The sequence below is a fragment of the Motilibacter aurantiacus genome (assembly GCF_011250645.1).
In the GTDB taxonomy this organism is placed as follows: domain Bacteria; phylum Actinomycetota; class Actinomycetes; order Motilibacterales; family Motilibacteraceae; genus Motilibacter_A; species Motilibacter_A aurantiacus.
In genome coordinates, this window is sequence record NZ_JAANNO010000001.1 from 273,006 (window position 1) to 387,366 (window position 114,361).

103 protein-coding genes and 1 pseudogene (2 of these 104 only partly in view) are annotated in these 114,361 nt (G+C 74.6%); 37 read left to right on the forward strand and 67 right to left on the reverse strand.

Features of this window, described 5'->3' with window-relative positions; translation table 11 throughout:
• Positions 1-512, forward strand: the 3' end of a protein-coding gene (locus G9H72_RS22165; protein WP_166166354.1) for a S8 family serine peptidase. 1,525 nt of this gene lie to the left of the window's left edge; the window shows 512 of its 2,037 coding nt (coding positions 1,526-2,037); the start codon falls outside the window, past its left edge; it ends in the stop codon at positions 510-512.
• Positions 513-521: 9 nt separating this feature from the next.
• Here the strand turns inward: G9H72_RS22165 and G9H72_RS01275 are convergent, their stop codons facing one another.
• Both G9H72_RS01275 and G9H72_RS01280 read right to left on the reverse strand, forming a co-directional pair.
• Positions 522-1,577 (reverse strand): aldo/keto reductase, encoded by a 1,056-nt coding sequence (locus G9H72_RS01275; RefSeq protein WP_166166355.1) that lies wholly within the window; start codon positions 1,575-1,577, stop codon positions 522-524.
• A 13-nt stretch (positions 1,578-1,590) separates the two neighbouring features.
• A complete protein-coding gene (locus G9H72_RS01280) occupies positions 1,591-3,012 on the reverse strand; it encodes an NAD(P)H-quinone dehydrogenase (RefSeq protein WP_331271876.1) in 1,422 nt (473 codons plus the stop codon).
• Positions 3,013-3,053: 41 nt separating this feature from the next.
• Between G9H72_RS01280 and G9H72_RS01285 the strand changes: the two genes are divergently transcribed.
• Positions 3,054-3,527 (forward strand): gamma-glutamylcyclotransferase, encoded by a 474-nt coding sequence (locus G9H72_RS01285; protein WP_166166357.1) that lies wholly within the window; start codon positions 3,054-3,056, stop codon positions 3,525-3,527.
• A 16-nt stretch (positions 3,528-3,543) separates the two neighbouring features.
• On the opposite strand, the gene G9H72_RS01290 is transcribed toward G9H72_RS01285, so the two are convergent.
• Entirely contained in the window at positions 3,544-5,124 is a 1,581-nt protein-coding gene (locus G9H72_RS01290; protein ID WP_166166358.1) for a methyl-accepting chemotaxis protein, read from the reverse strand.
• A gap of 284 nt (positions 5,125-5,408) precedes the next feature.
• On the opposite strand from G9H72_RS01290, the gene G9H72_RS22730 reads away from it, so the two are divergent.
• A complete protein-coding gene (locus G9H72_RS22730; RefSeq protein ID WP_166166359.1) occupies positions 5,409-6,488 on the forward strand; it encodes a diguanylate cyclase domain-containing protein in 1,080 nt (359 codons plus the stop codon).
• Positions 6,489-6,510: 22 nt separating this feature from the next.
• On the opposite strand, the gene G9H72_RS01300 is transcribed toward G9H72_RS22730, so the two are convergent.
• Positions 6,511-7,125: an isochorismatase family protein gene (locus G9H72_RS01300; RefSeq protein WP_166166361.1), complete on the reverse strand. Its 615-nt coding sequence runs from the start codon at positions 7,123-7,125 to the stop codon at positions 6,511-6,513.
• A 50-nt stretch (positions 7,126-7,175) separates the two neighbouring features.
• On the opposite strand from G9H72_RS01300, the gene G9H72_RS01305 reads away from it, so the two are divergent.
• The gene (locus tag G9H72_RS01305) at positions 7,176-8,018 is read left to right on the forward strand and encodes a purine-nucleoside phosphorylase (protein WP_166166363.1); all 843 of its coding nucleotides are present in this window, start codon (positions 7,176-7,178) and stop codon (positions 8,016-8,018) included.
• Positions 8,019-8,224: 206 nt separating this feature from the next.
• Positions 8,225-9,913, forward strand: a complete 1,689-nt coding sequence (locus G9H72_RS01310; RefSeq protein ID WP_166167680.1) for a phospho-sugar mutase — start codon at positions 8,225-8,227, stop codon at positions 9,911-9,913.
• 8 nt (positions 9,914-9,921) lie between these two features.
• Here G9H72_RS01310 and G9H72_RS01315 read toward each other — a convergent pair whose 3' ends face one another.
• The 6 genes from G9H72_RS01315 to G9H72_RS22740 all read right to left on the reverse strand — a co-directional run bounded on the left by G9H72_RS01315 (position 9,922) and on the right by G9H72_RS22740 (position 17,744).
• On the reverse strand, positions 9,922-12,576 hold the full coding sequence (locus G9H72_RS01315) for a putative bifunctional diguanylate cyclase/phosphodiesterase (RefSeq protein WP_166166365.1): 2,655 nt from the start codon (positions 12,574-12,576) through the stop codon (positions 9,922-9,924).
• Positions 12,577-12,798: 222 nt separating this feature from the next.
• The gene (locus G9H72_RS01320; RefSeq protein ID WP_166166367.1) at positions 12,799-14,673 is read right to left on the reverse strand and encodes a glycerophosphodiester phosphodiesterase; all 1,875 of its coding nucleotides are present in this window, start codon (positions 14,671-14,673) and stop codon (positions 12,799-12,801) included.
• 119 nt (positions 14,674-14,792) lie between these two features.
• Positions 14,793-15,398, reverse strand: a complete 606-nt coding sequence (locus G9H72_RS01325) for a hypothetical protein (RefSeq protein WP_166166369.1) — start codon at positions 15,396-15,398, stop codon at positions 14,793-14,795.
• A gap of 196 nt (positions 15,399-15,594) precedes the next feature.
• Positions 15,595-16,626 carry a potassium channel family protein gene (locus G9H72_RS01330; protein WP_331271878.1) on the reverse strand — a complete coding sequence of 344 codons (1,032 nt, stop codon included), beginning with the start codon at positions 16,624-16,626 and terminating at the stop codon, positions 15,595-15,597.
• Positions 16,627-16,650: 24 nt separating this feature from the next.
• Positions 16,651-17,169: a GNAT family N-acetyltransferase gene (locus G9H72_RS22735; RefSeq protein ID WP_166166371.1), complete on the reverse strand. Its 519-nt coding sequence runs from the start codon at positions 17,167-17,169 to the stop codon at positions 16,651-16,653.
• Positions 17,166-17,744 (reverse strand): hypothetical protein, encoded by a 579-nt coding sequence (locus tag G9H72_RS22740; RefSeq protein ID WP_166166373.1) that lies wholly within the window; start codon positions 17,742-17,744, stop codon positions 17,166-17,168. The genes G9H72_RS22735 and G9H72_RS22740 overlap by 4 nt, the downstream gene beginning before the upstream one ends.
• A 137-nt stretch (positions 17,745-17,881) precedes the next feature.
• On the opposite strand from G9H72_RS22740, the gene deoC reads away from it, so the two are divergent.
• The 3 genes from deoC to G9H72_RS01355 are packed head-to-tail and all read left to right on the forward strand — an operon-like array spanning position 17,882 to position 21,160.
• Positions 17,882-18,820 (forward strand): deoxyribose-phosphate aldolase, encoded by a 939-nt coding sequence (gene deoC, locus G9H72_RS01345; protein WP_196790693.1) that lies wholly within the window; start codon positions 17,882-17,884, stop codon positions 18,818-18,820.
• 20 nt (positions 18,821-18,840) lie between these two features.
• A complete protein-coding gene (locus G9H72_RS01350) occupies positions 18,841-20,274 on the forward strand; it encodes an aldehyde dehydrogenase family protein (protein ID WP_166166374.1) in 1,434 nt (477 codons plus the stop codon).
• Positions 20,267-21,160, forward strand: a complete 894-nt coding sequence (locus G9H72_RS01355) for an aldehyde dehydrogenase family protein (protein WP_166166375.1) — start codon at positions 20,267-20,269, stop codon at positions 21,158-21,160. The genes G9H72_RS01350 and G9H72_RS01355 overlap by 8 nt, the downstream gene beginning before the upstream one ends.
• A 60-nt stretch (positions 21,161-21,220) precedes the next feature.
• Here G9H72_RS01355 and G9H72_RS01360 read toward each other — a convergent pair whose 3' ends face one another.
• From G9H72_RS01360 to G9H72_RS01420, 13 genes are all read right to left on the reverse strand, one after another.
• Positions 21,221-21,841, reverse strand: coding sequence for a DUF4142 domain-containing protein (locus tag G9H72_RS01360; protein WP_166166376.1), 621 nt, complete (start codon positions 21,839-21,841; stop codon positions 21,221-21,223).
• Between the two features lie 153 nt (positions 21,842-21,994).
• Positions 21,995-23,098, reverse strand: coding sequence for an adenosine deaminase (locus tag G9H72_RS01365; protein WP_166166377.1), 1,104 nt, complete (start codon positions 23,096-23,098; stop codon positions 21,995-21,997).
• A 22-nt stretch (positions 23,099-23,120) separates the two neighbouring features.
• Entirely contained in the window at positions 23,121-23,474 is a 354-nt protein-coding gene (locus tag G9H72_RS01370; RefSeq protein WP_166166378.1) for a cupin domain-containing protein, read from the reverse strand.
• A 4-nt stretch (positions 23,475-23,478) separates the two neighbouring features.
• Complete coding sequence (locus G9H72_RS01375) at positions 23,479-24,078, reverse strand: hypothetical protein (RefSeq protein WP_166166379.1); 600 nt, start codon at positions 24,076-24,078, stop codon at positions 23,479-23,481.
• A 77-nt stretch (positions 24,079-24,155) separates the two neighbouring features.
• Complete coding sequence (locus G9H72_RS01380; RefSeq protein WP_331271880.1) at positions 24,156-26,663, reverse strand: putative bifunctional diguanylate cyclase/phosphodiesterase; 2,508 nt, start codon at positions 26,661-26,663, stop codon at positions 24,156-24,158.
• Between the two features lie 82 nt (positions 26,664-26,745).
• On the reverse strand, positions 26,746-28,311 hold the full coding sequence (locus G9H72_RS01385; protein ID WP_166166381.1) for a S8 family serine peptidase: 1,566 nt from the start codon (positions 28,309-28,311) through the stop codon (positions 26,746-26,748).
• 179 nt (positions 28,312-28,490) lie between these two features.
• Positions 28,491-29,834, reverse strand: a complete 1,344-nt coding sequence (locus G9H72_RS01390; protein ID WP_166166382.1) for a thymidine phosphorylase — start codon at positions 29,832-29,834, stop codon at positions 28,491-28,493.
• Positions 29,831-30,262, reverse strand: coding sequence for a cytidine deaminase (locus G9H72_RS01395; RefSeq protein ID WP_166166384.1), 432 nt, complete (start codon positions 30,260-30,262; stop codon positions 29,831-29,833). Before G9H72_RS01395 ends, G9H72_RS01390 begins: the two co-directional genes overlap by 4 nt.
• Positions 30,259-31,554, reverse strand: coding sequence for an ABC transporter permease (locus G9H72_RS01400; RefSeq protein ID WP_166166386.1), 1,296 nt, complete (start codon positions 31,552-31,554; stop codon positions 30,259-30,261). The genes G9H72_RS01395 and G9H72_RS01400 overlap by 4 nt, the downstream gene beginning before the upstream one ends.
• On the reverse strand, positions 31,551-32,759 hold the full coding sequence (locus tag G9H72_RS01405; protein WP_331271881.1) for an ABC transporter permease: 1,209 nt from the start codon (positions 32,757-32,759) through the stop codon (positions 31,551-31,553). Before G9H72_RS01405 ends, G9H72_RS01400 begins: the two co-directional genes overlap by 4 nt.
• Complete coding sequence (locus G9H72_RS22745) at positions 32,756-34,321, reverse strand: ABC transporter ATP-binding protein (protein WP_166167688.1); 1,566 nt, start codon at positions 34,319-34,321, stop codon at positions 32,756-32,758. Before G9H72_RS22745 ends, G9H72_RS01405 begins: the two co-directional genes overlap by 4 nt.
• Before the next feature lie 154 nt (positions 34,322-34,475).
• The gene (locus G9H72_RS01415; protein ID WP_166166388.1) at positions 34,476-35,537 is read right to left on the reverse strand and encodes a BMP family lipoprotein; all 1,062 of its coding nucleotides are present in this window, start codon (positions 35,535-35,537) and stop codon (positions 34,476-34,478) included.
• 146 nt (positions 35,538-35,683) lie between these two features.
• Positions 35,684-36,946 (reverse strand): amidohydrolase, encoded by a 1,263-nt coding sequence (locus tag G9H72_RS01420; protein WP_166166390.1) that lies wholly within the window; start codon positions 36,944-36,946, stop codon positions 35,684-35,686.
• 173 nt (positions 36,947-37,119) lie between these two features.
• On the opposite strand from G9H72_RS01420, the gene sdhC reads away from it, so the two are divergent.
• The 4 genes from sdhC (at position 37,120) to G9H72_RS01440 (ending at position 40,478) form a co-directional block, all read left to right on the forward strand.
• Positions 37,120-37,515 (forward strand): succinate dehydrogenase, cytochrome b556 subunit, encoded by a 396-nt coding sequence (gene sdhC, locus G9H72_RS01425; protein WP_166166392.1) that lies wholly within the window; start codon positions 37,120-37,122, stop codon positions 37,513-37,515.
• Between the two features lies 1 nt (position 37,516).
• A complete protein-coding gene (locus tag G9H72_RS01430; RefSeq protein WP_166166394.1) occupies positions 37,517-38,005 on the forward strand; it encodes a succinate dehydrogenase hydrophobic membrane anchor subunit in 489 nt (162 codons plus the stop codon).
• 77 nt (positions 38,006-38,082) lie between these two features.
• A complete protein-coding gene (sdhA, locus tag G9H72_RS01435) occupies positions 38,083-39,774 on the forward strand; it encodes a succinate dehydrogenase flavoprotein subunit (protein ID WP_231126283.1) in 1,692 nt (563 codons plus the stop codon).
• Positions 39,774-40,478, forward strand: a complete 705-nt coding sequence (locus G9H72_RS01440; RefSeq protein WP_166166396.1) for a succinate dehydrogenase iron-sulfur subunit — start codon at positions 39,774-39,776, stop codon at positions 40,476-40,478. The genes sdhA and G9H72_RS01440 overlap by 1 nt, the downstream gene beginning before the upstream one ends.
• 82 nt (positions 40,479-40,560) lie before the next feature.
• On the opposite strand, the gene G9H72_RS01445 is transcribed toward G9H72_RS01440, so the two are convergent.
• From G9H72_RS01445 to G9H72_RS01460, 5 genes are all read right to left on the reverse strand, one after another.
• The gene (locus G9H72_RS01445) at positions 40,561-41,406 is read right to left on the reverse strand and encodes a fibronectin type III domain-containing protein (RefSeq protein ID WP_166166398.1); all 846 of its coding nucleotides are present in this window, start codon (positions 41,404-41,406) and stop codon (positions 40,561-40,563) included.
• A gap of 145 nt (positions 41,407-41,551) precedes the next feature.
• The gene (locus tag G9H72_RS21125) at positions 41,552-42,037 is read right to left on the reverse strand and encodes a zinc-binding dehydrogenase (RefSeq protein ID WP_331271883.1); all 486 of its coding nucleotides are present in this window, start codon (positions 42,035-42,037) and stop codon (positions 41,552-41,554) included.
• On the reverse strand, positions 42,034-42,462 hold the full coding sequence (locus tag G9H72_RS21130; RefSeq protein WP_331271884.1) for a quinone oxidoreductase family protein: 429 nt from the start codon (positions 42,460-42,462) through the stop codon (positions 42,034-42,036). Before G9H72_RS21130 ends, G9H72_RS21125 begins: the two co-directional genes overlap by 4 nt.
• Before the next feature lie 14 nt (positions 42,463-42,476).
• The gene (locus G9H72_RS01455; RefSeq protein WP_166166400.1) at positions 42,477-43,499 is read right to left on the reverse strand and encodes an aldo/keto reductase; all 1,023 of its coding nucleotides are present in this window, start codon (positions 43,497-43,499) and stop codon (positions 42,477-42,479) included.
• 36 nt (positions 43,500-43,535) lie between these two features.
• On the reverse strand, positions 43,536-44,210 hold the full coding sequence (locus G9H72_RS01460; protein ID WP_166166402.1) for an HAD family hydrolase: 675 nt from the start codon (positions 44,208-44,210) through the stop codon (positions 43,536-43,538).
• 167 nt (positions 44,211-44,377) lie between these two features.
• Between G9H72_RS01460 and G9H72_RS01465 the strand changes: the two genes are divergently transcribed.
• Complete coding sequence (locus G9H72_RS01465) at positions 44,378-44,887, forward strand: type II toxin-antitoxin system PemK/MazF family toxin (protein WP_166166404.1); 510 nt, start codon at positions 44,378-44,380, stop codon at positions 44,885-44,887.
• On the opposite strand, the gene G9H72_RS01470 is transcribed toward G9H72_RS01465, so the two are convergent.
• Entirely contained in the window at positions 44,872-45,132 is a 261-nt protein-coding gene (locus G9H72_RS01470; protein ID WP_166166406.1) for an SCO4848 family membrane protein, read from the reverse strand. The two genes, G9H72_RS01465 and G9H72_RS01470, sit on opposite strands and share 16 nt — an antisense overlap.
• A gap of 67 nt (positions 45,133-45,199) precedes the next feature.
• On the opposite strand from G9H72_RS01470, the gene G9H72_RS01475 reads away from it, so the two are divergent.
• Positions 45,200-46,441, forward strand: coding sequence for a D-alanyl-D-alanine carboxypeptidase family protein (locus G9H72_RS01475; protein ID WP_166166408.1), 1,242 nt, complete (start codon positions 45,200-45,202; stop codon positions 46,439-46,441).
• Here the strand turns inward: G9H72_RS01475 and G9H72_RS01480 are convergent.
• From G9H72_RS01480 to G9H72_RS01535, 12 genes are all read right to left on the reverse strand, one after another.
• Positions 46,426-47,556 carry a YihY/virulence factor BrkB family protein gene (locus G9H72_RS01480; RefSeq protein ID WP_166166410.1) on the reverse strand — a complete coding sequence of 377 codons (1,131 nt, stop codon included), beginning with the start codon at positions 47,554-47,556 and terminating at the stop codon, positions 46,426-46,428. The genes G9H72_RS01475 and G9H72_RS01480 overlap by 16 nt on opposite strands.
• 43 nt (positions 47,557-47,599) lie before the next feature.
• Positions 47,600-48,160 carry a 2'-5' RNA ligase family protein gene (locus G9H72_RS01485; RefSeq protein WP_166167693.1) on the reverse strand — a complete coding sequence of 187 codons (561 nt, stop codon included), beginning with the start codon at positions 48,158-48,160 and terminating at the stop codon, positions 47,600-47,602.
• Positions 48,161-48,169: 9 nt separating this feature from the next.
• Positions 48,170-49,174 (reverse strand): tryptophan--tRNA ligase, encoded by a 1,005-nt coding sequence (gene trpS, locus G9H72_RS01490; RefSeq protein WP_231126168.1) that lies wholly within the window; start codon positions 49,172-49,174, stop codon positions 48,170-48,172.
• A 31-nt stretch (positions 49,175-49,205) separates the two neighbouring features.
• The gene (locus G9H72_RS01495) at positions 49,206-50,495 is read right to left on the reverse strand and encodes a hemolysin family protein (protein WP_166166414.1); all 1,290 of its coding nucleotides are present in this window, start codon (positions 50,493-50,495) and stop codon (positions 49,206-49,208) included.
• A 397-nt stretch (positions 50,496-50,892) separates the two neighbouring features.
• Positions 50,893-52,107, reverse strand: coding sequence for an NADP-dependent isocitrate dehydrogenase (locus G9H72_RS01500; protein WP_166166416.1), 1,215 nt, complete (start codon positions 52,105-52,107; stop codon positions 50,893-50,895).
• 66 nt (positions 52,108-52,173) lie between these two features.
• Positions 52,174-53,130 (reverse strand): malate dehydrogenase, encoded by a 957-nt coding sequence (gene mdh, locus G9H72_RS01505; RefSeq protein WP_166166418.1) that lies wholly within the window; start codon positions 53,128-53,130, stop codon positions 52,174-52,176.
• Positions 53,131-53,281: 151 nt separating this feature from the next.
• The gene (locus G9H72_RS01510; protein ID WP_166166420.1) at positions 53,282-53,542 is read right to left on the reverse strand and encodes a DUF3017 domain-containing protein; all 261 of its coding nucleotides are present in this window, start codon (positions 53,540-53,542) and stop codon (positions 53,282-53,284) included.
• Positions 53,543-53,548: 6 nt separating this feature from the next.
• Positions 53,549-54,403, reverse strand: coding sequence for a bifunctional methylenetetrahydrofolate dehydrogenase/methenyltetrahydrofolate cyclohydrolase (locus G9H72_RS01515; RefSeq protein WP_166166422.1), 855 nt, complete (start codon positions 54,401-54,403; stop codon positions 53,549-53,551).
• Positions 54,404-54,531: 128 nt separating this feature from the next.
• Entirely contained in the window at positions 54,532-59,238 is a 4,707-nt protein-coding gene (locus G9H72_RS01520) for an outer membrane protein assembly factor BamB family protein (RefSeq protein WP_166166424.1), read from the reverse strand.
• A gap of 27 nt (positions 59,239-59,265) precedes the next feature.
• Entirely contained in the window at positions 59,266-60,801 is a 1,536-nt protein-coding gene (locus tag G9H72_RS22170) for a HoxN/HupN/NixA family nickel/cobalt transporter (protein WP_269204969.1), read from the reverse strand.
• A complete protein-coding gene (locus G9H72_RS01530; RefSeq protein WP_166166428.1) occupies positions 60,786-61,490 on the reverse strand; it encodes a hypothetical protein in 705 nt (234 codons plus the stop codon). Before G9H72_RS01530 ends, G9H72_RS22170 begins: the two co-directional genes overlap by 16 nt.
• A 118-nt stretch (positions 61,491-61,608) precedes the next feature.
• Positions 61,609-62,466, reverse strand: a complete 858-nt coding sequence (locus G9H72_RS01535; protein ID WP_166166430.1) for an SDR family NAD(P)-dependent oxidoreductase — start codon at positions 62,464-62,466, stop codon at positions 61,609-61,611.
• A gap of 174 nt (positions 62,467-62,640) precedes the next feature.
• On the opposite strand from G9H72_RS01535, the gene G9H72_RS01540 reads away from it, so the two are divergent.
• Entirely contained in the window at positions 62,641-63,528 is an 888-nt protein-coding gene (locus G9H72_RS01540) for a helix-turn-helix transcriptional regulator (protein WP_166166432.1), read from the forward strand.
• A gap of 83 nt (positions 63,529-63,611) precedes the next feature.
• On the opposite strand, the gene G9H72_RS01545 is transcribed toward G9H72_RS01540, so the two are convergent.
• Genes G9H72_RS01545 through purN form a run of 3 tightly spaced genes read right to left on the reverse strand, consistent with a single transcriptional unit; the run spans position 63,612 to position 66,731 of the window.
• Entirely contained in the window at positions 63,612-64,580 is a 969-nt protein-coding gene (locus G9H72_RS01545) for a DMT family transporter (protein ID WP_331271965.1), read from the reverse strand.
• Positions 64,567-66,120 (reverse strand): bifunctional phosphoribosylaminoimidazolecarboxamide formyltransferase/IMP cyclohydrolase, encoded by a 1,554-nt coding sequence (purH, locus tag G9H72_RS01550; RefSeq protein WP_166166436.1) that lies wholly within the window; start codon positions 66,118-66,120, stop codon positions 64,567-64,569. The genes G9H72_RS01545 and purH overlap by 14 nt, the downstream gene beginning before the upstream one ends.
• Positions 66,117-66,731 (reverse strand): phosphoribosylglycinamide formyltransferase, encoded by a 615-nt coding sequence (gene purN / locus G9H72_RS01555; protein WP_166166438.1) that lies wholly within the window; start codon positions 66,729-66,731, stop codon positions 66,117-66,119. The genes purH and purN overlap by 4 nt, the downstream gene beginning before the upstream one ends.
• 67 nt (positions 66,732-66,798) lie before the next feature.
• Here purN and G9H72_RS01560 point away from each other — a divergent pair, with 67 nt between their 5' ends.
• Positions 66,799-67,317: a hypothetical protein gene (locus tag G9H72_RS01560; RefSeq protein ID WP_231126169.1), complete on the forward strand. Its 519-nt coding sequence runs from the start codon at positions 66,799-66,801 to the stop codon at positions 67,315-67,317.
• Positions 67,318-67,363: 46 nt separating this feature from the next.
• On the opposite strand, the gene G9H72_RS01565 is transcribed toward G9H72_RS01560, so the two are convergent.
• The gene (locus G9H72_RS01565) at positions 67,364-68,518 is read right to left on the reverse strand and encodes a cell division protein PerM (RefSeq protein ID WP_166166442.1); all 1,155 of its coding nucleotides are present in this window, start codon (positions 68,516-68,518) and stop codon (positions 67,364-67,366) included.
• Between the two features lie 350 nt (positions 68,519-68,868).
• On the opposite strand from G9H72_RS01565, the gene G9H72_RS01570 reads away from it, so the two are divergent.
• Both G9H72_RS01570 and G9H72_RS01575 read left to right on the forward strand, forming a co-directional pair.
• Positions 68,869-69,372, forward strand: a complete 504-nt coding sequence (locus tag G9H72_RS01570; protein WP_166166444.1) for a SigE family RNA polymerase sigma factor — start codon at positions 68,869-68,871, stop codon at positions 69,370-69,372.
• On the forward strand, positions 69,365-70,645 hold the full coding sequence (locus G9H72_RS01575) for a hypothetical protein (protein ID WP_166166446.1): 1,281 nt from the start codon (positions 69,365-69,367) through the stop codon (positions 70,643-70,645). Before G9H72_RS01570 ends, G9H72_RS01575 begins: the two co-directional genes overlap by 8 nt.
• A 69-nt stretch (positions 70,646-70,714) precedes the next feature.
• Here G9H72_RS01575 and sucD read toward each other — a convergent pair whose 3' ends face one another.
• Positions 70,715-71,599 (reverse strand): succinate--CoA ligase subunit alpha, encoded by an 885-nt coding sequence (sucD, locus tag G9H72_RS01580; protein WP_166166448.1) that lies wholly within the window; start codon positions 71,597-71,599, stop codon positions 70,715-70,717.
• 2 nt (positions 71,600-71,601) lie between these two features.
• Positions 71,602-72,804, reverse strand: coding sequence for an ADP-forming succinate--CoA ligase subunit beta (gene sucC / locus G9H72_RS01585; RefSeq protein ID WP_166166450.1), 1,203 nt, complete (start codon positions 72,802-72,804; stop codon positions 71,602-71,604).
• A 357-nt stretch (positions 72,805-73,161) separates the two neighbouring features.
• On the opposite strand from sucC, the gene G9H72_RS22750 reads away from it, so the two are divergent.
• Complete coding sequence (locus tag G9H72_RS22750) at positions 73,162-74,007, forward strand: M23 family metallopeptidase (RefSeq protein WP_331271885.1); 846 nt, start codon at positions 73,162-73,164, stop codon at positions 74,005-74,007.
• A gap of 196 nt (positions 74,008-74,203) precedes the next feature.
• Here the strand turns inward: G9H72_RS22750 and pcrA are convergent, their stop codons facing one another.
• Genes pcrA through G9H72_RS22175 form a run of 3 tightly spaced genes read right to left on the reverse strand, consistent with a single transcriptional unit; the run spans position 74,204 to position 76,998 of the window.
• Positions 74,204-76,489 (reverse strand): DNA helicase PcrA, encoded by a 2,286-nt coding sequence (gene pcrA / locus G9H72_RS01595; protein ID WP_166166452.1) that lies wholly within the window; start codon positions 76,487-76,489, stop codon positions 74,204-74,206.
• 41 nt (positions 76,490-76,530) lie between these two features.
• Positions 76,531-76,863, reverse strand: a complete 333-nt coding sequence (locus tag G9H72_RS01600) for a hypothetical protein (protein WP_166166454.1) — start codon at positions 76,861-76,863, stop codon at positions 76,531-76,533.
• Positions 76,864-76,872: 9 nt separating this feature from the next.
• Positions 76,873-76,998: a hypothetical protein gene (locus G9H72_RS22175; RefSeq protein WP_269204970.1), complete on the reverse strand. Its 126-nt coding sequence runs from the start codon at positions 76,996-76,998 to the stop codon at positions 76,873-76,875.
• 101 nt (positions 76,999-77,099) lie between these two features.
• Between G9H72_RS22175 and G9H72_RS01605 the strand changes: the two genes are divergently transcribed.
• The 3 genes from G9H72_RS01605 to G9H72_RS21145 all read left to right on the forward strand — a co-directional run bounded on the left by G9H72_RS01605 (position 77,100) and on the right by G9H72_RS21145 (position 79,530).
• Entirely contained in the window at positions 77,100-77,828 is a 729-nt protein-coding gene (locus G9H72_RS01605; protein ID WP_166166456.1) for a PIG-L deacetylase family protein, read from the forward strand.
• A 47-nt stretch (positions 77,829-77,875) separates the two neighbouring features.
• Positions 77,876-78,661 (forward strand): SDR family NAD(P)-dependent oxidoreductase, encoded by a 786-nt coding sequence (locus G9H72_RS01610; RefSeq protein ID WP_166166458.1) that lies wholly within the window; start codon positions 77,876-77,878, stop codon positions 78,659-78,661.
• 74 nt (positions 78,662-78,735) lie between these two features.
• Positions 78,736-79,530 carry a pentapeptide repeat-containing protein gene (locus tag G9H72_RS21145; protein WP_331271886.1) on the forward strand — a complete coding sequence of 265 codons (795 nt, stop codon included), beginning with the start codon at positions 78,736-78,738 and terminating at the stop codon, positions 79,528-79,530.
• On the opposite strand, the gene G9H72_RS01620 is transcribed toward G9H72_RS21145, so the two are convergent.
• A complete protein-coding gene (locus G9H72_RS01620; RefSeq protein ID WP_166166462.1) occupies positions 79,498-80,196 on the reverse strand; it encodes a response regulator in 699 nt (232 codons plus the stop codon). The two genes, G9H72_RS21145 and G9H72_RS01620, sit on opposite strands and share 33 nt — an antisense overlap.
• Positions 80,193-81,479 (reverse strand): ATP-binding protein, encoded by a 1,287-nt coding sequence (locus G9H72_RS01625; protein ID WP_166166464.1) that lies wholly within the window; start codon positions 81,477-81,479, stop codon positions 80,193-80,195. Before G9H72_RS01625 ends, G9H72_RS01620 begins: the two co-directional genes overlap by 4 nt.
• 145 nt (positions 81,480-81,624) lie before the next feature.
• On the opposite strand from G9H72_RS01625, the gene G9H72_RS01630 reads away from it, so the two are divergent.
• From G9H72_RS01630 to G9H72_RS01640, 3 genes are all read left to right on the forward strand, one after another.
• Positions 81,625-82,962: a PspC domain-containing protein gene (locus tag G9H72_RS01630; RefSeq protein ID WP_166166466.1), complete on the forward strand. Its 1,338-nt coding sequence runs from the start codon at positions 81,625-81,627 to the stop codon at positions 82,960-82,962.
• Positions 82,949-83,188 carry a hypothetical protein gene (locus tag G9H72_RS01635; RefSeq protein ID WP_166166468.1) on the forward strand — a complete coding sequence of 80 codons (240 nt, stop codon included), beginning with the start codon at positions 82,949-82,951 and terminating at the stop codon, positions 83,186-83,188. Before G9H72_RS01630 ends, G9H72_RS01635 begins: the two co-directional genes overlap by 14 nt.
• A gap of 78 nt (positions 83,189-83,266) precedes the next feature.
• Positions 83,267-83,527, forward strand: a complete 261-nt coding sequence (locus G9H72_RS01640) for a hypothetical protein (RefSeq protein ID WP_166166470.1) — start codon at positions 83,267-83,269, stop codon at positions 83,525-83,527.
• Between the two features lie 9 nt (positions 83,528-83,536).
• Here G9H72_RS01640 and G9H72_RS01645 read toward each other — a convergent pair whose 3' ends face one another.
• Complete coding sequence (locus G9H72_RS01645) at positions 83,537-84,484, reverse strand: glutathione S-transferase family protein (protein ID WP_166166472.1); 948 nt, start codon at positions 84,482-84,484, stop codon at positions 83,537-83,539.
• 152 nt (positions 84,485-84,636) lie between these two features.
• Positions 84,637-86,895: an MMPL family transporter gene (locus G9H72_RS01650; protein ID WP_166166474.1), complete on the reverse strand. Its 2,259-nt coding sequence runs from the start codon at positions 86,893-86,895 to the stop codon at positions 84,637-84,639.
• Positions 86,896-87,019: 124 nt separating this feature from the next.
• Here G9H72_RS01650 and G9H72_RS01655 point away from each other — a divergent pair, with 124 nt between their 5' ends.
• Positions 87,020-87,712, forward strand: coding sequence for a TetR/AcrR family transcriptional regulator (locus tag G9H72_RS01655; RefSeq protein ID WP_166166476.1), 693 nt, complete (start codon positions 87,020-87,022; stop codon positions 87,710-87,712).
• Between the two features lie 32 nt (positions 87,713-87,744).
• On the forward strand, positions 87,745-89,211 hold the full coding sequence (locus tag G9H72_RS01660) for a fused MFS/spermidine synthase (protein ID WP_166166478.1): 1,467 nt from the start codon (positions 87,745-87,747) through the stop codon (positions 89,209-89,211).
• A gap of 3 nt (positions 89,212-89,214) precedes the next feature.
• Here the strand turns inward: G9H72_RS01660 and G9H72_RS01665 are convergent, their stop codons facing one another.
• Positions 89,215-90,150, reverse strand: coding sequence for a DMT family transporter (locus G9H72_RS01665; RefSeq protein WP_166166480.1), 936 nt, complete (start codon positions 90,148-90,150; stop codon positions 89,215-89,217).
• Between the two features lie 92 nt (positions 90,151-90,242).
• Positions 90,243-91,217 carry a sucrase ferredoxin gene (locus tag G9H72_RS22755; protein WP_331271887.1) on the reverse strand — a complete coding sequence of 325 codons (975 nt, stop codon included), beginning with the start codon at positions 91,215-91,217 and terminating at the stop codon, positions 90,243-90,245.
• 183 nt (positions 91,218-91,400) lie between these two features.
• On the opposite strand from G9H72_RS22755, the gene G9H72_RS01675 reads away from it, so the two are divergent.
• The 5 genes from G9H72_RS01675 to G9H72_RS01695 are packed head-to-tail and all read left to right on the forward strand — an operon-like array spanning position 91,401 to position 95,018.
• Entirely contained in the window at positions 91,401-92,198 is a 798-nt protein-coding gene (locus tag G9H72_RS01675) for an SDR family NAD(P)-dependent oxidoreductase (protein WP_166166482.1), read from the forward strand.
• Between the two features lie 25 nt (positions 92,199-92,223).
• Positions 92,224-92,907, forward strand: a complete 684-nt coding sequence (gene trmB, locus G9H72_RS22180; protein WP_331271888.1) for a tRNA (guanosine(46)-N7)-methyltransferase TrmB — start codon at positions 92,224-92,226, stop codon at positions 92,905-92,907.
• 56 nt (positions 92,908-92,963) lie between these two features.
• The gene (locus G9H72_RS01685) at positions 92,964-93,194 is read left to right on the forward strand and encodes a helix-turn-helix domain-containing protein (protein ID WP_166166486.1); all 231 of its coding nucleotides are present in this window, start codon (positions 92,964-92,966) and stop codon (positions 93,192-93,194) included.
• Positions 93,195-93,197: 3 nt separating this feature from the next.
• A complete protein-coding gene (locus G9H72_RS01690; protein ID WP_166166488.1) occupies positions 93,198-93,755 on the forward strand; it encodes a Clp protease N-terminal domain-containing protein in 558 nt (185 codons plus the stop codon).
• Between the two features lie 27 nt (positions 93,756-93,782).
• Positions 93,783-95,018 carry a serine hydrolase domain-containing protein gene (locus tag G9H72_RS01695; RefSeq protein ID WP_166166490.1) on the forward strand — a complete coding sequence of 412 codons (1,236 nt, stop codon included), beginning with the start codon at positions 93,783-93,785 and terminating at the stop codon, positions 95,016-95,018.
• A 120-nt stretch (positions 95,019-95,138) separates the two neighbouring features.
• Here G9H72_RS01695 and G9H72_RS01700 read toward each other — a convergent pair whose 3' ends face one another.
• Complete coding sequence (locus G9H72_RS01700) at positions 95,139-95,597, reverse strand: hypothetical protein (protein WP_231126171.1); 459 nt, start codon at positions 95,595-95,597, stop codon at positions 95,139-95,141.
• Between the two features lie 338 nt (positions 95,598-95,935).
• Positions 95,936-96,385: a SigE family RNA polymerase sigma factor gene (locus G9H72_RS01705; RefSeq protein ID WP_231126172.1), complete on the reverse strand. Its 450-nt coding sequence runs from the start codon at positions 96,383-96,385 to the stop codon at positions 95,936-95,938.
• Positions 96,386-96,530: 145 nt separating this feature from the next.
• Here G9H72_RS01705 and G9H72_RS01710 point away from each other — a divergent pair.
• A pseudogene (locus G9H72_RS01710) lies at positions 96,531-97,795 on the forward strand (IS256 family transposase).
• Between the two features lie 888 nt (positions 97,796-98,683).
• On the opposite strand, the gene guaA reads toward G9H72_RS01710, so the two are convergent.
• Positions 98,684-100,294, reverse strand: a complete 1,611-nt coding sequence (guaA, locus tag G9H72_RS01715; protein ID WP_166167705.1) for a glutamine-hydrolyzing GMP synthase — start codon at positions 100,292-100,294, stop codon at positions 98,684-98,686.
• A 126-nt stretch (positions 100,295-100,420) separates the two neighbouring features.
• Here guaA and G9H72_RS01720 point away from each other — a divergent pair, with 126 nt between their 5' ends.
• Positions 100,421-103,396 carry an AfsR/SARP family transcriptional regulator gene (locus G9H72_RS01720; RefSeq protein WP_166166494.1) on the forward strand — a complete coding sequence of 992 codons (2,976 nt, stop codon included), beginning with the start codon at positions 100,421-100,423 and terminating at the stop codon, positions 103,394-103,396.
• A gap of 22 nt (positions 103,397-103,418) precedes the next feature.
• On the opposite strand, the gene G9H72_RS01725 is transcribed toward G9H72_RS01720, so the two are convergent.
• Positions 103,419-104,159, reverse strand: a complete 741-nt coding sequence (locus G9H72_RS01725) for an MBL fold metallo-hydrolase (RefSeq protein WP_166166496.1) — start codon at positions 104,157-104,159, stop codon at positions 103,419-103,421.
• A gap of 297 nt (positions 104,160-104,456) precedes the next feature.
• Between G9H72_RS01725 and G9H72_RS01730 the strand changes: the two genes are divergently transcribed.
• Positions 104,457-104,933: a hypothetical protein gene (locus G9H72_RS01730; protein ID WP_166166498.1), complete on the forward strand. Its 477-nt coding sequence runs from the start codon at positions 104,457-104,459 to the stop codon at positions 104,931-104,933.
• Here G9H72_RS01730 and G9H72_RS01735 read toward each other — a convergent pair.
• Both G9H72_RS01735 and glpK read right to left on the reverse strand, forming a co-directional pair.
• Positions 104,864-105,718 carry an SDR family NAD(P)-dependent oxidoreductase gene (locus G9H72_RS01735; RefSeq protein WP_407939522.1) on the reverse strand — a complete coding sequence of 285 codons (855 nt, stop codon included), beginning with the start codon at positions 105,716-105,718 and terminating at the stop codon, positions 104,864-104,866. The genes G9H72_RS01730 and G9H72_RS01735 overlap by 70 nt on opposite strands.
• A 192-nt stretch (positions 105,719-105,910) precedes the next feature.
• On the reverse strand, positions 105,911-107,431 hold the full coding sequence (gene glpK, locus G9H72_RS01740; RefSeq protein ID WP_166166500.1) for a glycerol kinase GlpK: 1,521 nt from the start codon (positions 107,429-107,431) through the stop codon (positions 105,911-105,913).
• Between the two features lie 163 nt (positions 107,432-107,594).
• On the opposite strand from glpK, the gene G9H72_RS01745 reads away from it, so the two are divergent.
• Positions 107,595-108,182 (forward strand): hypothetical protein, encoded by a 588-nt coding sequence (locus tag G9H72_RS01745; protein WP_166166502.1) that lies wholly within the window; start codon positions 107,595-107,597, stop codon positions 108,180-108,182.
• Positions 108,160-109,101: a CapA family protein gene (locus tag G9H72_RS01750; protein WP_166166504.1), complete on the forward strand. Its 942-nt coding sequence runs from the start codon at positions 108,160-108,162 to the stop codon at positions 109,099-109,101. The genes G9H72_RS01745 and G9H72_RS01750 overlap by 23 nt, the downstream gene beginning before the upstream one ends.
• Here G9H72_RS01750 and G9H72_RS01755 read toward each other — a convergent pair.
• The 5 genes from G9H72_RS01755 to G9H72_RS01775 all read right to left on the reverse strand — a co-directional run.
• Complete coding sequence (locus G9H72_RS01755) at positions 109,085-109,867, reverse strand: M28 family metallopeptidase (RefSeq protein WP_166166506.1); 783 nt, start codon at positions 109,865-109,867, stop codon at positions 109,085-109,087. The two genes, G9H72_RS01750 and G9H72_RS01755, sit on opposite strands and share 17 nt — an antisense overlap.
• A gap of 519 nt (positions 109,868-110,386) precedes the next feature.
• Positions 110,387-111,508 carry a GuaB3 family IMP dehydrogenase-related protein gene (locus G9H72_RS01760; protein WP_166166508.1) on the reverse strand — a complete coding sequence of 374 codons (1,122 nt, stop codon included), beginning with the start codon at positions 111,506-111,508 and terminating at the stop codon, positions 110,387-110,389.
• A gap of 40 nt (positions 111,509-111,548) precedes the next feature.
• Entirely contained in the window at positions 111,549-113,075 is a 1,527-nt protein-coding gene (gene guaB, locus G9H72_RS01765) for an IMP dehydrogenase (protein WP_166166510.1), read from the reverse strand.
• 246 nt (positions 113,076-113,321) lie between these two features.
• The gene (locus tag G9H72_RS01770) at positions 113,322-113,930 is read right to left on the reverse strand and encodes a response regulator transcription factor (RefSeq protein ID WP_166166512.1); all 609 of its coding nucleotides are present in this window, start codon (positions 113,928-113,930) and stop codon (positions 113,322-113,324) included.
• A 205-nt stretch (positions 113,931-114,135) separates the two neighbouring features.
• A protein-coding gene (locus tag G9H72_RS01775) for a MerR family transcriptional regulator (RefSeq protein ID WP_166166514.1) crosses the window boundary here: on the reverse strand, positions 114,136-114,361 show its end. The gene runs 857 nt beyond the window's last position; 226 of the gene's 1,083 nt are visible here — the last part of the coding sequence; its start codon lies beyond the right edge, outside the window; its stop codon occupies positions 114,136-114,138.

Below are 114,361 nucleotides of genomic sequence, written 5' to 3' on the forward strand. Positions count from 1 at the left end.
GCACACGGGCCGCCTACGGCAGCGCGGTCACGGTGAGCGGCACCGCGCTGGCCGACGGCCTCGGCGCCACGGGCACGGCCCGCCTGCTGCAGGGCGGCCGCACCCTCGCGACCGCGCCCGTGCGGGCCGGCAGGCTCACGTTGCGTGCGCAGCTGGTGCGTACGGGTGCCCTGCGGGTCAGCGTGACCGCGGGCGGCCGTACGGAGGAGGCGGCTCTCGGCCCGCGGACCGCAGTCGCCACGGTGGCCTGGGCGGCCGCGAGCTCCGGTCGGGCGCGGGCGCGCACCGCGTTCCCGGCCGACATCGACGCCCCCGCCGGGCTCGAGGCACGGCTGGAGCAGCAGGTCGGCCGGCGCTGGACGGTGCGGGCCGTGGCCCCCGTCCCGGCGACGGGCGGGACGACGTTCCGCTGGACGCCGCCGCGCGGGACGTCGACGCTGCGCGTCGTGGTCCCCGCCGGGGCCGAGACCGCGGCGGGCGTCAGCAGTGCCCAGCGGCACACGGCGCGCTGAGCACGCAGGTCACCCGGGCAGGTGGCGGCCCAGCAGGGTCAGGTCCGCGGCGGAGAGCCGGTCCGCGGCCGTCGCGGCCTGGTGCCAGTAGGGATAGAGCAGCGGGAGGGCGCTGACCTGGTCCAGCCGGGCGATCTCGGCGCCCTCCAGCCGCAGCTGCGCGGCGGCGAGGTTCTGCCGCAGCTGGTCGGTCGTGCGGGCCCCGATGACGAGCGACGTGACGCCGGGCTTGGCCAGCGTCCAGGCCAGCGCGACCTGCGCGGCCGGCACCCCGCGCTCCTCGGCGATCGCGACCAGCACCTCGATCGTGTCGTAGAGCTTGTCCTCGTCGTGGACGGGCGGCTCGCCCCAGTCCTGCAGCTGTCGCGAGCCCTCCGGCGCCTGCTGCCCGCGGCGGTACTTGCCCGACAGCAGCCCGCCGGCCAGCGGGCTCCACACCAGCACGCCGAGCCCCTGGTCCACGGTCAGCGGGATCAGCTCGTACTCGGCCTCGCGGCCCTGCAGCGAGTAGTAGATCTGCTGGCTCACCGGCCGCGGCAGGCCGCCCCGCTCCGCGACGCCGAGCGCCTTCATCGCGTGCCAGGCCGAGTAGTTCGAGATGCCGACGTAGCGCACCTTGCCCGACTGCACGAGCGTGTGCAGCGCCTCGAACGTCTCCTCGAGAGGCGTCAGGCCGTCCCACTCGTGCAACTGGTAGAGGTCGAGGTGGTCGGTGCCGAGCCGTCGAAGGCTCGCCTCGCACCCGCGGACCACGTGGTGCCGGGAGAGCCCGCGGTCGTTGGGCCCGGGGCCCATCGGGAAGCGCACCTTGGACGCGAGCAGCACCTCGTCGCGCCGGCCCTGCAGCGCCGCCCCGACGATCTCCTCACAGACGCCGTCGGAGTAGACGTCGGCGGTGTCGACCAGGTTGACCCCGGCCTCGAGGCAGAGGTCGAGCTGCTCGCGCGCGTCCTGGACCGAGCCGGTGCCGACCTTGGCGAACTTGCCCCCTCCCCCGAACCCCATCGTCCCGAGGGTGAGCGTGGACACGAGCAGCCCGGAGCTGCCGAGCCGGCGGTATTCCATGCCGCCGATCCTGTCAGGCGCGCTTGTGCAGCTGGTGCGCCGCCTCCGCGATCGACCCGGACAGCGACGGGTAGACGGTGAACGCGTGCGACACCTGGTCGACGGTCAGCCCCAGCGACACCGCGAGCGAGACCGGGTGGATCAGCTCGCTGGCCCGCGGTGCGACGACGACCCCGCCCACCACGATCCGCGACCCGCGCCGGCAGGTGAGCTTCACGAACCCGTCCTGCAGGCCCTGCATCTTGGCCCGGGGGTTGGTCGACAGCGGCAGCTTGACGGTCACGACGTGCGAGCCGGCGGCCTCCGCGGCCTCCTGGGACCAGCCGACGGTCGCGATCTCCGGGTCGGTGAAGACGTTCGCCGACACCGACTTGAGGTCGAGCGGCGTGACCGCCTCGCCGAGCGCGTGCCAGATCGCGATGCGCCCCTGCATGGCGGCCACCGACGCGAGCATGAGGACGCCGGTGCAGTCACCCGCGGCGTACACCCCACGGTTGGACGTGCGCGAGACCTTGTCGACCTCGACGAACCCGCCGCGCCCCAGGGTGACCCCGGCCTCCTCGAGCCCGATGCCGGCGGTGTTGGGGACCGAGCCGACGGCGAGCAGGCAGTGCGTGCCCTCCACCGTCCGGCCGTCCTCCAGCTGCACGACGACCCCGTCGCCCACCCGCTTGACCGATGCGGCCCGCGAGCGCGACAGCACGGTCATGCCACGCCGGGCGAACACCTCCTCGAGCACCTGGGCAGCGTCCGCGTCCTCGGACGGGAGCACCCGGTCGCGGGAGGAGACGAGGGTGACGTTCGACCCCAGCGCGTTGTAGGCCGAGGCGAACTCCGCCCCGGTCACGCCGGAGCCGACGACGACCAGCCGCTCGGGCAGCTCGGTCAGCTCGTAGAGCTGCTCCCAGGTGAGGATCCGCTCCCCGTCCGGCTCGGAGCCGGGCAGCACGCGCGGGTGCGCCCCCGTCGCGACCAGCACCGCGTCGGCGTCGACCGACTGCGAGCTGCCGTCCTCGAGCGAGGCGACCACCCGGGACGGGCCGTCCAGCCGCCCACGGCCGGGAAGGACGCGCACGCCCTCCTGCTCCAGCCGCTCGGCGATGTCGGCGGACTGCGCGGAGGCCAGGCGCTTGATGCGCGCGTTCACCGCCGCGAGGTCGACGCCGACCCTGCCGTCGGGGATGCCGTCGCCGTCGATGTCGCCGATCACGTTGGACCCGACGCGCACGCCCAGGCCGCCGGACTCGGCGGCGAGCGTCACGACCTCGGCGACCGCGATGAGGGTCTTGCTGGGGACGCAGTCGGTCAGGACCGCGGAGCCGCCGAGCCCGTCGCTGACGACGGTGACGTCGGCGCCGAGGCGCGCGGCGCTGAGGGCGGCCTCGTACCCGCCCGGGCCGCCCCCGAGGACGGTGATGCGCTGTGGGCTCGTCACGGGGTCAATTGTGCCTCGCGGTCTACCCATACGATCAGCGCGTGGCCCTCTACGCCGCGTACGGCAGCAACATGGACGCCCGTCGGATGATGCAGCGGGCGCCCCATTCGCCTGCCCGCGGCTCGGGCTGGCTGGTCGGCTGGCGGCTGACCTTCGGCGGGGAGGACCTCGGCTGGGAGGGCGCGCTCGCCACCGTCGTGGAGACGCCGGAGGACCCGGCGAGCTCGGTCTTCGTGATGCTCTACGACCTCACGGACCTCGACGCCCGCCAGCTCGACGAGTGGGAGGGCGCGGCGATCGGGCTCTACCGCAAGCTCCGGGTCCGGGTGCAGACCCTCGACGGCGACGCCCTGGCCTGGCTCTACGTGCTCAACGCCTACGAGGGCGGGCTGCCCAGCGCCCGCTACCTCGGGCTCATCGCCGAGGCGGCGGAGGTGGCCGGGGCGCCGAGCGACTACGTGTCCGAGCTGCGGGCCCGGCCGTGCGTCTCGGTCGGGCCCGGCCCGGCGTCCTGAGGCGGGCCTTTCCCGCTCAGTAGCGGAAGCGGGCGACGAGCGTCTGCAGCTCCGCGCTGAGCCCCTTGATCTGGCCGGTCGTCTCGGCGGACACGCGGACCTCCTCGTCGGTGCTGCCGGTGGCCTGCGCCACCCGGCCGATCTTGGCGGCGATCTCGTCGGTGCCCTGCGCGGCCTGGCCGACGCTCCGGCTCGCCTCCCCCGTCGTGGCGGTCTGCTCCTCCACCGCGGAGGCGATGGAGGTCTGGAACGTCGCGATCCGGTCGATGATCTCGGTGATCCGCGCGATCGTGTCGGCCGCGGCCGTCGTGTCGGTCTGGATCGTCTCGACCCGGCGCACGATGTCCTCGGTCGCCCGGGCGGTCTCCTGCGCGAGGTCCTTGACCTCGGACGCGACCACCGCGAAGCCCTTGCCGGCCTCGCCGGCGCGGGCGGCCTCGATGGTGGCGTTGAGCGCGAGCAGGTTGGTCTGCTCCGCGATCGAGGTGATGACCTTGACCACGTCGCCGATCTCGCGCGAGGACTCCGACAGGCGCCGCACCCGCTCGTCGGTGGCGGTCGCGGCGGCCACGGCCTCGCCGGCCACGGCCACCGCGTCGTTGGCGTTGCGGGAGATCTCCGAGATCGACTCGCCCATCTCGTCGGTGCCGGCGGCGACGGTGCGCACGCTCGCCGAGACCTGATCGGCCGCGGCGGCGACCTGCGCGGCCTGCTCGACGGCCTCGGCGGACGCGGCGGCGATGCGCGCGGTGCCGCCCTCCAGCGTCCCCGCGGCGGTGGCGAGCGTGCCGGCCGTGCGTGCCGTCGAGCCGAGCACCTCGCGCAGCGAGGCGACCGTCGTGTCGACCGCCCGGGCGAGCTCGCCCACCTCGTCACGGCGCGCCGTGTCGGCCCCGCCGGCGACGGTGAGGTCCCCGTCGGCGACGGCGCTCAGCGTCCGGACCGTGCGCCGCAGCGGGCCGACGATGCCGTTGGCGATGAGCAGGGCGAGGCCGGTGCCGCCCGCGGCCGCGAGCACCAGGGCCACGATCAGCACGAGCCGCGCCGAGGCGTACACGTCGTGCGAGGCCTTCTGCTGGGCCTTGCCGGACTCGGCGAGCGCCGCGTTGAGCTCCTCGACCGCCGCCAGGATGTTGGAGTACGCGGTGGCGGAGTCGAGCGTGGCCCCGGAGCCGGCGGCCGTGCTGGTCGGCAGGCCGACGAGCGTGAACATCGCGTCGGTCAGCGGCCCCCACGCCTCCCGCACCGAGGCGATCTCGTCGGCCATCTCGGCCCGCTGCTCCTCGGTGAGGCCGGCCTCGAAGCCGTCGAGCACCGGGCCGAAGGCGCCGGCCGACTGCTGCACGCCCTTGACGACCTCGGCCTTCGCGTCGGCCCCCTCCGTCAGCGGGTACGCCAGCGCGCCCACCGTGAGGCTCTGCGCGAGGAAGCGCACCTGCCCCGCCTTGAGGACCTGGTCCTGCGTGGCGACGACCTTCTCGACCCCGCTGTTGATGCGGTCGAACGACCAGGCGCTGTAGGCGCCGAGCGTTATCGACACCGCCACCACGGCGAGGAAGCCGGCGAGCAGCTTCGTGCGGATACTCGTCGTGCGCATGGGGCCGGACCTCCGTGTCGACAGGGCGTCACCCCGCCCTTCGGCCCCGTCGCCGCGAAGCTGAGCGCTCCCGCAGCCCTGGCCCGCTATGGCACACCTACGCCCCGGTGCACGCCGGCTCGCGGTGTTTCCGCTCCCCCGGGCCGGGCTATAGTCCGGGCACTTCTCACGCGGGCGCAGCAGGCGCCCGCCGGCTCTGAAGCCGTCCGGGGCCCTCAGGTGACGCCCATACCGTCCCGGACGCGACTGCTGCCCCGGGACCCGCGAGTCCGGGGGAGGCAGACGTGGCGGATCAGCAGGGGCTCCTCGAGGTCGTCGTCGGTTTCGCACGACGGTCCACCGGCACGTTCACGGTCGACGGGGTGCTCCGCGACCTCGCGGCCGGCGCGTGCCGGGTCGTCCCCGGAGCCGGTGCGGGCGTGATGTACGTCGACGGTGGGCGCCCGCGGCTCGCCCACGCGACCAGCCGGCCCAGCGAGAAGGCGGAGGCCGCGCAGGACGTGCTGGGGCAGGGTCCCTGCCAGGACGCGTTCCGGACGCGGCAGCCGGTGGTCGAGGCCGACCTGGCGGCGGCGGCGGAGCGCTGGCCGCAGTTCGTCGAGCGAGCGATCCGGCTCGGCCTGGGCGCGGTGATGTCGGTCCCGCTGCTCGCGCGCGGGGACGTCTGGGGGGCGCTCGACCTGTACCGCGACGCGCCCGGGCCCTGGGCGGAGGACGACCTGCAGGCCGCGCGCACGCTCGCGGACGTGGCGGTGAGCTACGTCGTGATGGCCCACGACCGCGACCGCGCCGCCGCCGCGAACGACACCCTGTCCTACGCGGCGACCCACGACGCGCTCACGGGCCTGCCGAACCGCGCCCTGCTCTACGACCGGCTCGAGCACGCGCTGGCCGCGGCACAGCGCCGGGAGGCCCCGGTCGCGGTGCTCTTCCTCGACCTCGACGGGTTCACGCAGATCAACGACGCGTACGGCCACGAGACCGGCGACCTCGTGCTCGTCGAGGCGGCCGGGCGGCTCGGGAGCGCCCTGCGCAGCGAGGACACGCTGGCCCGGACCGGCGGGGACGAGTTCGTCGTGCTCTGCGAGTCGCTCACCGCCGGGCCGCGCGGGACCGTCTCCGACCACGCGCTGTCGGTCGTGTCGGCCCGGCTCCACGAGGCCCTGGCCGCCCCGCTGCGGGTCCGCGGCCAGGACATGCGCCTGCGGGCCAGCATCGGGGTCGCGACGGCCGGGCCCGGGTTCGACGACCCCGACGCCCTGCTCCGCGCGGCGGACGACGCGATGTACCGCGAGAAGCCCGGCACCGCCGCCGAGCGCCGGCCCGTCCCCGGCCGGCTGCGCATGGTCGAGCCGCTGGGCTGAGGGCCGGCGATCGACCGTCAGGTCAGACGAGGTCCCCCACCAGCTCCACCCCTGCGGCACGCAGCTCGGACAGCGCGCGCTCGGTCGACGCGGGGGCGACACCGGCGCAGAGCGCCAGCAGCACGCGCACGCCGTAGCCGGCCTTGGCCGCGTCGAGCGCCGTCGCGCGCACGCAGTGGTCGGTCGCGATGCCGACCACGTCCACGGACTGCACCCCGGCGGCCCGCAGGTAGCCGTCGAGCGGCTGCCCGTCCGGTGTCACCGCTTCGAAGCCGGAGTACGCCGCGGCGTGCTCCCCCTTGCGCACGGCGACGTCCACGTCCTGCGCGAACCCGCCCCCGTGCCCCGCGTCCAGCCCCGGGTGCAGGTCGGCGCCGCCGGTGCCGACCACGCAGTGCGGCGGCCAGCTGCGCGCGAAGTCCGGGGCGGCGGAGAAGTGGTCGCCCGGGTCGACGTGCCAGTCCTGGGTGGTCACGACGCGGGTGTAGGCGTCCCGGTGCTCGCGCACGTACGCCCCGACCGCCTCGGCGACCTCTGCCCCGCCCGCGACGGCGAGGCTGCCGCCCTCGCAGAAGTCGTTCTGCACGTCCACCACGACGAGCGCGCGCCCGCCGGGACCGTCTACCGAAGCCGCCATGGCGGGGAGCCTAGTGCCGCCCCCACGAGCCCGGCCCTACGCTGCAGCGGGTGAGCGACAGCTTCCGGGGCGCGTCCGACGCCCTTCCCGAGGACCCGTACGCCCGGGCCGCCGCCGCCGCGCAGCGGCTGCGCGAGCTGACCGGGGTGGACCGCCACGACGTGGCGCTCGTGCTCGGCTCGGGCTGGGTGCCCGCCGTCGACGGCATCGTGGCGGGGCGCGGCAGCCAGACCGCAGACCTCCCGGTGACCGACCTGCCGGGCTTCGCACCACCGGCGGTGCAGGGCCACGCCGGCCGGGTGCGCTCGCTGTCCGTGGGCGGCAAGCACGTCCTGGCGTTCCTCGGCCGCACCCACCTGTACGAGGGCCGCGGCGTCGCCTCGGTCGTCCACGGGGTGCGCACCGCCGCCGCGGCCGGGTGCTCGGTCGTGGTGCTCACGAACGGGTGCGGCGGGCTGCGCCCGACGTTCTCGCCCGGCCAGCCGGTCCTGATCAGCGACCACATCAACCTGACGGGGGCCTCGCCCCTCGTCGGCCCCCGCTTCGTGGACCTCACCGACCTCTACTCGCGGCGGCTGCGGACGCTGTGCAAGCAGGTCGACCCCTCGCTGGAGGAGGGCGTCTACGTGCAGCTGCCCGGCCCGCACTACGAGACGCCGGCCGAGATCGGCATGGTCCGCGCGGTGGGCGGGGACCTCGTGGGCATGTCGACGACCCTGGAGGCCATCGCCGCCCGCGAGGCCGGCGCCGAGGTGCTGGGCATCTCCCTCGTGACCAACCTCGCGGCGGGCATGACCGGCGAGCCGCTCAACCACGAGGAGGTGCTGGCCGCGGGCAACGCGGCCGCCGGCCGCATGGGCTCGCTCCTCGCCGACGTGGTGGCCGGCCTGTGAGCGAGCAGCCGCCGCCGACCTCGGACGAGGCACGCGCCGGGGACCAGGAGCGGGTGCCCTACGGGCTGCGCGACGAGGACACCGAGGGCAGCGCCGCGGCCGAGCCGGACGCCGAGCACGGTGCGCCCGGGGACCGGACGTCGACCGGCGGGCCCGGCGACGACCCGGCGCTGACGCCGAACCCCGTCCAGCCCGACGGGCAGGCGATGACCGACGGGGCGCACGAGCACCGCCAGTCCGAGGACACCGTGGACGTGCTCGAGCTGGCGCGGGCCTGGCTCGCGGAGGACCCCGACCCCGCGACGCGCGGCGAGCTGCAGGCACTGCTCGCCGAGCCGGACCCGGCCGCCGCGCTGGGCGACCGGTTCACCGCACGGCTGGAGTTCGGCACGGCCGGCTTGCGCGGCGCGCTCGGCGCGGGGCCCAACCGGATGAACCGGCTCACCGTCCTGCGGGCGACGGCCGGCCTGGTGGCCTACCTGCGCAGCCGGGCCGCGCGCCGCGTCGTCATCGGCTACGACGCCCGCTCCCGGTCGGCGGACTTCGCCCAGGACGCGGCGTCCGTCGTCAACGGCGCCGGCATGGAGGCACTCCTCCTGCCCGGCCCGCTGCCGACGCCCGTCCTGGCGTTCGCCGTACGACATCTGACGGCTGATGCCGGAATCATGATCACCGCATCGCACAACCCGGCTGCGGACAACGGCTACAAGGTCTACCTCGGTGACGGCTCCCAGATCGTGTCGCCGGCCGACGCCGAGATCAGCGCGGAGATCGACGCCGTCGGCCCGGTGATGACGATCCCGCGCGGTGACGGCTGGGCCGAGGCCGGGGAGGACGTCGTGGAGGCGTACGTCTCGCGCGCGGCCTCCGTCGTCGCCGCCGGCGGCCCGCGCGACCTGCGCATCGTCTACACACCGCTGCACGGGGTGGGCCGGGACACCGCGCTGGCGGCCTTCGCCCGGGCCGGCTTCCCGGAGCCGTACGTCGTGGCCGAGCAGGCCGAGCCCGACCCGGCCTTCCCGACGGTCGCGTTCCCGAACCCGGAGGAGCCGGGGGCCATGGACCTGGCGCTCGCGGCCGCCGCACGGGAGCAGGCCGACATCGTGCTGGCCAACGACCCCGACGCCGACCGCCTCGCGGTCGCCGTCCGTACCAGCGGGCGGCACGGGCGGTGGACGGTGCTGCGCGGCGACGAGGTCGGGGCGCTGCTGGCGACCCACCTGGCACGGCGGGCCGCGCACGCGGGCCGGGCCGGCGGGGTGCTCGCGACGTCCATCGTGTCCTCGTCCCTGCTCTGCCGGATCGCCGCGGCGCACGGGATGGGCTTCGCGGAGACGCTGACCGGGTTCAAGTGGATCTCGCGCGTGCCCGGCCTGACCTACGGCTACGAGGAGGCGCTCGGCTACTGCGTCGACCCCGAGGGCGTGCGCGACAAGGACGGCATCACCGCCGCGCTCGTCGTGGCCGAGCTCGCCGCGTCGCTCAAGGCCGAGGGGCGCTCACTGCTGGACCTGCTCGACGAGATCGCCGTCGAGCACGGCCTCCACGCGACGGACCAGCTGTCCGTCCGGGTCAGCCAGGCTGCCCGGATCCGCGCTGCGGTGGACCGGCTGCGGCAGGGCCCGCCCCAGCGGCTCGGCGGCCGGGCCGTCACCGCCGTCGACGACCTGGCGGCAGGGGGTGGCGGCCTGCCCCCGACCGACGGGCTGCGCTTCCACCTCGAGGGCGGCGCGCGCGTGATCGTCCGGCCCTCGGGCACGGAGCCCAAGCTCAAGTGCTACCTCGAGGTGGTCGAGCAGGTCCGCGACGGCGACGTGGACAGTGCCGGCAAGGCGGCCGCGGCCGCGCTGGAGGCGCTGCGCGCCGACGTCGGCCAGGCGCTGCAGCTTTCCTGACCCCCTGGTCAGCCGGCGGCCCCCGTGGCCGCCGGCTGTGCCGCCCGCTCCGCCGGCACCCGCCCGTCCGCCTGCTCCCCCAGCCCGCAGCGGGCCGCGACGGCTGCCGGCGTCATCGGCCGGGCGATGAGGTAGCCCTGCGCGGAGTCGCAGTCGAGCGCGACGAGCGCGGCGAGCTGGGCGTCCTCCTCCACGCCCTCGGCGACCACCGCGAGGTCGAACGCGTGGGCGGCGCTGACGATGAGGCGTACCAGCTCCCGGTGGCCCGGTGCCGACGACGCGACGAAGCTGCGGTCGATCTTGAGCGTGTCGACGGGCAGGTGCTGCAGCTGGCCGATGGACGTGTAGCCCGTCCCGAAGTCGTCGATGGCGATGCGCACGCCCCGAGCGCGCAGCGCGGCGAGCCGGTCCGTGCAGGCGGGGTCGTCCGCCATTATCGTCTCGGTCAGCTCCACGACCAGCCGCGACGGGTCGAGACCGGAGGCCGCGAGCGCGTCGGCCACGTCGTCGACGATCCGCGGGCTGGCCAGGTGGCGGGCCGAGATGTTGACCGCCATGGTCAGCCCGCTTCCTGCCCCCGTGGACCACTCGGCCAGCTGCCGGGTTGCCTCGGCGAGCGCCCAGCGCCCGAGGTCGCAGATGAGGTTCGACTGCTCGGCGAGCGGGATGAACTCCGCGGGCGGGACCAGGCCGTGGCCCGGCCGCTCCCAGCGCAGCAGCGCCTCGAAGCCGCGCAGCTCGCGGGTCGCGACCGAGACGACCGGCTGGTAGTGCAGCACGAACTCCCCCGCCGCCAGGCCGCGCGTGATCGCCGCCTCCAGCTCGGCGCGCTCGGCCAGCTCGCGCCGGAGCCCCTCGTCGAAGACCTCGGCCGTCCCGCGCCCGGACGTCTTCGCCCGGTACGCCGCGGCGTCCGCCTCGCGCAGCAGCGCGTCCGCGTCGACCGAGCCGGCGGTGCTGACCGCGACGCCGATGCTGGCCCCGATGCGCACGACGGTGTCGCCCACCGCGATGGGCTCGCACAGTGCCTCGATGAGCCGGTGGGCCAGCGGGAGGAGCGCAGCCCCGGACTCCACCGGCTCCACCAGGACGAGGAACTCGTCGCCGCCGAGGCGGCAGACCACGTCGCCGGACCGGACGAGGGCCTGCATGCGGCGCGAGACCGTGCGCAGCACCTCGTCCCCGGCGGCGTGGCCGAAGGTGTCGTTGACGCGCTTGAAGTGGTCCAGGTCGACGAAGAGCAGCGCGACCGTCGCCCCGGCCCGCTCCGCGCGGTGCAGCGCGCCGGCGATGTGGCGCAGCCCTTGGGCGCGGTTCGGCAGCTCCGTGAGCGCGTCGTGGGCGGCCTGGAAGGCCAGCTCGACCTGGAGGGTCTCGCGCTGCCGGATGGAGGTGACGATCTGCTGGATCGACGCGTGGACGACGCTGCCGAGCGGGCCGGTCAGCGGCTCGCGCAGGCGCTCGTCGTCCAGCTCGCCCCGGGCCACGGCCTCCGCGTGCCCCTGCACCCGGCGCAGGCTCGCGACTGCGGTGGCGAGCGCGCGGGCGACGGTGCGCACCTCGCTGGGCCCGGACTCGTGCACCTGCACGAGACGGCCGCGGCTGACCTCCTCGGCGTCGGCGGCGAGGCGGCGCAGGGGCCGCGAGACCGACTGCTCGACGGCGACCAGGAGCCCGAGGGCGAGCAGGAGGAGTAGCGCGCTCAGGCCCAGCACGGCACGCAGGTCGCTCATCGCGCCCGAGCGCTGCTGCCCGGTGACGTCGATCGCGTGCCCCGCGGCGCGGTCGAGCAGCGCGACCAGGCTGGTGTCGCGGGCGATGCCCTCGGAGTAGCTCTGCACGAGGGCCGACAGCGACAGCCGCTCGGCCGGGTCGGTGGCGGCGCGCAGGGTGCGCTCCAGGGCGAGCTCGAACCGGCGCAGCGGCTCGGCGGCCTTGGTCTCGTTCCAGGCCGCGCGCAGCGCCTCCGTGTGCATCAGGTCGACCCGGCCGGCCGCCGCCTCGTAGGCACCGCGGTCCGTCAGCAGGTCACGCTGCTCCACCTGCGCCCGGGCCCCGCGGGCGAAGCTGGTGGCGAGGAACTGCCCGAGCTCCTCCGCGGACGCCTCCACGAGGTCGGAGACGCGGCCCAGGTCGTCGAGGGCGGCGACGCCCTCGGGCGACAGTCCCTGCGCGATCGCCTCGTCGATGTGGGCGCGCTCGACCGAGGTCAGCTCCTGCGAGATCCGCTCGTAGCGGTGGTAGACGTCGGCCCCGACGTCCAGCGCCGCGCGGACGGTCTCGTCGTCCGGCTCGGCGGTGTCGAGCCCTCCGCGCAGCACCGCGAGCTGTGTGGTCAGGGTCGCGACGAGCCGGGGGCTCACGCCCGCCGCGCGGGCGCGGGCGAGGGCGGCGTCGGTCTCCTTGCGCGCGCTCGTGACCTGGGTCACGGAGAGCGCCAGCACGCGGTCCCGGCTGGCGGGCACGAGCCCGAGCAGGCGCGAGAGGGTGGCGTCCTTGGCGATGGCCATGCTGACCGACGGCAGCGTCTCCTGGCCGGTCATGCTGCGTACCGAGCTCAGCGCGACGACGGCCTGCACCGAGCGCTCGGCACGCTTGGCGTTGCGCGCGGTGTCGAGCCGGGCGTCCACGACCGCCGCCCCGAGGGCCCCGACGCCCACCATCGGCACCACCACGAGCGCCAGCAGTCGCGGGCGCAGCGATCCCCTGGGCCGGCGCCTCCGCAGCAGCTGCACTCCTGACACTTCGGCCGCGGCCGCGCGGACCTTCGTGCTCCCTGCGGGTGACGGGCACCGGGAGCAGCAGCGGGAGCAGCAGCGCCGAGCGGCCGGGAACGCCGGGGAGCCGGAGCGGGGCCCGGATGTCGGGCCTCGCTCCGGCCCGGGTCAGCGGCCGGCGGCGAGCAGCGCCCGCGCGTCCGCGGCGAGCAGCGCGGCCAGCGGCCCCGGAACTCCACGGCCGGCGTGCGACTCGGCGTCGTCGACGAGCTGGGCCCAGTCCTGCTTGTCGATGTCGTCGAGCATGCGGCGGCGCAGCGAGGGCTTGACCTCCTGCGGCGTCGCGAGCAGCGACGCGAGCCCCTCGGCGGTCGGGACGACGCTGAACTGCGCCGTCGTCGTGGTCACGCCGCCCTCGCCGGCCGCGGTCACCGAGACGGTGTGGGCGCCGAGGGCGAGCGTGTCGACGTCGATCGCCCGGCCCTCCTGGACCGGGGTGCCGTCGAGCGTGATCGACAGCGTCTCGGCGTCCTGCTCGGCGACGGCGAGGGTGAGCGTGTCACCGCGCGTCAGCTGCGCGCCCGCCGCGGGGGCCAGCACCTGCACCGTCGGCTTGCCCGCGAGCGCCTGGGTGAAGCGGTCCTGCCAGCCGGCGAGCTGTCCCGCCTTGTTGGTGATGATGCCGTCGACCCCGAGCACCCGCAGCTGCTCCCACGACGTGGTGTCGTCGACCGTCCAGACCATGACCGCGATGCCCGCCTCGTGCAGGCTCGCGACGATGCCGGGGCGCGACTTCAGCGCGTCCCAGGAGGGGTTGTACGCGGTCAGCCCCAGCTCCTTCGACAGCGCGACCGGGTCGGCGTCGAGCGAGGAGCGGAGCAGGCCGAGCCGCAGGTCGGGGTCGGCGGCCCGGGCGTGCCGCAGCACGTTGACGTCGAAGCTCTGCAGCAGCACCTCGCTCGTCTGCCCGCGGGACTTGATGGCGGCGACGACGCGCTCGACCTCGGCCTGGGTCTCCGGGCCCTTCACCTCGAGGAGCAGCTTGCTCGCACGGCCCCGCATCTGGTCGAGCACGTCGGTGAGCGTCGGGACCTTCTGGCCCGGGTACGCCGCGGCGGAGAACCAGCTGCCCGCCTCCAGCTGGGCGACCTGAGCGGCCGTCAGCGTGCTGATGTCGCCGGTGCCCGCCGTGGTGCGGTCGACCGTGTTGTCGTGCATGACGACCGGGACCCCGTCGCGTGTCGTCTGCACGTCGATCTCGACCCAGTCGGCGCCGTTGCGGATGGCCGACTCGAACGCGGCCAGGGTGTTCTCCGGGGCGTTGTAGGAGTCGCCGCGGTGGGCGATGACCGCCGGCAGCGCGCCGGGGTCGTCGGGGACGATGACGGGCTCCGGGTCGAGCTTCGTCACGACGATGTCGTCGTAGCTCGCCTGCGCGCCGTTCAGGACCAGGCCGAGCACGCCGGCAGCCGACCGCTGCAGCGCGCTCGTGGACATGACCTTCGTGCCGTTGAAGAACCACGCCGCGCGGCTGCCGTGAACCTCGACGGCCACGCGCACGTCCTTGCCGGTGCCGGCCGCCGCCGGGGCCGCGGCGGTGTTCGTGACGTTCCACGCGCCGGCCGTCGTCATCTGCGCGAACTCGAGCCCGTTGCTCGCCGTGCTTCCCGTGCGCATGGTGGCGATCCACCACGGCCGGCTGCCGTCGGCCGGCATGTCGAGCGCCACGGCGCTCCAGCGCCCGGTGTTCTGCACGGTCTCGAAGCGGACCGTCGCCTCGACGCGGTAGTCGCTGAGGTGCTCGCCGAACGTGATGCGGGCCTGCTGGCTCGAGCTCGCGCTCGTGCCGTGCAGGCGGCCGTCACGCACGGCCCAGATGCCCTCGATGGGGCGCCAGCCCGCGGGCATCACGTTGTCGTCGAAGTCGGCGCGCAGCACGACGGCGCTGTCCGCCGTCGCGGGCGCGGAGCCGGTCAGCGGGGCGACGGCGAGCAGCGGGACGGCTGCCGTCAGGGCGAGGGCTCGGGCGGAACGTAGACGCACGAAGAGTCCTTCCGGGGATTCTGGAGACCCGGGGACGCTAGGGACCGCGCGTTAAGCATCGGCACCGTGCGGATGAAGCACGGTCGACCATCCGGTGCCGCCGACCGCGCTCCTGGAGGTCACCGGCCGCAGTACGGCGCGTCCTGGTGGCCCATCCCGGAGATCGGCGGCTCACCCTCCGGCCCCTTCTCGAGCCGGCGCACCGTGCCGTGGCCCCTCAGGGTCGGCGAGGCCCAGATCGCCGCCCCCGTGACCCAGCCCTCCCCGTAGTAGTCCTTCGTGCGGAAGGTCGTGAGCTTCAGGGCGATGGTGTGCGCCGCCGCCTTCGTCCCTGCCCAGCAGTAGTGCGCCCGGGTCGCGCGCCGCGCCTGCGCCTCGCTCACCGCGCTTCCCGGCCGGTGCTGGGGAAGCGCCATCGACACCGCGGGCACGGCGCCCGGCAGCTGGTAGCGGCGTCTGGGGTCGTCCCAGTCCAGCGCGAGGCCCTTGGTCTGCGCGGTCCGGATGCGGAAGGCGGCCTTCCCGTTCCGGATCGTCACCGTCCTCAGCGGCCGGTCGGCGGTGCCCGCCGGCGTCGTGTTCCACACGCCGAAGGTGCAGCCCTCGCAGTCCTGGACCGTCAGGGTGATGGTCGTCGAGGGCTGCGCGGCGTGGGCCGGGGCGGCGAGGGCGGCCGCCGCGAGGACGACGGCCGGCAGGCCCAGAAGGCGGATGTGCGTGCGCATGTGCTCGATGTCTCCCTGCGTCGCGGTCGGCCAGGAGGCAGAGCGGGCTGCGGGCTGTCTGATACGCCACCCGCGGGTGTCACACCGGCGGCGCCCCCTGCACGTGCCCGCCCCGGTCGGCGGGCAGGTGCCCTCCTCCCGACGTGAGCGCGAGAAGGCGCGCTTCTGCGGACCCGGGCTCAGCCGAGCAGCTGCCTCACGCGCACGCGCAGACGAGCCGGTCCCCGGCCTGAAGGGGCCCGGCCGTCGGGTCGTTGTAGTGGAGCACCCGCCCTGCCCGCACCACCGCGAGGACGGGCGTGGACACCTCGTGCAGCTGCCGGCCGACCTCGTCCGGCGCGACCTCCCGGTCGACCAGGTCGAGCCCGGTGCCGAACGCGACGAGGTCCTCGACCACGGCGACCGCGGCCGGGCTGTCGGCGGCCAGGCCGAGCAGCCGGCCGGTGGTCTCCGACGTGACGATCACGGAGCTGGCCCCGCTCTGCTCGAGCAGCTCGGCGTTCTCGGACTGGCGCGCGGCGGCGACGACGCGTACGGCCGGGTTGGCCCGGCGCGCGGTGAGCGTGGCGAGGATGGCCGAGTCGTCACGCCCGAGCGCGACGATGACGGTCGAGGCGCGCTCGATGAGCGCCTCGTGCAGCGTCGCCTCGTTGGTCGCGGGCCCGGCGACGGCGACCAGGCCGTGGTCGACGGCGGCCTCGACCGCGCGGATGTCGGCGTCGACGACGACGATGCGGTCGCGCGGCTGGCCCTGCAGCAGGAGCGCCCGGACGGCGTTGCGGCCCTTCGTGCCGTAGCCGAGCACCAGGACGTGGGACTTCACGCGGGACCTCCACCGGGCCAGCCGGAACTCCTCGCGCGAGCGCGCGGTGAGCGCCGAGATCGTGGTGCCGACGAGCACGATGACGAAGAGCAGCCGCATCGGGGTGACGGCGAGGGCGTTGATGAGCCGCGCGCTCTCGGTGACCGGGGTGATGTCGCCGTATCCCGTGGTCGAGAGCGTGACGGTCGTGTAGTAGAGCGCGTCGATGACCGACACGTCGCCGTCCACGTTGTCGGTGTAGCTGCCGCGCTCGAGGATGACGATCAGCCAGTTGACGCAGACCAGCGCGAGCGCCAGCCCGAACCGCAGCAGGATGGCGAGGATCGGGTTGGTCGGCGGGCTGCCGGGCAGCCGGATGCCGCGGAAGTGGCGCGTGCGGGCATACCAGCCCGAGCGGGGGGGCACGGCTACCGTCCCGCCTCTCGCCGGTCAGGGGTCATGGCGCAGCCGGGCGTACGACACGAGGTCGTGCCACCGGCCCCGTCGGAACTGCGCTCCACGCAGGACCCCCTCCCGGGTGAACCCGGCCTTCTCCAGCGCCCGCTGCTCGGGCAGGTTGCGCACGTCGGTGGACGCCTCCACCCGGCAGGCGTCGGTCGTCGCGAAGAGCATGTCGGCGAGCAGGCGCTGCGCCCGGCTGCCCGCACCGCGCCCGCGGAACGGCGGGTGCAGCGAGATCCCGACGTTCCAGGCGCGCGACTGCGGGTTCGGGCCGTACGGCACGGCGTGCCAGCTCACGGACCCCGCGATGCACCCGTCGACCTCGACGACGAGGAACCCGTAGCCGCGCTCCGCGCCGTCGCGGCTCAACAGGTCCGCGTGGGACCGCGGGGGGAGCCCGAAGTCCCCCCACTCCCCCGTGTGCTCCGGGTCGCGGTCCCAGTCGTCCAGCGTGGGGACGTCGCCGGACGCCACCGCCCGCAGCCGGACGCCGCTGCGCGAGCTCACGACAGCGCCACCGTGAGGACGAGCGCGGCCACCAGCACGACGGCCGGGACGATGACGTCCCAGCGCCAGGTCACGACGACCTCCCCGTCCGGCGCGAGCTCCCGCCGCTGCTCCCAGCGCGAGATCAGCCGGGCGGTGAGCGCCTCGGAGCCGCGGCGCCGCGGCTCCTCGACGCCGGCGGCCTCCGCGACCCGGTCCCGGGCGAGGTGGCGGCGCTTGCGCGGCGCGGAGGCGTACGCCACGAAGGTCCCGCGGTCGGTGCGGACCTCCAGCGACCACTTGCCCCCGAGGTGCTGGATGCGCGGCCACGGCACCCGGATGTCGCGGACGACGTTGACCAGCGTCAGGGCGTCGTCGTCCTGCAGGACGGCGGGGCGGTAGCCGAGCGCGTAGAACGACAGCGAGATCAGCGCCAGCACCTCCGTGACCACCAGCCGCTGGAAGCCGGTGCCCCGGACGAGCGTGTCGACGAGCAGGATCGCGGCCACCACGAACCAGATGACCGCGACCGCGCGCGACAGCCCGCCGCGGTGCATCTCGCTTCCGCCGGCGGCGGGGCCTCGCGTGCTGTCCACAGCGCCGATCCTGCCCTAGTGATCGGGGGCGTACGCGTGGGCGGGCTGGCACCCGACCGGGCCGGCCGGAGCGGCATAGACTGCGCGGAGTGAGCGCGACAGTGACGTCGGAGCCGGCCGAGGCCCGGTTCCCGGCGCTGGAGACGGTGACCTCGAGCGGTACGGCGACCGAGGGCACGCTGCGCAGGTTCCTGCACGGGCTGCCCGGCGTGGACCAGGTCGGCGCCGAGGCGCGGGCCGCGACGCTGGCCTCCCGCTCGGTCAAGGCCGAGGCGAAGCGGCAGCTGATCGACCTGGCGATCTCCTGCATCGACCTGACCACGCTCGAGGGCGCGGACACCCCCGGCAAGGTCCGCGGGCTCTGCGCGAAGGGCAAGCGGCCCGACCCCGCGGACGAGTCCTGCCCGAAGGTCGCCGCGATCTGCATCTACGGGGACCTGGTGCCGGTCGCGGTCGAGGAGCTGCGCGGCAGCGGTATCAACGTCGCCGCGGTGGCGACCGCGTTCCCCAGCGGCCGGGCGTCCCTGCAGGTCAAGCTGCAGGACACCCGCGACGCCGTCGCCGCCGGCGCCGACGAGATCGACATGGTCATCGACCGCGGGGCCTTCCTCTCCGGCCGCTACGCGCAGGTGCTCGACGAGGTCCGCCAGGTGAAGGCCGCGTGCGGCAGCGCGCACCTGAAGGTCATCCTCGAGACCGGTGAGCTGGCCACCCTCGACAACGTGCGCCGCGCGTCCTGGCTGGCGATGCTCGGCGGCGCGGACTTCATCAAGACGAGCACCGGCAAGATCAGCCCGGCCGCGACGCTCCCCGTCGCGCTGGTGATGCTCGAGGCCGTCCGCGACTTCCACGCCGCGACCGGGCGCCGGATCGGTTTCAAGCCCGCGGGCGGCATCCGGACCGCGAAGGACGCCGTCAAGCACTTCGTGCTCGTCCACGAGACGTGCGGCGACGACTGGCTCGACCCGGGCTACTACCGGCTGGGCGCCTCGAGCCTGCTCAACGACCTGCTGCTGCAGCGTCAGCGCATGGCGACCGGGCGCTACTCCGGCCGCGACTACGTGACGGTGGACTAGACGATGTGGGTGAAGTAGCCGTGCGATTCGAGTACGCCCCCGCCCCGGAGTCGACGGCCGTCGTCGACGTCGCCCCGTCGTACGGGCTGTTCGTCGACGGCGCCTTCGTGGACCCGGTCGACGGCGAGCCGTTCAAGACGGTCAACCCGGCCACGGAGGAGGTCCTCTCCGAGGTCGTCGCCGGCGGCCCCGCCGACGTGGACCGGGCCGTGCGGGCCGCGCGCCGGGCGTACGACGAGGTCTGGTCGCGGCTGCCGGGGCGCGAGCGCGGCAAGTACCTCTTCCGCATCGCCCGCATCCTGCAGGAGCGGGCCCGCGAGCTGGCCGTCCTCGAGACCCTCGACAACGGAAAGCCGATTCGCGAGTCGCGCGACGTGGACGTGCCGCTCGCGGCGGCGCACTTCTTCTACCACGCCGGCTGGGCGGACAAGCTCGCGTACGCCGGCTTCGGCCCCGACCCCAGGCCGTACGGCGTGGCGGGCCAGGTCATCCCGTGGAACTTCCCCCTGCTGATGCTGGCGTGGAAGGTCGCTCCCGCCCTCGCCTGCGGCAACACCGTCGTGCTCAAGCCGGCGGAGACCACGCCGCTGACCGCACTGCTGTTCGCGGAGATCTGCCAGCAGGCCGACCTGCCACCGGGTGTGGTCAACATCGTCACGGGCGCAGGGGGGACCGGGCGCTCCCTCGTCGAGCACGACGGCGTCGACAAGGTCGCGTTCACCGGCTCGACGGAGGTCGGCAAGGCCATCGCCCGCTCGGTGGCCGGCACCGGCAAGCGCGCGTCGCTCGAGCTCGGCGGCAAGGCGGCGAACGTCGTCTTCGACGACGCGCCCATCGACCAGGCCGTCGAGGGCATCGTCAACGGCATCTTCTTCAACCAGGGGCACGTCTGCTGCGCGGGCAGCCGGCTGCTGTTGCAGGAGTCGGTCGCCGAGGAGGTGCTCGCCGCGCTCAAGCGGCGGCTGGGGACGCTGCGCCTCGGCGACCCGCTCGACAAGAACACCGACATCGGCGCGATCAACTCGCCCGCGCAGCTCGCCCGCATCCGCGAGCTCTCCGACATCGGCGAGGCCGAGGGGGCGCAGCGCTGGTCGCCCGCCTGCGAGCTGCCCGAGCGCGGCTACTGGTTCCCGCCGACCCTCTTCACCGGCGTCTCGCAGGCCCACCGCATCGCGCGCGAGGAGGTCTTCGGCCCGGTGCTGTCGGTGCTGACGTTCCGCACGCCGGCCGAGGCCGTCGAGAAGGCCAACAACACGCCGTACGGCCTGTCCGCCGGTGTCTGGACCGAGAAGGGCTCGCGGATCCTCTGGATGGCCGACAAGCTCGCGGCCGGCGTCGTCTGGGCCAACACGTTCAACCGCTTCGACCCCACCTCGCCGTTCGGCGGCTACAAGGAGTCCGGTTGGGGCCGCGAGGGCGGCCGGCACGGGCTGGAGGCCTACCTTCATGGCTGAGCAGAACGCAGCTCCGACGAACAGCACTGCCCGCATCACGGTTCGCAAGACCTACAAGCTCTACATCGGGGGCGCCTTCCCCCGCAGCGAGTCCGGCCGGTCCTACGCCGTGACCGCGGCGGATGGCAGCTTTCTCGCCAACGCGGCCCTCGCCTCCCGCAAGGACGCCCGTGACGCCGTCGTGGCGGCCCGCGGCGCGTTCGCGAAGTGGGCGGGCGCCACGGCGTACAACCGAGGGCAGGTGCTCTACCGGGTCGCCGAGGTGCTCGAGGGCCGGCGCGCCCAGTTCGTCGACGAGGTCGGCGCCGCCGAGGGGCTGGACGCGAGGGCCGCGGGGCTCGTCGTGGACGCCGCGATCGACCGGTGGGTCTGGTACGCCGGCTGGTCGGACAAGATCGCGCAGGTGCTCGGCGGCACTAACCCCGTCGCCGGCCCGTACTTCGACTTCTCGCTGCCCGAGCCCTGCGGGGTCGTGGCCGTCGTGGCCCCGCAGCAGTCCTCGCTGCTCGGCCTCGTGTCCGTCGTCGCGCCGGCCGTCGTCGGCGGCTGCACGGTCGTCGTGCTGGCCAGCGAGGAGCGCCCGCTGCCGGCCGTCACGCTCTCGGAGGTGCTCGCCACCTCCGACGTCCCCGGTGGCGTCGTCAACGTGCTGACCGGGCGCACGGCCGAGGTCGCGCCCTGGCTGGCGGCCCACATGGACGTCAACGGCCTCGACCTGGCCGGCGCCGCGCCCGCGGACGTGCAGGGCCTGGAGGTCGCGGCGGCCGACAACCTCAAGCGCGTACGCCGACCGGACCCGCGCGAGGACTGGGCCGCCGAGCCCGGGCTGGACCGGCTGCGGGCGTTCCTCGAGACCAAGACGGTCTGGCACCCCGTCGGCATCTGAGCGGGCACGCAGAAGGCCCGGGCGGTCGTCCCGCCCGGGCCTTCGTCGTGCAAGGGTCGTTCAGTGGCCGGCGTGCGACATCACGCGCGCGGTGGCCTGGTCCAGCTCGTCGGTGATCTCCTCGGCCGGGGCGATGATGATCCAGATGCCGAGCGCGGCGTCGCGGTGCATCTTCACCACCGGCAGCGTCTTGCGGGCGAGGTCGAGCACGGCGGCGTTGCGGCTCACCATGCGCGTTTCGCCGGTCAGCAGGATGGCCTTGCGGTGCGCGGACACCTGCTTGCGGGCCCAGTTGCGGTCGAAGGCGAGGCCGTCGAGGGCGGCGAGCTTCTCGATGGCAGCCGCGTCCGCGGGCGCCAGCTTGGTGGGAAGCGTGACGTTGTGGGCGCGGGCGAGGGCCCGGACCTGCGCGAGGTGCTTGCGGTGGTCCGCCACCAGCACGGCGCCCAGGGCCGCCACGCCGATGGTCTCGGCCTTGTCGATCGCGAGCTGACCGGCCCGGATCTCGAACAGGTCGGACGCGGCGATCGCCTTCAGCCACGCGACATCCATCGCCCGGGCCTCGGCCGCCGTCGCCTGTCGGGACACCGAGTGCTCGACGGGGGCGGCGAGCGCCGGGGCGGAGCCCAGGGTCAGGGCGGCCGCGGCCAACGCAGCAGGGACAAGAAGCTTGGTCTTCATCGACGTCCTCCGCAGGGCCGCCGGGCCACCTCGGCCCGATCAACGTCCCCGTGCCGTGTCGAGTCCCCCGCCTGGGCCCGCGCAAACGGACACTTGCCGCACTTGCGGAGCGTTCCGACCGCGATACCGGCCGTAGGTGCCCCGCGCCCCGGCTCACCGTGCGGACGGAGCGGCGCCGAGCGCGGCGTACCCGGGCTTGATCACGTCCTCGATGAGGGCAAGGCGCTCGTCGAAGGGGATGAACGCGCTCTTCATCGCGTTGACCGTGAACCAGCGCAGGTCCTCCAGGCCGTAGCCGAACGCGTCGACCAGCAGGCCCATCTCCCGTGACAGGCAGGTGCGGCTCATCAGCCGGTTGTCCGTGTTGACCGTGACGCGGAAGCCCAGCCGGCGCAGCAGGCCGATCGGGTGCTCGGCCACCGACGGGACGGCGCCGGTCTGGACGTTCGACGACGGGCACATCTCCAACGGCACCCGGGTGTCCCTGACGTACGCCGCCAGCCGCCCGAGCTTGGGCGCGCCGTCCACGCCGACGGTCAGGTCGTCGACGATGCGCACACCGTGGCCGAGCCGGTCGGCCCCGCACCACTGCAGCGCCTCCCAGATGCTCGGCAGCCCGAAGGCCTCCCCGGCGTGGATCGTGAAGTGCGCGTTCTCGCGGCGCAGGTACTCGAAGGCGTCGAGGTGCCGGGTGGGCGGGAAGCCCGCCTCGGCCCCGGCGATGTCGAAGCCGACCACGCCCGCGTCCCGGTAGCGGACCGCCAGCTCGGCGATCTCGGAGCTGCGCGCCGCGTGACGCATCGCCGTGAGCAGCGTCCCGATGCGGATCTCCTGGCCGTTCGCCGCAGCCGACGCGCTGCCCCGCCGGAAGCCTTCGAGGACCGCCTCGACGACCGCTTCGAGGGCGAGCCCCTGCTCGACGTGGAGCTCGGGGGCGAAGCGGACCTCGGCGTAGACGATCCCGTCGGCGGCCAGGTCCTCCGCGCACTCGGCCGCCACCCGCTGCAGCGCCCGGACCGTCTGCATCACGCCGACGGTGTGCGCGAACGTCTCCAGGTAGCGCTCGAGCGAGCCGGACGAGGCCGCCTCGTGGAACCACGTCTCCAGCGTCGCCGGGTCGTCGGCCGGGAGCCGGTCGTACCCCGCCTCCCGGGCCAGGTCCAGCACGGTCGCCGGGCGCAGGCCGCCGTCGAGGTGGTCGTGGAGCAGCGCCTTCGGCGCCAGCCGGACCTGGTCGGGAGAGGGCGCTGTCGTCACAGCCGTCGACGGTAGGCGCTCGTCAGTCCTCGCGGTGCACGAGCCCCGGCCCGAACGCCGGCAGGCACACGGCGACGTACTCCGCGCCCTCCGGGCCGACCGAGTAGCGGACCCGCTCCCCCGCCCGGGTCAGCACGGCCTGGCCGGCCGACACGGACATGCGGCCGCTGTCGTGGTCGACGAGCACCGAGCCGCTGAGCACGAGCGTGACCTCGTCGAACTCGGGGGTCTGGGCCGGCTCCTCCCAGCCGGCGGGGGCGCGCATGTGAGCGACGGACACCTGCTCGGTGCCGGTGCGCACCCGCCCGACGTACTCGTCGATCTGCTTGCCCCCGGGCACGGGGATGCGCTCGGGCGCCTCGATGAGCTGCGGCATGCGGTCAGCGTCGCATACCGCGGGAGGCCGGAGGCCGCGGCCCGGTCCCGGCTGCCGAGCCTGCGCCACCCCAGCCGTTCGCCCGCGCCGTGGTCCACCCGGCCACCGCGAGCAGCACCGCCCCGGGCACGACTCCGCCGACGACCTCGACCGCCTGCTGCCGGGAGCCCAGGGCGGCGAGCCCCAGCCCCGCGAGGCCGCAGGCCGACAGCACGACGGCGAGCCCGACGAACACCCGCTGCCGCCACACGACGGCGAGCCCGAGGAAGTGCGCTCCCACGACGAAGGACACCCACGCCACGCCCGCGTCGGGGGTGTCGAGGGGCCCGTTGAGCACCGCGAGCCCGCCCCACAGCGCGACCGCCTCCCCCGCCACCACGGCCCAGTAGCCCCGGCCGAACCCGCCTTGCGGAGCCGGCCCGGAGGGCGGGTGCACGTCCTTGCCGCCATGGGCGAACGCGGCGAGCAGGACGGCGAGGAACACCAGGCCGGCGCCGGCCCGCAGCCCCGTCGCCGCGACCCCGGGGAGCCCGCCGGTGTTGAGGAGCACGAAGAGCAGCCCGAAGGCGGCGCCGATCAGCGAGCCGAGCTTGGCCGGGGACACGGACGGGGCCTCCTGGCGTACGGCGGCGGGACAGGGGCGGGCGCTTCGGGCGCCCGGGGACCGGCGCGGGCCGGCGGTCAGTGCTCCCGGAGCCAGCCCTCGACCTGCGCGCCGGGCATCGGCCGGGCCAACGCCCAGCCCTGCACCAGGTCGCAGTCGAGTGTCTCCAGGACCTCCCAGGCCTGCTCGCTCTCGACGCCCTCGGCCACGACGCGCAGCCCGAGCGCGCGGGCCATCTGCGTCACCGCGCGCACGACGGCGGCGTCGGCCCGCGAGCTCTCCAGGTGCTGGACGAACGAGCGGTCGACCTTCACCTCGCTGACCGGAAGGCGGCGCAGCTGGGCCAGCGAGGAGTAGCCGGTGCCGAAGTCGTCGACCGAGAGCGTCACGCCGAGGTCGACCAGGCCGCGCAGGACCTTCATCGCCCGGTCGGCGTCGGCCATCAGGGAGCTCTCGGTGATCTCCAGGACGAGTGCCTCGGCCGGCACCCGCGCCTGGGTCAGGGCGTGGTGCACCAGGTGGACGAACCCGTCGTCGCTCAGGCTGCGCGCCGAGACGTTCACCGCGACGGCGAGGTCGCGCCCGTGCTCCCGCCACCCGGCCAGGTCGTGCAGCGCCGAGCGCAGCACGAAGTCGGTCAGCCCGCCGATGACGCCGGTGCGCTCGGCCAGCGGGATGAACTCGTCCGGCGGGACGCGCCCCCAGACCGGGTGCTGCCAGCGCAGCAGCGCCTCGAAGGCCCGGACCCGGCGGTCGTGCGCCCCCGCCTGCGGCTGGTAGTGCACCTCCAGCTCGCCGCGCACGACGGCGCGCGCCACGTCGGCTGCGAGCGCCAGCCGCCGCGGGCCGGCCTCCTCGTCGGCAGCCTGGTAGCGCCGGGTCTGCCGCTGGGCGAACTTGGCCTGGTGCAGCGCGATCTCGGCGTGCCGGAGCAGCTCGGCCCCGGAGGACCCGTCGTCAGGGCACATGGCGTAGCCCGCGGTGGCGCTGACCGGCAGCTCGTAGTCCCCGAGGTCGAGAGCCGCGGCGAGCGCGGCCAGGACGCCGAAGACCGCCCCCTCGGGGTTCTCCCCCTCGACCCAGGGCAGCGCCACGGCGAACTCGTCGCTGCCGACGCGGGCGACCGGGGCAGGCTCGCTCACCAGGGCACGGACGCGGCGGGCGACGGCCACGAGGACCTGGTCGCCGACGTCGTGCCCGAGCGCCGCGTTGACCTCGCCGAACCGGTCGATGTCGAGCAGCACGACGACGAGCGGCCGGCCGCCGGACGCCGCAGCACCGTCCACCTGCGCGGTGAAGGAGGCGCGGTTGGGCAGCCCGGTGAGGGCGTCGGTGAGCGCCGCGCGCTCACGCTCGGCGGCGGCGGTGCGGATACGGCGTACGAGGTCGGCGTTGCGCAGCGCGATGCCGGCCTGGCCGGCCAGCGACTCCAGCAGCTGCAGGTCGTGCTCGTCGAACGTCGACACCCGGTCGACCCGGCCGGCGACGACGAGCGCGCCCGTGACGGTGCCGCCCGCGCGCACCGGCACCGACAGCCCGTCGCGATACCCGTCGGCCACGCCGTCGCCCGGATGCGCGCGGTTGCGCGGGCGCAGGACCGGCCGGCCCTCCAGCGCGCGTGACCACCAGGGGCCCGCCACGATCGCCGCGTCCCCCGTCACCCGCTGGAAGCTGGGGTCCTGCACGACGAGCGCGCCGCCGTCGGCCCGCAGCAGCTCCTTGGCCTGCGCCACGACCGTGTCCGGGACCGACTCGTCCTGCAGCGCGGAGTCCACCGCCCGGGTGAAGTGGTGCAGCGACTCCAGCCGCTCGTGCCGCTGGCGAAGCGCGTGCTGGGAACGGAAGACCAGCACGACGGCCAGCACCAGCGGCGCGAGCAGCAGCAGCGCCGCGGACTGCACGTCGACCTGGCGGACCGTCAGCAGGCCGGTGCAGGTGACGACCAGCGTGACGAGGACCGCGAGCGGAAGGGTCCGGGCCAGCCCCAGCGCGGGCTCGTGCCCACCCTGCAGCGCGATCACCACCGACAGCAGGACGGCGAGCGCCACGACGGCGACCGTGGTCCCGAGGAGCACGGCCACCCAGCTGTGCGGCTCGAGCGAGGACGCGTCCGGGTCCAGCGCGCGGGTGACGACGACGGCCAGCGTCGTCTGCAGCGCCGCGCCGGTCAGGTTGACGAAGAGCATCAGCGGGCGCTGCCGCTGCACCAGCAGCAGCGCCGCCCCGGTCCCCACGAGCCGGGCGAGCAGCAGCTCCTGCGGGGTGGTCAGGAGCAGCCCGAGGACCAGGGGGATCTCGGTCAGCGAGAGCCCCTGCGCGTGGCGGCCGATGACGATGTCGGCGTAGAGCAGCTCGGTCGCCGCGAACAGCCCGGCGAGCAGCACCCACGAGATCCGGACGCGCTCGGGCGCCTCCGACGGCACCGCGCCCGTCGCCCAGGCCACCGCCAGGGCGAGGGCAACGACCCCCGCGAGCGCCCAGACCGGGCCGGTACGCGGGTCGCCGGCCCCCTCACCTCGCACCCCGGGACGGCCGAGCGCGCCGTGGCGCGAACGGCTCGTCACGGTGGTGCGTATCCGGTTCACTACGGAGAGGATTGCACTAACCCGCCGGGATGATGTCGCCGACCGCCTGCTCGCCCGCTGTGAGTTCGTGCAATGGCCGGGCTCAGCGCCAGGTCAGGCCACGCCACGTCAGCCCGCGCCAGGTCAGCCCGCGCCAGGTCAGCCCGCGCCAGGTCAGGCCGCGCCAGGTCAGGCCGCGCCACGTCAGGCCGCGCCACGTCAGCCCACGCCACGTCAGCCCCTCGAGGGTGACGTCGCCGGCCGTGTCCCACGTGGTGCCCGCCGCGGAGGCCGCGGCCCAGGACGTGCCGTCCCAGCTGCGCCCGAACACGTCGACCTCGCCCTGCAGCACGTTGCCGTCGGCGTCGACGAGGTGCTCGCCGCCACGGGCCAGCTCGATGCTGCCGGTGCCGGTGGCCGCTGCGAAGGCCTGCACCGTGGCCGGGGTGCGCAGCGCGAGGCTGCCCGCGACGTCGAGGGCCCCCGGGACGCCCGCCGTCCGTGCGGCGACGGGAAGCCGGTCCGCGCCGTCGACGAGCAGGGCCTTGACCTGGTCCGGGGTGAGCTCGGGACGGGCCTGCAGCAGCAGGGCGGCAGCGCCGCTGACGACGGCGGCGGCCTGGGAGGTCCCGGTCCCGCGCAGGAAGCGCGGCGGGATGCCGTTCACCGGGGCGGCCGCGTCGAGCGTCGACCCGGGCACGCGCAGGCCGGCCACGGCCCGGCCGGGGGCGAGCAGGTCCGGCCGGCGCTCGGGCGTGCCGGCGTTGCTGAACGCCGCCATGGTGTCGTCGCCCGGCTGCTCGGTGCCCTGGTCGTCCGTCGCGCCGACCGCGATGACGTACGGGTCGATCGCCGGGTTGAGCAGCGGCGTGGCGCCACCGTCGTTGCCGGCCGAGGCGACGACGACGATGCCCGCCCGCCAGGCGTGCTCGGCGGCGGCGGCCAGCGGGTCGAGCAGCCGCGACTGGCGCAGCTCGCGGCCGAGGGAGAGGTTGAGGACGCGCAGGTTCAGGCCCGGGTCGTCGCGGTGCGCCACGGCCCAGTCCAGGGCGGCGATCACCTGCGTGACGTCGGCGGCGCCGTCGCGCCCGGCGACCTTGAGGTTGACCAGGTGGGCGTCGGGGGCGATGCCCACGACGGCGTCGCCGTCGCCCTCCTTGCCCGCCCGCACCTCGGGGTCGCGGGCCGCGATGATGCCGGCCACGTGCGTGCCGTGCCCGAACGTGTCGAGCCCGGCAGGGACGCCGGCGCCGGCCTCGAACGACAGGTCGAGGGCGTTCACGATCTTGCCGGGGGCGTCGAGGCCGCGCACCGGGGCGATACCCGTGTCGATCACGCCGACGCCCACGCCGAGGCCCGTGACCCGGCGGCCGGCCGGGTCGAGCCGCTTCCACGCCCTGGGTGCCTCCACCGTCCGGGCGATGCGCCCGAGCGAGCCGGCCGCGCGGCCGTCCCAGGCCTCCCCGAGGAAGTCCACGCGCCCCTGCCCGGCCCCGCGCGGTGCATCGGCGGAGCGCTGGGCCCCACCGGGCGCGGCGGTCACGGGGACGGCGGCGTCCGGTGCGGCCGGCAGCGCGGCGGCCTCGGCGGCCGGCGCCACGGGGGCCAGCACGGCCGCCCCCACCAGGACGTGCAGGTATCGCGCGGTGCGACGAGTAGCGATGTTCACGGTCCCCCCAGGGATCAGGTCTTCCGCCTGATACGTCGTGAGGAGAAGGGCCCCGCCTTATACCGCAAACGAGTGCACGTGTGTAGTGCGACTGGGCCCGTACGAATCAGGCGTACGACACCCTAGTGCTACATACCGTGCATGATTCGTTGCGCAGCGCTACTCGGACGGGTGCTTTCTCAGCCGAGCGAGCTCCCGTCGGCCGCGAAGCGTCCGAGGACCACGGGCCCGGGTGACCCGTCCGCCCTGCCCTGCCCGGACGGGGCCACGGTGACGGCCCCCTCCAGCGCCTCGATCGCGCGCCCGAACCGCTCGGGGGTGTCGGTGTGCAGGGTGAGCAACGGCTCCCCCGCCCGCACCTGCTCGCCCGGCTTGGCGTGCAGCTCGACCCCGGCGCCGGCCTGCACCGCGTCCTCGCGCCGGGCGCGCCCGGCCCCGAGCCGCCAGGCCGCCACCCCCACCGCGTACGCGTCCAGCGCCAGGAGGGCCCCGTCCGCCGGGGCAGGAACCACGTGCGTCTCGCGCGCGGCCGGCAGCGGGGCGTCGGGGTCCCCGCCCTGGGCGGCGATCATGCGCCGCCAGGCGTCCATCGCGCTGCCGTCGCGCAGCTTGTCGGCCGGGTCCGGCCCGTCCATGCCAGCCGCGGCGAGCATCTCCCGGGCCAGCGCGACCGTCAGCTCGACGACGTCGGCCGGGCCACCACCGGCGAGCACCTCGAGCGACTCGCGGACCTCGAGGGCGTTGCCGGCGGTCAGGCCCAGCGGGGTGGACATGTCGGTGACCAGCGCGACCGTCGTCACGCCGGCGTCGGTGCCGAGGTCGACCATGGTCCGGGCCAGCTCCTGCGCCGACTCCAGGGTCTTCATGAAGGCGCCGGAGCCGACCTTGACGTCGAGGACGAGCGCCCCGGTGCCCTCGGCGATCTTCTTGCTCATGATCGAGCTGGCGATGAGCGGGATCGACTCCACCGTGCCGGTGACGTCGCGCAGCGCGTAGAGCAGCCGGTCGGCGGGTGCCAGCCGCTCGGTGGCCGCGCAGATGACCGCGCCGAGGTCGCGCAGCTGCCCCCGGATCTCCTCCAACGACAGCGAGGCGCGCCAGCCCGGGATGGCCTCGAGCTTGTCCAGCGTCCCGCCGGTGTGGCCGAGGCCCCGACCGGACAGCTGCGGGACCGCAGCGCCGCACGCCGCCACGAGCGGGGCGAGCGGCAGGGTGATCTTGTCCCCGACCCCCCCGGTGGAGTGCTTGTCGACCGTCGGCCGGCCGAGGTCGCCGAAGGACAGCCGGTCCCCGCTCTCGATCATCGCCGAGGTCCAGCGCGCGATCTCCGGCCGGCTCATGCCGCGCAGCAGGATGGCCATGAGCAGCGCCGACATCTGCTCGTGGGCGACGTCGCCACGGGTGTAGGCGTCGATCACCCAGTCGATCTGGGCGTCGGACAGGGCGTGGCCGTCGCGCTTCGCGCGGATGACGTCGACCGCGTCGAAGGCCACCCGGGACGTGAGGTCGGAGGCGGCGGTCATGCCTGCGTCCCCCGCGACGCCTCCCACTCGGCGCGCAGGTCCGCGTCGTCGAAGCCGTACGGGAGGATGCCGTCGATCGTGTACTCGCCGCTCTCGAGCAGGATCCGGCAGCTGCGGCCGCCGGCCTCCAGCAACAGCTGCCGGCAGCGGCCGCAGGGCGAGAGCAGCTGCCCGTGCCCGCCGACCGCGACGACCGCGACGAGCCGGCCGCCGCCGGAGTTGTGCAACGCCGTCACGAGCCCGCACTCGGCGCAGAGCCCGACGCCGTACGACGCGTTCTCCACGTTGCACCCGCTGACGACCCGCCCGTCGTCGACCAGGCCGGCGGCGCCGACGGGGAAGCGCGAGTACGGCGCGTAGGCACGGCCGGCCGCCTGCACCGCTGCGGCGCGCAGCGCGTCCCAGTCGACCGGAGGGGTGTCGCTCATCTGCCTTGTCCCTTGCGGTAGACGACGCCGTCGGCGGCCGGCGGCCGTAGCCGTTGCGAGGCCAGCGCGAGCACGAGCAGCGTCGCGACGTACGGGGTCATGCCGGTGAAGTCACCGGGGACGGTGTCGGTGAGCGCGAACCACAGCAGCACCAGCCCGGCGACGACGATCGAGGCCGCGCCCTGGGGGAGGCGGCGCTGGACGAGCATCCACACCCCCAGCGCGAGCAGCCCGATCCCGAGGACGAGCAGCAGCGCGTGGATCGACTCCTCGCCCTGGCGCAGCCGCAGCCCGTCCGTGTAGCCGAAGAGCAGCGAGCCGCCGGCGAGCCCGCCCGGGCGCCAGTTGCCGAAGATCATCGCGGCGAGGCCGATGAACCCGCGCCCGCCGGTCTGGCCCTCGCGGTACTGGCTGGCCGCGACGACCGCGAGGAACGCCCCGCCGAAGCCGGCGCAGGCGCCGGAGATCACGACGGCGGAGTACTTGTAGCGGTAGACCTTCACGCCGAGCGACTCGGCGGCCCACGGGTCCTCGCCGCAGGAGCGCAGCCGGAGCCCGAAGGCGGTCCGCCAGAGGACGAGCCCGGAGGCGACGATCAGGACGACGGCGAGCACCGTCAGGATCGAGACGCCGGTCGTCACCGCGCGCAGCACCGCGGCGAGGTCGGAGACGAGGAACCAGTGGTGGCGCTCGAGGTCCAGCAGCCGGTCGCCGACCCACGGCACGCTCAGCGTCGGCAGCTCGTCGACCTGCGGCGACTGGGTGGAGCCGCCGCCCTCGGTGCCGGTGAGCAGGCGGGCGGCGAGGTACTGCGTGGCGCCGAGCCCGAGGATGTTGATCGCGACGCCGGAGATGATGTGGTCCACGCCGAAGGTCACGGTGGCCACGGCGTGGATCAGCCCGCCGATCGCGCCGAAGGCGATCCCCATGAGGACACCGAGCCACGGCCCGTGCTGATAGCCCCACCAGCCCGCGCCGAAGCTGCCGGCGATCATCATGCCCTCGAGCCCGATGTTCGTGACGCCCGCCCGCTCGGACCAGAGCCCTCCCAGGCCGGCGAGCGCGATGGGCGCCGCCAGCCCGAGCGCGGTGCCGAGCGTGCCGCTGGAGCTGATCTCCTGCGCCCCGGTGACGACGCGCACCAGGCTCACGACCACGAGGCCGAGCGCGAGCAGGGCCGCGAGCCGGATCAGCCGGGTACGCCGGTCGGACCGGGAACGGGCGGCCGGGCGGGTGCCGCCGCCGGCGTCGCGCGGGGTGCCGCCCCCGGGTGTCTGGACGGTGGCGCTCATGCCGGTTCTCCCTGCGGCGCGCCGGCCCCCCCGGAGGGGCCGCCCCCGCCGACCGGCCCGCCGCCGGCGGCGAGCGGGTCGGCGGCCGCTACGCGGCGCTGCTCGCTCACCACTCGGTAGCGGCGGACGAGCTCGTACGCGACGACGACGCTCAGCACGATGGTCCCCTGCATGATCGTGACGATCTCGTTCGAGACGCCGGCCTGGATCTGGAGGCGGTTGGCGGCGACGTCCAGGTACGCCCAGAGCAGCGCCCCGATGGCGATGCCGATCGGCGAGTTGCGCCCGAGCAGCGCGATCGCGATGCCGGTGAAGCCCAGGCCCGACTGGAAGGTGAGGGTGTAGGCGTACGGGTCCTCGCCGACGAGGGCGGGGATGCCCACGAGGCCGGCGACGGCCCCGGAGATGAGCATCGCGGCGACGACCATCTTCTTGACGTTGACGCCGCTGGCCACGGCCGCGCTCTCGGACATGCCGGTGGCCCGCAGATCGAAGCCGAACCGGGTGCGCTCGAGGAGCAGCCAGTAGGCCAGGCCGGCCACGGCGGCGAGCACGACCAGGCCGTACATCCGGATCGGGGTGTCCAGGAAGCCGAGCTCGATGCCGGGCACCCGGCCCGACGCCGGCAGCTGGTCGGTGGAGAGGTTGAGGCTGGTCCCCTGGTCCCCCGCGGCCGTGCGCAGCAGGAACGCCACGAGCGCGGTCGCGATGGAGTTCAGCATGATCGTGGAGATGACCTCGCTGACCCCGCGGGTCGCCTTGAGCAGCGCGGCCACCCCGGCCCACATGGCCCCGACCGCCATCGCCACCACGACGATCAGCGCCACGTGCAGGGGCGCGGGCAGCGAGACCGCCGCGCCGACGTACGCGGCGCAGAAGGCGGCCAGGCGGTACTGCCCCTCCACGCCGATGTTGAAGAGGTTCATCCGGAACCCGACCGCCACCGCGAGCGCGGCGAAGTAGTAGGTCGTCGCGCTGTTGAGCATGTTGACGACCGCGCGCGAGCGCTGGGCGTCCGTGGCGTCGACCAGCAGCAGGGTCTCCCACACCTTGCCGACCGGGTCGCTGGCGACCACCAGCACCAGGCTGGTGACCAGGATGGCGATGATCAGCGCCAGCACCGGTGCGGCGAGCCCGGCGAGCACGGCCCGTGGGTCGACCCGGCGCACCGCAGCCGGGGAGGCCGCCGGCGCCCCGCCGCTCACGCCCGGGCTCCCGTCATCGCCGAGCCGAGCGTCTCGGGGGTGGCGGTCCGCGGGTCGAGCTCGCTGACGAGCCGTCCCCGCAGGATCACGCGCAGCGTGTCGGACAGGCCGATCAGCTCCTCCAGGTCCGCGCTGATGAGCAGCACCGCGAGGCCGCGGGCGCGCGCCTGGCGGATCGACTCCCAGATGTGGGCCTGGGCTCCGACGTCGACCCCGCGGGTCGGGTGCGAGGCCACCAGCAGCACCGGCTCGCCGGTCAGCTCGCGGCCGATGATGAGCTTCTGCTGGTTGCCGCCGGACAGGGCCGAGGCGAGCACGTCGATGCCCGGCGTGCGGACGTCGTTCTCCCGCACGATGCGCTCGGTGTCGGCGCGGGCGGCCCGGCGGTCCAGGAGCGGCCCTCGCGAGTTCGGGCGCTGGGTCTGGTGGCCGAGCATCCGGTTCTCCCAGAGCGGGGACTCCAGCAGCAGGCCCTGCCGGTGCCGGTCCTCGGGGACGTACGCGACCCCGGCCTCGCGCCGCCGGCGCGTCGACCAGCCGCTGATGTCCTCCCCGGACAGCCGGACGGCCCCGTCGGCCGCGCGCATGCCGAGGATGCACTCGACGAGCTCGCTCTGCCCGTTGCCCTCCACCCCGGCGATGCCGACGATCTCGCCGGCGTGGACCGTGAGGCTCACGTCCGCGAGCTGGGCACGCCCGTCCGCGCTGTGCAGCGTCAGGCCCTCGACCTGCAGCACCGGCCGGTCCGTGACGGTCGACTCGCGGGTCTCCGGCGAGGGCAGCTCGCTGCCGACCATGAGCTCGGCCAGCCGGCGCGAGTCCACCTCGCCCGGCAGGACCGTCGCGACGGTGGTGCCGCGCCGGATGACGGTGATCTCGTCGGCGACGGCGAGCACCTCGTCGAGCTTGTGCGAGATGAAGACCACGGTCAGGCCCTCGGCCTTGAGCTCGCGGAGGTTCGCGAAGAGCTCGTCGACCTCCTGCGGCACCAGCACCGCGGTCGGCTCGTCGAGGATGATCGTGCGGGCGCCGCGGTACAGCACCTTGAGGATCTCCACGCGCTGCCGGTCGCCGACCCCGAGGTCCTCGACGAGCCGGTCCGGCGGCACGTCGAGCCCGTACGCCCGGCTCAGCTCGGCGATCCGGCGGCGCGCCTTGTCGCCGATGCCGTGCAGCTTCTCGGCGCCGAGCACGACGTTCTCGAGGACGGTCAGGTTGTCCGCGAGCATGAAGTGCTGGTGCACCATGCCGACCCCGACCGCGATCGCGTCGGCCGGGGAGGAGAACGAGACCTCCCGGCCGTCGACCGAGATCGTGCCCTCGTCCGGCCGCTGCATGCCGTAGAGGATCTTCATCAGCGTCGACTTGCCCGCACCGTTCTCGCCGACGATCGCGTGGACGCTGCCGCGCCGGATGCGGATGTCGATGTCACGGTTGGCGACGACGCCGGGGAAGCGCTTGGTGATGCCGCGGAGCTCGACCGCGAGGTCGGAGGGCGCGGCCGGGCCGCTCGCGCCCTTCTCGAGGCGGGGCCCGCCGGGCGGGGGGGCTGCGGTGGCGATCGCAGGCCTCCTGACAGGAAGGGAGCCGGTGCGGCTCTGGGCGGTGCTGGACGTACGGAAAAACCGGTTGCGCTGGGGGACCGCACACGCCGCGGGGGCTTCCCGGACGTTATCGCGTCCGGAAAGCCCCCGCGGCGGGAGAGTGCCCCGAGAGTCAGGAGAGCGTCGTCGGGACCGTGATCTCGCCGTCGATGATCTGCTGCTTGTACTCGTCGAGCTGGGCCTTGATGTCGTCGACCTGGTTGCCGGTCGTGGAGTAGTCCACGCCGCCCTGCGCCAGGTCGAAGGAGACCGTGCCGGCCGTGAACTGGTCCTGGGCGACCGACTGGAGGAAGTCGTAGACCGCGACGTCGACCTTCTTGAGCATCGAGGTCAGGATGACGTCGCGCACCGACGCGTCCGCGGTGAGCGCCTGGTCGGAGTCGACGCCGACGGCCTTGCCGCCCGCGGCCTTCGCCGCCTCGAAGACGCCGCCGCCGGAGCCACCGGCCGCCTGGTAGACGACGTCGGCGCCCGCGTCGAACATGCCCTGCGCGGCGGTCTTGCCCTTGGCCGGGTCACCGAAGCCGCTGAAGTCCGGCGGCTGGGTGAGGTACTGCGACTGCACCTTGATGCCGGGCTTCGCGGCCTCGGCACCGGCGCGGTAGCCGGCCTCGAACTTGTTGATCAGCGGGGTGTTGACGCCGCCGACGAAGCCGATGTTGCCCGACTCGCTCTTGAGCGCGGCCGCGGCGCCGACCAGGAAGGAGCCCTGCTCCTCCGCGAAGACGAGGTTGGCGATGTTCTCGCCGGTCGCGTCCGTGCTGTCGATGATCGCGAAGTGCGTGTCCGGGAACTGCGGCGCGACCTTGGCGAGCGAGGTGGCGTAGACGAAGCCGACCGCGATGACGGGGTTGTAGCCGCCCTCCGCCAGCTGGGTCAGCCGCTCCTCGCGGGCGGACTCGGCCTCGCCGGTGACCGCCTCGACCTCCTGGGACTCCGCTCCCAGCTCGGCCTTGGCCTTGTCCAGGCCGGCCGCCGCCGCGTCGTTGAAGGACTGGTCGCCGCGGCCGCCCACGTCGTACGCCATGCCGATCTTGAGCTCGACAGCCGCGGCGGGCTTGCTGGCCCCGTTCGACGGGCTGGCCGCCGGGCTCTCCTCGTCGTCGCTGCCGCAAGCGGCGAGCGCGAGCGTCGCGGCCGCAAGGACCGCCGCTGCCCGAATACCCCGACGCACGATGTTGTGCTCCCTCCGAAGAATGTGACGACAGAGGCTATCCGAGCCGAACACCAGGTGGAGGCCGCTGAACGGCGGCGTTACCTGTTGGTAGCAAGGCTGACGCCGGATCTCGACCGAACGGGCCGCGCCGGAGGCCGGCCGGCTCAGATGTCCTCGCTGCCGGACGTGCGCACCAGGGCGAGCAGCGCCGTGGCCGCGAGCACGCGGGCGCCCACGCCGATGGCCCGCTCGTCGACGTCGAACGCGCCCTGGTGCAGGTCGCGCTGGACGAGGTCGCCGGGGGTGGCGGTGCCGAGCCGCGCGAGCGCGCCGGGGACGTGCTCGAGATACCACGCGAAGTCCTCCCCGCCCAGGCTCTGCGGCGTGGGGACGACGGTGCCCTCCCCCTCCGCGGCCAGCGTGGCCGCGGCGAGGACCTCGGCGCACGCCTCCTCGTTGTCGACCGGCGGCACGCCCCGCGAGTAGACGACCTCGGCGGAGACGCCGTACGGCGCGGCGACCGTCTGCACCAGGTCATGGACGAGGTCGTGGACCTCGCGCCAGGTGTCGGTGTCCAGGCAGCGCAGGGTGCCCTCGGCCTCGCCGTACTGGGGGATCGCGTTCGGGGCCGACCCGGCGTCCACGCGGCCCCAGACCAGGCTCAGCCCGGCCCGCGGGTCGACCCGGCGGGCGAGCGCCGCGGGCAGCTCGGTGACGAGCTTGGCGAGCGCGTGGACCAGGTCGGCCGTCAGGTGCGGGCGGGCGGTGTGGCCGCCCGGGCCGCGCAGGATCACCTTGAGCCGGTCGCAGGCCCCGGTGATGGGGCCTGGGCGCACGCCCACGCGCCCGACCTCGATGCGCGGGTCGCAGTGCAGGGCGAAGATCTCGTCCACGTCCTTGAGCCCGCCGGCGTCGATGACGTCCAGCGAGCCGCCGGGCAGCCGCTCCTCGGCGGGCTGGAACACCAGGCGCACGCGCCCCGGCAGCCGGCGGGCCGCCGGCAGCGTGGCGAGCGCGAGCCCGGCGCCCAGCACCGCGGCGGTGTGCACGTCGTGACCGCAGGCGTGCGCCAGGCCGGGGGTCTGCGAGCGGTAGGGGACGTCCTTGAGGTCGGTCACGGGGAGGGCGTCGATGTCGGCGCGCAGCGCCACCGCGCGGTCCCCGTCGCCGATGTCGCACCAGAGCCCGGTCCCCCCGGGCAGGAGGTACGGCGCCAGCCCGGCCGCCTCGAGCCGCTCACGGATCAGCCGGGTGGTGCGGATCTCGGCCCGTCCCAGCTCGGGGTGCATGTGGATGTCGCGGCGCAGGGCCACCAGCTCGGGCTCGAGCTCGCGCACCCGCGCCCGCAGCTGCTCCAGCGCGACCGGGATGCCCGGGGCGGTCGAGGCGCGGGCCGCCGCGCCGGGTCGTCCGCCTCCGAAGTCCATCCGCCGGAATGTACCCCTCCGATGTCCGGAGGACCCCTGTTGCCGGGATCACGAGCCCTCAGCGGGTGACGGGCTCCGTGGGGAACTAGCATCTGCTCAAGCTGAAGTCCCCTTCAGTCGGGCGCGTCCGGCATCACGGGAGCGCTCCGGACCTCACCTCCGGAAGGCCTGCGTTGCCCAAGGCACCGGCCGGCACGCTCTACCGCGGCCGAGAAGGCATGTGGTCGTGGGTCGCGCATCGCGTGACCGGCGTTCTGATCTTCTTCTTCCTCTTCTGCCACGTGCTCGACACAGCGCTCGTGCGCGTCGACCCCGACGCCTACAACCGCGTGATCGACACGTACAAGAACCCCGTCGTCAACCTCATGGAGGTCGGGCTGGTGGGGGCGGTCCTCTTCCACGCCTTCAACGGCTTCCGTGTCGTCCTGATCGACTTCTGGAAGCACGGCCCGCGCTACCAGCGCCAGATGCTCTGGGCAGTGCTCGCCGTGTGGTTCGTGCTCATGGCGGGGTTCCTCTACCCCATGACCGAGCACACCTGGGCCGTTCTCTTCGGGTCGGAGGGCTGACATGGCGACCGACGCCCCCATCACTGCACCGTCCGAGCTGGTTGCGACCGGGGACCCGGGCCGGGCGGCGTCCGACGCCCGCTTCGAGGCCCCGCGCAGCCGCGCCCCCAAGGTGCGCGACCCGCGCCGACCGGACCGGCGGACCAACTTCGAGCTCTACGCCTGGCTGTTCATGCGGCTGTCGGGCCTGCTGCTCATCGTGCTCGTCCTCGGCCACCTGTTCATCCAGATGGTCGTCGACGGCGGCGTACAGAAGATCAACTTCTCGTTCGTCGCCGGCCGCTGGTCGAGCCCGTTCTGGCAGACCTGGGACCTGACCATGCTCTGGCTCGCCCAGGTGCACGGCACGCTCGGCCTGCGGACGATCATCAACGACTACGCCGAGCGGACGATCACCCGCGTGTGGCTCAAGGCGCTGCTCTACGCGTCCTCGGTCTTCACGCTGCTCCTCGGCACCCTCGTCATCTTCACCTTCGACCCGAACATCTGAGGGAGGGCACCGTGACTTCGAGCGTCCTGCACTCCCACCGCTACGACGTCGTCATCGTCGGCGCGGGGGGCGCGGGCATGCGGGCGGCCCTCGAGTCGGGCCAGCGCGCGCGTACCGCCGTCCTGACCAAGCTCTACCCCACGCGGTCCCACACCGGCGCGGCCCAGGGCGGCATGTGCGCCGCCCTGGCCAACGTCGAGGAGGACAACTGGGAGTGGCACACCTTCGACACCGTCAAGGGCGGCGACTACCTCGTCGACCAGGACGCCGCCGAGGTGATGTGCAAGGAGGCGATCGACGCCGTCCTCGACCTGGAGAAGATGGGGCTGCCGTTCAACCGCACCCCCGAGGGCCGCATCGACCAGCGCCGGTTCGGCGGGCACACCCGCAACCACGGCGAGGCAGCCGTCCGCCGCTCCTGCTTCGCGGCCGACCGCACCGGCCACATGATCCTGCAGACGCTCTACCAGCAGTGCGTGAAGCACGAAGTCGAGTTCTTCAACGAGTTCTACGTGCTCGACCTGCTGATGAACGACGGGGCGGTGGCCGGCGTCGTCGCCTACGAGCTGGCGACCGGCGAGCTGCACGTCTTCCAGGCCAAGTCGGTCATCTTCGCGACCGGCGGCTTCGGCAAGGTCTTCAAGACGACGTCGAACGCGCACACCCTGACCGGTGACGGCATGGGCATCGTCTGGCGCAAGGGGCTGCCGCTGGAGGACATGGAGTTCTTCCAGTTCCACCCGACGGGCCTGGCCGGCCTGGGCATCCTGCTGTCGGAGGCCGCCCGTGGCGAGGGCGGCATCCTGCGCAACGCCGACGGCGAGCGCTTCATGGAGCGCTACGCGCCGACGATCAAGGACCTCGCGCCGCGTGACATGGTCGCCCGGGCGATCCATACCGAGATCCGCGAGGGACGTGGCTGCGGCCCGAACAAGGACTACGTCCACCTCGACCTCACGCACCTGCCCCCCGAGGTCATCGACGCCAAGCTCCCGGACATCACCGAGTTCGCCCGCACGTACCTCGGCGTCGAGCCCTACACCGAGCCGGTCCCGATCGTGCCCACGGCGCACTACGCCATGGGCGGCATCCCGACCGATGTCGACGCCCGCGTGCTGCGCGACGACATCCACCACGTCCCCGGCCTGTACGCCGCGGGCGAGGCGGCCTGCGTCTCGGTGCACGGTGCGAACCGGCTCGGCACGAACTCGCTGCTGGACATCAACGTGTTCGGCCGGCGCGCGGGCATCGCTGCGGCGGAGTACGCCAAGACGGCCAAGCACGTCGACCTTCCGGCGAACCCGGCCGGCTACGTCACGGACCTGCTCGCGACGGTCTACTCGAGCACGGGCGGGGAGCGGGTCGCCGCGATCCGCTCGGAGCTGCAGCAGACGATGGACATGAACGCGCAGGTCTACCGGACCGAGACGACGCTCAAGCAGGCCGAGTCCGACATCCAGGCGCTCAAGGACCGCTACGCGCGCGTCGCGATCCAGGACAAGGGCCGCCGGTTCAACACCGACCTGCTCGAGGCCGTCGAGCTCGGCTTCCTGCTCGACCTCGCCGAGGTGCTGGTCGTCTCGGCGCGGGCGCGCAACGAGTCCCGGGGCGGGCACTTCCGCGAGGACTACCCGACCCGCGACGACGTCAACTTCATGCGTCACACGATGGCCTATCGGGAGGTCGACGCCGAGGGCAACGTCGAGATCGAGCTGCACTACAAGCCGGTCGTGCAGACGCGGTACCAGCCGATGGAGCGCAAGTACTAGTGGAGATCACACTCAAGATCCGCCGCTTCGACCCGGAGCAGGACTCCGAGCCGCACTGGGAGGCGTACGGCGTCACCGTGCTCCCGACCGACCGCGTGCTCGACGCCCTGCACAAGGTCAAGTGGGAGGTCGACGGCTCGCTGACCTTCCGCCGGTCGTGCGCGCACGGCGTCTGCGGCTCGGACGCCATGCGCATCAACGGCCGCAACCGGCTCGCCTGCAAGACGCTCATCAAGGACGTCAGCCCGGACAAGCCGATCACCGTCGAGGCCATCAAGGGGCTGCCGCTCCAGAAGGACCTCGTGGTCGACATGGAGCCGTTCTTCGACGCCTATCGCGACGTGATGCCCTTCCTCATCACCCGCGGCAACGAGCCGACGCGCGAGCGGCTGCAGTCGGCGAAGGACCGTGAGCGATTCGACGACACCACCAAGTGCATCCTGTGCGCCGCGTGCACGACCTCGTGCCCGGTCTACTGGGTGGACGGGCAGTACTTCGGCCCGGCGGCGATCGTCAACGCCCACCGGTTCATCTTCGACAGCCGTGACGAGGGCGCCCAGCAGCGGCTGGAGATCCTCAACGAGCGCGAGGGCGTCTGGCGCTGCCGGACGACCTTCAACTGCACCGAGGCCTGCCCGCGGGGCATCGAGATCACCAAGGCGATCCAAGAGGTCAAGCGGGCGCTGCTGACCCGCGCGGTCTGACTGGCCGACCGCACTTCGCCTGCTACACCGCCGGCCGGCCCGCTCCCCCGAGCGTGCCGGCCGGCGGCGTCCGGCGGCCGCGTCAGTCGACGTAGCTGATGCTCAGCCGCCCGTCCACGAGGAACTTGACCGGGCTGTTGCCCGGCGAGGAGATGGTGAAGGGCCAGGCGTCGAACGCCGGGTCCGAGTCCTTGGGCGCGGGGATCGTGTACGTCGCCGTTCCCCACTGCCCGTACCACGCCGTGCCGGTGTCGTACTGCGGGATGAGGTGGTTGGTGCTCGGCCCGCAGCCGAGCCAGCAGTCGTCGTCGTCGTCGAACAGCTCGACGTACGCCTTCGTCGACGTGGGCGCCTCGATCTCGCGCGTCCAGAGCGGGTTGAGCACGCCGCCGGAGCCGACGCTGTGGTCGTGGTAGTAGTTCGGGCTCTCGGCGTCCCCGGCCTTGAGGTGGACGGAGATCTCGCCGTTGCCGGAGGCGTCGCTGTCGTCCAGGACGGTGATCTTGTCGATCTTCACCGTGACGATGCGGGTCTTCGTCGTGACGTAGCCGAGCTCGGCGTGGGAGCGCCCCTGCTGGTCGGTCGCGAAGACCTTGAACCAGTAGCCCGTGCCGGGGACGAGGTTGCGCACCGGGTCGAAGTGGGAGGTGGACGGCGAGCCGGGCGTGTACTGCAGGGCGGGCTTGGAGTCCACGTCGTTGAGGTACTGGCTGATCTTCAGCGAGATCCTCGTGGGGACCGTGGTCTTCGTGGACAGGGTGAACCAGGTGCCGCGGGTCTGGCTCGTCTGCAAGGACGTGATGCAGTCGGCGCTGCAGTCCACCGGCCCGGCGCTCGCCGGGGTGGCGGTCAGGCCGCCGGCGGCGAGGGTCGCCAGGGCCAGCACGGCGGCGCGGCAGGTGCGCAGGAAGCGGGGTCGGGAGAGCATGGTGGATGCCTTTCAGCCGGTCGGTGGCGCGAGAACGCGCCGTTCGCCGATCCGGAGCGGCCCCCTCGCACCGCGATACGAGCACGACCGCCGTTGAGTAGCCACGCCTCCGGCTTCGAGTAGCGGCGCCGGCGACGCCCCAAGCTCAGAACGTGAGCACCAGCCGGCCGCGCACTCCCCCGGCCTCCAGCCGGTGGTGCGCCTCGGCGACCTGCTCGACCGGGTACGTCGCGGCGACGCGCGCTGTCAGCCGGCGCTGCTCGACGAGCGCCGCCAGCTCGGCGAGCTTCGCCCGTTCGCGCAGGTAGTCCGCCACCATCACCGGGTGCACGGTGATGCCCCGCTCGCCCGGCCCCTTCCAGCCGCGGACGGTCACCAGGCCGCCGCCGTCGCGTACGGCGCCGATCACCCGCTCGTGCAGCAACGCCGTGTCCACGACCGCGTCGAGCCCGTCCGGCACGGCCTCGCGGAACGCTGCGGCCGGGTCGCCGGCCCGCGGCACCACCTCGTCGGCTCCGAGCGCCCGGGCGAGCTCCTCGTCCTCCGGCTTCGCGTCGGCCACCACGTGCAGCCCTTCGACCTTCGCCAGCTGCATCACGTACCCGCCGAGGGCGCCCGCCGCGCCCGTCACCCCGAGCGCCGTGCCGGCGGGCAGTGCAGCCGGTCGAGCGCCAGCCGCGCGGTGAGCCCGTTCATCGGCACCGTCGCCGCCTCGACGTCGGAGAGGCCGGCCGGCACCGGGACGGCCGACTCCTCCGGCACGACGACGAGCTCGGCCTGTGCCCCGCCCTGCGGCCGGCGCGGGCTCACGACCGCCATCACCGGAGTGCCCAGCGCGAGCCGGACGCCGTCGCCCACCTCGTCGACGAGGCCCGCCAGCTCCATGCCCGGTACCCAGGGGGTCGGCAGGCCCGCGCCCAGCTCGCGCAACCCCACGTCGGTCGGGTTGACCGTGGCGGCACTCACCCGGATGCGCACCTCCCCCGGCCCGGGCTGCGGGACGGGCAGGTCGACGATCTCCAGCACCTCCGGGCCGCCCGGACGGCTGATCCCCACGGCACGCATGGTCGTCATCGCCGGCGGAGGGCGGCGTCAGTCAGGGCCGGGGGCTGGTAGCCGGCGTCGGCCGGGGAGAAGCTCGTGCCGGGCGGCACGATCTCGTCGATGCGGTCCAGGACGTCCGACGTCAGCTTCACGTCGGCGGCGCCCAGCTGGGACTGCAGCTGCTCCATCGTCCGCGGCCCGATGATGGGCGCCGTGACCGCCGGGTGCTGCGCGACGAACGCGAGGGCCAGGTGGATGAGCGAGAGCCCGGACTCCTGCGCCAGCACGGCGAGGGCGTCGGCCGCCTCCAGCTTGCGCTGGTTGTCCGGCAGCGACATGTCGTAGCGGGCCGGCATCCGCTGGGCGCGGCCGCTCTGCGGGATCTCCTGCCCCTTGCGGTACCTCCCGGTCAGCCAGCCACCGGCGAGCGGGCTCCACGGGATGACGCCCATGCCGTGCTTCTGGGCCACCGGCAGCACGTCGCGCTCGATGCCCCGCACGAGCAGCGAGTACGGCGGCTGCTCCGTGACGAACCGCTCGCGGCCGCGCCGCTCACTCACCCAGTGCGCTTCCACGATCTCGTGTGCAGGAAATGTGCTGCAGCCGAAGTAGCGGATCTTGCCGGCGCGCACGAGGTCCGTCAGCACGCCGAGGGTCTCGTCGATGTCGGTGTCGGGGCTCGGCCGGTGGATCTGGTAGAGGTCGATCCAGTCGGTCCCGAGCCGCCGGAGGCTGTTGTCCACCTCCTGGGTGATCCAACGCCGGGAGTTGCCCTGCTGGTTCGGGTCGTCGCCCATCGGCGCGTGCGCCTTGGTGGCGAGCACGACCGAGTCGCGGCGGCCGGCGAGGGCCTTGCCGACGATCTGCTCGGACTCGCCGCGGGAGTAGACGTCGGCCGTGTCGACGAAGTTGATGCCGGAGTCGAGGGCGTGCCGGATGACCCGGACCGACTCCTCGTGGTCGGGGTTGCCCCACTCACCGAACATCATCGCGCCGAGGCAGAGCGGGCTGACCTTCACACCGGTGCGTCCCAGGGTTCGCAGCTCCATGCCCGCCCCTCTGCCCGGTCGACGGGGAACGACCCCTCAGTTGCCCGCGAGCAATTTCGCGACCAGCTCGGGTGTGAGGCCGGCCAGCCGGTCGAGCGTGACGTCCGCGAGCGCGAGCGCGTCCTCGGCCGGCGGGAACGCCGCGTGCGGGACGGCGACGACGACCATCCCGGCCGCGGACGCCGCGCGCAGGCCGTTGCTGGAGTCCTCGACGGCGACGAGCCGCCCGGGCGGCATGCCGAGCCGCTCGGCCACGGTGCGGTAGACCACCGGGTCCGGCTTGCCCGCGGCGACCTCCTCCGTCGACAGGGTGACCCGGAAGTGCCCGGTCAGCCCGGCCGAGTGCAGCACGGCGTCGATGAGCCGGCGCGGCGACGAGGACGCGAGCCCCAGCGGCCACCGCTCGGCCAGCCGTGCCACGGCCTGCACCGCCCCCGGCAGCAGCGGGAGCTCGCGCTCGTACTCCGCGGCCAGCCGGTCGATGACCGTGCGGGCGATCTCCTCCGGTGCCCCCGGGATGCCCACGGTCTCGACGAGGTAGCGCGACCACTCCGGCGTGCTCATCCCCTGCTGCGCCCGGGTCGCCTCCGGCGGCCACGGCCGGCCGGCGTCGGCGGCGAGGCCCCGCCGGGTCTCGTCCCACAGCTCCTCGGACTCGATGAGCACCCCGTCCATGTCGAAGACGACGCCCTCGCCCGCTGCCACCGCCATGACGACCTCCACTGCCGTTCCGTGGGCCCTGGGCCCCGGCCTGCCACCCGGCACCCCGGTGATCGTGGGGCTCCGCGCACGACGCGCCGGGCCGGGGGCGCAGTCCCGTGGTCATTGCGCCTCGGGGGCGAGCAGGCCGAGCGCCCGGGAGCTAGTGTCCCAGCACGATGGCAACGTCCCGCTACGCCCTGCTCGGCCGGTTGCTCGACCGGCTCGTCGCGCGCCCGAGCCGCGCCCGTCCGGCACCTCGCGCGGCCCGCGGGGCCGGCGCGAGGACGCCGCCGACCACGGTCCCGGCCCGCCGGCACGCGGGGCGCACGGTGTCGTACTCGCCGCGGCTCGACGGCCGCGCCGACCCGGGCGAGGTCGTGTGGGCCTGGGTGGCCTACGAGGACGACCCGCGACAGGGCAAGGACCGCCCGGTGCTCGTCGTCGGCCGGCAGGGGGCGACCGTGCTCGGGCTGATGCTGTCCAGCCAGCACGACCGAGACGGCCAGCGGCACTGGCTCGCCCTCGGCCCGGGCACGTGGGACCGGGAGGGCCGGCCGAGCTGGGTGCGACTGGACCGGGTGCTCGCGATCGACGAGCGGTCGATCCGCCGCGAGGGCGCGGTGCTGGACCGTCGCCGGTTCGACGCGGTGGCGGGCGAGCTGCGGACGGGCTACGGCTGGCGCTGAGGCTCGGCCTGCGGAGCCGGGGGGCGCCGTGCCGCGCGCAGCCCCCGCCACCCGATCCACCCCACGGCCGTGCCGATCGCCAGCGACGTGCCGATCAGCACCGCGTGGACGAGGAAGAACGAGGTCGGGCCGTCGTCCCACGACCGGTCGTCGGCCCAGATGGCGCGCAGGAAGCGCGGCCAGATGACCCACGTCCACACGCCGACGGCCAGCAGGAACCAGGATGCGCGCCGGGACAGGACCACCCGCTCATTGTCCCCCGCTCGTGTCGGAGCGCCCCTCCGCGCCCGGACCGGGGCTAGCGTTGGCCCGATGTACGGGACCCTCCGCCGCGGCGGCCGCGCGGCGCTCGCGGTGGTGGCCGCCTGCACCCTGTGCCTGCTCGTCGCGCCCGCCGCGGCCGCGGCGCCGGCCCCCGCGGCCGACCCCGTCGGCGGCCCGCTGATGACCGGCGGCAGGGTCGTGGTCTCGCTGCCCCCCGGCGTGCCGCGGCCGCCGAAGATCACGGCGAAGGCGTACGTCGTGGCCGACGCGGAGACCGGTGAGGTGCTCGCGACCAAGGCGCCGCACAAGCCGCTGCGCCCGGCGAGCACGCTCAAGACGCTGACCGCGCTGACCCTGCAGCCCAAGCTCGACGAGAAGACGGTCTACACGGCGAGCGCGGACGACGCGAACATCGAGGGCAGCAAGGCCGGAATGGTGCCGGGCGGCACCTACACCGTCGAGCAGATGTTCCAGGCGCTCTTCCTCAACAGCGGCAACGACGCCGCGCACGGGCTGGCGACGCTCAACGGCGGGGTGGCCCAGACCGTCGCCGAGATGAACGCCCTCGCCGACTCCCTGCAGGCCCACGACACCCGGGCGGTCAGCCCCGAGGGGCTCGACGAGGACGGGCAGGTCAGCTCCGCGTACGACCTGGCGCTCTTCGGCCGGGCTGCGCTCGCGAACCCCGCGATCATGGAGTACGCGGGCACCGTCCAGGCGCCCTTTCCCGGCAGGATGGTCAAGAAGGGCAAGCGCCGCCCGACGTTCCAGCTCTGGTCGCACCAGAAGTACGTCCTCAACTACGACGGCGCGCTCGGCATCAAGAACGGCTGGACGACACTGGCGAAGAACACGATCATCGCGGCCGCCGAGCGCAACGGCCGCACGGTGCTCGTGACGCTGATGGGGGCGAGCCAGGGCTGGCAGGAGGCCGTGCAGCTCTCGGACTGGTTCTTCCGCCACGGCGGGAAGGCCGCCCCGGTCGGTGAGCTCGTGGAGCCGGGCGCTCCCACCGGCGCGGTCGAGGCCGCCGCCCCGACGCTGGCGCCGGCTCCCCCGGCCGCCGCCCCCGCCGCGCGCGCACAGGTGCCCGGCACGGGCAGCGGCTGGCTCGGCAAGGTGCTCGCGGTGCTCGGCGTGCTCTGGGCGACGGTGGCGGCGCTGCGGCTGCGGGTGCACTACCGCCGCCGGCAGCGGCGTCGCCGGCTCGCCGCGCAGGGGCCGATCGGCCCGCCGCGCCGGCCACTGCCGAGGGAGCGGCCCGCGCGCACGGGTCAGCCGGTGCGCTGACGGCTGCGCAGCGACACCAGCGCGACCACCCCGAGGAACGCCGCAGCCCGCTTGCGGAGCCCGGCCGGCAGCGCCCGCCGCCCGCTGACGAGCGCAGCCGCCTCGCGGTCGCGCCGCTCGTTGCGGGCCCGCAGCTTGTCCCGGGCGGCGATGGCCTGCGGAAGCGGCTTTCCGGAGATCACCTTCGCCTCCTCCTCGCTCAGCACGTCCGCCTCCGCCACGGTCAGAGCCTCCAGCGTCGCCTTCGGGCCGGTCGCGGCCCAGGAGGCGGCGTAGAGGATGACGCGGCTGATGAAGTTGATCCACACCAGCAGGCCGACCACGACGGCGAACGAGGCGTACAGCGGGTTGCTCGTGGTGTTGCCGATGAGGGTGGTGCCGAGCTGCTTGAGCACCTCGATGCCGATGCCGCCGAGCAGCGCGCCGTGCCAGGTGTTGCGCCACGGCAGCCGGTGCCCGGGCAGCCGGGTGAAGACGAAGAGCAGCACGGCGGTGTTGCCGATCACGGCGATGGTGACGCCGAGCACCCGCAGCAGCACGGCCGCGCCGACGTTGCCGTCGAGGTCGAACCAGCCGAGCACCGTCCCGGACAGGCTGGTGGTGAAGCTCGAGACGGTCGTCGTGGCCAGCACGAGCGTTCCGAAGACGACGAGGACGACGACGTCCATGACCTTCTTCACCACGAAGTTGCCCCCGCCGGTGGTCAGGCCCCACACCTGGCGGAGCGCCTCGCGCAGCGCGTCCAGCCAGCCGAGGCCGGCGTACAGCAGGCCGACGAGCCCGACGAGGCCCGCTCCGGCCTTCGCGTTGGCGAAGGTCTCGACGTTGATCTGCCCCTCGCCCGTGCCGATCAGGCTCGGGAAGGTGTCCTGCAACGTCTCCTGGATGCTGTTCTGCGCGTCCGGGTAGGCGTCGGCGATGAAGCCGACGACCGAGAACGCCAGCGCGATCAACGGGAAGAAGGACAGGAAGCCGAAGTACGTCACCGCCCCGGCGAGCGCACCTCCGCGCACCTTGCCGTAGTGCGTGTTCATCCGCAGCGCGTGGTCCAGGATCGGCCACCGCGTACGGACCTCGTGGGCGGTGTCCTTGGCCTTGTCGACGACTGCGGGCATGCGCCGTCACTACCCGCGGGACGGAAGGATCACCCGTCGCGGCTCAGCCGGCCGCGCCCACACCCTCCGCGGGCAGCCCGGGGCCGGGCAGCTGCCGCCCCAGCACGAAGTCGCGCTGCGGGCGCCACACGCCGTCGGGGCCGTGCTCGTAGAGGCTGAAGCCCCATACGACGAAGCGCGCTTCGTAGGTCGCCAGCTCGTCGTAGGCGCGGTCCAGCGCCTCCTCGGGCAGGTCGTGCGCGACCGTCACGTGCGGATGGAACGGGAAGCTCAGCTCGCGCGCGAGCGGGCCGCGGCGTACGAGCTCCTCGATCCGCTCGATCGCGCTGATGCCGAGCGCCAGCTGCACGAAGACCACCGGGGACACCGGCCGGAACGTGCCGGTGCCGCGCAGGTGCAGGTCGAAGGGCTCCTCCTGCGCAGCCGTCACGCGCAGGTGCTCCTCGATCTGCGCGAGCGCGTCGTCGTCGACCGCGGTCGGCGGCACGAGCGTCACGTGGGTCGGGATCGCGTCGGCGAGGGGGTCCCCGAAGGCCTTGCGATAGCGCTGGAGCTCGCCACCCCAGGGCTCCGGGATGGCGATGGCGACGCCGATGGTGCGCAGGGCAGCCGCCTAGCGCTTCGCCGGGAGGAACCCGACCCGGTCGTACGCGGTGGCGAGGGTCTCCCCCGCGACCGTCCGGGCACGCTCCGCGCCGCGCGCGAGCACCGCGTCGAGCCCCTCGGTGTCCTCCACGATCTGGCGCACCTTGTCCCGGAACGGGGTCGCGAACTCGACGAAGACCTCGGCGAGGTCCTTCTTCAGGTCCCCGTAGCCCTTGCCGCGGTACGCCGCCTCGAGCTCCTCGACCGAGCGCCCGGACAGCGCCGAGTAGATCGTGAGCAGGTTGCTGATGCCGGGCTTCTCCACCTGGTCGAAACGGATCTCGCGACCGGTGTCGGTGACGGCGCTGCGGATCTTCTTCGCGTTGGCCTTGGGGTCGTCGAGCAGGTAGAGGCAGCCGCTGCCGCCGAGCGACTTGCTCATCTGCTTGTCCGGCGTCTGCAGGTCGTAGATCTTCGCGGTGCCCTTGACGATGTAGGGCTCGGGGACGACGAACGTCTCGCCGAACCGGGAGTTGAAGCGCTGGGCGAGGTCACGGGTCAGCTCGAGGTGCTGGCGCTGGTCCTCGCCGACCGGGACCCGGTGCGACTGGTAGAGCAGGATGTCCGCGGCCATCAGCATGGGATAGGTGAAGAGCCCGACGCCCGAGCGGTCCGCCCCGTAGCGCTGGGACTTGTCCTTGAACTGGGTCATGCGGCTGGCCTCGCCGAAACCGGTCAGGCAGGTCAGGACCCAGCTCAGCTCCGCGTGGGCGGCGACGTGGCTCTGGACCAGCAGGGTGCTGCGCTCGGGGTCCACGCCTCCGGCGAGGAACTGCGCGGCGGTGACGCGGGTGCGCTGGCGCAGCACCTCCGGCTCGAACTCGGCCGTGATCGAGTGCAGGTCGACGACGCAGTAGAACGCGTCGTGCGTCTCCTGCAGCTTGACCCACTGCGTCAGGGCACCGAGGTAGTTGCCCAGATGGAGCGAGTCGGCCGTGGGCTGCATGCCCGAGAAGACGCGGGGCAACGACATGGGCTCCATTCTTGCACTGGTGACGGGCGGGTCATCCTGAGATCGACGCGAAACGTACGGGCTGCTCGGCCGGGCGCACCTCGATCCTGGACACGCGCCGGCCGTCCATCTCGCGTACGAGGAGGCGGTGGCCGCCGGCCTCGACCGAGTCCCCGATCCGCGGGATCCGGCCGAGCGCGGTCATGACGTAGCCGCCCGCCGTCTCGTACGGTCCCTCCGGCAGCTCGATCCCGGTGCGCTCGGCGAAGTCGTCCCGGTTGAGCAGCCCGTCCACCTGCGCCGGCCCGTCCCCGGCCTCGCCCGTCTCGACGTCGTACTCGTCGCGGATGTCACCCACCAGCTCCTCGACGAGGTCCTCGAGGGTCACGATCCCGTCGGTGCCGCCGTACTCGTCGACGACGATCGCCAGGTGGTGCCCGGCCCGGCGCATCTCCGACAGCGTGGGCAGCAGCTGCTTGCTGCCCGGCAGGCGCAGCACGGGCCGTGCGAGCTCGTCGAGGCGGGCGCCGCTCCCTGCAGCCGGGCCGAACAGGTCTCGCACGTGGACGAAGCCGACGACGTCGTCGGTCGACCCGCGCACGACGGGGTAGCGCGAGTGCGGCTTGTCCGACACCAGCCGGACGGCGCGCAGGACCGGCAGCGCCGCGTCCAGGAACTCCACCTCGGTGCGCGGGACCATGACCTCGTGCAGCCGGCGGGCCCCGGCGCCGAGGACCTCACCGATGAGCCGGCGCTCCTCGCCACCGATGGCCTCGGCCCCGGCGACCAGGTCCCGGATCTGCTCCTCGCCGATCCCGTCCTCCTCCGGGCGGTCGCCGGCGAGCAGCCGGGCGAGCAGGGCCGCGGGGCGCAGGACGAGAGCGGCGAGCGGGCGGCCGGCGAGCGCCAGCCGGGAGGCGGCAGGCCCGAGGGCGTACGCGACGGCCTCCGGGCGCGCGCCGGCGACCCGGCGCAGCGTGAGCTCGAGCAGGACCACCACGTACGCCGTGGCGAGCGTCACCCCGATGACGGCGAGCGCCGCGGCGGGCCCGCGGTCGAGCCCGGCGCGCAGCAGCGCCCGCTCCAGGTGGCCGGAGAGCGAGACGGCGGAGTACGCGGCGGCGAGGAAGCCGGCGAGTACCGACCCGACCTGCAGAGCGGGCAGGTGCCGCTCGGGGGCGGCGGCGAGCCGGGCCGCTCGGGCGCCCCGCTCGCCTCTGGCCGCCAGGGACCGCAGCTGGCTCTCCCGCAACGACCTCACCACGAGCTCGACGGCCCCGAGCAGGCCGCCGAGCAGCGCGAGCGCGGCCAGCAGGAGCAGGTCGGCGACCGTGCGGCTCACGCCACGGCCTCCCCGCCGGACCGTGGCGTGCTGCCGCCCGTGGGCTCCATGGGCTGCATGGGCTGCAGCCTAGGGCGGGCCCGCCGGAGCCCGCGGAGTCAGCGGGCGCTCACCTCAGCCGAGGCGGCCGGTGATCAGGCCCCCGACGAGGACCGCAACGACGAAGACCTCGATGAGCACGAGAGTCGCGCGACGCGTCGAGCTGGGCATGTCGGACGTCCCTTCACTTGCGTTGGTGTTCCGCACGTTGGAGACGGTGGGTGGCGGGTTCGGTTCGGTCGGCGCGCCGATCCGCCCGGCTCGTGCCGCCGGCCGACCCGGTGCCGCAGGGGGCCGGACGCACGAGGGCCGGGACCACGTCGCGTGGTCCCGGCCCCGGCCGTGCTGGGGGCTGCCGTCAGGCGCGCGCCTTCTTGAGGTTCTCGTCGAGCGCGGCGAGGAAGTCCTGGGTGGTGAGCCAGGGCTGGTCCTTGCCGATGAGCAGGGCGAGGTCCTTGGTCATCTGGCCGGACTCGACGGTCTCGATGCAGACGCGCTCGAGGTCGGCCGCGAACGCGCTGACCTCGGGGGTGCCGTCGAGCTTGCCGCGGTGCTCCAGGCCCCGGGTCCAGGCGAAGATCGACGCGATCGGGTTGGTCGACGTCGGCTTGCCCTGCTGGTGCTGGCGGTAGTGGCGCGTCACGGTGCCGTGGGCGGCCTCGGCCTCGACGGTGCGACCGTCAGGGCTGAGCAGCACGCTCGTCATGAGGCCGAGCGAGCCGAAGCCCTGCGCGACCGTGTCGGACTGCACGTCGCCGTCGTAGTTCTTGCACGCCCAGACGTAGCCGCCCTCCCACTTGAGCGCGGCGGCGACCATGTCGTCGATGAGCCGGTGCTCGTAGGTGATGCCGGCGGCCTCGAACTCGGACTTGAACTCGGCCTCGTAGACCTCGGCGAAGATGTCCTTGAAGCGGCCGTCGTAGGCCTTGAGGATCGTGTTCTTCGTGGACAGGTAGACCGGGTAGCCGCGGTTGAGGCCGTAGCGCATCGAGGCGCGGGCGAAGTCGCGGATCGAGTCGTCGAGGTTGTACATCGCGAGCGCGACGCCGCCGCCGGGGAAGTCGTAGACGTCGAGCTCGACCGGCGCGGAGCCGTCCTGCGGGGTGTAGGTGAGGGTGAGGCTGCCCGGGCCGGGGACCTTGAGGTCGGTGGCGCGGTACTGGTCGCCGAAGGCGTGACGGCCGACGACGATCGGCTTGGTCCAGCCCGGGACGAGCCGGGGGACGTTCTGCATGATGATCGGCTCGCGGAAGATGACGCCGCCGAGGATGTTGCGGATCGTGCCGTTCGGCGACTTCCACATCTTCTTCAGGCCGAACTCCTCGACCCGCGCCTCGTCCGGCGTGATCGTGGCGCACTTGACGCCGACGCCGTGCTCCTTGATCGCGTTGGCCGCGTCCACGGTGATCTGGTCGTCGGTGGCGTCACGGCTCTCGATGGAGAGGTCGTAGTAGCGCAGGTCGACGTCGAGGTACGGCAGGATCAGCTGGTCCTTGATGAACTGCCAGATGATCCGGGTCATCTCGTCGCCGTCGAGCTCGACGACCGGGCCCTGGACCTTGATCTTCGCCATGTGTAGGGCTTCTCCCTGCGTGTCTGCTGGTACTTCTGCGGTGCGGTGCTCGAGGAGCCGGAAGGCTCAGAGGTCCTTGACGTCGGCCTGCTTTGCGCGGACGGCCTCGGCGGCCTCCTTGAGCGAGGCGAGCTCGCTCTCGGTCAGCTGGGTCTCGACGACGCGGCGGATGCCCTGCTTGCCCAGCTCGGCCTCGACGCCGAGGTAGACCCCGGAGATGCCGTGCTCGCCGTCGACCCAGGCGCACACCGGCATGACCGCGCCGGAGTCCTCCTTGACCGCCTTGACCATGCGGGCGGCGGCGGCGGACGGGGCGTAGTAGGCCGAGCCGGTCTTGAGCAGCGCGACGATCTCGGCGCCGCCGTTGCGGGTGCGCTTGACGAGCTCGTCGATCTTGGCCTGGCCCATGACGTCGGACAGCGGCTTGCCGTCGACGGTGCACGCGCTCGGGACGGGGACCATCGTGTCGCCGTGCGAGCCGAGGGTCAGCGTCCGGACCGAGCCGACGGGGACGTCGAGGGCCTCGGCGACGAAGAAGCTGAAGCGCGCGGTGTCGAGCATGCCGGCCTGGCCGATGACACGGCTCTTCGGGAAGCCGGTGGCCAGCTGGGTCAGGGCGGTCATCTCGTCGAGCGGGTTCGACACGACGATGACGACGGCCTCGGGCGCGTGCTCGGCGATGTTCTCGGCGACCGAGCGCACGATCTTGGCGTTGACCTCGATGAGGTCCATGCGGCTCATGCCGGGCTTGCGCGGCAGGCCCGCGGTGATGACGACGACCTCGGAGCCGGCGATGACCTCGTAGCCCGAGCCGTCCGTCCCGGTCGTCCTGCCGGTGACCTTGGTCTCGAAGCCCTCCACCGGGCGCGACTGCTGCATGTCGAGGGCGATGCCCTCGGCCTTGCCGTCGACGACGTCGGTGAGCACGACCTCCTCGAAGATGTCGTACTCCGCCAGCCGCAGAGCCGTCGTGGAGCCGTAGAAACCGGCTCCGACCACCGTCACCTTGCCCGAACGCGCCACGTCGCTGCTCCTCGTCGAGTGTGGGCCGGCCCATGTCTTCCGAGTGCATGTCCGCCGAGTTGCCTGTGCCCGCCCGGCAGGCTATCGCCCGCGCCCCTTCCCACCGGCGCGGGGGCGTACGCCCTGCCCGGCTCCGCCTGGCGCTGCCGGGTCAGGCGTCGGGCGTGAGCAGCGCGATGACCAGCAGGGCGACGCCCAGCGCGGCGGCCGTGACGGCGTCGGCGGCCCGGGAGCGGACGGCGAGCATCCCCACCCACCGGGCCGGCAGCGCGGCGCGCAGCCCGGCCGCGGTGAGCAGCGCGGCGGCGAGCAGGGTGGCACCGCCGCGGTGCCCGCCCACGTCGAGCGCGAGCAGCGCGAGCCCCGCCCCGGCGAGGACGAGGACGAGGACCGTCGCCCACTCGTGCACCATCGCGACTCAGCCGGCGAGCGAGCGCTCGGCCGCCTCCACGACGTTCGTGAGCAGCATGGCGCGGGTCATGGGCCCGACGCCGCCCGGAACCGGGGCGAGGAAGCCCGCCACCTCGCGGACGCCCGGGTCCACGTCGCCGACCAGCCCCACGTCGGTGCGGGTGATGCCGACGTCGAGCACGGCCGCGCCCGGCTTGACCATGTCGGGCTTGACGAGCCCGGGGACGCCGGCCGCCGCCACGACGATGTCCGCGCGGGACAGGTGGTCGGCCAGGTCGCGGGTGCCGGTGTGGCAGAGCGTGACGGTCGCGTTCTCCGAGCGCCGCGTCAGCAGCAGGCCCAGCGGGCGGCCGACGGTGACGCCGCGGCCCACCACGACGACCTCGGCGCCTCCGATCGGGACCTCGTAGCGGCGCAGCAGCTCGACGATCCCGCGCGGGGTGCACGGCAGCGGGGCCGCGCGGCCGAGGACCAGCCAGCCGAGGTTCGCCGGGTGCAGGCCGTCGGCGTCCTTGGCCGGGTCCATCAGGGCCAGCGCGGCGTTCGGGTCGAGCCCCGAGGGCAGCGGGAGCTGGACGATGTAGCCGGTGCAGGCGGGGTCGGCGTTCAGCTCCTCGACCACGGCGTGCACGTCGGCCTGCGTGGCGTCGGCCGGCAGCGTGCGCTCGATGCTGGCGATGCCGACCTGGGCGCAGTCGCGGTGCTTGCCGGCGACGTACGCCTTGCTGCCGGGGTCGTCACCGACGATGAGCGTCCCGAGCCCGGGGGTGACGGCGCGCTCGCGCAGCGCCGCGACCCGCTCGGCCAGCTCGGCCTTGATCGTCGCCGCGGTGGCCTTGCCGTCGAGAGTCTGCGCAGTCACGGGGCCGCATCCTCCCATGCCCGCGCCTCAGAACGTCGGTGAACATGGGCAAGTCAGCGCGACACGCCGCGGCGTGGGCCGACGTGCCCATGATCAACCCGTCAGGCGGTCACGTCACGAGCCTGCCCTCACGGCGTGCGCCCCCGCAGCGCCGAGGCCAGCGTGGCGGCGCCGGCGGTGACGTCCGGCCCGGCCGAGGGGTACGCCAGCCCGTGCCACCACGTGATCGTGCGGCTCGCGCCCGCCTCCAGCGAGGCGTCGAACCAGAGCCCCGCCACGTAGCCCGCCGCCTCCAGCGTCCTCGGCGCCTGCGCCGCGGGCCAGGCCAGCACGTGGGCCGCCTGCTCGCCGCCGCCGCCGGTGGCGCCCGTGTAGAGGTACGTCGCGCTGCCGGGCGCCACGTAGCCGGCGTTCGTCCCGGCCCGGCCCGGCACGATCGACACGTCCTGGGCGGAGTCCGGGTCGATGACGTACGCGAAGTTGCCGGTGTAGGCGGTGGAGCCGGTGTTGGTCAGCTCGAGCGTCATCCTGACCGCGTCCAGGCCGGGCTCGGCCGCGTACGTCAGCTTCGCCTTCACCGCAGGCGTCTGGGCCGAGGCCCCGCGGGCGACGACGCTGTTGCCCTCGACCGTGACGTCGGGCAGCGGCAGGTGCTCGCCCGGCCGGTTCCAGTCCGGCGTGCCCGGCGTGCTCCGCGTCAGGAGCAGCTCGGACCAGTCGAGCGTCTCGGCGCCCTTCGCGTCGTTCGGCCCGAGGTCGGACAGCCAGCCGGGCTGCGCCGCGCCCGGGCTGTTGTTGGCCCCCACCCGCGAGGTGATCGCGCCGGTGAGCCGGTCGCTCTCGACGTAGTGATGGCGCTGCCCCGCGACGGTGTCCGGCCGCGTGCTGGACGCCCAGTCGAGCGGCACGTCGCTGGTGCCGGCCACCGGCCCGGTACGCCGGGCGAGCGCGATGTCCGCGACCGTCCCGCCGCCCGTGCCGGACAGGGTGAAGGTGCCCTGCCCGGTCGCGTAGCCGCGGCGCGACACGTCCAGCGTGTACTCGCCCGGCGGGAGCAGGAGCGAGTAGCGCCCCTGCGCGTCGGCGACCGCACCACCGCGTACGGCTCCGGACGTGTCACGCACGAGCACCGATGCCGGAATCGGGTTGCCGGTCTGCGCGTCGGTGGAGCGGCCCTCGACCCGGGACCACTGCTGGCCGGGCGGCGCGGTCAGCGCGTTGGCCAGAGCGGCGGCGTTGATGGTGACGTCCGGGCCGGCCGACGGGTAGGCGAGGCCGTGGTACCAGGTGATGGTGCGGCTGGCGCCCCCGGCGAGCGAGGCGTCGAACCAGAGGCCGGCGACGTAGCCCATGGCCTCCAGGGTCTTCGGCGCCTGCCCCTCCGGCCACGTGAGCACGTGCGCGGCCTGGCTGCCGCCCGCGGTGGCCGCCCCGTCGTACAGGAACTTCGCGGTGCCCGGGGCGACGTACCCCGGGTTCTGCCCGGTGCGGCCGGGGACGATCGACACGTCCTGCGTCGAGTCCGGGTCGATGACGTACGCGAAGTTGCCGCTGAACGCATCGGTGCCGGCGTTCGTCAGCTCCAGCGTCATCTTCACCGCGTCGAGGCCGGGGACCGCCTCGTAGCGCAACGCGGCCCGGACGTCCGCGTCCGCCTGCGCCACGCCTCTGGCCACCACGGCCGCGCCGTCGACGGTCACCTCGGGCAGCGGGAGCTGCTCGCCGGGGCGGTTCCAGTCCGGGCCGCCAGGCGCCTTCGCGGTGACGAGCAGCTCGGACCAGTCGAGCGTCTCCTGGCCCAGCGCGTCGTTCGGCCCGAGGTCGGTCAGCCAGCCGGGCTGTGCGGCACCGGCGAGGTTGTTGGCCGCGACCTCGCTCGTCACCGCGCCGGTGATGCGGTCGCTGCCGACGTAGGCGTACGGCGTGCCGAGGACCGTGTCGGGCCGGGTGCTCGACGCCCAGTCGAGCGGGACGTCGCTCGTGCCGGCGACCGGCCCGGGCCACCGCGGCAGCGCCAGGTCCGCGGGGACGGTGGCGCCGTGGCCGGAGACCGCGACGACCCGGCGCGCCGGGCCGAAGCCGCGGCGGGCGGCGTCGAGCGTGTACGTCCCCGGCGGCAGCGCGATCGAGAACCGCCCCTGCCCGTCGGCCGAGACGTCGCCGACCACCTCGCCGTCGTCGTCGCGCGCTACGACCCTCGCGGCGGGCAGCGCCGGGCCCCCGGCGGTCACGGTGCCGACGACTCGCGACCAGCGCGGCGGCGCCGGCTCGCCGGTCGGGGTGAAGGCGTAGACGTTCCCGTCCCACGCGCCGATGACGAGCGCGTTGCCGGACACCGCGGGGGACGACGCCACCCAGGGGCCGATGCGGTAGGACCACAACGGCTGGCCGGTCTCGCGGTCGAAGCCGCGGACGTACCCGTCGTTGGAGCCGACGTAGACCATGTCGCCGGACACCGCGGGCGAGGAGAGGATGGCGTGGCCGGTCGTCTGCGACCACTTCGGCCGGCCGGTGGCGAGATCGACGGCGGTGAAGCTGCCATCACTGAAGCCGACGTATGCGGTTCCGTCCGCCACCGCGGGCGCGGACCCCGTCCCCTCGCCGGCGAGGTACGACCTGCCGGGGCTGCTGTAGCGCCAGGCCTCCACGCCGGTCTCGGCGTTCGAGGCGACCAGGATGTCGCTCTGGTGGTTCGTGAGCACCAGGCCGTCGGCGACGACGGGGGCCGAGCGGCTCCAGCCGCCGGCGGGGGTGCGCGTCCACCGCTGCGCGCCCGTCTCGGCGTTCAGCGCGGTGACCTGGCCGCCCTGGGCGACGATGTAGACGGTCCCGTCCGCCACCGCCGGTGAGCCGAAGGCGTGCCAGGTCGCACCGCTGTTGCCCGACGTCCACCTGGGGGCTCCCGTGGTGGCGTCGAGCGCCGTGACGCGGACGCCGCTGCCCGGCAGGGTGTAGGCCATGTAGACCGTGCCGTCCGTCACGGTGGGCGAGAAGTAGCCCCACGTCCGCGTCGAGCCCGGTGGGCGCCAGGTCCAGCGCGTCGCGCCGGAGGCCGCGTCGACCGCGTAGAGCGTGCCGCGCACGGAGACCGCGAACACGGTCGCCCCGTCCGTCGCCGGGGACGTCTCGATCTGGCCGTCCGTGTGCACGCGCCAGCGCTGCTGCCCGGTCGCGAGCTCCAGGCCGAGCAGCGAGTTCTGCGCGACGCCGTCGTCGTCGCGGACGCCGACGAACACGCCGCCGCCTGTCACGGCCGGGGACGAGGTGAGGATGTGCCCGCCCGTGCGCGCGGCCCACGCGAGGCCGAGCGGTGGCTCGAGCGTGTCGCCCGCGACCCCGCGGTGCGCGGGGTCGCCGTGGAAGCCGGACCAGGGGGCGCCCTGGCGGGGCTGCTGCACCTGGGCGGGCGGCACGACCGTGAACGTGCCGCTCCCCTCGTGCCGTCCCCAGCCCTTGTCGACGACGAGCACCTCGATGCGGTGGGCGCCGAGCGAGAGCTGCGAGGCGTCGAAGGCAGCGGCCCAGGACCACTCCCCCGACTTCTCCAGGTCGTGCCACGCGCCGCCGTCGATGCGGAAGCGGGCTTCGGTGTACTCCTTGCTCGTCTCGTAGGCGTCGAGCAGGATCTCCGTCCGCGCCTGCGGAAGGCGGCCGCCGTCGCCGGGCCGGACGAGCGAGAGCGTCGGGTCCGCGTCGTACTCCCGGAACGGCAGGGACACCTCACCGTCGAGGAACCGCACCACGCGGAAGCCGTTGGGCGTCTGGTCGATCGTGTACGCCGACGAGGTCGTGACCGCGTGCAGGGCGCCCTCGATGACCTCGTCGTCGACGTCGTTGGTGTGCGTGTGGCCCGCCAGCAGCAGCTCGGTGTCGTACTGCTCGAAGAGCTGGACGTACTGGGCGACCGTCGACGCGTTCGTGGTCTGCGGCGTGTTCAGCGGGATGTGGGTGATGACGACGACCTTGTTGCCCGGGCCGTGCAGCGCGAGGTCCTGCCGGGCCCACGCGAGCTGGTCCGCCTGGGCGGTGCCCTGGACGTCGTCGAGCACGAGGAAGTGCTTGTCGCCGTAAGTGAACGAGTACCACTCCGGGCCCACGGCCTGCCGGTAGTTCTCGATGAGCTGCGCGTAGGACGGGCCGCGGGTCGAGTCGTACTCGTGGTTGCCGACGGCCGGCCAGACCGGCAGCGAGGAGGTCGCCGTCGCCGCCCGGTAGTCGGCGAACTCGCCGGGGGTCGCGTTGTTGGTCAGGTCGCCGGAGACCACGACGAAGCGGGGTGCCTCCTGCTTGGCCTTGCCGCTCTCGGCAGAGTTCTGCACCAGCGCGTCGACCTGGTCGAGCTGGTCGGTGAAGCGCTCCCGGTCGTTGAGCGTCCCGGCCTGCACGTGGACGTCCGCGAGGCCGACGAAGCGGAAGTCCTCGTCGCGAGACCGCGGGTCACGCCGCAGGGCGAAGTCGTTCTCCGCGTAGCCCGCGGCGTCCGGCTCGACGGGCTGGTAGAACTCCGGCTCGTTCGACTCGTCCAGCGGCAGGGCCCATCCGGACGGCAGGGAGACCTGCACGTAGTCGGTGAGGCGCCGCTCGGTGTCCACCGTGATCGTGTAGCGGCCACGGCGGTCGGTCGTGACGGTCTGCCGTCCGTCGGAGACAGCCACGCCCTTGATGCCGCCCTCGTCGGCGTCCTGCGTGCCGTTGCCGTTCGCGTCGTCGTAGACGGTGCCCGTCACGACCGCCGTGCCGGGCGTGGCCTGGGCGGGTGGCCCTCCGGCCAGCGGTATCGCGAGCCCCACGGCCAGCGCGGCCGTGAGCGTCACGCGTGCCCTGCGTACGTGCACTGCGCTCTCCTATTCCTGAGTCGTGGATCAGGGAATCTGGAGTGCTGCTCTGACTGCGAGCGACACTCCGAGCCCGGTGAGCGCCACGGCACCGAGCGCCGGTGCCAGCGCCGCGAGCCGTGCCCCCGCCGGCCGCCGCTCGAGGAAGGCGGTCCCGGCGACGACGGCGAGCCCCGCGGCCGAGAGCGCTGCCGCGAGGCCGAGGCTGAACGCACCGACGAGGGCCAGCCCCAGCGGCAGCCGGCCGAGCGACGCCGCCGCCAGCAGCACGACCAGCGCGGACGGCGAGGGGAAGAGCCCGCCGCTCGTGGCGAGCGCCAGCAGCCCGCGCCGGGACAGCGGCTCGGGGCCGGCGGGGGCGTGGGGATGGCTGTGGCCGTGCGGGTGGCCGTGCGGGTGGCCGTGCGGGTGGCNGGATTGGGGGTGCGGGTGGCCGTCCGGCGGCGGGTGGCTGTGCGAGTGCCCGGGCGAGTGCTCGTGCCCCGCCCCGACCAGCACCCGCTGCTGTGCAGGTGTCCGCTGCGGCGGCAGCACGCCGCTGACCGCGGCGTACGCGGGGCGCAGGCGGCGCCGGCACAGGCTCACCCCGACCGCAGCGACGCAGAGCCCGGCGAGCAGCCCCAGCCAGGGCAGCACGTCGCGCACGGCGGCCGAGGCACCGAGCCCGAGCAGGGCCGCTCCGAGGACGAGCACGCTCGCGGTGTGCATGAGCGACACCGCCACGCCGAGGGCCACGGCGTCGCGCGGGCGGCCGCGGGTGCCCGTCAGCCAGGCCGCCATCATCGTCTTGCCGTGGCCGGGGCCGACCGCGTGCGCGGCGCCGACACCGAGGGCCACGACCAGGGCCGCCGCCAGCGCCGCCGGTCCGTACGCGCCGTGGCCCAGCAGGCCGGCCAGCCGGCCCTCCTCGCGCGGGGGCGCGCGGCCGCGCAGGACGGGGGCCGGTGCGTCCGCGGTCCCGAGCCGGACCGTCGAGGTGGCCTCGGCCCGCGTCAGCGGCTCGTCGAGCCCCTCCTCGGGGTACGCCCGCAGCTCGTCGCTGACGTCGGCGAGGCCCCCGCTCGTGGCCGTGGCGTCGCCGGCCGCGACGACCAGCGTCTCGCGCCACCCCGGGCGCCCCTCCTCCGAGCGGTCGCGCAGCTCCACGCGTACCTCCCGCCCGGGCGACCAGCCCGGGACCCGGCCGACGAGGAGCACCTCGAGCCGGTACGTCGACAGCCCGCCCTCGCCGCGCGGCGTGCCCGCCCGCACGTCCTGGGCCTCCAGCGGGACGTCCACGCCGTCGACGGCCAGCGTGATGCCGCCGGTGAGGGCGTCCAGGCGCTCGTCCGCGTACGCCGCGGCGCTGCGCTCGATGCGCTTCTGGTCGGCCAGCGTCGGGACCTCGGCCTGGTCGAGGACGGCCAGCACATGCACCGTGGGCCCGCTGACCTCGGCGCGGACGTAGTGGTTGAGCGTGAAGTTGCCGAGCGGGTGCGCGGCCGCCGGGGTGGTGACGAGGAGCGGGAGCGCCAGCGCCGCGAGGGCGGCGAGCGCCGCGCGCCGGCTCACGGCCGCCGCCATCCCCGGGCCAGCAGGACGAGCGCCGCGACCCCCGTGCCCGCGACCCCGGCGCCCGCCACGGCGAGGCCGGACACGCCGTCGCCCCCGGCCTCCTCCTGCACCCGCAGCAGCCCGGGCTCCAGCGGGGCGCCGCCCGGGGCGAAGACGTACGTGCCGGTGCCGCCGCCGTCGTGCACCCAGGCGAGGTTGCTGTGCGGCTGGCCCTCGTCCTGGACGAAGAGCCGGTAGTCCACCCGGTAACCGCCGCTCGGGTCGCCCGGGTACTCCAGCTCGACCTTCAGCAGCGGGACGACCGGGTCCATCACCGAGACGCCGCCGAGCCAGGTGAGCCGCGTGGTGTCGGTCGAGGACAGGGCGAGCACCCGTGGCTCGGAGCGGGCTCCGCCGACCGTCACGTCGACCTGCTCGGCGACGACGCGCTCGACGTCGACGGGGAGCACAGCCTGGCCGCTGGTGCCCGCCAGCGGCACGGCTCCCGGCTCCTGGCCGGTGCCCGCCAGCGGCACGACGGCACCCAGCTGGCGGGCGTCGAGGTAGAGGTCGTAGCGCAGCCCCGCCTCGCCGACGGTGATCTCCGAGACCCCGACGTTGCCCTGGTGCGCGGCCACGGGGCACGCCGCCGCCACGGCCGCGAGGACGGCCAGCCCGGCGCCCGCGAGCACTGCGACGACGCGCACGAACAGGTTCACGGCTTCCTCACGACCCGGCACGAAATCGGGTCAAGGTGAACGCAGCGGGACCGTTCCCCCAGCAGCGCGTGAGGGATGGGCGTACGACGCCGGTCCCCCGCCGCGCGGCCTGGGGGACTCAGGGCCGCCGGATGTCCGTCGTGTGCGCCAGCTCCCGGCCCGCCTCGACGTCGGCGGAGAGCGCCTCGACGCGCGCCCGGGCGAGCGCGTAGGAGTCCGACCCGAGCAGTTGGTGCAGCGGGGCCTTCCCACCCGCCACCACGGAGACGATCGCGGCCGCCGCCTTGGCCGGGTCGCCGAGCTGCGTGCCCGGCATCGCGAGGTGCGCGTCGGTCATCTCCCGGATGGCCCCGTAGCCCTCGGCCGCGACGTCCGGCAGGCCCAGCGAGACCGGGCGCAGGAAGTCGGTCTGCATGTAGCCGGGCTCCACGAGGGTGACCTTGATCCCGAGCCCGGCCACCTCGGCGGCGAGCGACTCGGTCAGCCCCTCCAGGGCGTACTTGCCGGCGCAGTAGAGCCCCCAGCCGGGGAACGCGGTCAGCCCGAGGATGGAGGAGACGTTGACGACGTGGCCGCTGCCGGCCGCACGGAAGACGGGGAGCGTGGCGCGGAGCACGTTCCAGACGCCGAACACCTGGACGTCGAACATCCGCCGCGCCTCGGCGTCCGAGACCTCCTCGACCGCGGCGAGGAAGCCGTATCCGGCGTTGTTGACGACGACGTCGAGCCCGCCGAACCGGGCGCGTGCCTCCTCGACGGCACGGGCGACGTCCGCCTCGTCGGCCAGGTCTACCTCGAGCGGGAGCAGGCGGCCCGCGTCGATGCCGGCGATGCCGGCGACGAGCCGCTCGATCGAGCGCGTGGTGGCGGCGACGTGGTCGCCCCGCTGCAGCAGCTGCTTGACCAGCTCCAGGCCCAGGCCTCGGGACGTCCCGGTGACGAGCCAGGTGGCGGGCGACGTGGTGGGGTACGGCATGGCTGAACTCCGTTTCCAGGGAGTGCGGGCGGTGTGACGGCCTTCAGCCTGCCGCCGGGAGCGCCCCGGCGGGCCCGTCGCGCTGGCCCTGCCGTGCCCGGGCAGGGCGTGCCTGGGCACGCCGTGCCCACCCAGGACCCCCCGGCCGTGCGCGCGCTGCCCGACACTGGGGGCATGGCCGGATCGAGCGAGCTGGGCGAGTTCCTGCGGGCCTGCCGGGCGGACGTGACCCCGGAGTCCGTGGGCCTGGACGGCGGCCAGGCCCGCCGCGTCCGCGGGCTGCGCCGCGAGGAGGTGGCGCTGCTGGCCGGCGTGAGCGTCGACTACTACACCCGGCTGGAGCAGGGACGGCACGCGTCGCCGTCGGAGTCGGTGGTCGAGGCGATCGCGCGGGCGCTCGGCCTCGACGACGCCGCACGCGCCCATCTGGCGAACCTGGCGTCGCGCGTGCGCCGCCCCGCCGAGCGCCCGTCGGCACAGCGGGTACGGCCCGCGGTGGCCCAGCTGCTGCGGTCCTTCGTCGACCACCCCGCGTTCGTCGTGGGCCGCCGGACCGACATCCTCGCCTCGAACGCGCTGGCCCGCGCGCTGCTCACCGACTGGGACCGCAAGCCCGCGCGGGAGCGCAACTACACCCGGTGGATGGTGCTCGACCCGGAGGCGCGCGCGAGGTATGCCGACTGGGAGGCCGTCACGGCGGAGGTCGTCGGGACGCTGCGGCTCGACGCCGGCCGCCATCCCGACGACCCGCTGCTCAACGAGCTCGTGGGCGAGCTGACGATCAAGAGCCCGGAGTTCCGCCGCTGGTGGGGTGACAACCGGGTGCACCAGCGGACCCACGGCACCAAGCGGATGCGCCACCCCGAGATCGGCGACATCACCATCATCTACGAGGCGCTGGCGCTGCCGGGGGACGCGGACCAGACGCTCTTCGTCTACACGGCGGCGCCGGGCAGCCGGTCCGCGGACAACCTGCGGCTGCTGGCGTCGTGGGCCGCGCAGCGACGGGCCGGCGCGTCGCCGGAGCGGTCGGACAGCAGCGACGTGCCCCATCGGGCCTGACCGGACCGGCTTCGCACCCCTGCGCCCCGCCTCGCACCGCCGGCCGGAGGAGCGAGGCGGTGCTCAGCGGAGCGGAGCACGCGTCAGCGCCGCGACCCGCGTGCCGCGACCGCGATCGCGCCGGCCGTGAGCAGGCACCCCACCACGGTCCACACCGACACGCCCTCGTCGTGGACGGGCGCGGCGAGGTCGAGCACGATGCCGCCGGCCAGCTGGCCGAGCACCGTGCACAGGCCGAGCAGCAGCACTCCGAGCGCTCGCACGGTCTGCGCGCCGCTGACGATGACGACGACCCCGAACGCGCCGCCGAGGTAGAGCCACCACTCCCCCGGCAGCCGGCTCCACACGTCCGAGGTCAGGCCGGTGAAGCCGAGATACGCCACGACGAGCAGCAGCGTCCCGAGCAGGAAGTTGACCAGCCCGGCGACCAGCGGCTCGCCCGTGGCCTGGCTGACCCGCCCGTTCACCGCCTGCTGCACGGCGAGCAGCACGCCGGCGAGGGCGGTCAGCACCATCGCGCCGACCGGGCTGCGGCCGTCGAGCCGGTCGGACACCGCGACGAGGACCGCCAGGACGGTCACCGCCGCGGCCACGCCCCGGGCTCCGGTCAGCCGGACGCGGCCGGCCGGGCCGAGCCCGAGGCGGTCGACCGCGAGGCTCGAGGTCGTCTGGCCGGCGACGACGGCGACGGAGTAGAGCGCCACGCCGAGCACCGGCGCGCTGTGCGCCTGCACCGCGACGAAGATGCCGCCCGACAGCCCGCCGAGGCACTGCCACCAGCGCAGCCGGCCCGACCGGATCAGCGCCGGGAGGGCGGCGAACTGGGCGCGCCCGGCCCGCCGGGCGAGCGCCAGCGCGGCGACGATGACGGTGCCGATCGCGAAGCTCAGCAGGGCCGCGGCGATCGAGTCGTCGAGCTTGTCCCCCAGTTGGCCGTTGACCCGCGCCTGGACGGCGAGCAGCACGCCCGCGGCGACCGCGACGGCCGCCGCGAGCGGCTTGTGGCTCGCCAGCGAGCGGCTGCCGCGGGCCGGGGCCTCAGTGGAAGAAATGCCGCGCGCCCGTGAGGTAGACCGTCATCCCTGCGGCGCGAGCGGCGGCGAGGACCTCCTCGTCGCGTACTGAGCCGCCGGGCTGCACGACGGCGCGCACGCCCGCCTCCGCCAGCACCTCGAGCCCGTCGGGGAACGGGAAGAACGCGTCCGACGCGCCGACCGAGCCGTGCGCGCGCTCCCCGGCGCGGGACACGGCGAGCCGCGCCGAGTCCACGCGGTTGACCTGCCCCATGCCGACACCGACGGTCGCCCCGCCGGACGCGAGCAGGATCGCGTTCGACTTCACGGCCCGGCACGCCCGCCAGGCGAAGGCCAGGTCGGCGAAGGTGGACTCGTCAACTGCGTCTCCGGCAGCCAACGTCCAGTTGGCCGGGTCGTCGCCGGAGGCGTCGAGCCGGTCGACCGACTGCAGCAGCAGCCCGCCACTGATCGCCCGGAGCTCCACGGCGCCGGCCTCCTCGGACGGCACGCGCAGCAGGCGGACGTTCTTCTTGCGGGTCAGCACCTCGAGGGCGTCCTCGTCGAACGCCGGGGCGGCGACGACCTCGGTGAAGACCTCTGCGACCTGCTCGGCCATCGCCCGGGTCACGGGCCGGTTCACCGCGATGACACCGCCGAAGGCCGACACCGGGTCGCACTCGTGCGCCTTGCGGTGCGCCTCGGCCACGTCCGCGCCGACCGCGATCCCGCAGGGGTTGGCGTGCTTGATGATCGCGACGCAGGGCTCGGCGTGGTCGTGCGCGGCCCGCCAGGCCGCGTCGGTGTCCGTGTAGTTGTTGTAGGACATCTCCTTGCCGTGCAGCTGCTCGGCCTGCGCCAGGCCCGGCCGGCCCGAGACGTACAGCGCGGCCCGCTGGTGCGGGTTCTCCCCGTAGCGCAGGACGTCCGAGCGCTCCCACGAGGCGCCCACCCAGGCGGGGAAGCCGCTGCCGTCGTCGGTGGGGGCGAGGACGCTGCCCATCCAGGACGCGACCGCGATGTCGTACGTCGCGGTGTGGACGAACGCCTCGGCCGCCAGCCGCTGGCGCTGGGCGAGGGTGAAGCCGCCGTCGGCGATGGCGGTCAGCACGTCGGAGTAGCGCTCGGGGGACGTGACGACGGCGACCGAGGGCGAGTTCTTGGCCGCGGCGCGGACCATGGACGGCCCGCCGATGTCGATCTGCTCGACGCACTCGTCGGGCGAGGCGCCCGACGCGACGGTCGCGGTGAACGGGTAGAGGTTGACGACGACGAGGTCGAACGGCTCCACGCCGAGCTCGCGCAGCTGCTGCTCGTGCTCGGGCTTGCGCAGGTCGGCCAGGATGCCGGCGTGCACGCGCGGGTGCAGCGTCTTGACCCGGCCGTCGAGGCACTCGGGGAAGCCGGTGAGCTCCTCGACCGGGGTGACCGGGACGCCGGCCGCGGCGATACGCGAGGCCGTGGAGCCCGTCGACACGAGCGTCACGCCCGCGGCGGCCAGCCCCTGGGCCAGCTCCTCCAGCCCCGTCTTGTCGTACACGCTGATCAGGGCACGCCGCACCGGACGTCGATCGCTCACGCGAGAGTCACCTTCCTGCCTTCCACGGACCAGCCGGACCGCGCCATGCGGCCCACGACGTCGACGAGCAGCCTGCGCTCGACGACCTTGATGCGCTCGTGCAGGGTGGCCTCGTCGTCACCCGGCTCGACACGGACGGCCTCCTGCGCGACCACGGGGCCGGTGTCGACCCCGGTGTCGACGAGGTGCACCGTGCAGCCGGTGACGGCCACGCCGTACGCCAGCGCGTCCCGCACAGCATGCGCTCCCGGGAACGCCGGGAGCAGCGCGGGATGGGTGTTGAGGACGCGGTCAGGGAACCGGACGAGGAACTCGGCCCCCAGGATGCGCATGAAGCCGGCCGAGACGACCAGGTCCGGCTCGTACGCCGCCACCGCGTCGGCGAGGGCGTGGTTCCACTGCGCCCGGTCGGCGAAGTCGCGGGGGGCGTGCACGAAGGTGGGCACCCCCGCCGCCGCTGCCCGGTCGAGCCCGGCGATGCCGTGGCGGTCCGCGCCCACCGCGACGACCGTGGCCTCGCGCGGGTCGCAGCCGTCCAGGAGCGCCTGCAGCAGCGTGCCGGAGCCGGACACGAGGGCCACGACCCGAGCCGGGTTCCGAGCCGTAGTCACGAGCCGCCACCATAGCGAGGTGGCGAACGGTGACGGGAATCAGCGGGCACGGGACGACGAGCGGCCGGTGACCGACAACCCCTGGGCCCCGCCGCCCGAGGGGCAGCAGGCCGGCCAGCGGCCTGCTCCGCCGCGCCCCGAGCCGCCGCGGCCGGAGCCGAGCCGCCCCGGCTGGGGCCCCCGCCCGCGCGAGGAGGGCGCCCCCGGCACGCCGCCGCGCCGGCCCTCGGGGCCGGTGGTGCCGGGGGGCCGACCGGCCCTGCTGCTCGCGCTCGTCGCGCTGCCCGCGCTGTCGGCGCCGGAGATCAGCGTGATCCTCGCCGTCGGGGCGCTCGTGCTCGCGGCGCTCGCGATCCGCGACGCCCGGCGCCGCAACGGCTACGCCCCCGGCGCGGTGGGCGCCCTGGTCGTGGGCAGCTGCGTGCTGTCCCTGGGCGTCTCCGTCCTCGTCGCGTCCGCGCTGCCGAGCACGGCGAAGTACCGCGAGTGCCGCGAGCTGGCCCTCACCCACTCGGCACGTGCGCTGTGCGACGAGCGCTACGAGGAGCGCGGGCCGTTCGGGCTGGAGGGCCGGGCGGGGCGCTGACGCCCGAGGCCCTCGGAACGGTCAGGCAGGGTCGACAGGCCGGCGGTCAGGCCGGGACGGCGGCGCCCGGCTCGCCCTCGCGGGCTGCGGCGGCCCGGCGTACGACGAGCCACGCGGCGGCCGCGGCGACGAGCCCCACCTCGGCGGCGACGGCTATGCCGAGGCGGAACGGCGAGGGGCCGACGGCGGCCAGCCGGTCGCCGCCCGCCGAGCCCCCGGACAGCGCGCCCAGGACGCCGAGCACCGCACCGGAGACGAGGGCCGCGAGGGCTGCCGTGCCCGCCGCCCGGTCCGGCGACTCCCCCGCAGGAGCCCGCCGCGCCACGACGACGCCGGCCACCAGGCCGGCCGCGAGCGGGGCCACGATCGACAGCAGCGACACCGCGGGCGCCGATCCGTCCGCCGGCAGGGCCGCGAGCAGCGGCAGCGCCGGCAGCTGGCCGGTCGACACCCCCGCCGGCGCCACCGACGTGGCCACGCCGACCGCGAAGCCGGGGCCGACGGCGTACGCCGTGGCGCAGACCACGGCGTTGGGCACCAGCCCCACCCCCACGAGCAGGAGCAGGAGGCCCCCGAGCGGCCCGGGGTCCAGGGACGCCCCGAGGTCCGCCCCGCGGTCAAGGTGCAGCGCCAGCGAGCCCGCCAGCAGCAGCGCCCCGGTGCCGAGCAGGGTGAGGACGGCGCCGACCGACGCCGCGAGCACCGTGCCCGGCCGCCGGGGCATGACCGGGAGTGCGGAGCGCCGGCGCAGGGCGCGCAGCGCGCCGAGCCCCGTCGCGGCCGCCCCGAGGACCAGCCCGCCGAGCATCGCGCCCGGGACGGACGGCTGCACCGCCTCCGAGCGTGACGCGAGCGCCACGACGAGCGTCAGGACGGCGTACGCGACCGCGCCCGCCCCGCAGAGGATGCCGGCCTCGCGCGGGGTGCGCAGGCCTGCCGAGCGGGCCGCGCGGTAGCCCGCGGCGGTCAGCGTCACGAACGGCAGCGCGAGCAGCCCGAGCGGGGCCAGGCGCAGGCTGCCGTCCGTCAACGTGAGGTCGATGTGGTGGGCGAGGAGCCAGGCGTACGCCGTGGTCCGCACAGCGTCCACCGCCCCCGCGCCGGTGCCGTGCGCCCCCGCCCAGCCGACGAGCACCACGACCGCGCAGGTCAGCAGCGAGAAGCCGGCGCCGCGGGCAGCGCCCGCGGCGGCGGCGGACACCAGGCCGCGCGTCGAGCGTGGGCGCGCCGCCCGTCCCGTCCGGGCCGTTCGCGCCGGCGCGGAGCGCGGGGCGGTCGACCGGGCGGACGTCGGACGCGAGGGCGGGAGCAGCGTGGACATCGCCAGCCATGGTCGCGGCCCGCGACGCCCGCTCCCGGCAACCGCGGCCTCGTCGGGGTGTCGCCCCGCCCCCAGCCGCCCCACCCTGCACCTCCCCCGGGGTGATCGTGCAGATGTGGCGAGCTGTCCGCAGCCGGCGCGGTGCCCCCCGGGCGCGTGCAACCAGGGCCGGCCCCCGGCGGTGTTTCCTGTGACAGCCGGCCGGCAGGGCCGGCCCGACGGGGGGTCACGTGAGCGAGACGAGCAGCTTCGACGCGTTCTACGCGGCGAGCGCGCGCCGGGTGCTGCACGCGATGTACGCGATGACCGGCGACCTGGCCGAGGCCCAGGACTGCGTGCAGGAGGCGTACGCCCGGGCGTGGCAGCGCTGGGGCCGGGTGGCCGGCTACGACGACCCGGAGGCGTGGGTGCGCACCGTCGCCTGGCGGCTGGCGGTCAACCGCTGGCGGCGCGGGCGCAACGCGCTGGCCGCGCTCGTCCGGCACGGGCCGCCCCCTCCGGGACGGCCGCCGTCGGAGGACAACGTCGCGATCGTCGCCGCTCTCCGCCAGATCCCCGAGGCCCAGCGCCGGGCGATCGTGCTGCACCACCTGTGCGGGCACTCGGTCGAGGACGTCGCCCGGGAGACCGAGGCGCCGGTCGGCACCGTCAAGGCGCGGCTCTCGCGCGGACGGGCCGCTCTCGCCGCCCTGCTGTCCGAGGACGAGCCGGACAAGGAGACATCTCTTGCCTGAATCGATCTTCCCTGAACTGGAACGGCTGCGTGACGACCTCGGGCCGGAGCCGCTCCCGGGCGCGGCAGCTGCCCGCGCCCGCGGGGCGCAGCGGTCCCGGCGCTCGTACGCCGGGCTGGCCGTCCTGGTCGCCTGCAGCGTGCTCGGGGCGGGGGCGGCGGTGGTCGCCGCGGCCGACGGCACCGGTGCGGACGGCACCCCGGCGGCCGGCGCGACCGCCACCGGGGACCTGTCCTACGAGCTCGCTCTGCGGGCCCGGACGCTGGCACCGGCCGACCTGCCCGGGCCACGGCAGCTCTGGGGCCGCTGGTCCCTGCAGACCCTGCTGCCCGAGCCGCTCCAGGACTCCTGCGCCCGGCGGGCGCTGTCCGCCGGGGCGGAGGGCGTCGTGACCGTGAACGCCGGCTTCCTCGGCGCCGAGGGCCGGCGGCTGCTCGCCCGGGCCTCCCAGGCGACCACGGCCTACGCGGACGAGCGCTCGATGCGGGAGGCCTACGACCGGCTGAGTGCGGAGATGGGCCGCTGCGCCGTGGACGAGGGGTCGTGGCTCGAGGGCGAGACACCGTCGGGCCGGGTGTGGCACCGCGTGGTCGGCTCCAACACCCGCACGGTGGTGCTCCTCTCGGCCCGCGACGGCTTTCTGACCGTCCTCGGGCTGGAGTCGGCGAGCGGCGACCGCGGGCAGGCGCCGCACGAGCCGCTGGAGGAGACGCAGGCGGCTGCGCTCGAGGTGCTGGGCGTGCCGATCGAGCCCGACGCCGGGGCCGACACCGTGGACGCCTACCGACCGGGCACGGACGCGCTCGTCCCGCCGCAGATGTGGCCCAAGGGCGTGGGCCCGGACCAGGTCCGGGTGGCGCCCGACACGGTCACCCCATGCCCGCTGCCCGTGGACGACGCGGCGGCCATGGCCCGGCTCGACCGGGACTACGGCGTCCACGGCGAGGACCCGGCCGCCGGTCACGAGACCGTGGTGGTGCTCGCGGACCGGCAGCAGGCCGACCGGGTGGTCACGGAGTGGTCCGCCGCCCTCGATCGCTGCGCCGGGCGGCCGGTCGACGGTGAGCTCGACCGGGTCGGGGACCGGGCCTCCGGTGTCTACACGGCAGCGGGGCCGGACGGCGGCTCGCACCGGCTGATGGTCGGCCGCGTCGGCAACATCGCCGTCGGGATCCGCTTGACCGACGCGGGCCCGGAGCAGGCCGAGACGGCGCTGATGCTTGCGCTGCAAGGGGTCGAGGCGTACGCACTGCCGGAGCCTTCGACCGGCTGAGCCGGGCGACGACAGTGGGCGGGCACTCGCAGCCGAGTGCCCGCCCACCATCGAGTGAACGCGGATGCGTCACATGCCGTTCATGATCTCCCGCATGAGACGGGCGGTCTCGCTCGGCGTCTTGCCGACCCGGACGCCGGCCGCCTCGAGCGCCTCCTGCTTGGCGGCGGCGGTGCCCGACGAGCCGGAGACGATCGCGCCGGCGTGGCCCATCGTCTTGCCCTCGGGGGCCGTGAAGCCCGCCACGTAGCCGACGACCGGCTTGGTGACGTTCTCCTTGATGTACGCCGCCGCCCGCTCCTCGGCGTCGCCGCCGATCTCCCCGATCATGACGATCGCGTCGGTGTCGGGGTCGTCCTGGAACGCCTGCAGCGCATCGATGTGCGTCGTGCCGATGACCGGGTCGCCGCCGATGCCGATCGCGGTGGAGAAGCCGATGTCGCGCAGCTCGTACATCATCTGGTAGGTCAGCGTGCCGCTCTTGCTGACCAGGCCGATCCGGCCGGACGGGGTGATGTCCGAGGGGATGATGCCGGCGTTGGACTTGCCGGGGCTGATGATGCCCGGGCAGTTCGGGCCGATGATCCGCGTCGTGCCCTTCTGCTGGGCGTACGCGAAGAACGCTGCCGTGTCGTGGACCGGCACGCCCTCGGTGATGACCACCGCGAGCGGGATGCCGGCGTCGACGGCGTCGACGACCGCGTCCTTGGTGAACGCCGGCGGCACGAAGATGACCGTGACGTCGGCGCCCGTGGCGGCCATGCCCTCGGCGACGTCGGCGAACACCGGAAGCTGGTTGCCGTCGACGTCGACCGTGGTCCCGGCCTTGCGCGGGTTGGTGCCGCCGACGACCTGGGCGCCGGAGGCGAGCATGCGCTTGGTGTGCTTCATGCCCTCGGAGCCGGTCATCCCCTGGACGAGGATCCGGCTCTTCTCGGTGAGGAAGATCGCCATGGTCAGGCCCCCTTGCCAGCCGCGCCGGCGAGCTCGGCCGCGCGGCGCGCGGCGTCGTCCATCGTGTCGACCAGCGTGACGAGCGGGTGCGCGGCCTCGTCGAGGATGCGCCGCCCCTCCGCCGCGTTGTTGCCGTCCAGCCGGACGACGAGCGGCTTGTCGACCGTCTCGCCGCGCGACTCGAGCAGCGCGAGCGCGCTGACGATGCCGTTGGCCACCGCGTCACAGGCGGTGATGCCACCGAAGACGTTGACGAAGACGCTGCGCACGGCCGGGTCGGAGAGGATGATCTCCAGGCCGTTCGCCATGACCTCGGCCGAGGCGCCGCCGCCGATGTCGAGGAAGTTCGCCGGCTTGACCCCGCCGAAGTCCTCGCCGGCGTACGCCACGACGTCCAGCGTGCTCATGACGAGCCCGGCGCCGTTGCCGATGATGCCGACCTCGCCGTCGAGCTTGACGTAGTTGAGGCCCTTCTCCTTGGCCCGCTGCTCGAGCGGGTCCGCGGCCGACTTGTCCACCAGGGCCTCGTGGTCCTTGTGGCGGAAGTCGGCGTTCTCGTCGAGCGTGACCTTGCCGTCGAGGGCCACGATGCGGCCGTCCGCGGTCTTGACCAGCGGGTTGACCTCGACGAGCGTCGCGTCCTCGGCCGTGAACACGCCCCAGAGCTTCACGATGGCGGCCGCGATCTGGTCGCGGACCTCCGCCGGGAAGCTCGCCTGCTCCACGATCGCCGCGGCCTTCGCGTCGTCGATGCCCTCGAGCGCGTCGACGGCCACCCGGGCGAGCGCCTCGGGCTTGGTCGCGGCGACCTCCTCGATCTCCATGCCGCCCTCGACGGACGCCATGGCGAGGTAGGTGCGGTTCGCGCGGTCGAGCAGGACCGAGAAGTAGTACTCCTCCTCGATCGCGGCCGCCGGCGCGAGCATCACGCGGTGGACCGTGTGGCCCTTGATGTCCATGCCGAGGATCTGGCGCGCCTTGTCCTCGGCGTCCTGCGGGCTGTCGGCGAGCTTGACCCCGCCGGCCTTGCCACGGCCGCCCGTCTTGACCTGCGCCTTGACGACGACCCGGCCGCCGTCGACGCCGGCCCCCAGCCGCTCGGCGGCGGCGCGGGCCTCCTCCGGCGTCTCGGCCACGGCGCCGTCCAGCACGGGCACTCCGTGCGCGGCGAACACGTCCCTCGCCTGGTACTCGAAGAGGTCCACAGGCCTCCGTCCGATCGGTACGTCCCGGCCTCCCGGTCGTGTGCCGGGACGGCCGCTGTCCGTCGGCGAGGTTAGTCCCGCCTTGCTCCCGGAGCCGAATCGGGGCGCTGACCACGGCCTCGTGCGCGCGTCCCGCGCAAGGACCGGCGCGACTGCTGGGGATGAAGTGACAGGGTTGAACTCGTTCCCGTTTTGTCCGATATCGAGATCGGGACCGGGGGGCGACGGATCGGGTCACGACCGCGTAACCTGTCCCGCGTTGCTCCCGGCCGCCCGGGGCCTGCGGCTCCGGCCCGGGACCTGCTGCGCCGGCGTGCCAGCGGCTCTTTCCCGTGCATCAACCGCGAAGGACGGTCTGTGAGCGCTCGTCGCCGTACCGCCGGCAAGCACCGTCGGCCCGGCAAGCACCGCAGCCCGTCGACGGGCAGCCGCCCGAGCCCGCCCCTCCTGCTCGGCACCGCGGTCGTCGCCTCCGCGGCGGCCTACGCCTTCCAGGTTCCCGCCGCGACCGGTGACGACACCCGGCGCACCCCGGCGACCGCCGAGGACCTCGGCACCGCCGCCCTGCCGGCGCGCCCGTCCGCCACGCCCACGCCCGCGCCCACGCTCGCCAAGGTCCGCGCCGCGCGCCCGTCGGCCGCCTCGTCGTCCTCGTCCTCGGGGCCGTCCTCGGCCAAGCCCTCGGCTCCGGCGGCCACCGCCGCCACCCCGAAGGCCGAGGCGAGCACGGCCCCGACCCGCCGGGCGCAGCGCGCGACCCGCAGCAGCAAGCGCGCCAGCCTCACCTCCCTGGCCCGCGCCCGCCGCGCCTGGGTCGAGCCGTTGAGCGGCTACCGCATCACCGCCCACTTCGGGCAGCGCGCCAGCCTCTGGTCCAACGGCCACACCGGCACCGACCTCGCGGCACCCACGGGGACCCCCGTGCACGCCGTCGGCGACGCAGTCGTCGTCTCGGCCGGCTACGACGGGGCGTACGGCAACAAGATCGTGCTGCGCCACTCGGACGGCACCGAGACGTGGTACGGCCACCTCTCGGCCACCATGGTCAGCGCCGGGCAGAAGGTCCTGGCGGGCGCGCTCATCGGGCGCGTCGGCGCCACCGGGCACACCACCGGCCCGCACCTGCACATCGAGGTCCGCCCCGGCGCGGGCGACCCGATCGACGCCGAGGTGTGGCTGCGCGAGCACGGGGTCGTGCTCTAGCTCTCCTCCGGAGGCTGCCCAGGCAGCACGGTCGAGCCGCGCGCCGGGCAGGCCTCCCGTCCGCCGGCTCACGTCCCGCGGACGCCCGCCGCACCGCAGTGGTGCACCCCTGGTCCAGGAAGCCCGCCGACGGCACGGCGCGACGCCAGCACGCCCCCACGCTGAGCAGTGCCGGCACCCGGCACGTCCAGCGGCGCTAGAGCTTCTCGACCGGCGCGTAGCGCAGCAGCAGCCGCTTCGTCCCGGACGCCCCGAAGTCGATGGTCGCCTCGGCCTTCTCCGCGACCCCGGCGGTGGCGACGACCGTCCCCAGCCCGAAGGTGTCGTGGGTGACCTTGTCGCCCACGCTCAGCGACACGACCTTGCGGTTGCCGGGCGACTTCGCGGTGGGCCGGGCGGCCGCCACGGCCAGCGCCGACGGCGGCGCCGAGCGCGAGGGCTCGACCCGCTTCCAGTCGGTGAGCTGCGGCGGCACCTCGTCGAGGAAGCGCGACGGCGGGTTGTACGACGGGGCGCCCCAGGAGCTGCGCACCAGCGCCCGGGAGATGTAGAGCCGCTCGCGGGCGCGGGTGATGCCGACGTACGCGAGCCGGCGCTCCTCCTCGAGCTCCTTGTCGTCGCCGAGCGTGCGCATGTGCGGGAAGACGCCGTCCTCCATGCCGGTCAGGAAGACGACCGGGAACTCCAGGCCCTTGGCCGTGTGCAGCGTCATGAGCGTGACGACGCCGCTGTCCTCGGCGCCCTCGGGGATCTCGTCGGAGTCGGCCACCAGGGCGACCCGCTCGAGGAAGCCGGCCAGCCCGCCCTCGGGGTCGCTCACCGCGTACTCGCGGGCGACGGCGACGAGCTCCTGGAGGTTCTCCAGCCGGGTCTGGTCCTGCGGGTCGCTGGAGCGCTGCAGCTCGAGGGCGTAGCCCGACTGCTCGAGGATCGCCTCCAGCAGCTCGGCCGGCTCGGTGCCGGCCTCCACGAGCGTGCGCAGGCTCTCCATCATCCGGTTGAACTCGGTGATGCACGACAGCGAGCGGGTGGCGAGGCCGGGCGCGTCGGCGGCGCGCAGCAGCGCCTGGTTGAACGTGATCCGCTCCCGGGAGGCCAGCGCCTCCACGCACGCCTCCGCCCGGTCGCCGATGCCGCGCTTGGGGGTGTTGAGGATGCGGCGCAGCGAGACCGAGTCGTCGGGGTTGGCGAGGGTGCGCAGGTACGCCAGGGCGTCGCGCACCTCCTTGCGCTCGTAGAACCGCACGCCGCCGACGACCTTGTAGGGCAGGCCGACCCGGATGAAGACCTCTTCGAAGACACGGGACTGGGCGTTGGTCCGGTAGAAGACCGCGACGTCGCCGGGGCGCGCGAGCCCCTCGTCGGTGAGCCGGTCGACCTCGTTGGCGACGAAGGCGGCCTCGTCGTGCTCGTTGTCCGCGACGTAGCCCACGATCGGGGTGCCGTCGCCGGACTCGGTCCACAGCCGCTTCGGCTTGCGCCCGGTGTTCTTCGCGATGACGGTGTTGGCGGCGGACAGGATCGTCTGGGTCGAGCGGTAGTTCTGCTCCAGCAGGATGGTCTGCGCGTCGGCGTAGTCCTCCTCGAACTGGAGGATGTTGCGGATCGTGGCACCGCGGAAGGCGTAGATCGACTGGTCCGCGTCACCGACCACGCACAGCTCCGCGGGGGGCGTGGCCTCCCCGGGGCGGCCGACCAGCTCGCGGACCAGGACGTACTGCGCATGGTTCGTGTCCTGGTACTCGTCGACCAGGATGTGCCGGAACCGGCGCCGGTAGTGCTCGGCGGCGTCCGGGAAGACCTGCAGGATGTTGACCGTCGTCATGATCAGGTCGTCGAAGTCGAGCGCGTTGGCCTCGCGCAGCCGGCGCTGGTAGAGCGCGTACGCCTCGGCGAGCTTGCGCTCGAGGTCGGTCTCGGCCTTGGCCGCGTAGGCCTCGTGGTCGATCAGCTCGTTCTTCAGGTTGCTGACCTGGTTGCTGAACGAGCGCGGCGGATAGCGCTTCGGGTCGAGGTCCAGCTCGCGGCAGACCAGCCCCATGAGGCGCTGCGCGTCGGCCGCGTCGTAGATCGAGAAGCTCGAGGTGAACCCGAAGCGGCTGATCTCCTTGCGCAGGATGCGCACGCACGCCGAGTGGAAGGTCGACACCCACATCGCCTTGGCGCGGTTGCCGACCAGGTCGGCGACGCGCTCCTTCATCTCACCCGCGGCCTTGTTCGTGAACGTGATCGCGAGCACGGCGCCCGGGTGCACGTTGCGCTTGGCCAGCAGGTAGGCGATGCGGTGCGTGAGCACCCGGGTCTTGCCCGAGCCGGCGCCGGCGACGATCAGGACCGGGGAGCCCTCGGCCACGACGGCGGCCCGCTGCTGGGGGTTGAGCCCGGCGAGCAGCTCGTCGGGGTCCTTGGACCGGCGGTGCGCGGACGGCTCCGCCGGGACCGCCGGCAGGTCGAGGACGAGGTCGTCGGGGAGGCTGCTCATCGTCCATCGAGTCTAGGTCGCCCCGGCGTCAGCGGTCCGGGTCAGCGCACGGCCTCCCGGCGGGGCCGCAGCATCAGCGCCAGCAGGGCCCCCGGCACGAGCCCGGCGAGCGCCCAGGCCCACTCCCCCTGCACCGCCCGGACCACGACGAACACCAGGACCGCGGTGAAGATCCCGGCCGTGGCCAGCTGGCGGTAGCGCGGGGCGACCAGGAACCGGCCGCCCAGGGCCATGAAGAGCATGGTCCCGGGCACCGACTCCCAGTCGCGCTGCAGCAGCGCGACCGCGAGCAGGACGGCGGACCCGGCGATCAGGGCCCAGCCCAGGAGCCGCTCCAGCCGCTCGGCCAGCCTTCTGCGTACGCGCTGCTTCACGTGCCCTTTCTACCGGGCCGTCGTCCCCCGCGGGCACGGGAGCAGGAGCGCGGCGACCAGCGCGAGGGCGGGCAGCGCCGCCCAGTCCCGCTCGACGAGGGCGGTGAGCAGGAGGAACGCGCCGAGGCCGACCACGACGCGCGCGAGCCGCGCTCCCAGGGCGTGTCGGCGTGCCGGCTCATGCCCGGCTCCTGTCCCGTCGCACCCGGCGCGAACCGCAGCCCTACGATCGACCCGTGCCTGTCACGATCCCCGAGGACGAGGTCGAGCGCGCGCTCGTCGTCGCCGCGCACCCCGACGACATCGACTTCGGCGCCTCCGGCACCGTCGCGCTCTGGACCCAGCGCGGGGTGCAGGTGACGTACTGCATCTGCACCGACGGGGACGCCGGTGGCTTCGACCCGGACGTCCCGCGCAGCGAGATCCCCGGGATCCGCCGCGCCGAGCAGGTCGCCGCCGCGAAGCAGGTGGGCGTCACCGACGTCCGCTTCCTCGGCTACAAGGACGGCCGGCTCGAGCCGACGTTCGACCTGCGGCGCGACATCAGCCGCGTGATCCGGCAGGTGCGCCCGCAGCGCGCCATCGTGCCGAGCCCGGAGTACAACTGGGCGCGGCTGCCGGCGTCCCACCCGGACCACCGGGCGGCCGGCGAGGCCGCGGTCAACTCGATCTACCCCGACGCCCGCAACCCGTTCACCCACGTCGAGCTGCTGCACGACGAGGGGCTCGAGGCGTGGACCGTGCGCGAGTTCTGGATCATGGCCCACCCCACCCCGGACCACGCCGTCGACGTGACCGACGTGGTCGACCGCAAGATCGCGGCGCTCACCTCACACGTCAGCCAGGTCGCGCACATCGACGGGTTCGAGGAGTTCGTCAAGGGCTTCATGCGCGGGGACGCGGCGGCCCAGGGCCTGCCCGCCGGCCGGATGGCCGAGGTGTTCAAGGTCGTGCCCTGCCCCTGAGCGAACGCCACCCCGGGCGGACGGCGCAGCGGCATAGGGTCGGCGGCATGGACCTCGGCCTCACCGGCGCCCGCGCCGTCGTCACGGGCGGGAGCCGAGGCCTCGGCCTCGCGATCGCCGACACCCTCGCCGCCGAGGGCGCCTCCGTCGCCCTGCTCGCGCGCGGAGCCCAGGGGCTCGAGCGCGCCCGGGAGCAGGTCGCCCGCCACGGGACGCAGGTGGTGACGTACGCCGTCGACGTCACCGACAGCGCCGCGCTCGCCACGGCGGTCGACCGCGTCGCGGAGCAGCTGGGCGGGCTGGACAAGGTGGTCGGCAACGCGGGCGGCACGGTGGGCGGCAACCTGCTGGACAGCTCCACCGACGACTTCGCCGCCACGTTCGCCCTCAACACCGGCCACTCGGCCACGTTGGTGCGCGCCGCCCACCCGCACCTGCTCGCAGCGGGCGGTGGCTCGGTCGTCCTGGTGACGAGCGTCAACGGGAGCAAGGTCGCCCCGCGCACGACCTACAGCGTCGCGAAGGCCGCGGAGATCCAGCTGGCCAAGGCGATGGCCCAGGAGCTCGCCGCCGACCGGGTCCGGGTCAACGCGGTCAGCCCCGGCAGCATCTTCTTCGAGGGCGGCGGCTGGGACAGCTACCAGCAGGCCGACCCCGAGGGCTTCGAACGATTCCGGGAGCAGGAATTCCCCTTCGGTCGTCTGGGACGGCCGGAGGAGGTCGCCGACGTCGTGGCGTTCGTGCTGTCGGACCGCGCCGGCTGGGTCACGGGCGCCGACATCGTCGTGGACGGCGGGCAGGGACGGCCCAGCGCGCGCCGGTTCCGCGGCTAGCGATGCCGGCGGGCGTCCAGGACGTACGAGACGGGCTGCGTGCCGACTGCAGCCGGTGCGCCGCCCTGTGCTGCGTGGGCCCGGCCTTCGCCGCGTCCAGCGACTTCGCGATCGACAAGCCGGCCGGCACCCCGTGCCCGAAGCTGCGCGCGGACAACCGCTGCGGCATCCACGACGGGCTGCGCGAGCGGGGCTTCCCGGGATGCGCGGTCTTCGACTGCTTCGGAGCCGGCCAGCACCTGGTGCAGGGCACGTTCGGCGGGCGGACGTGGCGCGACGGCCCCGGGACGGCACGCGAGATGTTCGCGGCGCTGCCGGCGATGCGCCAGCTGCACGAGTCGCGGTGGTACCTCACGGAGGCCCTCGAGCGGCTGCCGGCCGGCCCGCTGCGCGACGAGGCGGCGGGCGCCGACACCGCGGCCGCGGCACTCGCGGACGGCACCGCCGAGGCACTCGCGGACTTCGACGCGCGCGCCCACCGGCGGGCCGTCGGCGAGCTGCTCGGGCGGGTGAGCTCAGCGCTGCGGCAGGCGTCGGGCCACCGCGGCCGCGACCGGGCGAACGCGGACCTCGTCGGCGCCCGCCTGCGCGGGGCGGACCTGCGCGGTGCGAGCCTGCGCGGGGCGTACCTGCTCGGGGCCGATCTGCGGAACGCTGATTTGCGCTTCACCGATCTGCTCGGCGCCGATCTGCGGGGAGCCGACGTCAGAGGGACACGGCTCGACCAGAGCCTGTTCCTGACCCAGCCCCAGGTCGACGCGGCCCGGGGCGACGCCGCGACCCGGCTGCCGGCCGCGCTGCGGCGGCCGGCGCACTGGGGCGCGACCGGGGCCCCCTCACACCAGCCGTCGGTCCGCCGCCCACCGTGAGAGCTCGTGCCGGTTCGACAGCTGCAGCTTGCGCAGCACCGCCGACACGTGGGTCTCCACCGTCTTGACGCTGATGAAGAGCTGCTTGGCGATCTCCTTGTACGCGTAGCCGCGGGCGATGAGCCGCAGCACCTCGCGCTCGCGCTGGGTGAGGCGGTCGAGGTCCTCGTCGGCCGACTCCACGGGCACGTCGGCGGTCGTGCCGCCCGCGGCGAAGGCGTCCAGCACGAACCCGGCCAGCCGCGGCGAGAACACCGCGTCGCCGTCGGCGACCCGCACCACCGCCTCGGTGAGCTCGCCCCCCGTGATCGACTTGGTGACGTAGCCGCGCGCCCCGCCCCGGATCACGCTGATGACGTCCTCCGGCGCGTCCGAGACCGACAGCGCCAGGAACCTGGTCTCCGGGATCCGCGACACCAGCCGGCGCAGCACCGTCACCCCGCCGCCACCGGGCAGGTGCACATCGAGCAGCACCACGTCGGGGCGCTGCGCCTCGACCACGGCGACCGCGGTGTCGACGTCGTCGGCCTCCCCGACGACCTGCAGCGGCTCACCCAGCTCGGCCCGCACCCCCGTCCGGAACATGCGGTGGTCGTCCACCAGCACGACGCGGACGGACCGCCCGGCCGCGGCGTCGGTGTCGGCGTACGCGCCCTGGCCTGTCACTGCGTGCCTCCTGGGTTCTGGGCTTGCGGCTGCGGCGTCCGGGGCAGCTCGAGCTGCACCTCGGTCCCCTCGCCCGGCGCCGACGTGATGACCGCCCGCCCGCCGTGGCGTTCCATGCGCCCGAGGATGGACTGGCGGACGCCGAGCCGGTCCTCCGGCACGCCGTTGATGTCGAAGCCGGGACCCCGGTCCCGGACGAACACCTCGGCCCGGTCCGGCTCGACCTCGGAGAAGACGCTCACCGGCGCGCCGCCGCCGTGCTTGGCCGCGTTGAGCGCCGCCTCGCGCGTGGCCTGCAGCAGCGCGCGCAGCCCTTCGTCGAGCGGGGCGTCGCCGACCGACACGACCTCGATCTTGACCCCCTGGGTGTCCTCGACCTCGGCAACCGTGCGCTCCAGCTCCGGGGTGAACGTCGCCGACGTCTCCGCGACGGGGCGGTAGAGCCAGGCCCGAAGCTCGCGCTCCTGCGCCCGCGCCAGCGTCGCGACGGCCCGCGGGTCGTCGACGTGGCGCTGGATGAGCGTCAGCGTGTGCAGGACCGAGTCGTGCAGGTGCGCCGCGACCTCGGCCCGCTCCTGCTCCCGGATGCGCGCCGACCGCTCGGCACTGAGGTCGCGCGCCATGCGCAGCCAGTACGGCCCCGTCACCAGCGCGACGCCGATCAGCACGATCCCGGCGGCGAGCAGCGACTGGCCGGTGACCCGCAGGTCGCCGGGGACCGTGAGCAGCGCGACCGAGCCGGCGACGAGCAGCGCCGCGCCCAGCCCGGTCCGGGCCAGGCCGATGCGGCGGTCGGTCGCCGTGCGCGCCCGCCAGCGCGCGCGCTGGGCCTCGTCGGCCTGCCACCAGACCAGCACCACCCCGACGCCGACGACCACGACCGGCCAGACCGCCGAGCCGCCGACGCTGACCCACATCTGGGTGGAGAGCAGCAGCCCCAGCGCACCGCAGCCGGCGAGGGCCGCGAGCACCGCCGTCTCACGCCGGCGCCGCGTGGTGCCCTGTGCGGGGGCGTCGCCGGGCTCCGGAGCAAGCGGGGCCAGCCACCAGAAGGCGGCGTACGCCAGGAAGCCGGCGCCCTGGGCGAAGGCGAGGACGATGAAGGCCCCGCGCAGGATCCGGACGTCGATGCCCAGGTGGTTCGCCAGGCCGCGGGCGACGCCCGCGACGTACGAGCCCTGGCTGGCCCGGAACAGGCGCGGCGCGGGCCCGGGCAGCGGCGGCACCGGCCGCGGGGCGTCCGGGGCCGGGGCCACCACCGGGGCGGCGTGTCGGGACAGCATCCGTCGATGGTCGCAGCCCCGCGGCGCGTTGACATCGGGGCAAGCCCTGGGGCCGACCCCGAGGAGCCGTCCCAGGGGCGGCCCAGGGTCGGGTCAGGGCTGTTCCCGATACCCGCGCGGGCGCCGCGTCGCCACGATGGGTCCCATGAACGCCAGCGGCACCGACGAGACGATCCGGTTCGACAAGCCCGGGCCCGGAGGAGCTGGAGACGGTACGCCGCCGCCACCTCCGCCCGGGCCGCCGCCGGGCTCCCCGCCGCCGGGGCCGCCCCCGGGCGGCTGGTGGTCCGGCGTCCCGGCCGTGCAGGCGCTGCGACGCAGCGCGACCGACCGCAAGGTCGCCGGCGTCTGCGGCGGGCTTGCCCGCACGCTCGGCGTCGACCCGCTGGTGCTGCGCATCTGCATCGTGGTCCTGACGATCTTCGGCGGCGCCGGCGCGCTGCTCTACGGCCTCGCCTGGCTGCTGCTGCCCGAGGAGGGCCAGTACGAGTCGCTGGGCGAGCGCGCGGCCCGCGGGCGGGGCGACGCCTCGCTCATCCTCCCGATCCTGGTGGTGGTCATGGGGCTCACCGTCTTCGGCGCCATCGGCGACGGCTCGGTCACAGCGGCCGTCGTGGTGACGCTCCTCGCCATCGGCGCCGTCGTCGCGCTGCGCGGCGACCGTCCGTGGGCGCCGGTGGCCGGCCCGGCGGCCCCGCCGCCGGCGTACCCCTCCCCGCCCCCGCCGATGGGGCCTGTCCATCCCGGGGCGGGCGGCCCGCCACCGGCCGCCGACCCCTACGGGCGCACGGCCGGGACCGCCTACACGCCTCCCCCACCGGTGCCTCCCGTGCCGCCCGTCGCGCCGCCGCCCGCCGACCGGCCGAAGGAGAAGAACGGCCCGCTGGCCCTGCTGACGATCAGCACCGCAGCCGTGGTGGCCGGGCTGGTGCTGCTGGCCTGCCACGCCCTCGGCGAGGGGGCGGACGTGCCGCTGGTGCTCGGCAGCGCGCTGGCGGTGCTCGGCCTCGGCCTCGTGGTGGCTACGCGCTGGGGCCGCGCCGGAGGCGTGGTGCCGCTCGGGATCGTGCTGATCGTGGGCCTGGTGCTCGACGGGGTCGCCGACAACCCGGTGCGCGGCGGCGTCGGCGACCGGACCTGGGCGCCCACGACGGTGGGGCTCGTTCAGGGCAAGGAGTACCGGCTCGGCGCCGGCAACGCCACGCTGGACCTGCGCGGCCTCGCGCTCGACGGGCAGCGGGTGAGCGTCGAGGCCAGCCTGGGGATTGGCGAGCTGGTCGTCCTCGTGCCCGCGGACGTCGCCCTGGAGATCGACGCCGACGTGAACGCGGTGGGCGACCTGCGCCTGCCGGACCGGCCCGACGACAGCGGCACCGACCTGTCCGAGGACTTCACCGACCCCACGGGCGCCGTCAACGGCACGCTCGTCCTCGACCTCGACGTCAACGTCGGAAGCCTGGAGGTGCGCCGTGAGGCGTCATGACCTGGACCTCGCCGCCCTCGTGATGGGCGTCGTCTTCCTCGCGGTCGGCGTGACGTATGCCGCTGCCAGCCTGACCGACGAGGAGGTCCGCGCGAACGTCGTGGTCCCCGCCGCGATCGTCGGCCTCGGGCTGGCGGGCATCGCCGCCGCGATCCGGGCAGCGGTGCGGGCGATCCGCCCGGGAACGGCGGCTTCGGAGACGGAGCTCCCGCCGCGTACCGACTGACCGGAGCGTCGTCACCCGAACGGTTGTCGTGTCACGGCGGGAACAGCGGCCCGGCGGCTGCAGCAGGACAGTTCTCCCATGACTCCTGCAGCCCCCGGGCCGGAAGCGCCCGCTCTCCAGTCCGCGCTGGAGGCCATGGCCGCCCACATCGCGGCCGCCCGGCTGGAGCACGACCAGGCCCTCGCCGCGGCAGCCGCCGACGAGCGGCTCGGCCGGCGCGTGGAGCACCGCGCGCACCAGCGCCGCGCGGACCGGGCCGAGCTCCGGCTGAGCGTGTGGCTGCAGGCGTACGCGCTGCTCACCGAGGAGGGACCGGCCCGCCTCCCGCTCTCGGCCTGACGGCGGGGCTCAGCCGAGGGCGTCGCGCCCGTGCGGCTCGGCCCACCCCGACAGGTCCGGCCCCTTGGGCACGATGAGCGTCGGGTTGATCGCCGCGTGCGTCGCGTAGTAGTGCCGCTTGATGTGGTCGAAGTCGACCGTCTCGCCGAACCCCGGCGTCTGGAACAGGTCCCGCGCGTACGCCCAGAGCACCGGCATCTCGGTGAGCTTGCTCCGGTTGCACTTGAAGTGGCCGTGGTACGCCGCGTCGAACCGCACCAGGGTGGTGAAGAGCCGGACGTCGGCCTCGGTGATGGCGTCCCCCACGAGGTAGCGCTGCGTCGACAGCCGCTCCGAGAGCCAGTCCAGCCGCGCGAACAGCCGGTCGTAGGCCTTGTCGTAGGCCTCCTGGGTGGTGGCGAACCCGCAGCGGTAGACGCCGTTGTTGACGTCGCGGAACACCAGGTCGTTGACCTCGTCGATCTGCCCGCGCAACGCCTCGGGGTAGAGGTCCGGCGGCCCGGGCTTGTGGAACGCCTTCCACTCGGTGGAGAAGTCGAGCGTGATGCTGGGGTAGTCGTTGGTCGCGACCTGGCCGGTCCGCGTGTCCACGATCGCCGGCACGGTGGCCCGGCCGTCGAACTCGGGGTCGGTGGCCTTGTAGGCCTGCATGAGGAACTCGATCCCGAGCACCGGGTCGCGGCCGTCCTGGTCGAGGGTGAAGCGCCAGCCGCGCTCGTCGCGGATCGGGTCGACGACCCCGAGCGAGATGACCTCCTCGAGCCCGAGCAGCCGCCGGACGATGAGCGCGCGGTGCGCCCAGGGGCAGGCGAGGCAGACCACGAGGCGGTAGCGCCCCGGCTCGACCGGCAGCCCGCTCGACCCGTCGGCGCTGAAGCGCTGGGTGAACCGGTTGGCCTGGCGCTGGAACTCGCCGGACGAACCGGTCTCCCGGGCGAACTGTGCTGTCGTTGTCATCCAGAGCACGCTACCCGCGCTCCTGCAACTCGACGCCTCGCCCGCCCCACTCGCCCTTGGCGCGATCATGCAGCCGTGGCGAGTGGTCCACAGCCCTTCGGCAGCGGACGGCTGCCACGGCTGCATGGCTCGCGCGAGCAGGGCAGGGCGGGTCAGGCCGGGGCGGGAGCGGTGCGCGGCGCCGGCAGGTGGCCGGGCTCCGGCAGCTGGACGTGGTGCTCGGGACGGCCCTCCACGTGCAGCTGCGGCAGGCGGCGGTCCAGCCAGGCCGGCGACCACCACGTGGCCCGGCCGAGCAGCTGCATCACGGCCGGCACCAGGAGCATGCGCACCACGGTGGCGTCGATGAAGATCGCGGTCGCCATCCCGATGCCGATGACCTTGAGGAACACCGCCGGGCTCGGGACGAACGCCGCGAACACCGCCACCATGATCGCCGCGGCCGCGGTGATGACGCGGGCGGTGCCGGCTAGCCCCTCGGCGACGCTGCGGGCGTTGTCACCGGTGGCCGTCCAGCGCTCGCGGATCCGGCTGAGCAGGAACACCTCGTAGTCCATCGACAGGCCGAACAGCACGGCGAACATCAGCACCGGGATGAAGGCCGGCAGCGGCGTCGGGGTGTCGATGCCGAACAGCTGCCCGGCCCAGCCGCCCTGCAGGACGTACGCCACCACCCCGAACGCCGCCGCCATCGACAGCAGGTTCATGACCGCGGCCTTGACCGCGAGCGCGACGCTGCGGAACACCACGAGCAGCAGCAGCATCGAGAGCGCCACGACCCCGCCGACCAGGAGCGGCAGCCGCTTCGCGACGTCCTCGGTGCTGTCGATCGCGCTGGCCGTCACGCCGCCGACGTGCACGGCCGTGCCGCTGCCCGCCGTCGCCGCGGGCACGACCTCGTCGCGCAGCCGGTGCACCAGGCCCTCGGTCTCGGCGTCCTGCGGGCCGGTCGTGGGGACGACGGTCATGACCGCGGTGTCGCCGGCGGGGCTGAGCGAGACGGGGGAGACCGAGGCGACGCCGGGCACACCGCGTACCTGCTCCGCGAGGGCCTCCAGGGTGCTCGCGTCGCCGGCGTCCGGCAGCGCGGCGGCCAGCAGCAGCGGGCCGTTGGCGCCGGGCCCGAAGGCGGCGGCGGTGGTGTCGTACGCGGCGCGGGTGTTCGTGCCGGCCTGGCTGTTGCCGGCGTCCGGGAAGCCGAAGCGCAGGCCCGTCAGCGGTGCCGCGAGCAGCACGAGGAGGCCCAGCCCCGCCGCGGCCGACACGAGCGGCCGGCGCTGGACCAGCCGGCTCCACCGCGTCCAGCCGGGGGACGCGCCCCGCGGGGCCTTGAGCCCCGGCAGCCGCAGCGCGTCGACCCGGCGCCCGGTGAAGCCCAGCAGCGCGGGGACCAGCGTGCTCGCGGCGGCCATCACGACCAGCACGGCGAGGATGGTGACGAGGGCGGCCCCCCGCATGTAGTCGATGCCCATCGCGAAGAGGCCGAGCAGGCTGATGACGACGGTCGTGCCGGCGACGACGACACTGCGCCCTGCGGTCTCGGCCGTGGAGACGGCGGCCTGGTACGGCTCGCGCCCCGCCGCCAGCTGCTCCCGGTAGCGCGTGACGAGCAGCAGGACGTAGTCGATCCCGACCCCGATGCCCATCATCGCGGCGAGCGAGGTGGCCCAGTCGGGCACGCCGATGACCGCGGCGACGAGGCCGACCAGGCTCGCGCTGACACCGAGCCCCACGACCGCTGTGAGGATCGGCAGGCCCGCGGCGACCACGGAGCCGAACGCCAGCAGCAGGATCACGGCGGCTGCCGCCAGCCCGATCGCCTCGGACCCGACCTCCCCCTGCTCGGTCGCCTCGATCGTCTGCCCGCCGAGCGCGACCCGCAGCTCGTCCGTCTGCGCCGCGGCCGCCAGCTCGACCATGTGCTCGCTGTCCGCCAGCGGCATGTCCACCGGGTTCACGACGTCGAGCCGGGCCTTCGCCACCGCGACCGTCCCGTCGGAGGAGACCGAGCCGGGCGTGGTGAGCGGGTCGTCCACGGACTGCACGTGGGGCAGCGCGGCGAGCTCGGCCAGCAGCCGGTCCACGTCCGCCTCGACGGCACGGACGCCCCCCGGGGCCTGGAGGACGACGTCGACCGTGGCACCCGCCCGGCCCGCGAACCGGTCGGAGAGCAGGTCCTGCGCCGCCCGCGAGTCCGAGCCGCGCACGGTGTAGTCGGCCTCGAAGTCGCCGGACCAGGCGGCGCCGGCACCGACCGCCGCAGCGACGGCGAGCAGCCAGCCGAGCACGGTCAGCCGGCGGTGCCGGAAGGAGAGCGACGCGAGCCGGCCGAGCAGGCCGAGGCGCGGCGAGCCCTCGGCCTCCTGCCCGGGCGGAGCGGCGGGCGGGACGAGAGCGGGCGAGCGAGACATCGTTGCTCCTCAGAACGAAAGTTACGACCCGGTCCTTGCGTTACGACTCGTAACTCTTGCGAGCTGCCGATACAGTTGTCAAGCCCGTTCCGCCAGGAGCGGGCACCGCTGGAGGAGGCCGTCGTTGAGCACACGTCGCGAGATCACGCGGGCGGCCACGGTGGACGAGATCAAGCGCACCGCACTCGGCCTCATGCGCGAGCAGGGCAGCACCGACCTCCGCTTCGCCGACATCGCCCGGGCCATGTCCATGACCGCGCCGGGCCTCTACCGCTACTTCGCCAACCGCAACGAGCTCGTCGCCGCGCTCGTCGAGGACGCATTCGTCGAGCTCGGGGACGCCCTCGAGCAGGCCATCGACGACACCGCCGGGGGCTCGGCCACCGCCCGGCTGTACGCCCTGTGCCAGGCCTACCGCAGCTGGGCCACCGCGGACCCGACCCGCTTCGCCGTGGTCTTCGGGCTGCCGGTGGCCGGCTACGTCCCGAAGGACCAGGAGAACAAGTCAGCGGCCGTCGAGCGGGCCTTCAGCTACCTGGCCAGCCCGGTCCTCGCGGCAGTGCAGGCCGGCGAGGAGATCCTGCCCGGCCAGGTGGAGGTGGCGGCCGCGTTCGCCGCAGTGTGCAACGAGCCCCCGCTCGACGGGCTCTCCCCCGCCCAGGCACAGGCCGTGCTCCACGCCTGGGCCTCGCTGCACGGCTTCGTGTCGCTGGAGGCCTTCGGGCACCTGTTCGGCCTGGCCGGCGAGCCGGCTGACGCGCTCTTCACCAGCCTGGTCCGCGCCGTCGCCGTGTACATCGGGCTGCCGCCCGCCTGACGCACCGCCGCCGGGCCCGGTTGGGTAGGGGCATGCCCCGTTGGCTCGCCGCCCTGCTCGTCCTGCTCACCAGCGCCGCCACACTCGTCCTCGAGATCGTCGCCGTGCGCCTCGTCGCGCCGTACGTCGGCATGACCCTCGAGTCCTACACCGCGGCCATCGCGGTGGCGCTGCTGGGCATAGCCGCCGGCGCCCGGCTCGGTGGCATGGCCGCCGACACCCGGCCCCCTGCCCACTGGGTGGGGCCGGCGACGGTCGTGGGCGGGCTCCTCGTGCTGACCGTGCGCCCGCTGGTGCACGCGCTGGGACCGGCCGTCTCGGACGCCGGCGGCGGGCCGCTCGCGAGCATCGTCCTCGTCGGGGCCTCGACCCTGGTGCCGGTCGGCGTGCTCTCGATGGTCTCCCCCGGCATCGTGAAGATGCGCCTGTCCGACCTCGACGAGACCGGCCGCGTGGTGGGCCGGCTGTCCGCCCTCGGCACCATCGGCGGGCTCGCCGGCAGCGTCGCGACCGGCTACCTGCTGGTCGCGACCCTGCCCACGACCTGGATCCTCGGCCTGATCGGCGGCGTGCTCGTCGTGCTCGGCCTCGCCGTCACCCCGCGGGTCTCCCGGCTGCTGCCCGGCGCGGTCGCCGGCAGCCTGGTCCTCGGCGCCGCCCTCGTCACGGTCGACGGGCCGTGCGAGGAGGAGACGGCGTACTACTGCGCCCAGGTCGTCGCCGACCCCGCGCGCGAGGGCGGCCGGACCCTGGTGCTCGACGACCTGCGCCACGCCTACGTGGACCTGGACGACCCGACGTACCTGCAGTTCGCGTACACCTCCTGGTTCGCGGCCGCGACGGACGCGCTGCACCCGCGCCCGCAGCCGGTGCAGGCACTGCACATCGGCGGCGGCGGGTTCACGATGCCGCGGTGGATCGAGGCGACCCGCCCTGGCTCCGAGTCGCTCGTGCTCGAGCTCGACCCGAGCGTGGTCGAGATCGCCCGCGAGGAGCTCGGCCTGCGCGAGGGGCCACAGCTGGAGGTACGCACCGGCGACGCCCGGCGGTCGCTGCGCGCGGTCGCGCCGGACGCCTACGACCTCGTCGTCGGGGACGCCTTCGGGTCGCTGTCGGTGCCGTGGCACCTGGCCACCCGCCAGCTGGTCGAGGACGTCGACCGGGTGCTGCGGCCGGGCGGGACGTACCTCGCCAACGTCATCGACTACCGGCCGGCGGCGTTCCTCAAGGCCGAGATCGCCACGGTGCGCGAGGTGTTCGCGCACGTCGCCCTGATCGCCCACGACGGGGCCCTGGAAGCCGCGGGCGGCAACTTCGTGGTGCTGGCGAGCGACGAGCCGCTCGACACCGACGCGGTCCTCACCGCTCTCGGGCTCACGCCCGACCACCCGGCCCAGCTCGTCACGGGCGCGGCGCTCGACCGGTTCGTCGGCCACGCACAGGTGCTGACGGACGACTTCGCCCCGGTGGACCAGCTGCTGACGCCGTACTCCGGCTGAGGCTCAGGTGGCGGCGAGCGCCCGCTCGTCGCTGTCGACCACGCCCTGCTCCCGCCCTCCGGTCCGCTGCGCGAGGGCGAGCCCCACGACGACGGCCGCGGTCAGCGCGACGCCGACCCCCTGCGTGACGGACAGCGCCCGCTGGTCGAGGAAGACCGGCGGGACGACGGCAGCCGTCAACGGGAAGGCCAGCTCGCAGAGGGTCGCGACCATGGCGGGCGTGCGCCGCAGGCCGCGGTAGTAGAGCAGCATCGCCAGCAGGCCGGGCACGAGGGCGAGCAGCACGAGGCGCCCGTGCCACTCACCGTCCACCTGCAGCGAGGAGCCGGTGACCGCGACGACGCCCGCCGCCCCGAGCAGGCCGAACCAGAAGCGCAGCGCGGTCAGCTCGCGCGGCGCGAAGGCCGGGGCGACGTAGCGGCCGAGCACGGTGCCGGCCGCCCAGAGCGCGGCCGCGCCGATGGCCAGCAGCGCAGGCTCCGCCTCCCCGAGCGAGACGTCGGACGGGTCGCGGAAGGCGATGAGCCAGGCGCCGACGAGGCCGAGGAGCAGGAACGGCAGGTAGGTCGCCCGCGGCCGCTCGCGCAGCAGGAGCCAGGCGCCGGCCACGACGACGATCGGCTGCACCTTCTGCAGCAGCACCGGCGTGGTGTAGTCGCCGTAGCTGAAGGCCTTGGTGAACAGTGCGGTGGCGACGGCCGACGCGCCCACCCCGATGCCGAGCACGACGGCCAGCCCGGCACGCCAGCCCGCGCGGCGCAGCGCGCGAAGCGCGGGCGGAAGGGCGACGGCGGTCACGATCGCCAGCACCACGTGCTCCCAGAACACGATGGCCGCCGGGGACACGGACTCGGACATGTCGCCGCGGAACAGCGCGTCGGTGCCCCAGAGCACGGCGCCGACCGCGACGAACGCCGCACCGGCCGTGGTCGCCTTCATGGTTCCTCCCGCGTCTGCCGTCGCGGCATCCTCTCCCGGATCGCCGACAGGGCTGAAGCACGGGGCCCGGCCCCGCATTCCCGGGCGGGCGGCTACGCCAGCCGGGTCAGGCCGACGACCGCGTGGTCGGCCGGCTGCACTCCCCCGCGGCACCGGCTCGCGGCCACCCAGCCCTGGACGCGCCGCTCGAGCTCGACGTCGAAGCGCCCGCGGGGGGTGGCGACGGCGACGTGCACCCGCCCGCCGTCCTCACGGGCGGGGCCGCAGGCCACCTCGTCGCGGCCGAGCAGGCCGGTCCGCACCCGGACGGCGTGCTCGGCGGCCTGCTGCCAGGGGTCGTACGAGGAGCGCCCGCGGAAGCCGTCGAGCTCGATGCGCCCGGCGACGGCGGCGGCGGCCACGGCGAGCGCAGCGGAGGTGTCGAGGTGGCCGTGGTACTCCCCGTGCGGAGCGACGACCAGGTTGCCCGCGAACCGGTCCCCCCCGACGTGGCTGCACTCCCACACCCGGTCGCCGTACGCCGCGGCGAGCGCGCGCGCGATCGGCCGGCCCTCCACCGCGCAGCACATGTCCTTCGCCCCGTGCGTGCAGACCAGCAGCGCGGGGCCGTCGACGGGATCGCCGTGGCCGGGCCGACCGGCCGCGAGCGCCTCGAGGTCCAGCCCCGCCAGGGCACGCAGGTCGGGGACGACGAGCCGCTCCAGCCAGGCCGCGCCGGGGACGGCGGAGCCGACGAGCAGCGTGCGCGGGCCGTCGTGGTCGGGGGTGCGGCCGGGACGGCGGATCAGCAGCGCGCGCAGGAGGCGCTCGCGCTGCAGCACCCCGAGCCGGCGGCGGTCGGCCGGCCCGAGCGCCCCGGCGAGGGCCTCGGCCAGCGCGGCCCGCGACCAGGCGCCGGGCTGCTCGAGCAGCAGCCACGAGCGCACGGGGGCGGCCGTGCCGCGCTGCAGCTCGCCGGACGCGCGAGAGGCGACGGCACAGCGCGGGGCGTCCAGGCCGTCGACCGCCTCGACCACAGGCGGCGCGTCCCGCACGGGTGGCGCAGTGCGCTCGGCGGCGATCGTCACTCCAGCAGGTTAGGCGAGCCTAAGTGCCGACACAAACGCTCGTCCCGGCCGCCCGTCCCTACCCCGGGGACCGGCCCTCGCTAACGCCGCGGCGGCCGGTACCGCCCGGTCACCTCGTACGGGCCCAGCGAAGCCGCCGCGAGCGTGGCGGGTCCGCGGGCCGACGCTGGGTAAGGCAGCGGCATGACCGACATCGCCAGCAAGCCCTTCGCCGTCGTGACCGGTGCCTCCAGCGGCATCGGCTTCGAGCTGGCCAAGCAGTTCGCGCAGAACGGCTTCGACGTGCTCGTCAACGCCGAGGACGCCGGGATCGAGCGCGCCGGGCAGGAGCTCGCCACCACCGGGGCGAACGTCACGGTGGTCCAGGCCGACCTCAGCACCGACGAGGGCGTCGAGCGCCTCTACACCGCCGTCGTGGCGACGGGGCGGCCCGTCGACGCGCTCGCGCTCAACGCCGGCATCGGCGCCGGCGGCGCCTTCCTCGACATCGACCTCGCCAGGCACTTCGAGGTCATCGACCTCAACGTCCGCTCGACCGTCCACCTCGCCCGCCGCGTGCTGCCGGACATGGTGGCGCGCAACGCGGGCAAGGTGCTCTTCACCTCGTCGATCGCCTCCACGATGCCCGGGTCCTTCCAGGCGGTCTACAACGCCTCGAAGTCCTTCGTCCAGTCGCTCGCGGAGGCGCTGCAGAACGAGCTGAAGGACACCGAGGTCACCGTCACGAGCCTTATGCCCGGGCCCACGGAGACCGACTTCTTCCACCGCGCCGAGATGGACGACACCACGGTGGGCCAGAGCTCGAAGGACGACCCCGCCCAGGTGGCCGAGCAGGGCTTCAAGGCCCTGATGGAGGGCAAGAACCGCGTCGTCGGCGGCGGCGTCAAGACCAAGGTCCAGGAGCTCGGCTCGAAGGTGATGCCCGATGCGCTCAAGGCGCAGATGCACCGCGGCATGGCGGAGCCGGGCTCGGGGTCCTGACCACTCCTGCTCCTACGGTGGGCGGGTGCAGCCTGTCGCGCCCGCCCACCGGATCCGCTCGTTCAAGCCGCGCCGCGGCCGGGTCACCCCCGGCCAGCAGCGCGCCCTCGACGCGCTCGGCGGCACGTACGCCCTGCCGCTGCGCGACACCCCGCTGGACCCCGTGGAGGTGTACGGCCGCAGCGCCCCGCTGATCCTCGAGATCGGGTTCGGCATGGGCGAGACGACGGCAACCCTGGCCGAGGCCGACCCCGCGCGCGACGTCCTCGCCGTCGACGTGCACACCCCGGGCATCGGCGCGCTGCTCGCCGAGGTCGCGGCCCGCGGCCTCTCCAACGTCCGCGTGATCTCCGGCGACGCCGTCGAGGTGCTGCGCGACATGCTCGCCCCGTCCTCCCTCGACGAGGTGCGCGTCTTCTTCCCCGACCCCTGGCCCAAGTCCCGGCACCACAAGCGCCGGCTCGTGGACGCGGGCTTCGCCGCACTGGCCGCCACCCGCTTGCGACCCGGCGGCCGGGTCCACTGCGCCACGGACTGGGCGCCCTACGCCCGGCAGATGCTCGCGGCGCTCTCCGCGACACCGGAACTCCAGGTCCTCGGTGACGGCTTCGTGCCGCGGCCGGGGTGGCGCCCTGTCACGCGGTTCGAGCAGCAGGGGATCGACAAGGGGCACGAGGTCTTCGACGTCATCGCGGTGCGCGCAGGCTGAGCCGCGCCCGTCAACCGACGTTGACAGCCCGCGCCTCGTCAACCTATGTTGACGACATGAGCGAGACGACCGACCTGCTCGGGGCAGGGACCAGCTCGGACCCCGACGAGGGCCTGCGGGCCGTCGCCGCGCTACGCCTGCTCGTGGAGCAGCTCGAGGCGCTGCAGGTGCACGCCGCCCGTCAGCAGGGCTGGTCGTGGGCGGACATCGCCGCCCTGCTCGGCGTCTCGAAGCAGGCCGTCCACAAGAAGCACGCCGGGCGCGCGCCGCTCGGGAAGGAGAGCTGACCCATGTTCGAGCGCTTCACCAAGCCCGCCCGTGCCGCCGTCGTGCAGTCCCAGGTCGAGGCCCGGCGGCTGGGGCACGACCGGATCGACGACAGCCACCTGCTGCTCGGTGTGCTCGCCCAGGAAGCCGGCGTCGGCGCTCGGGTGCTCACGGAGCTCGGCGTGGGGCTCGACGCCGCCCGGGACGCGGTGGCCGCCCTGCACGCCCCGGACGCCCAGGCCCTCGGGGCACTGGGGATCGACCTGGACGAGGTACGCCGGAAGGCCGAAGCGGCGTTCGGGGAAGGCGCCCTCGAGCGGCGCTTCGCCCGACGGCGCGGGTTCTTCCGGCGCAGCACCGGCCACATCGCGTTCACCCGCCCGGCGAAGGCGGCGCTCGAGGACGCGCTGCGCCAGGCGCTCACGCTGCGGCACAACTACATCGGCACCGAGCACCTGGTGCTGGGGCTGCTGACGGGAGGCTCCTCCACGGCCGGCCGCGTCCTGCACCGGCTGGGGGTGCGGGTGGACGCGGCCGAGCTGCGCCGCCGGGTCCTGGACGAGCTCGGGCGGGCGGCGTAGCGGCCCGCCCGCCGGGGGATCCCGTCAATGACCCCGACCCTGATCTGGAGCGCGCTGATGACGAAGCCCGTCGACCTCGCCACCACGCCCCGCAAGGCCCTCTCCCTGCTGCTGCTCACCTGCCTGCTCGGGCTGCTCGCGGGGGTCGCCGCCCCGCCCGCCCAGGCGTCGCGCGCCCACCCCCGCGTGGAGCAGCGCGACGCCGCGCTGCAGCGGGCCGTCGACGCGATCGTCGCAGCCGGTGCCAGCGGGGCAGTCGTCCTCGTCGACGACGGCACGGACGCCTGGCAGCAGGCGAGCGGTGCCGCCCGGCTCGAGCCGGAGCAGGCCTGGCGCCGCGACGAGAAGGTCCGCATCGGCAGCATCACCAAGACGTTCGTGGCCACGCTCGTGCTGCAACTGGTCGACGAGGGCAGGCTGTCGCTGGAGGACGACGTCGAGGAGTGGGTGCCCGGCCTGGTGCCCGGCGGCGTGGGGATCTCCCTCCGCCACCTGCTGCAGCACACCAGCGGGCTCTTCAGCTACAGCGAGGACGAGGCGTTCCTGGACGCCTTCGTCACCGACCCCGAGCGCTCGTTCACCCCCGGCGAGCTCGTCGCGTACGCCGTGGCCCACCCGCCGCTCTTCGCGCCGGGCGCGGACTGGTCGTACTCGAACACCAACTACGTGCTGCTGGGCCTGGTCCTGGAGAACGCGACGGGTGAGAGCCTGCGGTCGCTGCTGCGCGACCGCATCATCAAGCCGCTCGGCCTCACCCACACCAAGTTCCCGGCCGGCGCCACCATCCCCGGCAAGCACGCGGCCGGCTACCTGCCGCCCTCGCTGACCGGGCTCACGGAGCTGCTCGACGTCACCGGGGTCAACCCCTCCTGGGCCGGGGCGGCTGGCGCACTGCTGTCCACCACGACGGACGTGCGCGACTTCTACCGGGCGCTGCTCTCGGGCGAGCTGCTCTCGCCCGCCTCCCTCGCCGCTATGAAGCAGACCGTTCCGATCGAGGAGGGGACCGCGTACGGGCTGGGCCTGCTCTCGATCGAGACGCCATGCGGCACCGTCTGGGGCCACGACGGCTCCGTCACGGGCTATTCGACATACGCCCTGAGCAACGAGTCGGGCACACGGAGCATGGTGCTCGCCTTGCCGACGACGCCTGACGAGGCGATCAGCGCTGCGCAGCTACGGGCCCTGTCCATCGCGGTGTGCGCGATGTACGGTCGATCGGCACCGGCCCGTACGCTCGTTGCCGGGGGCGCCGGAGGCTGACCCCGCGACCGCTGCTGGACCGGCCTGGGCGGGCGGGGACCGGTCACTGTTACCGCGCACGCCCGCGGCTGAAGCCTCATGAGCACTCGGCATCACGGCGTCGTGTGTGCAGGGCCGCGGTCAGCCTCCCTGTTGAGCCGCCGTGGCCAGGCGGGTGAGCTGTGCGACGTCCAGGGCGGGCACGGGCCGGACCCGAGCCTGCAGGAGGTCACGGGGGTCAGGGCTGGCCGCGCGCGTCTCCGCGAACGCGAGCACACCTGTGCCGTCACCAGCGGCCACCTGCACACTCGTCCGACGGATGCCGTGCTCGTCGACGTAGTCCAGCACCGACCGCACCTTCCCGTCTGCCAATACCTCCTCCGCACAGGACCCACCAGCTCGGACAGCCTTGGCGCTTCGGCACGGGTGCGGCTGGAGCGTGCCGGGGGCCTGGCGGGAGACCGTGACGAAGACGCGGGAGGGAGCGCCTCGGCCGTCGTCGAGGTTGCCATCGAGATAGGCACCGTCGTCGTAGCCGACCGACTGCAGCAGCTCCAAGCGGGCCGGCTCCAGCGCGGCGGCCACTGCCCTCTGAAGCACCACCGGGGCAGTGCCTGTAGGGCGCATCGCCTGCGGGACTGCAGGAGCCCTCTCTCCGGCGGCGCCAGGGGCGGGCGCGCTGGCACCGGCCGCCAACGCGCCGAGTGCGGGTGCGCTCCCGCCGTCGGAGGAGGAGGTCGGCAGCACGGTCGGCACGGCGGCGACAGCGACCGCCACGAGCATCGCAGCCGATCCCCGTCGGGCACTGCGGAGCCGACGAGCCCTGCGTCCCTCGCGGTGCACGCGCTCCAGGAGGTCGACCGCGCCGTGCCCGTTCAACGAGCGTCGGAGCTCGCTGTCCAGCAGGTGCGGGAGCCGCTCCTGCAGTTCGATCTCGTTCACCATGTGCTCCTCAGCTCCATGTCCTCGGTGAGTTCCTCGCGCAGGGCTCTCAGGCCACGCGAGGTGTGGGTTTTCACAGAACCTGTCGAGATGTTGAGCAGGCTTGCGGTCTCCTCCACGGAATAGCCCTCAAGGTGCCGAAGTACGACGGCCGCCCGCTGCTGTCGCGGCAGCCGCGCCAACGCGTCCAGCAGCGGGGTACCTGTGGGGTCCTCCGCCAGCACCTCGGCGGCGAGCTCCGGGAAGGGCTCGGTCGCACGCTCGTGCCGCCACCAGCTCCGCCGTCCCTGATCGATCCAGGCGCGCACCCCGGCCTTGTGCAGGTAGGCGGGTGCCGCCGCCGGGTCCCGAAGCGGCCACGCCAGATAGACCTTGACCAACGCCTGCTGAACCAGGTCCTGTGCGAGATGGAAGTCACCGCACAGGGCGAGCGCCGTGCGATGCAAGGAGGCCGATCGGGCGGTCGCCAGAGAAGAGTCCCAGGGAGTGGTGTAGGACGACGGCCCTTCGGCGTGCCTCTGACACGGTGAGGGGCCACCGCGTGAGTCTCTGCGTGAACCCGCCAAGGAACACGTGGAAACGGAGTCCGCGATGGCCCTGGACCAGTCTGCCCTGCTCGAGGTTCTGGACGCACTGAAGGCCGCCGAAGTCGACGAACGCGTCCGGCTCGCGGCCGAGACGATCTACCAAGCGCTGATCGAGGCCGAGCTCACCGCCGTGATCGGCGCCGCCCGTTCGAGCGCACCGACGCCCGCACCGGCCAGCGCAACGGGCACCGGCCACGGACGCTCACCACGCCGGCCGGCGACCTGGAGCTACGCATCCCCAAGCTCCGGGCCGGCTCGTTCTTCCCCAGCCTGCTCGAGCGCCGCCGCCGGGTCGACCGCGCGCTGTTCGCGGTCGTGATGGAGGCCTACCTGCACGGCGTCTCCACCCGCAAGGTCGACGACCTGGTCCGGGCGCTCGGGGCGGACTCCGGGATCTCCAAGTCCGAGGTGTCCCGGATCTGCGGCGAGCTCGACGCCGACCTCGCCGCGTTCCGCGACCGGTCGCTGGCCGGGCAGGCCTACCCGTACGTGTTCCTGGACGCCACCTACTGCCACGCCCGAGTCGGCGGCGAGCAGGGCTCCCCGGGCGGCGGGCGCGGCGGCAGGGTCGTGTCCCAGGCGGTCGTGATCGCCACCGCGGTCGCCGCCGACGGGCACCGCGAAGTCCTCGGCTACGCGGTCGGCGACAGTGAGGACGGCGCGTTCTGGACCGCGTTCCTGCGCGCCCTGAAGGCCCGCGGCCTCAGCGGCGTCCAACTGGTGGTCTCTGACTCCCACGAGGGGCTGAAGAAGGCCATCGGCGCGGTCCTGCTCGGCGCGTCCTGGCAGCGGTGCCGGGTGCACTTCATGCGCAACGTCCTGGCTCGGGTGCCGAAGGGCAGCGCGGAGATGGTCGCTGCCGCGATCCGCACCGTGTTCGCCCAACCGGACGCCGAGCACGTCCACGGCCAGCTCGACGTCATCGCCACCATGCTCGGCCGCCAGTTCCCCGCCGTCGAGCAGATGCTGCGCGACGCCGCCCCGGACGTCCTGGCGTTCGCCGGTTTCCCCGCCGCGCACTGGAAGAAGATCTGGTCGACCAACCCGCTCGAGCGGCTGAACCGGGAGATCAAGCGCCGCACCGACGTCGTCGGGATCTTCCCCAACCCCGACGCCCTCGCCCGGCTGGCCGGCGCCGTCCTGCTCGAAGCCCACGACGAATGGCAGGTCACCGACCACCGCTACCTGTCAGAAGGCTCCATGGCCCTGCTCACCGGCAAGACCCCACCCCAGAAGGAGGTGGCGCAACCCCAACTACTCGGCGCATAGTCAGAACCGCAGCGACCACGACGGAAGATCACCTCCACCACGCCACGGGACTCGATCGTCGCCAGCTCGTCGAACGCCGCCTCTGTCGTCCGCCTCATGTGTTCAGCTCCGATGCCGCGTCGTTCACGACTACAAGGACGGAGTCCCGCGATCATCGGTTGACAACGGGGACGAGCCTCCGCGGACACAGCGGCTGCTCCGTACGGCACAGCCGTCCCATCGACCCGGCCCACCAGGCGGACACGAGCCCTGTCGAGCCCTCGAGGGCGCCCGAGCACGAAGTGGCGTTGACTTCCTCGCGGACGGCCACCCCGCCCGCCGAGCGCAGCGTGCACCTGCCGACCGGCCTCGGGCAGGACCAGAGCGACCAGCCCGTCCCCGGCTGATCCAGGAGGCAACTGCGTGGTCCTGCAGCTGCGCGGCCCCGGCGCGTCGAGGTCGACGCCCTCCAGTCCTTCACACGCCCTGGCCGAGCACAGCTAGGCCCCTGGCCGCTGGTGGACGTCGGCCGAAGGCTGCCGCGGTGGCCGGGGCAGCTTCCCGCTGTCGTCGTAGGGGCCGAAGGGCTTGCCGGCCGGCGCGGGAAGCAGGCCCGCCGGCCGCGGCCCGAGGAGCACGGGCCACAGCCCGGACTCCCGCGCTGGCCTCTGAGCCACGCCCACCAGTCGACAAGCTCCTCGGCGAGCCGTCCAACACCATGAGGTCGCGCCTCGACGCGGTGGTACGAGCGAGCGCAGGGACAGGCCGGCGAGCACGGGAGGCACCCCTGGCTGCGCCGCGGTCTGCTCGACCGGGCGCGACCGGGGAGCCACCACCTGCCCCTCAGCGAGTGTCAGCCCCGGTCGAGCTCCCCGCGGGCCGCGCCCCCGTACGGCTCGGTCAGAGCGCTCACTCCCACTCGATGGTGCCCGGGGGCTTGCTCGTGATGTCGAGCGTGACCCGGTTGACCTCGCGCACCTCGTTGGTGATGCGCGTGGAGATGCGGGCGAGCACGTCGTAGGGCAGCCGCGACCAGTCGGCGGTCATCGCGTCCTCGGAGGAGACGGGGCGCAGGACGATGGGGTGGCCGTACGTCCGGCCGTCGCCCTGCACGCCGACCGACCGCACGTCGGCGAGCAGCACGACCGGGCACTGCCAGATCTGGCGGTCCAGGCCGGCGGCCGACAGCTCCTCCCGGGCGATCGCGTCGGCGAGGCGCAGCACGGCGAGCCGGTCCTCGGTGACCTCACCGATGATGCGGATGCCGAGGCCGGGGCCGGGGAACGGCTGGCGCCAGACGATCTCCTCGGGGAGACCGAGCTCGAGGCCGACCTTGCGCACCTCGTCCTTGAAGAGGGTGCGCAGCGGCTCGACCAGGGCGAACTGCAGGTCCTCGGGAAGCCCGCCGACGTTGTGGTGGGACTTGATGTTGGCGGTGCCGGTGCCGCCACCGGACTCGACGACGTCGGGGTAGAGCGTCCCCTGGACGAGGAACTCGACCTCCTCGCCGTGGGCGCCGGCGTCGGCCACGACCTCGCGGGCCGCCTGCTCGAACACGCGGATGAACTCGCGGCCGATCGCCTTGCGCTTGGCCTCGGGGTCGGTGAGGCCGGCGAGCGCATCGAGGAAGCGCTGGCGGGCGTCGACGACCTTGAGGCGTACGCCGGTGGAGGCCACGAAGTCCTGCTCGACCTGCTCGGCCTCGCCCTGGCGCAGCAGCCCGTGGTCGACGAAGACGCAGGTGAGCTGGTCGCCCACGGCCCGCTGCACGAGCGCGGCCGCGACCGCGGAGTCGACGCCGCCGGACAGGCCGCACACGACGCGCTTGTCCCCGACCTGGCCCCGGATCGCGGCGACCTGCTCGTCGACGATGTTGTCCGTCGTCCAGGTCGGCGAGCAGCCGGCGACCTCGAACAGGAACCGCTCGAGGACGGCCTGCCCGTGCGCGCTGTGCAGCACCTCGGGGTGGAACTGCACCCCGGCCAGGCCACGGGTGACGTCCTCGAACGCCGCGACCGGCGCCCCGGCGGAGGCGGCGACGACGGCGAAGCCCTCCGGCGCCCGCGTCACCGAGTCCCCGTGCGACATCCACACCGACTGCTCGGAGGGCAGCCCGGCGAACAGCTTGGACGTCTCGTCGGTGACCAGCAGCGGCGTGCCGCCGAACTCGGACCGGCCGGTCTGCTCGACCGTGCCGCCGAGGGCCTGCGCCATCGCCTGGAAGCCGTAGCAGATGCCGAACGCCGGGACACCGGCCGTGAAGAGCGCAGGGTCGACCGCGGGGGCGCCCTCGGCGTACACGCTGGACGGCCCGCCGGAGAGGATCACCGCCTTGGGACGCCGGGCCAGGATCTCGGCGACGGCCGTGGTGTGCGGCACGATCTCGCTGTAGACCTTCGCCTCACGCACCCGGCGGGCGATGAGTTGGGCGTACTGCGCCCCGAAGTCGACGACGAGGACGAGGTCCTGGCCGTGCTGGTCGGGGGTGGGTACGGGCGGTGTCGCGGAGGACGTCTGCAGGTCGGCGGCCACGTGACAAGCCTAGGCGGTCCCCGCCCCCCACCCTCTGCGACGCTGAGTGACCGAGCCGGCAGCGGTCGGTCAATGCAGAGGCGGAAAGCCCCGTTGGTGATCTAGCGTGCCCGCGTGGGACAACCGACGGGGCCGCGCATCGGCGTGCTCGGGCCGCTGGAGGCGTCCGTCGCAGGCGTGCCCGTGGACCTGGCCGGGCCGCGCCAGCGCGCCGTGCTGGCCGTCCTCGCCGCCGCGCAGGGGCAGGTGGTCCCGGCCGAGCGGCTCGTCGAGGAGGTCTGGGCCGGGCAGGCGCCGGCGAGCGCGCCCCAGACGCTGCAGGTCTTCGTGAGCAAGCTGCGCAAGGTGCTCGAGCCGGACCGCCCCGCCCGGGCTCCGGCGACCGTGCTCGTCAGCGTGCCACCGGGGTACGCGCTGGCCTCCGACGCGGTGACGCTGGACGCCGACGAGTTCACCGCCCTGACCGCGGAGGGCGCCCGCCTGCGTGCCGGCAGCGCGCCCGGGCAGGCGCGGGACGCGCTCACCCGTGCCCTGGCGCTCTGGCGCGGCCCGGCGTACGCCGACGTCGCGGACGTGCCGGCGCTCCGGCAGGAGGCGGCCCGGCTCGAGGAGCTGCGCGCAACCGCGCAGGAGGAGCTGCTGGCGGCCCGGCTGGACCTGCCCGGGGGCCGGGAGGCGGTCGGGGAGCTGGAGGCGCTGGTCGCCGCGCACCCGTGGCGGGAGCGGCCGCGCGAGCTGCTGGCGCTGGGGCTCTACCGCGCCGGGCGGCAGGCCGACGCCCTCGCCGCGCTGCGTGAAGCCCGCCGCCACCTGGCCGACGAGCTCGGCATCGACCCCGGCCCCGCGCTGCAGCGGCTCGAGGCGGCGATCCTCGCGCAGGACCCCGCCCTGGACCTTGCTCCAGACCTCGCTTCCGGCCTCGCTCCAGACCTCGCTTTGGGCCTCGCTCCGGACCTGGCGCCGCGGCCCACGCCACCGCCGCCGGCCGAGCCCGCCTCCCCGCCGGCACGCCCGGCAGGCCGGCGCTCCGCCCTTCCCACGGCGCTCTCCTCCTTCGTGGGGCGCGACCGCGAGCTGGCGCAGGTCGCGGACTGGCTGCGCAGCTCGCGGGTGGTCACGCTCGTGGGCTCGGGCGGGGCCGGCAAGACACGGCTCGCGCTCGAGGCCGCCCGCCGCCACGAGGGGGCGGACGGCCCCTGGCTGGTGCTGCTCGCCGGCGTACGCGACCCTGCCCTGGTGCCGGCGGCGGTCGCCGACGCGCTGGGCGTGGCTGCGAGCGTGGGCTCCTCGCGCACCGAGGCGGTCGCCGAGTCGCTGCGGGAGCGCTCGGCCCTGCTCGTGCTGGACAACTGCGAGCACGTCCTCGACGCGGCGGCCGACGTGGTGACGGCGATCCTCGAGACGGCGCCCGACGTGCGCGTGCTGGCGACCAGCCGGGAGCGGCTCGGCGTGCCGGGAGAGGCGCTGGTCGCCGTGGCTCCGCTGCCGGTCGAGGCGGCGCCGGACGGTGCGCCCGCCCCGGCGGTGCGCCTCTTCCTCGACCGCGCGGCGGCGGTGATGGGCGGCCCCTGGGAGCCGGACGCGGCCGAGCTGGACGCGGTGCGCCGGGTCTGCGCGGCGCTCGACGGCATCCCGCTCGCGCTGGAGCTGGCCGCTTCGCGCTGCGACGTGCTCTCCCCCGCCCAGCTGCTCGAGCACCTGGGTGACCGGTTCGAGGTGCTGGCGGACGGCCGGCCCCGGCGCGGGGCCGCGAGCCCGCGTCACCACCGCACGCTCGAGGCGGCGGTCGAGTGGAGCTACGCGATGCTCTCGCCCGACGAGCAGGAGGTCTTCTGCACGCTGTCCGTGTTCGACGGCGGGTTCGACCTCGATGCCGCGGCGGCGGTGGCCGGACGCCCCGTGCTGCGCCCGCTGACCGGCCTGGCCGCCAAGTCGATGATCACGGTCGACACGTCGGCGAGCCCGCGGCGCTACGGGATGCTCGAGTCGCTGCGCGAGTACGCAGCCCGCGCGCTGCCACCGGCCGAGCGCGCCACCCTGCGCGACCGGCACGCCGCCTGGGTCGTCGACCTCGCCGAGCAGGCGCTCCCCCGCTTGCGCACCCGCGACTGCACCGTGTGGCTGCGCCGGCTCTCGGCCGAGCAGTCCAACGTGCGCGCCGCGCTCGGCCACGCCCTGGCCTCCGGCGACGGCGGCACCGCTGCCCGGATCGCCTCCGCGCTGGGCTGGGCGTGGTACCGCACCGGCCCTGCCGACGAGGGGCGCGAGTGGCTCGGCCGGGCGCTGGCCGCCGCTCCGGGCGCCCCCGGCCGGGTCCGCGTCCGGGGTCTGCTCGCCCTGGCAATGCTGAGCTACCTCATGGGCGACGTTCACGGCGGGTCCGGCCACCTGGCAGAGGCGATGTCCCTCGCCGACGCGGCCCGTGAGCCGGACATGTACGCCCTGGCCAACGTCTACGCCGGCTACTTCCAGGCGCTCATCGGCAACCCGGACGCGGGGCAGGCGCTGGCCGAGGAGGCCCGCCGGACGGCGCAGCAGACCGGGTACGCCTGGGTGCAGGCCGAGGCCTACCAGACGCTCGGGCTGGTGGCCCGCCTGCGCGGCGAGGCCGCCCGCGCCCAGGAGCTGCTCGACGAGGGCGCCCAGATCGCCATCGAGTGCGGCCATCTGTGGGCGGCCGCGTCGATCGGCTGGATCGCGGCGAAGGCCGGCCTGGACCGCGGCGACCCGCACGACACGCTCCGCCGGCTCGTGCCGATCCTGCGCGACCTCTACGAGGAGCACGACCGCACGTCCACGCTGGTCGGCGTGCACACGCTCGCCGGCGCGCTCGCGGCCTGCGGGCGCGCCACGGACGGCGCCGTGCTGCTCGCGGCCGTCGCGGCGCAGGGCCGGGAGATCGGCTACGCCCCGGCGCTGATGGACCCGGTGGACTGCGGGCGGGACATCGCCCTCGTCGAGGCGGCGGTGACCGGCACGGACGCCGAGGCGGCCCGCGAGCGCGGGCGGGCGCTCGGCTGGGACGCGATGCTCGCGTACGCCCTGGACGCCGCGCGCGACGAGCTGGCCGCCGTGACGGCCGGGCGCTGAGGCACGCCGGGGCACCCGCGGCTCACCCCGGGCCCGGCGCCGCGGCGCCGGCGGCACGCAGCGCCGGCGTCGGGGCGGCGAGCGTGGACACCGCCTCCGCGAGCCGCGCGCCGTGCAGCAGGGGGCCGTGGGCCGACACCACCAGCCGCGGCCGATCGTGGCCCGGCCAGCGGGCGAGCAGGTCGTCCGGGCGCGCCTGCGCGCAGGGCCAGGGGCTGGCCGCCGCGTACGCACGGAAGGCGCCGGGCCAGTCCTGGTCGGGAAGCTCGTCGGGGTCGAGCACCTGACCGGGGACCGGCGCGGCGAACGCCTCCCCGGCCCAGAGCAGGCCGGCCTGGGGGTCGGCCAGCCCGAGCGCGCCCCCGGCGGGCAGGAGCGGCACGAGCGCGCGGCCACGCACGGGCAGGGGTTGCCCGTCACCGACGGCCCGCAGCCGGCCGCCGAGCTCGGGAAGGTCGGCGAGCAGGCGCGCCGCGACGGCCGGTGCGGCGACGACGCGGGCGAGCGGGCAGGCCGGCAGCACGGCGGCCAGGCCGCCGGCGTGGTCGGGTCCGCCGTCCCCGATGACGATCCACCGCACGTCACCGGGGTCGACGACCGACCACGCCGCGTCCGGGCGCTCCTCGGCCGGGGCGTCGACCAGCACCGGCTCCGCGCCGGTGAGCACGAGCGAGCTGCGCAGCAGGAACTGCCCTCCGGGCCCGGAGTGCCAGCGCGGTACGACCCAGGTGTCGAGCGCTACGCGTACCGCGCCAGCGGGCATTGCTCCTCCAGGTGCGCTCGGCCCCGGCGAAGGGACGACGGACGGCGTGCCGGTGGTGCCGACGCAGACAGGCTGCGGCCGGGCGCTTCCGGCCCGCTTAACGCCCGCTTGTCGTCGCACCGGCGGGCGCGGCGACATGGTCGGCAACGTTTCCGCGGAATGATCGACTTTTCGCGCTTCTCGCATCCCGGGAAAGATCAGCGATATTTGTGACGAGAAAGACGAACGTCAGGTCTAGCGCAAAGGCGTCTAGATAGCTCACGCTGGAAGCGGCAGAGCCCCCGACCGGGATGGCAGATGACTTACACCTCCAGCGTCACCAGCACCCGTTCTCGCTCGTCGGACCTCTACGTCCCCCCGTGTGGCTGTCCGGACCTCGGCGCAGGCGCCGGCGACCACCCGGTGGTCTCCCGCGTCCTCTCCCTCTCCCAGCCGATCGGGCAGCGCACGTCCTGGCACGTCCGCGCCGAGTTGCTCGACGGCAACGGCGACGTCGTGCGCACGCGACAGTGCCTGAGCGCCGCGGTCGCGGCCGCGGTCAGCGGTGACGTCGTGGTCCTCCACGCCGCGAGCATCCGGACGCCGTCCGCCTCGCTGCTGACGTTCCTGCTCGACGCGGCTCGCGCCGTCCGGAGCCACGGCGCCTCGCTGCGCATCGAGCCGGTGGACTGCGCGCTCGTGGACGCGCTGCGGGCCGAGGGCCTCTACGACGACGTCGTCGGCTCCGCGCCGAGCGCGGCGGGGCCGACCGGGCTCGTCCCCCGGCCGCGATAGTCGACGCCGGTCTCCTGCTCGGACCGGTGCCACAGCGCCGCCGCGAGCGCCTCGTCGCGGGCCAGCGGCGGCAGCTCGACGCGCACCGCGGCGCCCCGCAGCTGCCCAGGCCCGCCGGGGCCGTAGTAGTCGCCGGGGCGGACGTCCGGCGCGGTCGCCGCCCGGAGCACGGGCGCGGCCCCGGCATCCGGCCCCTGCACGAGCAGGGTGGCCGCTGCCGGCGCGGTCACGAGCGAGCCCAGCCCGGGCCCGCGCCGGGTGAGCAGCCGCGTGCGCGCCCAGCCGGGATGAGCGGCGGCGACCGTCACGTCGCCGCGCAGCGCAGGCGCGCGCCGGGCCAGCTCTGCGGCGAACAACAGGTTCGCCAGCTTGGACCCGGCGTACGCGCGCCAGCCGCGGAAGGGCGCGTCCTCCTGCTCACCGAGGCCCGGTGTGCCCGCGGTCGCCGCTGCGAGGCTGGACACGACGACCACTCGGGCCGACGGGGCGGCGGCCAGCCGCGGCGCGAGCAGCCCGGTGAGCGCGAAGTGGCCGAGGTGGTTGGTGCCGACCATGAGCTCGTGCCCGTCGACGGTCCGCTGCCGGCTGCCGGCGTAGACGCCCGCGTTGCACACGAGCAGGCCCAGCGGCAGGGCGTACTCCCGCTCGCGCGCCGCGAGCGCCCGGACCGAGGCCAGGTCGGCCAGGTCGAGCAGGGTGACGGACGAGGGCGTCCGCGGCGCGACCGCACGCACCCGCTCCAGCGCGGACTCGCCGCGCTCCCGGTCGCGCACCGCCAGGGCCACGGTCGCCCCGCGCGCGGCCAGGGCGCGCGACGGCGAGGCCCAGGCCGCCCGTCGCCCCCGTCACCAGGGCCAGGCGCCCCGTGAGGTCCGGGATGCGGGAGGTCGACCAGCGCTGCGCCACGACCACGGTGTCCCACCCCGGGCGAGCGCGCACGCGGCCCGGACGGGTGAGGCGCTTCACCTCCCGGCGGCTCACTCGCGAGCGGAGCCCACCTCGACCCAGCCGAGCGACCGCTGGACCGCCCGCTTCCAGCCGGCGTACTCGCTCTCCCGGCGGTCCTCGGACCACTGCGGCTCCCAGCGCCGGTCCTCGCGCCAGTTGCCGACGAGCTCTTCGGTCGACGCCCACACCCCGGCCGCCAGCCCCGCTGCGTACGCAGCGCCGAGCGCCGTGGTCTCGGTGACGGCCGGCCGGCTGACCGGCACGCCGAGGACGTCGGCCTGGACCTGCATGCAGAGGCTGTTCGCCGTGACCCCGCCGTCGACCCGCAGCACATCAAGATCGATTCCGGAATCGATCTTCGCTGCTTCGATGACGTCCCGGCTCTGGTAGCAGATCGCCTCGAGGGTCGCCCGCGCCAGGTGTGCATTGGTGTTGTAGCGCGACAGCCCGACGATCGCCCCTCTGGCGTCGGAGCGCCAGTAGGGCGCGAAGAGCCCGGAGAAGGCCGGGACGAAGTAGACGCCGCCGTTGTCCTCGACCTGGGCCGCGAGTGCCTCGCTCTGGGCCGCGCCGGTCAGGATGCCGAGCTGGTCCCGCAACCACTGAATCGCGCTTCCCGTGACGGCGATCGACCCCTCGAGCGCGTACGCGGGCTGGTCGTCGCCGAGCTGCCAGGCCGGGGTGGTGAGCAGGCCGCTGCCGGACCGGACCAGGTCCACCCCGGTATTGAGGAGCAGGAAGTTGCCGGTGCCGTAGGTGTTCTTGGCCGTTCCCGGGCGCAGGCACCCCTGCCCCAGCGTCGCCGCCTGCTGGTCGCCGAGGGCCGCGGTGAGCGGCACCCCGCGCAGCGGCCCGACGGCCTCGCCGTAGCCGGCCGCGTCCGAGGAGGGGCGGATCTCCGGCAGCATCCGCCGCGGCACCCCGAAGAACGAGAGCAGCTCGTCGTCCCAGTCGAGCCGCTCCAGGCTCATCAGCATGGTGCGCGAGGCGTTCGTGACGTCGGTGACGTGGACGCCGCCCTGCGGCCCGCCGGTCAGGTTCCACAGCAGCCAGGTGTCGGTCGTGCCGAAGAGCGCGTCGCCGCGCTCGGCGTCCGCCCGCAGCCCGTCGACCTCGTCGAGCAGCCACTGCAGCTTGGCCCCGGAGAAGTACGTCGCCGGCGGCAGCCCCGCCTTGCGCCGGATCACCTCGCCCCTCCCGTCGGCCTCGAGGGCCGCCGCGATCCGGTCGGTGCGGGTGTCCTGCCAGACGATCGCGTTGGCGTACGGCCGCCCGGTCCGCCGGTCCCAGACGACCGTCGTCTCGCGCTGGTTCGCGATCCCCACCGCGGCCAGGTCCGTGGCGTCGAGCCGGGCCTGGCGCAGCGCGATGGAGACCACGGACGCGGCACGGTCGGAGATCTCCTCGGGGTCGTGCTCGACCCACCCCGGGCGCGGCAGGATCTGGGCGTGCTCGAGCTGGTGACGGGCCACCTCCCGGCCCGCGCCGTCGAACACCATGAACCGGGTGCTCGTCGTGCCGTGGTCGAGCGCACCCACCAGGTCGGCCATGCCGCCCCTCCTACCTCTCGTCCGGCACGCTACGCGGGAGGCCTGCGGTGATCACCGGACCGGGCCCGCCGAGGCCGTCTTCCGAGGCACCGCGTCCGCACGCCCCCGACCGCCACCGTGTGATCACCGCGACGCCTCTCCGGCCCGGCACGTAGCCTGAGCCATGGCGACCACGGCCCAGCGCGTACGCCTCCTGACCCTCGCCGGCGCGGTGGCGGTGCTCGCCGCCTGCACCGGCGGGGCGCCGGACGAGGGGCGCGAGGTCAGCGGGCCGTTGAACGCCCCCGCCGGCACCCCGGTCGCCACAGCCCCGCCGGGGGCCTCCGTCGCCCCCGCGCCCACCGCCCCGCCGGAGGCCCCCATCACCCCTCCCGAGGACGCCCCGCTCGCCCTGGCCGCGCACCCCAGCCGGGGCCCGATCGACGTCCCCGCGGCTGTCGCCCGCGCGGTGGTCTCCGGCACCGCCCGCGACTGGTCACGCCTGGGGCTGGCGCCCGGCCGGCTGCGCGTGGTCCGCGGCCCCGGCGTCGACGCGCCGCGGGCCGCCCGAGCGGCCAGCGACGCGGCAGCGGTCCGGCAGGCCGCCGGCGACCCGTCGGTGCTGGCGCTCGTGCCGACCAGCGCCCTCGGCCCCACGGTGCGGGCCGTGCTGGTCGGCGGGCGGTCCGCCGCTGCGGGCGCCCCGGGCATATCCGCTGAAGACCTCGGGAGAGGCGCCGTCCGACGCCGTGACGGTCACCGTGGTCGGTGACGTCATGCTGGCGCGCCGGGTGGCGACGGCCGCGGGGGACGACCCCGCCGCGCCGCTGCGGCCGCTCGCCGCGCGGCTGGCCGCCGCCGACCTGACGGTCGGCAACCTGGAGAGCACCCTCTCCCGGGAGGGCGCGCCGACCCAGGGCGGGGACTCCTTCGGTGCCGATCCCGCCGTGCTGGAGGGGCTCGAGCACGCCGGGTTCGACGCCTTGTCGCTGGCCAACAACCACCTGGGCGACTACGGCCCTGCCGCGTTGCGCACCACGGTCACCCGCGTCGCGCGAGCAGGGATCACGCCCTTCGGGGCCGGGGCCAACCTGGCCGTCGCGCGCAAGCCGGCGATCCTGCGGGCGGGCGGGTTGCGGTTCGGCTTCCTGGCCTTCAACGCCATCGGCGAGACACCCGCAGCCACCGCGGCCTCCCCCGGCGCCGTCCAGCTGCGGATGCCGCCCCGGACGGGGCCGCTGAACGAGGGCGACCTGGCCGCGGTGCAGGCGCAGATCCGTCAGCTGCGCGACCGCGTCGACGTGGTGGTCGTGCTGCCGCACTGGGGCGACCAGTACACGAGCCGGCCGGTCCCGGCCCAGCGCACCGTCGGCCGCGCCCTCGTCGACGCCGGCGCGGACCTCGTCGTCGGCGGGCACCCGCACGTGCTGCAGGGCGTGGAGCTGCGGCGCGGCAAGCTGATCGCCCATTCCCTGGGCAACTTCGTCTTCGACATGGACTTCTCCAGCCGGACGATGGAAGGCGCATTCCTGGAACTGTCCTTCTGGGGTGACGAGCTGAAGGCGGCCGACCTGGTGCCCTACCGCATGGACGGGCGGTTCACGCCGCGCGCGGTCGAGGGGGCCGCTGCGCGTTCGGTGCTCGCGCCTGTGTGGCCGGAGAGCGGCGCGCCGTTCAGCGCAGGCCGCTGAGCCACTCCCAGGCGATGCGGGCCGAGCGGCCGAGCTGGGCCGCCCGGACGTACCGCGTCGTGTCCGCCGCGGAGTGGTAGCCAGCCCACGAGGTGCTCCCCAGCCGCCCCGCGGGGATCCCGGCCTTCTCGAAGGACCAGTGGTCCGAGGAGCGGTTCTGCCCGCAGGACGTCGTCGGCACCCCGGCCCGCTCGGCCGCCGCCAGCAGCTGACGGGCCACGACCCCGCCGGCCAGCCCGCCGTCGCACACCGGCACCACCGAGCCGACCCCCACCCGGTCCAGGGCGAGCATCGCCTGCACCGCGTCCCGCTCGGCCCCCGACATCCGGGCGACCTGCACCCGCGAGCCGTAGTGGTGCCGCGAGTCGCCCGGGCCGCGCGGCTCCTCCGCGCCGTAGACGACGAACATCACGGGCACCTGCGGGGCCACGGCTGCCGCCAGGCGCGCCAGCTCGAGCAGCACGGCGACCCCGGACGCGTTGTCCTCGGCCCCGGGCGACTGCGGCACCGTGTCGAGGTGGGCGCCGACGACCACGTGCGGCTGCTCGGGGTCGAGCCCGTCGCGGGTGGCGACGAGGTTGAACGTCTCGCCCGCGTCGACCGGGACGCCCCACGACTGCCCGGCCGGGACCGACAGCCCCTGCCGGGCGACCTGCCAGCCGTCCGTCTCGAGCCGCTCCTGGACGTACGCCGCGGCGCGCCGGAACGCCGGCCCGGTCGCCTCGCGCGGGCCGAAGCCCTGCAGGCGCTCCACCGTGCTGAGCATCGCCTCCGCGTCGAGCCGCGGCGGGGATGCCGGCGCAGGGGTGCCGGCCGGCGGCCGGCTCGCCGTACGGGTCGGCCCCAGGGGCGTCGCGAGTGGCGTCGCGCTGGGCTCCTGGCCGGCGCCCGGTGCCGAACTGCCGCCGGGCGTGCCGGTCGGCACCGACGTCGGCACCGATGTCACCGGCGAGGGCGAGGCTCCCGCCCCGGCGTTGTCCGCTCCACCGCTGCAGGCCGTGAGCGCGAGGAGCGCGAGCAGGCCTGCGGCGCACGAGCGCCGCACGGAGGGCGAGGCGGGCCGCGAGGGTAGGCAGGGCCCCGACGACGCATCCCCGTCCCGACGGGGCCCTGCCTGTCCGACGGCCCGCGCCGGCCCGGACGGGCCACCTGGCGCACAGGCCTCGGCCCTGACGGGACCCCCGTGACCGTCAGAGCGGGAAGAACTTACCCGACGAGCGGCCACCGGCACATACCTTCGCGGGAACACACATTTCCCAACGCACGAGCCGGCCGGATCGTGCAGTCAGCTGCGCGAGTGCGGCGCCACGGCGACCTCGACACGCTGGAACTCCTTGAGGTCGGAGTAGCCCGTCGTCGCCATCGCCCGGCGCAGCGCCCCGATGAAGTTCAGCGACCCGTCGGAGGTGCTCGACGGGCCGAGCAGGATCTCCTCGAGCGACCCGACCGTGCCGACGTGCTGGCGGCGCCCGCGCGGCAGCTCCTGGTGGGAGGCCTCCGAGCCCCAGTGCCAGCCCTGCCCGGGGGCCTCGGTCGCCCGCGCCAGGGGGCTGCCCATCATCACGGCGTCCGCGCCGCAGGCGATCGCCTTCGCCAGGTCGCCGCTGCGCCCGACCCCACCGTCGGCGATCACGTGGACGTAGCGGCCGCCCGACTCGTCCATGTAGTCCCGGCGAGCGGCGGCCACGTCGGCCACGGCGCTCGCCATGGGCACCGAGACACCGAGCACGGAGCGCGTGGTGTGGGCGGCGCCCCCGCCGAAGCCGACGAGCACGCCGGCCGCGCCCGTACGCATCAGGTGCAGCGCGGCCTGGTAGGTCGCGCAGCCGCCGACGACCACCGGCACGTCGAGCTCGTAGATGAACTGCTTGAGGTTCAGCGGCTCGGCCCGCCCGGACACGTGCTCGGCGGAGACGGTGGTCCCGCGGATCACGAAGATGTCCACGCCCGCGTCGACCACGGTCTTCCACAGCTGCTGCGTGCGCTGCGGGGAGAGCGAGGCCGCGACCGTGCTCCCGGACGCCCGCATCTGGGCGATGCGCTCGGCGACGAGGTCGGGCTTGATCGGCTCGGAGTAGATCTCCTGCATCCGCCGGTTCGCCTCGTCCTCGGGAAGCGCGGCGATCTGGTCGAACAGCGGCTGGGGGTCCGCGTAGCGCGTCCAGAGCCCCTCGAGGTCGAGCACGCCGAGGCCGCCGAGCCGGCCGACGGTGCAGGCGGTGTCCGGGGACATCACCGAGTCCATCGGGGCGGCCATCACCGGCATCTCGAAGCGGTACGCGTCGATCTGCCACGCGACCGAGACCTCTTCGGGGTCACGGGTCCGTCGGCTCGGCACGATGGCGATGTCGTCGAACGGGTAGCCGACCTTGCCGCGCTTGCCCCGCCCGATCTCGACCTCGGTCAACAGCTGTCCTCTTCTCCGATGGCCGGCGTCGGCAGGGCCGTCACCGTGATGTCGTGTAGTTCGGCGCCTCGACGACCATCTGGACGTCGTGGGGGTGGCTCTCGCGCAGGCCGGCGGGGGTGATGCGGATCAGCTGGCCGTGCTCCTTGAGCTCGGCCACCGTCTGCGCCCCCGCGTAGCCCATGGAGGCGCGCAGCCCGCCGATCAACTGGTGGGCGACGGCCGACAGCGGGCCACGGTAGGGCACCTGGCCCTCGATGCCCTCGGGCACCAGCTTGTCGTCGGAGAGGACGTCGTCCTGGGCGTAGCGGTCCCGGCTGTACGCCCGCCCGCCCGCCTTGCCGCGCGACTGCATCGCGCCGAGGGACCCCATGCCGCGGTAGCTCTTGAACTGCTTGCCCTGGATGAACACGATCTCGCCCGGGCTCTCGGCACAGCCGGCGAGCAGCCCGCCGAGCATCACCGTGTCCGCGCCGGCGACGAGCGCCTTGGCGATGTCCCCGGAATGCTGCAGGCCGCCGTCGCCGATGACCGGCACCCCGGCGGGGCCGGCGGCGAGGCTCGCCTCGTGGATCGCCGTGATCTGGGGTACGCCGACCCCGGCCACCACGCGGGTGGTGCAGATCGACCCCGGGCCCACACCCACCTTGACGGCGTCGGCCCCCGCGTCGACGAGGGCCTGCGCGCCGGCCCGCGTCGCGACGTTGCCGCCGACGACCTCGACCCGGAAGTTGGCCTTGCACTTGGCGACCATGTCGAGGACCGCGCGGGAGTGGCCGTGCGCGGTGTCGACGACCAGGACGTCCACGCCGGCCTCGACCAGCAGGCCCGCGCGGACGAACGCGTCGTCGCCCACGCCGACGGCCGCGCCGACGCGCAGCCGGCCGCGGTCGTCCTTGGTCGCGAACGGGTGCTGCTCGCTCTTGACGAAGTCCTTGACCGTGATGAGCCCCCGCAGCTTGCCGGTGGCGTCGACGATCGGGAGCTTCTCGATCTTGTGGCGGCGCAGCAGCTCGAGCGCCTCGTCGTGGGTCACGCCGACGGGCGCGGTGACGAGCGGCGCCTTGGTCATCACGTCGCGGACCAGCCGGGAGCGGTCGCGCTCGAAGGCCATGTCGCGGTTGGTCACGATGCCGACGAGGTGGCCCGCGGGGTCGACGACCGGCAGGCCGGAGATGCGGAACCGGTTGCAGGCCTCGTCGACCTCGACCAATGTGGCGTCCGGCCCGATCGAGACCGGCTGCGCGACCATGCCGGCCTCGCTGCGCTTGACCAGGTCGACCTGCTGGGCCTGCTCCTCGGCGGGCAGGTTGCGGTGCAGCACCCCGAGGCCGCCCTGGCGGGCCATGGCGATCGCCATCCGCGCCTCGGTCACGGTGTCCATCGCGCTGGACACGAGCGGGAGGCGGACGCTGATGTTGCGGGTGAGGCGCGAGCTGGTGTCCACCTCGGCGGGGACGACGTCCGAGGCGGCCGGGAGCAGCAGGACGTCGTCGTAGGTGAGGCCGACGGCCGCGAAGCGGGCGGGCAGGCCCAGCGTCGTCTCGTCGGGAACGGGCTGGCCCATCGCGCCTCCAAGGGAGCGGTCACCGGTCGGGGGCACGCGGCGCGGCTCTCCGCGAAGAGCCGAGGTGCCGGCGCGGCTGCCCGCAATGGTATCCGCGTGCCGGGGGCGCCCGCCCCGTGCCGGAGGTCCGGCCGCCGGGGACGCGCCCGTGGGCCGGACGCGACCGTGCCGCCATCTCCCCTGCGGATGGCGGCACGGCACGCGTCAGGTCGGGCACCCCTGGGGTGCTCAACGCCTGCGGCGCGACTAGTGGACGATCCCCTTGCGGAAGCCGAGCGCGACCGCGTGCGCGCGGTCCGCAGCGCCCAGCTTGCGGAAGAGCCGACGGGCGTGGGTCTTGACCGTGTCCTCGGACAGGTAGAGCTCGCGCCCGATCTCGGCGTTGCTCCGGCCGCGGCTCATCCCGTCGAGCACCTGCAGCTCGCGCTCGGTCAGGGACGGCAGGTCGGCGTCGACCGGCTTGCCGTTCACCGGGGCGCGCCGGCTCGCGGCGTCGCTGAGCGCGGAGGCGACGGTCGCGGCGACCTCCTCGCGGGAGGCGTCCTTGACCAGGTAGCCCCGGACGCCGGAGGCGACCGCGCGGGCCACGCCGTCGACGTCCTCGGCCATCGTCAGCATGATCACGCTGGCGGTCGGGTCGGTGGCCAGGATCCGGCGCGCGGCCTCGATACCGCCGAGCCCGGGCATGCGGACGTCGATGAGGACCAGGTCCGGACGCTCGCGGGACCAACGGGCGAGCGCCTCCTCGCCGGAGCCGGCGACCACCACACGCTCGATCCCCGGCACGGACGCGACCCCGCGCCGGAGCGCCTCACGGGCCAGCGGCGAGTCGTCGCACACCATGACGGTCGGCATCGACGTCCCTCTCTTTCGACCGGCGCCCCCGCGCAGGGGGCGCGACGAGGGGCCCCATGCCCGCCGTCAAGAGAGCTTTCGGCAGATGTCACTCGTCAGTGGAGCCCTTCGGGCCCTTCGACCTGCGAAGTCCGTCCCTCGTGCCCAGGCGCCACCGCATCCGGCCCGGCCGCGGAGGGGGCCTTCGCAGCCGGCGGGACGAGGGTCAGGCGCGCTGCGCGGTGACCGCGCCCAGCACGGCGTCGACCGCCGCGGACAGCGAGGTGACGACCTCGGCCCCCGGCGGGTACGCCCGGCCCACCCAGCCCGGCCCGCCCAGGAGAGTGACGCCCGCCGGGCGCTGGACGGGCAGGCCGGCCACCACCGAGGGGTCGGCGTGCGCCGGCAGCGAGGCCCAGACGAAGACCGCCGCCGGGCCGGTACGGCGCACC

What these genes read in the sequence shown, in the direction of transcription:
- G9H72_RS01640 (WP_166166470.1), top strand. Translation starts at nt 83,267, where the DNA reads ATGACTCCTGCAGCCCCCGGGCCGGAAGCGCCCGCTCTCCAGTCCGCG.
- G9H72_RS01360 (WP_166166376.1), bottom strand. Translation starts at nt 21,841, where the DNA reads ATGAAGACCAAGCTTCTTGTCCCTGCTGCGTTGGCCGCGGCCGCCCTG.
- G9H72_RS01665 (WP_166166480.1), bottom strand. Translation starts at nt 90,150, where the DNA reads ATGAAGGCGACCACGGCCGGTGCGGCGTTCGTCGCGGTCGGCGCCGTG.
- G9H72_RS01535 (WP_166166430.1), bottom strand. Translation starts at nt 62,466, where the DNA reads ATGCCGTACCCCACCACGTCGCCCGCCACCTGGCTCGTCACCGGGACG.
- G9H72_RS01370 (WP_166166378.1), bottom strand. Translation starts at nt 23,474, where the DNA reads ATGCCGCAGCTCATCGAGGCGCCCGAGCGCATCCCCGTGCCCGGGGGC.
- G9H72_RS01770 (WP_166166512.1), bottom strand. Translation starts at nt 113,930, where the DNA reads ATGCCGACCGTCATGGTGTGCGACGACTCGCCGCTGGCCCGTGAGGCG.
- glpK (WP_166166500.1), bottom strand. Translation starts at nt 107,431, where the DNA reads ATGGCCGACCTGGTGGGTGCGCTCGACCACGGCACGACGAGCACCCGG.
- G9H72_RS01455 (WP_166166400.1), bottom strand. Translation starts at nt 43,499, where the DNA reads ATGGAGCTGCGAACCCTGGGACGCACCGGTGTGAAGGTCAGCCCGCTC.
- G9H72_RS01630 (WP_166166466.1), top strand. Translation starts at nt 81,625, where the DNA reads ATGAACGCCAGCGGCACCGACGAGACGATCCGGTTCGACAAGCCCGGG.
- G9H72_RS01390 (WP_166166382.1), bottom strand. Translation starts at nt 29,834, where the DNA reads ATGACCGCCGCCTCCGACCTCACGTCCCGGGTGGCCTTCGACGCGGTC.
- G9H72_RS01275 (WP_166166355.1), bottom strand. Translation starts at nt 1,577, where the DNA reads ATGGAATACCGCCGGCTCGGCAGCTCCGGGCTGCTCGTGTCCACGCTC.
- G9H72_RS01420 (WP_166166390.1), bottom strand. Translation starts at nt 36,946, where the DNA reads ATGGACTTCGGAGGCGGACGACCCGGCGCGGCGGCCCGCGCCTCGACC.
- G9H72_RS01400 (WP_166166386.1), bottom strand. Translation starts at nt 31,554, where the DNA reads ATGAGCGCCACCGTCCAGACACCCGGGGGCGGCACCCCGCGCGACGCC.
- G9H72_RS01540 (WP_166166432.1), top strand. Translation starts at nt 62,641, where the DNA reads ATGGCCGGATCGAGCGAGCTGGGCGAGTTCCTGCGGGCCTGCCGGGCG.
- sucD (WP_166166448.1), bottom strand. Translation starts at nt 71,599, where the DNA reads ATGGCGATCTTCCTCACCGAGAAGAGCCGGATCCTCGTCCAGGGGATG.
- G9H72_RS01325 (WP_166166369.1), bottom strand. Translation starts at nt 15,398, where the DNA reads ATGCGCACGCACATCCGCCTTCTGGGCCTGCCGGCCGTCGTCCTCGCG.
- G9H72_RS01660 (WP_166166478.1), top strand. Translation starts at nt 87,745, where the DNA reads ATGCCCCGTTGGCTCGCCGCCCTGCTCGTCCTGCTCACCAGCGCCGCC.
- G9H72_RS01315 (WP_166166365.1), bottom strand. Translation starts at nt 12,576, where the DNA reads ATGGTGGGCGTCGGGGCCCTCGGGGCGGCGGTCGTGGACGCCCGGCTC.
- G9H72_RS01755 (WP_166166506.1), bottom strand. Translation starts at nt 109,867, where the DNA reads ATGCTCAGCACGGTGGAGCGCCTGCAGGGCTTCGGCCCGCGCGAGGCG.
- G9H72_RS01645 (WP_166166472.1), bottom strand. Translation starts at nt 84,484, where the DNA reads ATGACAACGACAGCACAGTTCGCCCGGGAGACCGGTTCGTCCGGCGAG.
- G9H72_RS01430 (WP_166166394.1), top strand. Translation starts at nt 37,517, where the DNA reads ATGGCGACCGACGCCCCCATCACTGCACCGTCCGAGCTGGTTGCGACC.
- guaB (WP_166166510.1), bottom strand. Translation starts at nt 113,075, where the DNA reads ATGGGCCAGCCCGTTCCCGACGAGACGACGCTGGGCCTGCCCGCCCGC.
- G9H72_RS01355 (WP_166166375.1), top strand. Translation starts at nt 20,267, where the DNA reads ATGGCTGAGCAGAACGCAGCTCCGACGAACAGCACTGCCCGCATCACG.
- trpS (WP_231126168.1), bottom strand. Translation starts at nt 49,174, where the DNA reads ATGTCGTTGCCCCGCGTCTTCTCGGGCATGCAGCCCACGGCCGACTCG.
- G9H72_RS01475 (WP_166166408.1), top strand. Translation starts at nt 45,200, where the DNA reads ATGTACGGGACCCTCCGCCGCGGCGGCCGCGCGGCGCTCGCGGTGGTG.
- G9H72_RS01650 (WP_166166474.1), bottom strand. Translation starts at nt 86,895, where the DNA reads ATGTCTCGCTCGCCCGCTCTCGTCCCGCCCGCCGCTCCGCCCGGGCAG.
- G9H72_RS01690 (WP_166166488.1), top strand. Translation starts at nt 93,198, where the DNA reads ATGTTCGAGCGCTTCACCAAGCCCGCCCGTGCCGCCGTCGTGCAGTCC.
- G9H72_RS01510 (WP_166166420.1), bottom strand. Translation starts at nt 53,542, where the DNA reads ATGGTGCACGAGTGGGCGACGGTCCTCGTCCTCGTCCTCGCCGGGGCG.
- G9H72_RS01465 (WP_166166404.1), top strand. Translation starts at nt 44,378, where the DNA reads ATGGCAACGTCCCGCTACGCCCTGCTCGGCCGGTTGCTCGACCGGCTC.
- G9H72_RS01445 (WP_166166398.1), bottom strand. Translation starts at nt 41,406, where the DNA reads ATGCTCTCCCGACCCCGCTTCCTGCGCACCTGCCGCGCCGCCGTGCTG.
- G9H72_RS01610 (WP_166166458.1), top strand. Translation starts at nt 77,876, where the DNA reads ATGGACCTCGGCCTCACCGGCGCCCGCGCCGTCGTCACGGGCGGGAGC.
- G9H72_RS01395 (WP_166166384.1), bottom strand. Translation starts at nt 30,262, where the DNA reads ATGAGCGACACCCCTCCGGTCGACTGGGACGCGCTGCGCGCCGCAGCG.
- G9H72_RS01725 (WP_166166496.1), bottom strand. Translation starts at nt 104,159, where the DNA reads ATGCCCGCTGGCGCGGTACGCGTAGCGCTCGACACCTGGGTCGTACCG.
- G9H72_RS01480 (WP_166166410.1), bottom strand. Translation starts at nt 47,556, where the DNA reads ATGCCCGCAGTCGTCGACAAGGCCAAGGACACCGCCCACGAGGTCCGT.
- G9H72_RS01745 (WP_166166502.1), top strand. Translation starts at nt 107,595, where the DNA reads ATGGCGACCACGGCCCAGCGCGTACGCCTCCTGACCCTCGCCGGCGCG.
- G9H72_RS01300 (WP_166166361.1), bottom strand. Translation starts at nt 7,125, where the DNA reads ATGGCGGCTTCGGTAGACGGTCCCGGCGGGCGCGCGCTCGTCGTGGTG.
- G9H72_RS01685 (WP_166166486.1), top strand. Translation starts at nt 92,964, where the DNA reads ATGAGCGAGACGACCGACCTGCTCGGGGCAGGGACCAGCTCGGACCCC.
- G9H72_RS01460 (WP_166166402.1), bottom strand. Translation starts at nt 44,210, where the DNA reads ATGGCGGTGGCAGCGGGCGAGGGCGTCGTCTTCGACATGGACGGGGTG.
- G9H72_RS01695 (WP_166166490.1), top strand. Translation starts at nt 93,783, where the DNA reads ATGACCCCGACCCTGATCTGGAGCGCGCTGATGACGAAGCCCGTCGAC.
- sdhA (WP_231126283.1), top strand. Translation starts at nt 38,083, where the DNA reads ATGCGGGCGGCCCTCGAGTCGGGCCAGCGCGCGCGTACCGCCGTCCTG.
- G9H72_RS01290 (WP_166166358.1), bottom strand. Translation starts at nt 5,124, where the DNA reads ATGCGCACGACGAGTATCCGCACGAAGCTGCTCGCCGGCTTCCTCGCC.
- pcrA (WP_166166452.1), bottom strand. Translation starts at nt 76,489, where the DNA reads ATGAGCAGCCTCCCCGACGACCTCGTCCTCGACCTGCCGGCGGTCCCG.
- G9H72_RS01310 (WP_166167680.1), top strand. Translation starts at nt 8,225, where the DNA reads ATGACCGACGGGGCGCACGAGCACCGCCAGTCCGAGGACACCGTGGAC.
- G9H72_RS01500 (WP_166166416.1), bottom strand. Translation starts at nt 52,107, where the DNA reads ATGGCGAAGATCAAGGTCCAGGGCCCGGTCGTCGAGCTCGACGGCGAC.
- G9H72_RS01675 (WP_166166482.1), top strand. Translation starts at nt 91,401, where the DNA reads ATGACCGACATCGCCAGCAAGCCCTTCGCCGTCGTGACCGGTGCCTCC.
- G9H72_RS01730 (WP_166166498.1), top strand. Translation starts at nt 104,457, where the DNA reads ATGACTTACACCTCCAGCGTCACCAGCACCCGTTCTCGCTCGTCGGAC.
- G9H72_RS01625 (WP_166166464.1), bottom strand. Translation starts at nt 81,479, where the DNA reads ATGCTGTCCCGACACGCCGCCCCGGTGGTGGCCCCGGCCCCGGACGCC.